Raw genomic sequence first — 115343 nt, forward strand, 5'->3', positions numbered from 1 at the left:
AAGCTATTCAAGCGCTCAATATTGCTTGCCAAGATAAAGACGCGTATCGCGTAATACCGGTAGAAACCAAATACCCTGCTGGCGGTGAGAAACAATTAATTCAAGTGCTCACTGGTCGCGAAGTTCCTCGTAACGGTCTGCCAGCAGACATTGGCGTGATGATGTTTAACGTAGGAACCTGTTTTGCCATTGCCGATGCAATCATACATGGAAAGCCACTTATCGAACGCATTGTGACGGTAACCGGTGACGCTGTAGCGAAACCGGCTAATTTTCGCACCTTTCTAGGCACGCCTGTAAAACACTTGCTTAGCGAAGCTGATTACCAAGCGAAGAAACAGCAGTCGCCCAAAGTTATTATGGGTGGCCCCATGATGGGCTTTGCCTTAGCTGATGCCACCATACCCGTGGTAAAAACCACAAACTGCTTGTTAGTACCTAGTAAAAAAGAGTTGGTAGACGATAACGCCGAACGCCCGTGCATTCGTTGTAGCGCGTGCGCAGATGCGTGCCCAGCTTCGCTGTTACCACAACAAATGTTTTGGCATGCCAAAGCCAAAGAGTACGACAAAGCTGAAGAGTATGACCTTTTCGACTGTATTGAATGCGGTGCGTGTGCTTATGTATGCCCCAGTGAAATACCATTGGTGCATTATTATCGCCAAGCTAAATCAGAAATTCGATTACAACGAGACGAAAAGAACAAGGCAGAAAAAGCCAAGCAGCGCTTTGAAGCACGTAACGAACGATTAGAGCGGGAAAAAGAAGAGCGTGAAGCGAAACATCGCCGCGCTAAAGAAGCGAGGCTTGCGGCAAAGAGCAACCCAAATACCAAATCAGCGTCTGCTACCCCTTCTACAGAACAAAATGGCGCTAAAGATAAGGTGGCTGCTGCTCTAGCAAGAGCCAAGGCGAAGAAAGCCGCGCTTCAAAACGGCGCAACGGACGTTGCTTCTGTAACTGCTATTCCCCCAGCAAATAATAGTACCGAGACCACTGACAACAAGGTTTCTTCCGTTGAAGACACTAGTACTCAAGCCCCTATTGATGACAAAAAAGCACAAGTAGCTGCCGCTATAGCACGAGCTAAGGCTAAAAAAGCGCAGAAGCTTAGCGAGACTGCCCCTGACGCCCAGCCTACAAGCGACAGCAATAGCGAAAGCACAGACGACAATACCAATTCAGCGGCTGATGATAAAAAAGCGCAGGTTGCCGCAGCCATAGCCCGTGCTAAAGCTAAAAAAGTAGCACGCGAGCAAACCAGTAACAAAGCAGTAAGTGATTTACCAACAAACGAAACTTCAGATACTGCTAGTGCGCCTTCGCCCACCCAACTTCAAGATGAAAAGAAAGCACGTGTCGCGGCGGCAATAGCCAAAGCGAAAGCGAAAAAAGCCGAATTGCAAAAGCAACAACACGCTGATAATGCAGACACACAAAAATCAACCTCAGCAGAGGTTGAAGTAACTAATGCTCCAGAAGCCAAAGCCTTAGAAGACAAGGTTTTAAACCCAGGAAGCAATAAAGACCTCGAAGTGTCTGATGAAAGCTCTGACAAAAGCTCTCAAGAAACAGCTTCTACTGCTAATGATAATGCTAATGCTAATGCTAGCGATACTACGCGTAGCGCTGATGACAAAAAAGCCAGAATAGCCGCAGCAGTAGCGAAGGCCAAAGCGAAAAAGCGCTTAGCAGAGGTGCAAAAAACGCAATCAAAAGACGCGCCTGGTGGTGTGCACAGCCTTGAGCAGGTAGACAGCCCTGAGCAAGCAAACAGCCCTGAGCAAGAAAACAGCCCTGAGCCGGTAAACACCCCTGAGCCATCACCATTCGATGAAGTAAGCGACCCTGCCATTGAGAAAAAGCGTCGTATTGCCGCTGCGGTTGCTAAAGCAAAAGCCAAGAAAGCGGCTGCAGAAAGTGAGAACAAACCATCATGAAGTTAACCTTATCCAGTTCTCCTCATCAAAGAGTAAAGCGAGATACAGGCCAAGTGATGCGCTTGGTTATTTACGCCATGTTGCCAGGTATCATTGCCCAATCAGTATTTTTTGGGTGGGGTACGCTAATACAAGCCTTTCTGGCAGTGGCAAGTGCGTTAGTCTTTGAAGGGATTATTTTATGGCTACGTAAGCGCCCTATCGAGCGCACACTAACTGATTACTCAGCAATATTAACCGGCCTGTTAATTGCTATAAGCATTCCCCCTACTCTACCTTGGTGGATGACTATCACTGGGGTGTTTTTTGCCATTGCTGTCGCCAAGCAGGTATACGGTGGTTTAGGGTTCAATATATTTAACCCCGCAATGATTGGCTATGTGGTGTTGTTAATCTCATTTCCTGCCGCGATGAGTTTATGGTTACCGCCTCAGCATTTAGCAAGCTTAACGCCTAGCTTTTTAGACTCTGCTGCACTTATTTTTACCGACTTTTCTACCACCGGCTACGATGTTACCCAACTGCGCACGGTTGCTGATGGTGTGGCAGACGGCGTGACCATGGCGACCCCCCTCGACACCCTAAAAACTGACTTAACTTTAGGCATTACTTACTCAGAATCGTTGCTCAGACCTATTTTTTCCACAGGGCTCTTTCAATCAGCTGGTGCAGGTTGGGGATGGGTAAGTTTAAGTTACCTACTTGGTGGTTTGTGGCTTGTGCGATTGAAGGTCATTAGCTGGCACATTCCAGGTAGCATGTTGGCGTCTGTGGCTGTGTTTTCATTACTGCTTTATATGATTGATGCCGATCATTATGCTTCACCACTTTTTCATTTGATTAATGGCGCCGTTATGGTGGGTGCATTCTTTATTGCCACCGACCCAGTATCGGCCTCTACCACACAAAAAGGTCGAATTATTTATGGTGCAGCTATTGGATTTTGGGTGGTCATAATTCGTGTATTTGGTGGCTATCCAGACGCTATCGCTTTTGCTGTAATTATCATGAATATGGTGGTGCCGCTGATTGATTACTATACCCGTCCTAGAACTTACGGACATCAGGTAACTAAGAAAGCAAGGCGGTCAGAGTAAATGGTTAAAGAGACGCTAGTAAAAAACGGTTTAATGTTAAGCGCATTTGCAATCATTGGCACTGCACTCATTGCCTTTACCTTTAACGTAACCGCCGAACGCATCGCGCAGCAACAAAAACAAAGGTTACTCAGTATATTAAACGAAGTTGTTCCGCATGATTTACACGACAACGCGCTTTATGCTGATTGCACAGCGGTGACAAATTCGAGTTTAGGTACGAAAGAGCCCCACACAGTTTATCGTGCACGGATAAACGGCGAACCGACAGCACTAGCCATTGAAGCCACCGCTCCTGATGGTTATAGCGGCAACATTTCGCTGGTTATTGGGGTGGATACAAAAATGAATGTGCTAGGTGTGCGAGTATTAGAGCACAAAGAAACCCCAGGGTTGGGTGATAAAATTGATTTGGCAATCAGCAACTGGATCACATCATTCACTGGAAAACACTTTTCAGTAAGTGCGTTACCTGTGTGGCAAGTAAAAAAAGATGGTGGCGAATTTGATCAGTTCACTGGGGCAACCATCACGCCCCGAGCTGTGGTTAATGCGGTAAAAAATGCCCTCTTATACGTACAAGATAACCAACAAACACTGTTTTTAGCCCCTAACATGTGCGGCGTTGATAATAGCGTTCCCCCAACGAATGAGGCGTTAAGCGAATGACAGATTATCGCGACCTTACCCTTCAAGGTATTTGGAAGAATAACCCTGCGCTAGTTCAGCTGCTAGGCTTGTGCCCATTGTTAGCAGTTACTGCCACTTTTATTAATGGTTTAGGCTTAGGCATAGCCACTACCATGGTGTTAATTGGCAGCAATGTGACCGTTTCGTTAGTACGCAACATTGTACGTAACGAAATTCGAATCCCCGTATTTGTTATGATCATTGCCGCCTTCGTGACCATAGTACAGCTGCTCATGAACGCCTTTACCTATGAGTTATACCTCGCGCTGGGTATCTTTATCCCGTTAATAGTGACTAATTGTGCAATCATCGGCAGAGCAGAAGCATTTGCTTCTAAAAATAGTCCGGCAGCATCGGCCTACGATGGCTTAGTAATGGGCTTAGGGTTCACCTTTGTACTTGTTGTACTTGGTGGTATGCGCGAAATTTTAGGAGCCGGAACCTTGTTTGCAGGTGCCGACAGACTCTTCGGCAACATTGCTAGTAATTGGACACTCACTTTATTTGAAACCGACTCCCCTTTCCTGTTGGCCATATTGCCCCCTGGGGCTTTTTTAGGCATGGGTCTGTTGATTGCCTTTAAGAACATGATTGATGCTCGAATTGCTGCACGAGAGACCACGGTGAAAGAAAAAGCAACGCGCGTACGGGTTACCGCCGACGCATAACGAAATCTAAGTGGCTAGTAGCTAGCGGCTAGTGAAAAAAAAAATCACCAAGCCCGAGTGGAAAAAGAATAAGCGAAGAAACATGAATAACACAAAAAGACGTGAAATCTTAACCCGACTTCGGGATGCGAACCCACACCCTACCACTGAGCTTAATTTCTCCACACCCTTTGAGCTGTTGGTCGCGGTCACCTTGTCAGCGCAATCAACCGATGTAGGCGTAAACAAAGCCACAGATAAATTATTTCCAATTGCAAATACCGCACAGGCCATATCTGCGCTTGGTGAAGACGGGTTAAAAGAATATATAAAAACCATCGGCTTGTTTAATTCAAAAGCCAAAAATGTACACCGATTAAGCGAAATTTTAGTTGAAAAGTACAATGGCGAAGTGCCAGAAAGCCGAGAAGCCTTAGAGGCTCTGCCAGGCGTTGGCCGTAAAACCGCTAACGTAGTACTTAATACCGCGTTTGGCTGGCCCACAATCGCTGTAGACACCCATATTTATCGCGTAAGTAACCGCACTAAACTCGCCATGGGTAAAACCGTTGAGAAAGTAGAAGAAAAGCTTCTAAAAGTAGTACCTGCTGAATTTAAAGTGGATGTGCACCACTGGCTGATTCTTCACGGTCGCTATACTTGCATTGCACGCAAACCCCGTTGTGGAAGCTGCATTATAGAAGACTTGTGTGAATTTAAGGATAAGACTGAATATGCTGAGTAGTTAAAACAAAGTACTCAATCTGCTAGAGAGCGTTTTAAAAGTTAATGGGGGCCTTGCTAGATAGCTATCTTAAACCTCGCAGAGACCTATCTTAAACCTCGCAGAGACCTATCTTAAACCTTGCAGATAGCTATCTTAAACCTTGCAGAGAGCTCTGCCAAAAGCGTCTGTCCCAATACGTACTCCTAGTATGAAACAACCACCTGAATAGCGTTACTAGTCAACGCCTTAGATTCCGATTAAACTCCTACTTTTAAGTAAAAGTCTGCACATCGTTGTAAGCCAATATATATATCACTAGGAATTACCTATCATCTTTTTATTGATTACTGCTGTCATTGTAGGATTGATGATTATTTTATCTACGAAGCGGCGACGTATATTAATTAGTCGATTAATTTTTGATGTTATTAATCGAGTAGAAGCAAAACTAGCTAGATTGCATTGTGAAAGCCGTTCAATTAATGGGCTAGAGGTGTTCTACCATAGCAATACCAAACACTTCTCTAATGAAAAGCCTGTACTAGTACTTTTACACGGCTTCAGTGCTGATAAGCATGTGTGGAATCGTTTTGCCAAACGATTCTCTTCTCAATACCACCTAGTTATCCCTGACCTTAAAGGCCATGGCCAAACCGCTTATAGTTCAAGTGATGATTATTCTGTGCCCAGCCAATGTCGAATGTTATTGGCGCTATTAGCACAGTTGAACATTAAGCGTTTTAGCATAGTGGGAAACTCTATGGGCGGAATGATGGTCGCTAAACTATTCGATGAAATGCCTAAGCGAATTGAAAAAGCGGTTTTAATCGACCCCGCTGGCGCAAAGTCCCCATTTGCACAAAACATGATAGACAGTCAACAAAACCCTTTCGACCATGAAGTTGAAGAGGATTTTTTTAAGTTCTATGATTTGATCATGACTAAACCGCCATTCGTGCCACGGTTTATTTTGCGCGCACTCGCATGGGAATATATTAGTAAGCGGGAGCAATATACTCACATGTTTTATCAATTTTTCAACTTGCGCGATTTTTACTCTCGTGATTACCGCTTCGATTATCCTGAGTCGATGCTGATATGGGGTCTTAACGATAAGCTGTTACCGGTAGACGATTTCACCCACTGGAAAATGATGCTCAATTCTAACACCCTTATTTATGAAGATCTTGGCCATATGCCTATGATGGAAGATGTAAGACGTGTATCTAAAGATATTTTAAGATTTTTAAATAAACATTAAATAAGCAATAAAACGGTTAGTAAAAGATAGCTTGTTTAGAACCAATGCTTAGCCAAATTAAAGGCATTTAAAAAGTAAAAAGCCCTAATACTAAAAGAGTATATAGGGCTTTTTTCTACTTTTAATTATTAGCTTTTCATTGCTACCTTTTAAGAAAAACTAACCGCTAATCTTCTTTCTTTTCACTGTTCGTATCGTCTTTGTACTTATCAAACCACGCTAAAATGTAACCAACTTTGCGTGCTAAATTAGAAGGCTTTGCTGCAATACCGTGATAGGCCCCTTGAATACGCACGAGTGCGCTTTCTACACCTTGTAAGCGTAGTGCACCATAGTATTGCTCGCTTTCAGACATAGGTGTACGTACGTCTAATTCACCGGTGAGTACCATGGTTGGCGTTGTTACATTGCCCACTAATGATAACGGCGAACGGTTCCAATATTGCTCGTAATCGTTCCAAGGCAAGTCTGTAAACCAATACTTGCTCATATAGGCATAGATATCAGATGTACCAATCATGCTTGTCCAGTTTATAACGGGTTTCGCTACTACTGAGGCTTTGAAACGATCGGTTTTTCCGATGATCCAAGAGGTCAGCGTCCCCCCGCCAGAGCCACCAGTAACGAATAGGTTGGACTCATCCACATAACCTTTAGCAATAGCAGCATCAACCATATCCATAAGATCGTCATAATCTTGTGATGGATAATTTTTATCAATTAAATTAGCGAACTCTTCACCTTGAGATGTAGACCCCCGTGGATTGCCATATAAAACAACATAGCCAGCAGCAGCCATTAATTGTATTTCTGTTGAGAAGCTGGGGCCATATGCAGTATGTGGGCCGCCATGTATTTCTAAAATTAATGGATATTTTTTTGTAGGGTCAAAATCAGGAGGGGTGACAATCCAAGCTTGCAAGTCTCTATTATCTACACTGCTTTTTAATTCCACCAACTCTGGCTTATTTACGGTTTTATGATCAAACACATCGCCATTTAAATCAGTTAGGTGTTTAACTTTTCCTTTACTGGTTACTATTGCAAGATCAGCAGGGCGATCGCCCGTTGAAACGGTATACACAACGCTACCTTTAGGGGTAACATCGTAATTACCCGATGTATATGGTCTACCTAAACTAGTGCCACCTAAGCCGCTTGTTTTTGTTGAAATTTTACCTGACAAACTAACATAGGCGACACTTTTCTTACCCATATCGTCATAGCTAAAATATACCCCTTTACCGTTGTCAGCCCACTTAATTGCGCCGACAGAGCGGTCTAGCTCACTAGTCAGATTTTCGATGTCCGTGCCATCTGAATTCATTACATATAATTGGCTTAGCTGATTTGATTTTCCATTATCTTCATTACCAACAAAGGCAATTTTCTTACCGTTAGGACTTAAATGAGGGCTTCGTTCTGGGCCACTCATATCAGTTAATTTAGTCACCTTTGACGTTTTTACATCAATGCTAAACAGGTCGCTATTAAGCATATCGAAATCAGCTTCGTCGCTGGTGTTTGCAGAGATAATGATTTGTTGACCATTTTCAGACCATGCAATGGTACCGGCATGGTCATGTTCACCAGAAGTAATTTGTCTTGGCGTTCCGCCAATGGTTGGCACAACATATATTTGCATGTTGCCGGGGCGTTTCATTCCCATACCATCTCGTTGGAAATTGGTTTGGTCAATATACTGAGGGTTTTCTGCCCACTTAGCGCCTTTAGGCTTAAAATCTAAATTAAATAACGGTTTGGCTTTAGTGGGTGTAAACATAGCAAAAGCTAAATATTTACCGTCAGGTGAAAAACTCATACCGCTCGGGCGCATTGCAACATCGGTTACGCGAGTTGTGCTATTTGATGCTAAATCTCTTAGATAAACTTGAACCTTACCTTCTTTACTTGAAAGGTAAGCCATTTTAGCGCCATCAGGTGAAAACACTGGATTAAAGTGGTTTTTACTGTCAGAAAGAATAGGGAGATGAGCGCTTCCATCTAAAGCGATTGTCCACAGATTACGTCGCATTGAATCAGTCATAATATCCATACTACGACGTTCATAAACGACATGCTTGCCATCAGGGGTTACCACTGGGTTTGCAGCATACTCAAGATTAAATACGTCTTTTAAAGACAAAGCATTATTTGCCGATTCGTCTGCCAACGCTGACTGGGTAGTTAATAATGTACTTATGACTAGTGTTAACGCCGACTTGCTTAAACATTTCTTATTCATGGCTCGTTTGCTCTAATTGTTTTAAATCGATAAATAGAATGACTATTGAAGGTTTAACATAGCGTATATAACAGTAGAAATACCTTACATTTGATGTAAAAAGTAGTATTTATAGGTTGAATTTCATATTCTAGTCGCGCTCTGGGTTTTCTTCTTTTAGCTAAGCGATTATGGCTGTAAATAGCAACATCTTCTTCGCGAGCAACCGCGCTCATTGCTTACTGTCCTAAACCGTTAAAAATGGAAAAAACGCCTAAATAATAAAAAACAATTTTTGGGTACGTTGCAGTTACTATATGAATTCGACCCTAATAACAGCCTCAATGGAGAACACATGCATCAACTTAGACGCCTCACTTTTAGCGCTATGGTATTTTTTTTCAGTTGTCCGATACTGGCCGCTTCTAATGTGATAACAAACGAACAAAAACAAACTGCTAACGACCTTATAGACACTGCGCTGAAAAGTGACTTAGGTATGGAAATCGTGACATCGCTGACAACAGAAATAGGCCCTCGATTGGGAGGCTCTGAAGCTGAGAAGCGCGCGAGAGACTGGGGAGTAAAATTAGGTGAACGTTTGGGATTCGACAACGTCAGTATCGAACCATTTACGATGCCTTTTTGGGATAGAGGTCATTTACACATATCGCTAACCTCTCCTTATCAGCAGGATTTATACGGCACCGCGCTAGGTGGTGGTGCGCCATCAAAAGAAAGTATTGACGCCGATGTAGTATATTTTAGAGATATTCACGCGTTATCAGATATTAAGGATGGCAGCCTTAGCGGAAAAATTGCTTTTGTCGATGGCGACAAAATGGTTAAGAGCCAAACTGGCGCAGGTTATGGCCAAGCCAATCAACGTCGTAGAATTGGCTGGCAACATGCGCAGCGTGGTGGCGCTAGCGCATTGGTGGTTCGCTCTGTGGGCTCAGACTCACATCGATTCCCACACTCAGGGATGATGAGTAAAGACGGTGACAAATGGGCAGATATTCCTGTTATCGCTATCTCAAATCCTGACGCAGATCACCTTCGCCGCTTACACGGTTTAAGCAAACCTATAAGCCTTTCATTGCACTCAGAATCAAAATGGAAAGGCGAAGTAAAAAGCGGAAATGTTATTCTCGATTTAGTAGGAAGTGAGAAGCCTGAAGAGATCGTACTTATTGGTGGCCACTTAGATAGCTGGGATTTAGGAACTGGCGCAGTTGACGATGGTGCTGGCGTTGCTATCACTACCGCAGCGGCCGCGTTAATTGCTAACTTGCCTACTCGCCCCAAGCGTACTATTCGGGTGGTGATGTTTGGTGCAGAAGAAGTGGGGTTGCTTGGTGCATTCGCCTATGCGAAACAACATGATGCGAACTTACAAAACCATGTTCTGGCAACCGAATCTGACTTTGGTGCGCAAACCATTTGGCAGTTAGTATCAAACGTCAATCCAGAAGCTACCTTGCTAATGGATGAAGTAGGAAAGATATTGTCCCCTCTTGGCATAGTGAGAGGAGGAGCAGATGTACCTGGCGGTGGTCCAGACATCATTCCCCTAGCTAAAAAAGGGGTACCGACCATTCGATTGAACCAAAATGGACAGGATTACTTCGATTTGCATCATACGCCAGATGATACGCTTGATAAGATTGAGCCAAATGAATTAGCGCAAAATATTGCCGCTTACGCAGCAACTATATATTTAATTGCTGATTCAGACGTGGCATTAAAGCCTTAATATGGCATAAGCGGGTCAGGACTGAGCTAGTACAACTGAGCTACTCTCCTGCCCGCTTACATTCGCGCTTTAACTCTCATCAATCTTGTTCAACAACCTTTCACGTCTACCTACGTAAACGTCATAGCCATCGTAATCCGAAGAAGCTAGCGCTAATGCCTTATTCACCTGCTCCAGTGCCTTTTCAAACTGGCCTGACTGCTCATAGCCATAGGCAAGACCATTGTATGCATCCGGCGCATTGGGATAACGTTCAATACCGTACTGAAATAGCTTTATAGCTTCATCGAAATCTTGTTCTGACACGAAGTGATAACCTAATTCTCTTATTACCCATTCCGCCGCTTCGATTTTCTCGCCTCGTTGCTGTGATACAACATCGTAATACTTTTCAATCGAGCTCAAATCACCATCATAGTCTTTCGGACGCATATACTCTGAGTAAAACAAACTGTAATACGCTTTAAAACTTGCTGCATTGGTCACAAGGTTATGAGGAACATCACTAAATACGTCGTTATGCCAGCGCAGTCCCTCAGGCTTGTTTTTACGGATATCTGAAATCATCGCATCGTAATAAGGGCGCATGGGCGCACCTTCATTGCCAATAGCGGTATAAAGGTAATGATCGAGCTTTTTATTATTCTTTAAAAACTCAACCGTAGTCTTTGCCGTTGCGCCATTTGCCCACCATACCGCAGCACTGTAAGTTAAGGCGGCATTGAACAATTCAGGCTCTTGCTGCATGGCATACAATGAGAAAGCGCCTGCAGCCGAAGCACCTGCAATAACTCGAAAATCATGCACACGATACTTACTTTCCACCATCGGCATCAGCTCTGAAGTGATAAATTGTAAAAACTTAGCACCGCCGCCGCCATAACCCACAGGGCCGTTGGGATCTTTATTTACGTTAGGGTATAAATCCCGAAGACGGTCAGTGTTTTCGATTGCCACTACAATAACTTCTGGCGCCGCCCGCTGAGATTGCAAACTCTCTAAAACTGCATTTAGCATGACGAGGGTAGTCGCACCATCAAGGCGATAAATAATGGGGTATTTTTTATTAGTGTTTTCAGCATAGCTTTTAGGCAGCTGTACAACCACTGTCCGCTCTTCTGATAAAACCTTCGATGTTAGCTTTTCGGTAATTAGGGTGTAACTGGGACTTTCTGTTTCATCTTCTATAAAAGTATCTTGCCCATAAGAAATTGGGCTTATTGATAGTAGAAACAAACATAAAATCTGTATTTGTTGCAGCGCCATGAAAGTTAAGTCCTTTTAATGCGTTATGAAAATTTACGCTATTTAATTACGTTAACACAAAATCATGGACTGCGGAAAAAGGTGCGGAAAAGGAGGCGGAAAAGGCCCCGCAAGAAGACAGCACTGAGAGCCGGCTCCCCCCAGCCGAGCGACTTTTCATTTGAGCGGGCTGGACGCTTGAGCCACTTGCAAATAAATGATTAATCATTAACCTATCTATTAAGTGAATAAAATAGTGAGTGTTGAGCATGAGACCTGAATTAATCTTTTTACTGCCCTTGGCGTTGATGATTGCCGCTTTTTTTTACGCTAAGCACCACCGTAAAACTTCAAAGAAGCCTTGATAAGGTACACTGTGATGGTGAAAGCTGTAATCGAAACTGTTTAAAGCCTAATGCTAAATTGAAATGATCCCATATAGCTTGGCTCTTTACGCTAGGCGCTTTAACTAGCTGCCACTGAAACCAAAAGCGAAATCATATTATTTACAGAGGCTAAGCGTTTTCCACTGAGCGCCTAGCCAGAGCGCGGATGCTTCGATTTAGCTTTGTGTTGATACATGCGTTTATCTGCCAATGATATGCATTCTGCTGGCATACTAGTTTCAAGGCTTGTTGCAATACCAAAGCTAACGCCCGCATCACTCCACTGCTTACCAAGATCATTAGACACCTCAGACATAAGTGCCAATGCTTTCTCGGCAACATCTTGCGTGGCCATGGCCGAAGGAGCTTGTAGTACGCCCACAAATTCATCGCCTCCAGAACGGAAGACGTCTCCTATTGCATAAAATGACTGTTGTAGCAGACTCGCCGTTTTAATAATCAGTTTGTCCCCTTCATCGTGGCCGTGTTCATCATTAATTCTCTTCAACCCATCCAAATCGATGTAAACAACAACGTAATAGTCAGCCAATTGCTGAACACACTCAGACAAGGAGAATCTGTTTCCTAGCTGCGTCATTGAATCAATTCGTGACATGTATTGGTTTCGATTGAACTCTTTCTGCTTTAATTTAAACCATTCAGTTAAACACAACAAAATGCATAAACAGTCTAACGACAGCGCAAATATGACGATAGACTCAGGGTATGGCAGCTCTCCCAAATATTGGCTGTGGGCGGCAATATAGTAACCAAGTGACAGACTATAAAGCAGATTACCAGCTAAAAAATACTTAGCTCGGAAATCACGCTGCTTAATCATCCCCACCCCCACGGCAATGGTGGTAACTATCCACAGCATAGCCAGGAGATGAGATAACAAATACGCAAGGGTGAATGGCAAAAACCACATGGATATCCCTAGTACCAAGCTCACCACGCCCAATCCATTCAAAAATTTAAACAGTTTTTTATGCTTAGTTTTACATTCAAATAAATCAGACACAAATTGGGCTGCGCATGCTATGGCAAAAGGAAAAAGTAAAATTCCCCAGTAGCTAGAGTTAACCGAAAGCGTGGCAATATCACTTAACATGCCTGAGGCTGCCGTCCACCCAACACCATGAAAGCCTAAGTAGCCTGCACAGGTTATGGCCACACGCTTTCTCGTTCCTGTGTAAATAAGCACGGCGAGTAATGCCAAAATAAGCATTGCTGTAATTCCCGCCAATGAAATACCGTTGTTTACTTTCTGGAATCGATAGAAGTGCTCTTCATCTAAGATGGTGACAGAAACAGGTGTAGGAAATTGTTTAGCGCCGATCACTAACCATAATTCCACACGCTCATCGTCAGTAGACGTATGCAGGGAAATGGCTTGAAAGTGAAGCAAAGGCGGCGTGGCATCATCATCTGACTGAGAGAATACTTGCAACCTAGGGGCAGGCTGATTGCTTGTGGTATATGAGGCTAAGCCGACATCAATAAAATTTGCATTTACTATGACAAAATACTGCCCTTGTCGTGCAATATCGAAAGTGACTTTAGTAAAGTAACTTCCTGATGTTCCACCTAGGGTTGGCATCACCGGTGCTTTTTCGAAAGAGGGCTTTTCATAAGAGGAGTATTGATTAGAGGCATTTTCAAAAACCTCTTCAATGCTCTTGTGAGCATTTAATGATTCGACTGTTGATGCATCAACAGTTTCATCTAGTTGATGCCACAAATTAGCATCAACGACAGTACTTTTCCCATCTACTAATACAATAGCCTGCTTACCAAATACAGGGGCTGCCACTAGCAAAAGGAAAAAATATAAAACACCAATATGAATATAGGAAAGCAAAGTCAGACCTTCTCTGCAGGTTAAAGAGCAACACGACCGTTGGCTATTCAGCTCCTAGCAGAAACCTGCATAATTAGTATACATAACAATAAACATTTGTTTATTTTATTTACGCAATACTCTACTAGGCAATAGCAACGCGGTTGATCTTAAAGCAATTTAGACTTCGCTTCACTTAGCTATTTGGCTAAGCGTAGATACTCTCGACGGTGGTATTAAGTAACCAACGTAAAAATACTTTAGTATCTTTGTTGTTGTGAAATTGAACTGACTTTTGACACTCTGTATCGGTAAAAACAACGTTGAAGTTATTTACTGAGATTGTCGAAATAGGGGGAAGTGTACGGAGCGAAGCGCCGTTAATAGTATGAGACATTTAATTTTTCTTTGTATAATAATGTTGCTAGTTTTTTATTCGTTTTAAAATTCCTTTCAAAATTCTGTTCTTATCAAACCAAAAATAAATAAAAATATTAGTACTGCAGAATTAAAAAAGGCTAAGTAGAAACTTAGCCTTTTGTCGTTGTATTTTAAAGTTCTACTTAAAGAACAACAACGTTTGCAGCTTGAAGGCCTTTTTGACCTTGTTCTACACTGAAGCTTACCGCTTGGCCTTCAGAAAGAGTTTTGAATCCGTCAGAAGCGATTGAACGGAAATGTACGAATACGTCTTTACCGCCACCGTCTTGAGTAAGAAAACCAAAACCTTTATCTTCGTTGAACCATTTAACTGTGCCGTTTACTGTATCAGACATGTTTGTAACCTTATATATTTGAAGTAATTGGTGAAAAATCACCGGATAGCAATAGATTTAACTTACTAGTAACGCAAATGTATATCTATTAAAACTTCGATAAAACTGAAGAATAAAAGGGTACAACGCAGTAGTAGAAAAAGCTTTTAATTATCTAAAGCGGGCACAATGTACATCTTTCAGTCAGGTAAGTCTACCGCTATCTCTAATTTATTTTACTTATTTAAAGGGCCATTGTTATATGTCACTGTATTCACTACGCCTTTAGAGGTGAAACATTACTTCCTCCTCTCGCCTCTCTATTAATAAATAGCCCTCTAACTCGCCCATTAAACCTATCAGCACATATAGCACCACCATATATAGCACCGCCACACACTCTCTCGCCCCGTTTAATCCCAACAACTGACTCCATGCCGGGTAACGGCTTACATGCGTATGTTAATAGGAATAGCTAACTTTATTAGCTAGGCTCTTAAAACGATAGCGCACCTATATTTAAAATATTCATATGAGGCTTTTATGTCACAACATTATTCATTACGCGACAAAGTGGCAGTTGTTACTCGCGGTGGAAAAGGGCTGGGTAAATCTTTAACCCTGCGGTTGTTACAAGAAAACATGAAGGTTGCCATATGTGCATTCACTTAACCCTGCACCTAATCAATCTCAAAAAGCACCAAGTGATGACTAAGATGCTGAGCTAATTCAGAGCGATGAACTCGCGGATATGCTCGTTTATTTGTTGCAACAACCTCGACGTCTTAAAATAAACAATATTGGAATGTGGAGGTTCTAGTTACCCTTTTTTGCTCACCGTTTAACGATAGGCGCTTGCAGCCATTGTATTTGCGCCTTAGTGTCTCATTCCTTTCATATAAATATAGTAAACTGATATATATTACGTTCTTAACATGGACGGGGAGAATCGAATGAGAATGCTACATACCATGCTACGTGTTGAAAATCTTGATGCGTCGCTGCACTTTTATACCCACCTAATGGGCATGAAGCTGCTAAGAAAATCCGAAAACCAAACTTATGAATATACACTGGCTTTTGTGGGTTATGGCGATGAAACTGATACCACCGTACTTGAACTTACTTATAACTGGGGTGACAACACTTACGAAAAAGGGACAGCCTACGGTCACATTGCTATCGAAGTAGACGATATTTATCAGTTTTGTGACAATTTAGAGCGAAATGGCTGTGATGTGTATCGCAAACCTGGCCCAGTAAAAGGCGGTTCAACTATTATCGCTTTTGTAAAAGACCCAGACGGCTACGCCATCGAATTGATTCAAACAAAACAATAAATCTCTTTTAATAAATACAGCGGCCCTATTAATAAGGATATTGCCCTACCATGCTAAAACTTCGTCACGCCTTACTTATATTATCGGTATTTAGCTCGATATTTTTCTCGATTTTCACCAGCCCAGTGCTATTTGCAAAAAACTTTGATGTTATTGCTCATAGGGGCGCTTCAGGGTATCTGCCTGAGCATACTCTTGAAGCCGCAACGCTAGCGTTTGCCATGGGCCCTGACTTTATTGAGCAAGATGCGGTTATTACTAAAGACGGCATTGCTGTAGTATTGCACGATATTCATTTGGAAACCGTCACCAATGTAGAGCAGGTTTTTCCAAATCGTGCCCGTGAAGATGGTCGCTTTTACGCTTTAGATTTCACACTAGCAGAGCTTCGTACCCTGCAAGTTCATGAACGAGCGAATAATAACGGCGAACAAGTTTTCACTAAGCGCTATACAGGCAACATTGCTAATTTTACGGTTGCCACATTAGAAGAGCATTACGAACTCATCACCCAACTTAATCGAGAATTCAATACCGATGTGGGCGTCTATACAGAAGTAAAATCACCAGCCTGGCATGCTGAGCAAGGGGTAGATGCAAGCCAAATTGTGATTGCATCACTAACCCGATTTAATCTATCCAATAAAGATGCGAATAGTTACTTGCAGTGTTTCGACTTCAATGAAATAAAGCGCATTAGAACCGAGCTAAACTATGCCGGTAAAGTCGTACTGCTTATGGGCGAAAACAGTTGGGGTGAATCAACCACCGACTACAACTGGGTTAAAAGTGAGGCTGGTATGAAAGTCGTGGCTAACTATGCTGATGGCTTAGGCCCTTGGTTAGGTCAATTGCTGGACGAACAAGCTATGACAGCAGGAAAAGTAGTACCCGCAGCTTGGGTTGAATTCGCTCATAATGAAGGTTTTGTTATTCACCCTTACACCTTTCGCCAAGATGCCCTACCGCCAGGCATGACAGAAACACAACTTCTGAATACCCTTAAACATGTAGTAAAAGTGGACGGCGTATTTACCGATCATGTTCCACCTGTAAAAGCGTGGCTTGAAGCCCAAAGTGAATAATGGATTGTGAATACGGTTGGCGGTTGGCGGTTGGCGGTTGGCGGTTGGCGGCAAAAATACACCACAACTTACTTACTCAACAAAAAAGCGGCTACTAAGCCGCTTTTTTGTATTGGATTGTTTGTTCCATACCAATGAACAACCTCATTAGGTTTTAGATAACCGCACCACAACCCTTCTATTTTGCGCTCGCGACTCTCGGGTATCGTTATTCGCGATATGGCGTTTTTCGCCGTGACCGGTTAATTGAATTCGATCATCGGGTACGCCAATGGTAGTCAGATAGCTTTTTACTTCATTGGCACGGCGTATTGAAAGCTGTTCATTGTTCCATCGCCCACCATAACTGTCGGTATAGCCATCAAGCAAGACTAACTCTAGCTCGCTATCTTCTTTAAGGTATTCGCCAATCATAGTCAGGCGTTTCTGTGAATACTTGGTCAACTCAGTGCTATTTTTTTGATAAGACAGCACGGTGTAAGCAATGTCATCAAAATTAAAGGGCAGTAAATTAGATACACATTTTGCGAAGTCTCGATACACCATCGAAAAATTGCTGGCGTTTAACGCTACACTTACTTTATCGTATTCGTTGTACCAGTCTTGATAATAAATAGTGGGCCAGAACCCTTTTTCCAGCTCACTTAGCATGGTCCATGCTGCATCTTGAGGAAGGTCGCCGCTATACTGCTTACGCAAAGTCATATCGGCAATTGTTTTTGGCGCTACGCCCGGCATCCACTTCGGTGGCACAGAATAAACGGCAGCCACATCGAAATGATTAGGCAGCAAATACATATCTAGCTCAAATTCCATATTAAGCCGCTTTGACGCCACGCTAGTAAACATGGCATCGCCGTAACCAGGTAAAGGGTGGTTCAAGGTACACTGCAAGCGCGATGCATCAACCACCTCCCAGTTCGAGGTTTCCACGGTCGCAGAATATTGACGCATAGCGCCGCTTGCGACCGTAGAAAAAAACAACGGAATAAGTAAACCGAATTTACGCTTCACAACTGTACCCATTCAACTGATAAAACCAATACCTAACGAAAGGCGCTTACTGAATGTATCGTCCTTAGTGTAGAAAAGTTTAGCTTTCTGTACCATTAATACCAGCAATTTTGTCATCAATTCAGCGTTCTGGGGCCCAACTATGAAAATCAGGCTGGATACCGCGGATTATCCTTGCCATAATCTCAGCACTTTCCGTAGCATTTTTATGTTGATACAGCTGTGTTACGTAACCAAAGAACCTGCTAAGAGAAACTATGTCTGAGTTGCACCATTCCCTTCCTCATCGTTTTAGAGGCTATTTTCCTGTTGTTATAGATGTCGAAACCGCAGGTTTCAACGCAGGTACCGACGCCTTACTTGAAATTGCAGCCGTAACCGTAAAGATGGAAGAAGATGGGCTAATTTATCCCGATCAAACATTTCATTACCATGTAGACCCTTTCGAAGGCGCTAATTTAGAACCTGCTGCATTAGAATTTAACGGTATTGACCCGCACTGTGCATTGCGTGGCGCTATTGAAGAAAGTGAGGCAATGAAGTCGTTGTGCAAAGGTATTCGAAAAGCACAAAAAGATGCGGATTGCCAACGTTCAGTGATTGTGGCGCATAACGCCACCTTCGATCAAAGCTTTGTGAATGCGGCCATCACACGTTGCAACATTAAGCGCACGCCATTCCATCCGTTCGTGTCGTTTGATACCACCAGCCTTGCAGGTTTAACCTTAGGTCAAACCGTATTGGTTAAAGCCTGCCGCGCGGCGGGTATTGAGTTCGATCAGAAAGAAGCCCACAGCGCCCTATACGATGCGCAAAAAACAACAGAGCTGTTTTGCTTTATGGTGAATCGCTACAAAGCATTAGGTGGTTGGCCATTGGCTGATCAACCTAGTGATCCTGATCTGTCTTTTTGATATGAAAACAGCGCCAATTGGCGCTGTTTTTGTTTATTTTGTTGATTGTTTTGTTAATTTTTTTATCGCTTGAATTGTGGGTTATGTTGCTGCGTGTATTGTCGGTTGTTGAATTGATTACTTTATTCGTGGCTTCCCCATAGTTTTACAACCATAGCGCTTTCTATTTGTTCTTTATAGGCACATTGTCTTTAATAACAAGCGTTAAGCACCAAGTTATACATTCATATTCCGCTCATCGTACCAATGCCAACCTTTCAAACTGATTCATTCGATGTGAATACGACTAAATCTCACTTGCATTACAATGAAATAGCAATTATTATCATTTACAGACTTATTTGGAGTGTTTTATGTTTGTATGTATGTGTTACGGCGTTACCGATAAAAGCATACGCGCCGCAGTGCAAGGCAATGGCGTAGGTAACATGCGTGAATTGCGTGAACACATGGAAATTGGTTCACAGTGTGGCAAATGCATTCAAATGACACAACAAATTATCGATCAGACTATTATCGATGACGCTATGTTTAAAGACGTGGGTTAATCTCGACTCTCTTTTATTGTATCCACTCAGGTCTTTTACCCCAGTAATTCTTCTATCCCAGCAATTCCTCATAGTTTCAGTCAAAACATTCTAACTACGCTAGCTTATGTGCTCACATTACTAATCAGTCTACGCTGTATTCCAAACCCAAATAATAGAAAGCACCATTAATGCCTCCAGGTGATGTAGGCGGATATAAAGATCCCACTTCCCCACTAAACGGATTAATGTCTGGCTTTGCATCGAATAGGTTTTGTGCGCCTAACGTGAAGCGCAGAGATGGCGAAAGGTGCCATGCCACTTGTGCGTCTGCGGTTAACGTATCACTACCAAAAATATCCATGCCCGCTGAAGCATCTAAATGGTCTTCGTAGTATTTGCCGTAATAGTTTGCCCGCCACGTAAAATTGAAATCTCCAATATATTGCTCCAACGTTAAACTGCCTCTGTGCGCAGGTAAGTTGTCTTCTAGCATTCTAATACGCTGGGGAGTGAGATTTGGCATTAAGGTTATCTCACCATCAACCATGGTGGGGTACAAGGTCACCCGCTCTACTTGTGTGTCTGTCCAATTGTACGCAAGTAGCAGTGTTTGTTTCCAATCTCGTACCATAAAGTCATAGTGAACCACTAAATCGACACCTTGGGTTTGGGTATCAAAGTCATTGGTGAAAAATTTGGCGGCATTGTATTTCGCCGCATCGTCTCGCCCATTCGCGCTAAGTACTTGAATGTCCGCCTCGGTAAGGGGAATAGCAGATGTGGTACTTATTCTGTCCATTAGACGAATATTGAAATAATCGAGGGTAGCGAAAAAGGTATCACTTACGTGCATCACCACACCTAAACTAAAGTTAACCGACTCTTCTGGAGTAAGCGGTGTTGCACCTAGCTGTTGTGATATCAAATCAGTGGGAGGAAGTGTCGCTTGGTCTTCTAATCCATTAGCACTGTAAGCCGTGGTGACATTAATCACATTACTCTGCCCCACCGTTGGCGCTTTAAAGCCAGTGTTTATAGAGCCTCGAAGGGCAAATAAGTTATTAACCTTATATCGCGTACTTAGCTTGCCATCAAAGGTAGAGCCAAAATCGGTGAAGTGCTCAACCCGAGTAGCGACACCAAACTGCCATGCTTCACTAATAAAAAACTCAAGATCTATGTATACCGCCCAGTTACTTCTGCTCCAGTGCCCCGATGATTGCGGCTGGTAACCTGGAAAACCATTCGAGCCAATACTAAACCCTTGAGACGCCCCCGTACTAGGTTCGAAAGCCAAAGGCCCCGCCGCATAAGATCCCTCATCACCAGATTTCTGAAAGTATGTTTCTCTGCGCCATTCTGCACCTAGAGCAATACTCACTGGCTCTTCGAACACAGTTTGAAATAGCTTCGCAAAATCGAGATTAAACGTGCGCTCCACTTGGCTAACTGAGCCAGGAGAAAAAGAAAGCGGCGAATCTGGCCCGAGTGAAGGATTAACGGTGCCCGATAATCGGTAAGCGATATCTGAGTAGCCAACACTGGCGCTTAAATCCATTGCCCAGCCACTATCTAGCTCGGTTTTTAGCCCCGCAAACACTGAGGCATCGGTAATCGTGCCGCCAAACTGTGGGGTGAAACCGCCAGGAAACCACTCGTTAAAGGCAAAGCAGTTCGCACCAAGTGCTGTGGTGTTATCGGCAATACGCAAATAATCTGGGTTATCTAATACATTCGAATTATCAAGGAAAATGGTGGGGCAACTAATCCCCTGCCCTATACCGTCTAAGTCCCCAACCAGTAAACGGCTTTCGCCCGTTTCCTCGTTTGTGTTAGAAAAAACACCTTCCCGAGTTTGGGGGTTACGATAGTAAAAACCGCCGCTTATTTCTCGATGTGCGTAGGTGGCTAACGCATAACCTTCATAGTTTGGCGCAATCTCCCACCCTGCATTTACCGACATCTTTATATCTTCGTTAACGTCTAAGGCACCCCAAATCTGGGCTGGGCTAGCTATAAAAGTATTTCCCGCATCAATAAGCCCTTGTGCATCATCACGTTGTACCGAACGAGATGTGCCTTGCTGCTGCCTATATTCCACTGTGGCATTTAAAAATCCGTTTTCCCCTAAACTAAACCCTTTATTCGCTTGTAACTGAAATAGCTCACCATCACCTTCTGAATAGGTCCCGGTTTTAAGCGCAATGCTGCCACCTGAATCACTGTCGTCTAGTACGAAGTTAATGACGCCGGCAATTGCATCTGAGCCATATTGCGCGGCAGCCCCATCCCGGAGTACTTCAATTTGTTTTAAGGCATATGCGGGGATAACTGAAATATCTGGCCCCTGAGCGCCGTCAGATAAGCCACCGCCAAGAAAAGTGATCACCGCCGAGCGATGTCTACGCTTACCATTTACGAGCAATAAGGTGTGATCTGATGCCATGCCGCGTAAATTGGCTGGTCGCACTAAACTGGTGGCATCGTTAATGGGCTGATCGTTGACGTTTAAAGAAGGCACCATGGTACTCAGCATCGACAACGCATCGCTGTTGCCTTGAGAGCGCAAAGATTCAGAACCAATAATATCTAACGGCACAGGCGACTCGACCACACTACGTGGAGAGCTTCTAGTGCCTACTACCGCTATACGTTCAAGAGCATTGCTGGTGTCTTCTTCTTGAACCTTTTCTTCGTTATCAACAAGCGTATCTTTGGCGGTTATATCGCTTCGAGAACGAATGCTAACTTGCCCTGCGCTGTCTGTAATTACTGCAAGTTCAGTTCCAGCGAGCAATTTTGATAGCGCTTCGTTAAGGGTAAAGCTACCTTCTAATGAGTTGGTCTTAACAGTTTGAGCCAAATCGAAAGGGAAAAGCAGTGTGGTGTTTGCCTGCTTGGCTAATTCTGTCAGTGCGTCGTCGGCATCCTGGGCAGGAATTGAAAATTGAAAAGCTGTTGGGGGTTCAGAGTCGGATGGCGTAGCGGTTGATTCTTGCGCAGATGCTCGCTCAATAAAACCAACGCATGAGGTTAACACAAGGCAAATGCTAGCATGGCGCATACTATTAACGGTACGCACTACTACACGAGAAAATTTGACCGAACGCAAAAGATGCAAGATGAGAAATCGTACTTATTATTTATATTATTATATTGTCACAATAGTTAAGCTTATGCCAAGTAATACGCTTGCTTAAGCTGCCCCTACCCGCGAGCAACCGATAATTGAATACTGGTATCAGACACTTTTTCGTAATCAATATTAAAGCTGTTTTTTAGCGCTGCAAGCAAGCCATCAATATCACCTACTTTAAAGTATCCAGCCACCCGGCGACTCTTAAGTGATTCATCAGAAATCTGAAAATGTACTTGAGTGTAACGGCCAATTTCAGCAAGCACAGCTTCTAAGCGCTCACCTTTAAATACTATCATGCCTTGCTGCCATGCTAAGTCGTCGTCAATATCGTCTTGCGATAAACTTTCCCGCGCATCAACATCGCCCTTAATCGTAGCCTTTTCACCCGCAAACATTAATTGCCCTTCCCCAGCTACAGGTGCTTTGGAAAATAATGATTGGTTGCCGCTAAAGGCACTAAACCTGTCTTTAACCAGTACTTTTCCGTCTGTGACTACCAGCTCAAACGCATTGTCGTCAACGTATTGCATATTGAATGCTGTACCTACTGCCGTAACTGTATTGTTACCCGCAGTAACGGTGAAAGGTCGCGTAGTATCGTGGGCTACTTCAAAGTGCGCTTCGCCTTTTAGTAATACGATATTTCGAACTTTGTCAGAAAAATCGACGGTAACTCGTGAGTTTGTGTTCAGCAGCAATGTTGAACCATCGGAGAGTACGAGGTTTTTTTGCTCGCCAATACCGGTTTCGATTTTTTCAGCCACATGTGCGACCACATCTGGCTCTTCGAGCCATACACGGTCAACCACAACACCTATCGCAATGGCCATAACTAAAAATGCAGCAGCCACGCTCATGCGAGTTTGAGTAACGATACCCACCCGTCGCTTATTGCGATTATGGGCTTTGGTTTCGGTTTTGTTTTGATAATGAGGGAACAAGCCACTTAATTCGTTAAGCACTGACATATCGTCCCACAAGCTTGCGGCTTCCATCAGCGCTTTGCGGTGATTGGGGCTTTCGGCAAGCCACACATCTAATTGGGCTTTTTCGTCATCGCTGAGTTCGCGATCGAGACGGCTTATCCATAAGCAGGCCTGCTCTTGGATATCTTCTTTACTGGAAAACTGACGAATATTGTTCATGTTAACTACGGCTTATGTCCTGAGTCGCATTACCAGATGTACGCACAGGTGCATCATCTTTAGATAGCTCGGCTAAATATTTCGAGCACAACATTAATCCTTTTGCGACATGCTTTTCCACCGTACTTTCGCTTAAACCAACGAGTTCCGCGATGTCTTTTTGGCGCATGCCATATACTTTCTTAAGTAGAAAAACCCGTTTAACATCCGCAGACAAGGTATCTGTCGCTCGGCAAAAGTGGATGAAACGTTCCTTACTTTCTACATTTTTTTCTAGGCTATAACCCACCAATTCGTGGGGTAAAATATCCATATCATCAATAGGCTGGTTATTTTTATTTTCAGCTCTGGCAATATGGTTTAATGCTAGGTTACGTGCTGTTTTCAGCATGTAAGTGCGTTCAAAACGAATCTCTTGATTCATTTCAGCTTCATAACTTTTAATGAAAGCTTCCTGAACGATATCCTCTATGTCGTCGGCACCCACAATGGAACTTACCGCGCGCATTAGCTTTCCGCGATATTTTAAGAAGGATTCGGTGACTGTCGACTTTCTGGTCATATTAATATTTTAAAGGTGTTTCAAATTGCTTACAGTAGTTTCACCATCATGCCAATTAATTGGCCTTCATGCACGGTGAATTCTTATATTTTTGGCATCTAAAGAAATAAAAGGAGGCGAACGCCTCCTTTTACCTGGTTTCCGTTTTTAGAAAGTGTATACCCCTCTCAGGTAATAGAAACCGCCATTGATGCCGATGGGAGACGTAGTCGGATACAATGAACCTGCAATACCTGCATACTGCGTGTTTTCATCTGGGTACTCATCAAGTGCGTTTTTCGCACCTACGGTAACGGTCAGCTCTTCTGTGAAGTTATAAGCCATTTCCAAATCAACCGTAAATTCTGACCCTACTTTATCAATAGGTAACGCTGAATCTAAGTGATCTTCATAGATGCTACCGAAATAGTTAAGGCGAGCTAGGAAGCGCCAGTCACCATTGGTATGGTTAGCTGTTGCACTGTAGCGAACTGCTGGAAGGTTATCTTCTAACATACGAACACGTTCGGCTGAAATATTATCAGACGCTCTATCTACCGTAGTAGACGTCCAGTTGTACGCGAGTGAGAACTTAGTTTCACCTTCGAACATATCCATGCTGTAGTTTGCTACAACATCAAGACCTTCTGTTGTGGTATCGAAGTCATTCGTGAAGAAGCTAATTTCAGTGAAACTAGATGCATCGCTAATGCCTTGGTCAAGCAAAGTCGCAATATCTTCATCGGTAAGTGCAATACCTGAAGCAGTACTGATTCGATCCGTCAACTCAATGTTGTAGTAATCAGCAGTGATGAATAATCCGTTATCAAAGTCTGCTACTACACCAAATGTAATACTTTCAGATTCTTCAGGTGTAAGCTGTTCACCACCTTTAAGCTGCGAAACTGGATCGGTAGGTGGAAGCGTAGCACGGTCAATTAGTCGGCCGTCTGTACCAAACGCTGTCGTTACGTTGCGTACGTTACTTTGACCCAATGTAGGCGCTTTAAAGCCTGTTGAGAACGCACCACGGAACGCGATGTTTTCAAGTGCTTGCCAGCGGAACGCCACTTTACCTTTGGTAGTATCACCAAAGTCTGAGTAATCTTCGTAACGAATAGCACCCGCTAACATGAAGGTTTCAGTGATGTACGCTTCTGCATCAATGTAGAAAGCAATGTTATGACGAGACACTAGGCCTTGGCTGTTTGCTGCTAAACCAGGGAAACCATTAGAACCGATACCAAAGCCTTGTGAGGCCAATGGACCAATTTCATAAGATGCGTTATCACCGGCAAAACTCTCATAGCTTTCATGACGGTATTGGAAACCACTTGCTACAAACAACGGCTCATATAAGCCAATTTCGAAAGGTTTAGTGAAATCTACGTCAAGGGTTTGCTCTGACTGCGTGTAACGACCAGGGCTAAACTCGAAGGGTGTATCGGGACCTAATGATGGGTTGATAGTGTTGCTGATAACAAAATCAACTTCGTTTTCACCCAAGTTCAAACTTACGTCATAGGTAACGTCGTTTGCTAGCTCACCACGAGTTCCGAATACCAATGACATGTCGGTAACCGTTCCACCGAAGCGCGGTGTAAAACCACCTGGTAGAATTTCGTTGAATGCAAAACAGTCTGGGTTATTAGCCACTTCGTTAATGTAACGTTCGTTGGTTAATACGTTGTCGCCAGGCATGATGTCAGTAGGACAGTTACCTGAAAGGTCGTCGGTTAAGTCACCTACCAACAAAGAACCGTCATCAGCCGCGTAAACACCGCCACGAGTATGTGGGTTACGGTAGTAGAAACCACCTTCCACTTCACGCTCAGCGTAGTTACCAAACATATAGGCTTCTGCTGTGTCACTTAGCTCTAACCCTAAGTTGGCGAAAAGTTTATAGTCGTGCTTAATTTCAGGTGAACCCCAAATTTGCGCAGGGTCTGCAACAAATGTATTACCAGCATCTACTAGCGCAGCCGCATCATCACGCTGAATACTTCTAGAAGTATCATCGGCAGTACGGTATTCAGCAGAAAGGTTAATAAAGCCTTTATCAGATAGAGGCATACCAATATTACCAGACAACTGAATCATGTCACCGTCGCCTTCATAGTACGAGCCGTAGCGAGCTTCGAATGAGCCGCCTTCTGAAGCATCGTTTAATACAAAGTTGATAACACCAGCGATTGCATCTGAACCGTATTGTGCTGCAGCACCATCTCGTAATACTTCAATTTGCTTTAGCGCCGCTGCTGGGATAACAGAAATATCTGGGCCTTGTGCTCCATCCGACAAACCACCACCTAGGAAAGTGATTACCGCTGAACGGTGACGACGCTTGCCGTTTACTAGTACAAGGGTGTGATCTGATGCCATACCACGTAAGTTAGCGGGGCGAACTAGGGTTGATGCATCGTTTATCGGTTGGTCGTTAACGTTAAACGACGGAACAACCGTTTGCATCATAGAAACAACGTCGGTAGCACCCTGATTTTTAAATTCTTCATCAGAGATAATATCGATAGGCACAGCAGATTCGGCAACAGAGCGAGGCGCTGCACGAGAACCTACGATGGCGATTTGCTCATAATCTTCAGCACTAGCTTCTGCTGCATCTTGCGCTTCTTGGGCATGTACTGGCGCAATAGCCATAACAGAAAATGCCGCTGACGCAGCAAGTACGCCTCGAACGTGTTTAGTCAATAAAGACAGAGATGTATTCATAGTGGTTTCCCGGGATGTTCCCCCTGTCACTTTTACGCTTTCATGAAGGTAATAAGTGCAGCGAGTGATAGTTATTTTATACCTTTAACACTGACCATATACTTGTCAGCACCCGTTTTTTATAAGATGTAAACTCTTATAAAACAAACGTTTTTGCACAAAATAATTATTTATTTTCAGACCATAGAGGATTTTGTTTTCTGGCCTGTCTATTAGTATTTACGGGAATTGAAAGTGGTGGGATTTTGCGGGTTTTTAATCAAAAAAGCCGGCTAATCGCCGGCTTTCTAATCTTATTCTTCAGTCTTGTGTTTTTCAGCAGTTTCTTTAATTAACGGCTGTAATTCGTTCTGTTGAAACATTTCCATAATGATATCACAACCACCTACCAACTCGCCGTCTACCCATAGTTGTGGGAATGTTGGCCAGTTCGCATACTTTGGAAGTTCAGCGCGAATATCTGGGTTTTGCAAAATGTCTACATACGCAAACGGTTCACCACAGCCCATTAGTGCCTGTGATGCTTGTGAAGAAAAACCACAACTTGGCAATTTAGGAGAACCCTTCATATATAAAAGAATTGGGTTTTCATCAATTTGTTGCTTAATTCTGTCTACGGTGGATTGTGCTTCAGTATTATCCATCAGGTCCTCTCAGCGGAAAAGTTATTCCCTATAAGTGGGAATGAGCGTGTAGAATTCAAGGGTAAGATTAACATAGTTTCGGTTTGGGGTTTATACCCCGACGTGCTGAATTAATGAAATATATTACTTCGAGTACTAAGGCTGATTGTAGACAGCGTTAATCTCATATAGCCTAATCTCATATAGCCTAATCTCATATAGCCTAATCTCATATAGCCTAATAGTATTGACATGGGAAAAGTGATCTTATATCTCGCCTTGTTATTATTTAGTATAAGAACCCTTTTTAGTATAAGAACACACGTTTTTCTCGTGTTTAAAGCAAATGCTATGCATCACTGTTTTAGGTATATACAACTAGGATTTGTGGGTAAATATTGTAAAGTGGACAAGATTTGTGAATTTTCATAAATTTGTCATTGAGTTATAAGAATTTGCCCCTACATCTATGGCATGCTTTTGCTATTATAAAATAAGCATCTTAGATAAAGTATTTATACAGGCTCGTCGAACAGGCATTGCGAGCTAAAATTAACGTTGTTTAAAAACATTAAACCGACATGGAGACCGATATGGCTTTTGAATTACCAGCATTACCATACGAAAAAAATGCACTTGAACCGCATATTTCTTCTGAAACGCTGGATTATCACTACGGCAAACATCACGCTACTTACGTTACTAAATTAAACGGTTTAGTTGAAGGTACTGATTTAGAAAGCAAAAGCCTAGAAGAGATCATCAAGTCTTCTGAAGGTGGCGTTTTCAATAATGCAGCACAAGTTTGGAACCACACGTTCTACTGGAACTGCTTAAGCCCTAATGGCGGCGGCGAACCTACTGGTGCACTTGCTGACGCAATCAATGCAAAATGGGGGTCTTTTGCAGACTTCCAAGCTGCATTTAACGACAAAGCAGTGAACAACTTTGGTTCTAGCTGGACATGGTTAGTGAAAGCAGCTGACGGTTCTCTAGACATCGTAAATACAAGCAACGCCGAAACACCAATTTCTGGTGACGAGCTTACGCCTGTGTTGACTGTTGACCTTTGGGAACATGCTTACTACATCGACTACCGTAACGTACGTCCTAAGTACCTAGAAAACTTCTGGGCACTTGCTAACTGGGAATTCGCTAGCGCAAACTTCGCCTAGTCAATTTTAGTTATCTGAATTTAAAAACCCGCTAATAGCGGGTTTTTTTGTGCCTATTATTTTTTTAAATAAACCGGCTTTTAAGAAATTCTAATGGCCCTATTTGACTCTATTTAAGAGAAAAAATTCCATTTTTCGTTAGACCGTTCTAGCCCCTCCTATACAAAACTTAACTATTTTTTTTGTTTCTTATTTTTCAATACCGATCTAAGCTGGAATTACGGGCAACCGTTTTTTAAGAGGTATTTATGGGTATTTTCGAACATTACCAAAACCGATACGAAGAACGAAAGCAGGAAGAGTTTACCATTGAGGAGTTCCTTGATATTTGCAAGGACGATGCTGGAGCTTACGCAAATGCTGCTGAACGCTTACTAAGTGCCATCGGCGAACCTCAAATGATAGACACCGCGACAGACCCCGCCTTGAGTCGCATATTTTCAAACCGCGTTATATCTCGCTACCCCGCATTTGATGAATTTTATGGCATGGAAGAAGCTATTGAACAAATAGTCTCTTATCTAAAACATGCCGCGCAGGGGCTAGAAGAAAAGAAACAAATTCTCTATTTACTTGGGCCTGTAGGGGGCGGTAAGTCGTCGTTAGCTGAGCGTTTAAAAGAGCTTATGCAACACGTACCGATTTATACCATTAAAGGCTCTCCGGTAAACGACCATCCATTTTGTTTATTTGATGCTAATGAAGATGGGCATTTACTAGAGCAAGAATATGGCATTCCCAAACGCTACCTAAAAACCATTATGTCGCCGTGGGCGCGCAAGCGTTTGCATGAATACAATGGTGACATTACAAAATTCAAAGTAGTGCGTGTCTACCCTTCTGTACTCGATCAAGTGGGTATTGCGAAAACTGAACCTGGCGATGAGAACAACCAAGATATTTCAGCCTTGGTAGGCAAGGTAGATATTCGCCGATTAGAGCAGTACGCTCAGAACGATCCTGATGCTTACAGTTATTCAGGCTCGTTGTGTAAAGCGAATCAGGGGTTGATGGAATTCGTAGAAATGTTTAAAGCACCGATTAAAGTGCTACATCCACTGCTTACTGCCACCCAAGAAGGCAATTACAACCCTACCGAAGGGTTTTCAGCCCTACCCTTTGATGGCTTAATTTTAGCCCACTCAAATGAGTCAGAATGGCAAACCTTTAGAAACAACAAGAACAACGAAGCCTTTCTAGACCGGGTTTATATTGTAAAAGTGCCTTACTGCTTACGGGTAAGCGAAGAGATACATATTTACCGCAAACTGCTAGATAGCAGTGAACTTAACGGGGCACCGTGCGCGCCAGATACCCTTGAATGCTTAGCTCAATTTACCGTGCTTTCAAGATTGAAAGAGCCTGAAAACTCAAGTTTGTTCTCAAAAATGCGAGTTTACGACGGCGAAAGCTTGAAAGACACCGATCCTAAAGCAAAATCGTACCAAGAATACCGCGACTATGCCGGCGTAGATGAAGGCATGGAAGGGTTATCCACCCGCTTTGCGTTTAAAATACTATCCCGTGTATTTAACTTCGATCATCAAGAAGTCGCTGCCAATCCTGTCCATTTGTTTTATGTGCTTGAAAGACAGATTGAACGTGAACAATTTCCGCCTGATTTAAGTGAGCAATATTTAGAATTTTTAAAAGGCTACCTCATACCAAAATACGTTGAGTTTATCGGTAAAGAAATTCAAACCGCGTATTTGGAATCTTACTCAGAATACGGGCAGAATCTTTTTGACCGCTATGTCACCTATGCAGATTTTTGGATCCAAGATCAGGAATATCGTGACCCTGAAACCGGTCAACTTTTTGACCGCGCGTCGCTAAACGCCGAACTTGAAAAAACCGAAAAGCCTGCGGGAATAAGCAATCCTAAAGACTTCCGTAATGAGATAGTGAATTTTGTACTTCGTGCACGGGCCAATAATGCGGGCAAGAACCCTTCTTGGACGAGTTACGAAAAGTTACGCACTGTGATTGAAAAGAAAATGTTTTCCAACACGGAGGATTTGCTGCCAGTTATTTCGTTCAACACCAAAGGGTCTGCTGATGAGCAGAAAAAGCATGACGACTTTGTGAATCGAATGACGGAAAAAGGCTATACACAAAAGCAAGTCAGACTATTGTGTGAGTGGTATTTGCGAGTTCGTAAAGCTTCATAATGGGCTATTTACTCGTGGTTCACCCTATGACAAGCAGGTGGTTATGGCGCATTTCATCGACCGAAGACTTAATAGTAAAGGCAAAAGCACGGTAAACAGACAGCGCTTTATTAAACGCTACAAACAACAAATAAAGCGCGCCGTTACCGATGCAGTGGGTAAACGTTCTGTTACCGACTTAGACTCCGGCGAGCAGGTAAGCATTCCTACTCGCGATATTTCTGAGCCTGTTTTTCACACCGGCAAAGGTGGCAAGCGAGATATAGTCCACCCTGGTAACGATCAATTCATTGCGGGCGATCAGATAGACCGGCCACCTGGTGGTGCGGGTCAAGGCTCCGGTGAGGGGGACGCCGGTAATAGCGGTGAAGGCGAAGATGAATTTGTATTTTCCATCTCAAAAGATGAATATCTCGATATTCTATTCGACGACCTAGCGCTGCCCAATTTAAAGAAGAATCAGTTCGACAAAGTTATCCAACATGAAACCTATCGCGCTGGGTATCAAACTGACGGTGTGCCGAGTAACTTAGACATTGTTCGCTCTCTTAAAGGCTCGGTGGCGAGACGAATTGCGTTAACCGGCTCTACCCGTAAGCGTATTAGAGAGTTAGAAGAACAGTTAGCCTTGTTAACTGTTGCACCTTCCGATAATGCGCTTGCTATTGAAGAGATTGAAAAAGAGCTTGCACTATTAAAAACTAAAGTGGCTAAAGTCCCTTTTATCGACACCTTCGACTTACGCTTTAAAAACTACGATAAGCGGCCCGTCCCCACAAGCAAGGCGGTGATGTTTTGTTTGATGGATGTTTCAGGCTCTATGGATCAGGCCACTAAAGATGTGGCCAAACGCTTCTATATTTTGTTGTATTTGTTTTTAACCCGTACCTACGAAAATGTTGAAGTGGTGTATATCCGCCATCATACCCAAGCGAAAGAAGTCGACGAGCAAGAGTTTTTCTACTCTCAAGAAACCGGCGGTACCATTGTCTCTAGCGCACTTAAGCTAATGGACGAAATCGTGCGAGAACGGTTCAGCGACGGTAATTGGAATATTTATGCTGCCCAAGCGTCAGATGGCGATAACTGGGCAGATGACTCGCCGCTATGCAGCTCGCTTTTAGTCAATAACCTATTACCAGCCACGCGCTACTTTGCCTACATTGAAATAACCGAACGCCAACACCAAACCCTTTGGCGAGAATACGAAAAGGTAAGTCAGTCTTATGACAACTTAGTATGTAAACACATTCAGTCACCGGATGATATTTACCCTGTATTCAGGGAGATATTTAAGCGTACTGAGCAGTTAAGTACGCAAGGAGGTTAGCCCATGTCAGTAAGCGAAGCGCGTCAACAGCATAAACTAGATGATGGCCCCGATTGGACATTTTCATTACTAACCGACTATGAAACAGAAATCGACCGCATTGCTAAAGAGTTCAAGCTAGACACATACCCTAACCAAATTGAGGTTATTACTGCTGAACAAATGATGGATGCGTATGCCAGTATTGGTATGCCGCTTAACTATACCCATTGGTCGTTTGGCAAAAAATTTATTCAAACTGAGCAGCAATATCGCCGTGGTCAAATGGGATTGGCCTACGAAATAGTGATTAATTCCGACCCTTGCATTGCGTATTTAATGGAAGAAAACACTATTACGATGCAAGCGTTAGTGATGGCGCATGCTTGCTATGGGCATAACTCATTTTTCAAAGGTAACTATCTTTTTCAAACTTGGACAGATGCCAGTTCTATTATCGACTACTTGGTATTCGCCAAAAAATACATTGCGAAATGTGAGCAAAAGCATGGTGTAGAGGAAGTTGAAAATATACTCGACTCTTGCCATGCCCTAATGAATTACGGCGTAGACAGATACAAAAGACCGCAAAAAATATCGCTTCAGGAAGAGAAAAGCCGCCAGAAAGAACGCGCCCGCTACTTACAATCGCAAGTTAATGAACTGTGGCGCACTCTACCAAACAATGCCAAAGAAAAGCACAAAGATGTTCACCGTTTTCCATCTGAACCTCAGGAAAACTTGCTGTACTTCATTGAAAAGAATGCGCCGTTATTAGAGCCTTGGCAGCGTGAGCTCGTTCGCATTGTAAGAAAAGTATCTCAGTATTTTTACCCACAAAAACAAACCCAAGTGATGAACGAGGGCTGGGCCTGTTTTTGGCATTACCACATCTTAAATAAAATGTATGACGAACGCTTAGTAAGCGACCGCTTTATGATGGAGTTTTTGCACAGTCACTCCAGCGTAGTGATGCAGCCCGATTACAACAGCCCCTACTATTCAGGCATTAATCCTTATGCGTTAGGGTTTTCGATGTTTATGGATATAAAGCGAGTTTGCGAAGCGCCGACGAAGGAAGACTACGAATACTTGCCTACTATCGCAGGTAAAGACTGGCTTGAAACCGTCCACTTCGCTATGCACAACTTTAAAGATGAAAGTTTTATCAGTCAGTTTTTGTCGCCCAAACTCATGCGTGATTTTAAATTATTTGCCTTAGAGGACGATGCCAGTAATTCCTATGTGAGTGTGAGTGCCATCCACGATGAAAATGGCTATCGCGCAATTAGAGAGAAACTGTCCGCCCAATATAATTTAAGTAATTTAGAGCCTAATATTCAGGTTTACAATGTGGACGTAAGAGGAGACCGCTCATTAACCCTTCGCTATGTTCCGCAGCATGGTATTCCGTTAGGAAACTCCAAAGGTGAAGTGATGCGACATCTTCATAGGTTGTGGAAGTTTGATGTAAGGCTAGAGCAAGAAAATAGTGCTGGCCTACCTACCCTACTGGCCGAGTGTCGAACCAGCAAGTAAGTGTACTTTGCGTCCTCTGCTATTTGCGGGGACGCAAGTTAACTGCACACAATTAAATACAACTTCCAGATTCTAGGGGGCTAGGGCACTAACGTGCAAAAGCAACCGTATGAGTATGTCAGGCATTCAAAGTTTTAATCGTTTGAGTGGGCTTGGGCTCATCAAGAAAGCCATTTTCAGAGGCATAAACGAACCCATCATCTATATTTTCCACGTGAAAGCTTGCGTAATCTCTGGCCCGCTCGGGCAGCATTTTAGCGAGTTGATATCGCTTAACGGGGTTTGTTTGATATACATAAAAGGTAGCCTTAACGCCCTGTTCGTAACACCAAACACCGTATTGGGTGAAGTTATCCATCGCATCGAAGGTGGTTAAATCCCACTTGTCTAACAACACAATATGTAGCCAGCGCTTGTTGAATCTAGATGAAACCTCTTGCTTAACATCGGCAATATAGCTATTTGATATTTCGGTAGACCATTGACCGGCTAGTTCACTAATAAGTGTCGAACCTACAATCTCTATGCTGTAGGCTGCGTGAGGAAACTTTTTACAACACACCACTTCAGAGCGTGGATTCATGCAAACACTCCTTTTTATCAGTACAAGAATACTAACGTAGACACCTGTACTAGCTTTGTACTAGCCCTGCAATAATGTTTGTTACTACAACAAGATGTCTTCTATCTTCGTACTAGTGTTACTTTACGTCTAATTCAGTATAGCTACATATTACAAGTAAGGTAGGTTTTGACAAAAGCTTTAATGAAACAAGCTTTAACCTGTGAAGGCTTTTCACATGAGCTGCTTACGCTTACAGAGAAACAAGGAAATCGCCCCTATTGCGGAGAAGACCGCAGCGGTAGCAAAGGTCTCATAAGCATTGGCGCCTTGGTTCCATTGTTGGCCTGCCATGTAATTACCAAATGCGCCACCAAATCCGAACGCCACACTAATATAGATAGCTTGGCCTCGGCTGTGGAATGCCGGTGGTAAAAACTGGTGAATAAAGTGGACCGATACCGCATGAGTTAACCCGAAGCTTAATGCATGAATCACTTGGCTGAGTAATATCACCGCCATACTATCGGCCGCGGCAGCTAACGCATACCAACGCAGTGCTGTTAATAGCAAACTGGCAAACAGCAAATTCCATACGCCAAAACGTGCAGTTAAACGGCTGGCAATAAGAAAAATAACCACTTCTACCAACACACCAAGGGCGATGAATAAACCCGTTTGCTGACCGCTGTAGCCGAGGTCGCGCATGTACAGCGCAAAAAAGCCGTAATAGGCACCGAAGCTAATTTGTAAGCATATTGAGGCAAAGATAAAAACCACAAAAGGTCGCTGTTTGGCATACTGCCAAATGCTTCCAACAGCGGTGTGTTTCTCGGCGCTCGCTTTCGGGGCTTGAATAAATAGCGTGGTCACGAACAAGAGCAATAACACGCCCACACTCACGATGACTGGTGTTTCAGTAGAAAAGCTGTCTAAAGCCTTACCCACGCCTACGGTTAAGCAAATAAAGCCAATACTTCCCCACAACCTAATAAGCCCATAGCTGGCTTTAGTTCCCACTACAGACTTCATAGTAATAACCTCTAACTGAGGTAAAACCGCAGTCCAGAACATCATCATTAAGCCAAAGGAAAGGGTAAGCCCCCAAAAACCTTCAAATAAGAATACCGAACAAAAGGTGGCTACCGTAAGAAAGCTACCTAGGCGCAACACACTTACCGCGTTGCCTTTTTTATCGGCAATGCCCGCCCACAATCCAGGCCCTAAAATACGGGCAAGGGTTATCACTGCGAAAAGCTCCCCTATTTCAGCAGAGCTAAAGCCACGACCATCAAGAAATATACCCAAGTAAGGGACTAACACGCCTAGTTGACCAAAGTACAGCCAATAGGTTAACGCGAGAACAATGAGTGATTTATGGTTAGCAAAAGGTAATTTAGCGAATGGCACTGCACAACTCCGTATGCGATAGCGCCACAAGTAGGATTACTTGTGGCCTATGAAGGGGATGAATTGGGTTGTTACTATTTTTAATGGCGCACTGTTTATTTAGCGCTCAATTAGCGTTTTCTTAGCGCTTACTCTGCTTGACCCGCTTGGCCCGCGATAGGAGCCGTAGTCGATACCACAGAAGCATTTTGTGCACGGTGACGTAAGTAATGATCCATTAATACAATGGCCATCATTGCTTCAGCAATAGGCACTGCGCGAATACCCACGCAAGGGTCGTGACGACCTTTGGTGATGATTTCGATTTCTTCACCCTGCTTGTTGATAGTTTTACCTGGCACCGAAATACTTGAGGTTGGCTTGAGTGCCATATGCACTTCAAGATCTTGTCCTGTTGAAATACCGCCTAATACCCCACCTGCATGGTTTGATCGGAAACCTTCTGGTGAAAGCGTGTCACGGTGCTCACTGCCTTTTTGGTTAATAACCTCAAAGCCATCGCCAATTTCTACGCCTTTAACCGCGTTAATACCCATCATAGCGTGTGCAATGTCGGCATCTAATCTATCGAATACTGGCTCGCCCAACCCCACTGGAACATTTTTAACTACGACTGAAACCTTAGCACCTATGCTATCGCCAGATTTTTTAAGCTCTCGCATGTATTCATCTAGCGCTTCAAGTTTGCTTTCATCAGGGCAAAAGAAAGGGTTGGTGTTCGTTACTTTATGGTCAACGTTTTCAACGCTAATAGGCCCTAATTGAGAAAGGTACCCATGTACTTCAACACCATGTACTTCTTTTAAATATTTTTTCGCAATACCACCAGCTGCAACACGAACCGCGGTTTCACGAGCAGAAGAGCGACCACCACCACGATAATCACGTGAACCATACTTTTGGTCGTAGGTGTAATCAGCATGACCAGGACGGAAACGGTCAGCGATATTTGAGTAATCTTGGCTGCGTTGATCTTTGTTTTTAATCAACAAACCAATACTGGTACCCGTGGTTTTTCCTTCAAACACGCCAGACAAAATCTGCACTTCATCATCTTCACGACGGGCAGTGGTATAACGGGATGTACCAGGCTTACGTCTGTCTAAATCGCCCTGTAAATCAGCTTCACTTAACGTGAGGCCTGGAGGGCAACCATCAACAACACCACCAATGGCGATACCGTGGCTTTCTCCAAATGTGGTAACGGTGAAGAGTTTTCCAAAGCTGTTGCCTGACATAATCTAGAATTAATCCTTGCTGTTAAAATAGTTTTGTAATGTTGTGTTGTTCACGGCAAATATCCCCTGCCCGCCATTTTCAAAGCTAAGCCAAATGACTTCAAGGCCTGGGAAACGAGTGTCCATGTGCACTTCGCTGTTACCTACTTCAATGAACAACCAGCCGTTGTCGGTTAAGTATTGTGGTGCTTTACGCAGCATAATATCCACAAGTTCTAACCCGTCATCGCCGGCCGCTAATGCAAGCTCTGGCTCATGATGATATTCATCAGGTAAGTCGGCCATGTCTTCAGCATCAACATAAGGTGGGTTTGATACAATTAAATCGTACTTCTGCCCGGTTAAATTAGTAAATAAATCAGAATGAATGGGGTAAACACGGTGACTGAGTTGATGCTCTTGAATATTAATATCGGCTACTTCAAGGGCATCTTCGCTTATATCTACCGCATCAACCTGTGAGTCTGGGTACGCATGCGCAAGCGCAATAGCAATACAACCACCACCGGTACACATATCTAAAATATGCGACGGTGCTTCTTTAACGAAGGGCTCAAAATTATTTTGAATCAGTTCCGCAAACGGAGAGCGAGGAATAAGCACGCGCTCATCAACGTAAAATGGCATGCCGCAAAACCAAGCTTCATTAGTAATGTAAGGCAGGGGCATACGAGTTTGCACCCGTTTTAAAACTAGCTCAGCAATTTTTTCCCGCTCACTTTTTGTAAGTCGTGATGACAACATGCTATCGCCAACATGCTCAGACAACGAATGCGGCAAGTGTAGCGCTTGCATGGTAAGGCTTAATGCTTCATCCCAAGCGTTATCGGTACCATGACCAAAATAGAGGGCGGCGTCGTTAAATCGACTGGTAGCCCACCGAATCATATCAAGTATGCTGTGTAAATCTTCGATGGCTTCTTCTAAGTAAAACTTGTCGGTCATAAGAGCTTGGGTACATCAGGAATATGAAAGCTGGTATCATACCCAAAGATAACGCCTGCGCCCACGTTAATTTGCATATCGGTTCATAATGAAAGCATTTAAAAAAGAACTAAAAGCCATGATAAAAGGCACTGAGAAGCCAAAAGTGATTGAAGATACCTTCTCATTTGCTGATGCTGTGCAAGGTGTAAAACCCATGGAGCAGGACAAGGTTGTACCGAATAAGAAGGTTGCTCTTGAAAAGAAAAAGCAACTGGCAGGGGTTAAGCACCTTAAAGGCAGTAAGCAGGTAGCGGCGAGTTTTAGCTTTTCAGATATGTACCAAGCCGTACTTCCGCAAGAGGGCCCCATGCGATATTGCCGAGAAGGCGTGCCGACACATGTACTAAAGCAGCTTAGACGAGGAGACTATTCTCCTGAGTTTTTGCTCGATTTGCATGGCATGACCCGAGAAATGGCAAAAACCGAAATAGCCTCATTGATTCATACAGCCCGCAAAGAGTCGGTAGACTGCGTTTCTATCATGCACGGGTTTGGGCAAGGCGTATTAAAAAACGCGCTTCCCCACTACTTAATACAGCATCCCCACGTGAATGCATTTCACCAAGCCCCGCTAGAATACGGCGGACAAGCGGCATTGCTTGTTTTGCTAGATGTGCCCACGCCAGAATATAAGCGATAGTGAAATTAGTTTTATTTACTGGATTCTTGACCTAAGCGGCAATGCTCTCATGGGTAAAGCTCCGCTTACTTATCAAGCTCTGCGCTGTTGTGCATAAACATGTATGTATAAAACACGCCCATTCCAATAATAATACTGATACCTAAAAGCGAGCCCCATACAACGGGATCTGAAATCATACTTAGCAACATGGTGTTTCTCCTCTAATCATCTACAGCTTAATAATAGAGGTTTACCCACAGTTCGATATGATCTGGATCAAGGTAAAATGAGCAGTATTTACAGAGAGTGTTTGAAGTTGATCGAGATCAATTTTTAAATAAATTAAAAATAACTCAAAATGCCATTGCAAATCATTCTCATTTACAATACATTATACATGCCTGTTCGACGTAGGTTAAAAACGGTCTTGGCTTAGCGTCGTAAGGGAAACAGACTCCCGTCTGTTTCCCTTTTTTTTCCTCGTAATTCTGTAATGAAATTTACGCTCTATCTAAAATAAAACGTACGCATAATCCCTTGTCTTTTCGGTTTTGAATCACTAAGTGCCCATTATGCGCGTCGGTAATTTCTCGGCATAGCGCCAACCCTAGTCCACTTCCATTCGCCTTAGTGGAATAAAAAGGCACCAGCGCATTTGTCATTACGCTATCCGTCATGCCTTTTCCGCTATCGAGTACTTCTATAATCACTTGAGAGGCCGTTTGCTTGATAACGAGCTCTACATCCTGTGGGTTTCCTCCCGATTCATGTGCATTTTTAAGTAGGTTAATTAATAGCTGCTCAACTTGGACTGCATCGGCTTTCACCTCGACAGCCTCAGGCATGGTTAACTTGAAATCACACTGATTGCTGAGTTGCGCCGTTATTTTATCCCAATCAATCGTTACCAAAACCGGTGGAGGCAATTTTGCAAACCTTCCATACCCTTGAACAAATTGATTTAAATGGGCAATACGCTCTTCAATGGTGTGGAACACGCGTACCAGACGGGTATTTCCATTTTGTTGACCTACAATTTGGCCGCTATGTAACAGGCTAGAAATAGGCCCTAAGGAATTATTTAGCTCGTGACTAATCACTCTTATTACTTTTTTCCAAACCGACACTTCTTGTCGATTAAGCTCCCGAGTCATTTGCTTAAGAATATACAGTCGGTGAGTTTGATTATTGAGCAAGAAGGTTCCGGTAGCCATATGCCACGTTTGAATTCCATTGGCATCCTGAGGCAAGGTAAATAGCCCTTCTCGGTTATCTAACAAAACATCTTTCAGCGTGTCTGGTTTATTTTTGAGTAACGTACCAAGGGTGTAGCCCTCTAAACTTTTGGTACCCACGCTTTTCTCGCCCAAACTGTTGGCCCCCACTCTAGTGGCACCAACACCATTTGCCTGTGAATCACTATCTTCTACTTTACTTGTTGGGTGGAAAAATTCGCACGCTTGGCGGTTACTCAGTACTACATACATCTGGTCGTTTACTAATAATAAAACGTCAGGTGAACTATGCAGCACTTTGTCTAGCATTAGCTCTCGTTGATACAACCACTGTTTTTCTCGGCGAAGGGTTTCTGCGGTATCGTTATAAAGCTGGCATAAGGTTTCAAACTCATCACCCGTTTTACAAGCCAGTGTTGATGAAAACTCCCCGTCTTTAAAATTGAGCAAGCCTATTTCCAGCGCACCCAATTGATTAGTTATTTGCGCCGTACAGACTTTCACTGCCATTGCGCACAGGCACAAAGACGCAGTAACAAGCAGGGCTTTTTGAACAACCGACAGGTCGCTTAAATACAACATAGGCGCCATGCCTATTGCCGTAGCGCAAAGCGCAGCGACCAAAAGCTTAGTTTTAATTAACCTCACGATTTATAATCAATTCCATATTTATCTAGCCTGCGGTAGAGGGCTTGCCTTGATAGTCCTAAGTACCTTGCGACTTTAGATATTGTGCCGTTAAATTCTGTAAGTGCCTCCTCTATCTCTAACTTGCTGGGTTCTTTTCCCCCTTTGGGCTCGGTATTCGCATCACTATTCGCACAGGGTAAACCGAAGTCTTCAGCATCAAGAGTACCATCTGGGTGTAAAATACTAACTCGTCGACACACATTCTCAAGCTCACGCACATTTCCTGGCCATGCATAGGCTTGTAATGTTTGTTGACCAGTTAAGCTAATGTCTCGACCAGGCAGAAAATGCTTTGCTAAGGCCAACACATCATCTCCTCGCTCATTAAGCGGCGGCACATTAATTTCGATAACATTTAAACGGTAAAACAAGTCTTCGCGGAATGCACCGTTGGCGATATCGCGGGTTAAATCAGAATTGGTAGCCGATATAATTCTTACGTCAGTTTTTTGTGTTTTCACCGAGCCCAGTTTTTCAAACTCACCGGTTTGCAATACGCGTAATAGTTTGACTTGGCCAGACAAAGGCAAGTTGCCAATCTCATCCAAGAACAAGGTGCCTTGGTTAGCAGCTTCAAACCGGCCAATTCGCGTTTTATTAGCGCTGGTAAACGCCCCGACTTCTGCGCCAAATAGCTCGGCTTCAATAAGCTCTTGAGGAAGGGCTCCCGCGTTTACCTTCACAAATGCGGACTGATTAAGTGGTGATTGAGACTGAATGAGTTCAGCAATCTTTTCCTTTCCACTACCGTTAGGCCCAGTAATAAGCACCGGCACATCAGATTTAGCCACCTGCACCGACATATCTACCACCCGCTGCATGGCTGCACTTTCGTACACTAATCCAATACTTACTGCTGCCTGGCGAGTATTGTCAAAATTTGTCACCTGCTGCTTCAACACTTTATTTTGGCTAGCGGCCTGCCCTAGCGCTACAAGATTTTTAATAGTGGTAATAAGCTTGCTGTCATCCCAAGGCTTTGGAATGTAGTCTGCCGCGCCCGCTTTCACTAACTCTACTGCTTGTTCTAATTCCGTCCACGCGGTAATGAGAATAATGGGTAATAGCGGGTTTAGCTCACGAAGTGCGAAGAAGAGCTCGCGCCCTTCCTCGCCAGAGGTCGTATCTGCACTAAAATTCATATCTTGCAGCACTAGCCCGATAGCTTGGTAATTGACTATCTGCAGCGCCGCTTTTGGTGTGGTGGCTGTCACCACATCGTAACCATGAATTTCTAGCAATAATGACAACGCCTCTAATACGGCGGCGTTATCATCAACAATTAACACTTTTGTCATGTCTGCACTTCTTAAATACGACTTATATGCTTCGAGTAGCAATACTGGGTGAAATATTAGCAGCTCGCATTGCAGGAAAAATAACGGCCACTATGCTCATTACAAAAATAAACACGGCAGTACCTAGGATGAATTCTGGCTCTAATGATGAAATGGAGTAAGATTTCATCATTACATCACCTAAAACCACTGCTGCTATTCCCCCTATCAGTAAGCCCGCTATGCATACCATGGTATTTTCGACTAAAAAATACCTTACGATAGCAGACTTTCTTGCGCCTAACGCCCGCCGGGTTCCAATTTGTTTTGTGCGTTTACTAATATTGAATTGGGTGAGGCCGAATATGCCAAGTGCAGTCACCAGTAAAAGAATAACAACCAGTACAATTAACATACGCATCATGAGCACATCAGTGGAGTCGTAGTTTTCTTTGGTTTTATCTAACCCATCGACATTAATGATGACCCGTTTATCGTAAACGTCCAACATATTCTGTTCAATGTTCGCCATGATATTAGCTCGTTCAGTTTTATCCGTTCGAACGAGAATATGTTGATAATTTTGCACATCCATAAACGGTACAATAGCTGTGGTTTTATCACGCATGCCATTGGGCCACGGGCTTTTCATTGTTCCCACAATGCCGATAATTTCAAGGGGTCTATTTTTAAGATAAACCGTTTCACCCAGCGCACCACCATCGGGAAATAGTGCATCAGCAAGGGCTTGAGAGACAATAACTGTATTGGGGCCGTTACCGGTAAAGTCATTACCAACAATTATCTCTTCTGGCCTAAAGTTACGCCCCTCAAGTAGTTTTATACCAAAAGTATTTAAGCCATGCTCATCCATATAATAGTATGGCACGCTGATGGATTTAGATTTCTCTGGAGATGGCTTCAAACGCACTGATGATGAAGAGCCACCGCCTGACAAGGGTATGGCTTGAGTTAAACTGGCGTCAATTACGCCAGGAAGGCTTCTAATCATTGTTTCATCGAGTTCGGCTTGTTGACTGAGAGAGCGGTCTTTACCAAACGTCATGACCGACAAGCTAAAGATTTCCTTTTCTGGGAACCCCGTATCTTCGCGAAGATACGAAACATGATCGTTAATCATAAATGCAGCGTTGCTAACAATCGCCATGGTGAGTGCAATTTGAAGTAGTAAAAGCACAGCACCAATTTTGGAGCGGCGTATTGCGTTGAAAATAGGTTTAATGTCTAACATAGCCTGCTCCCTATTGGCTTTTTAAGTAGATAGCGGGTTGTGTTCTGCACACTAACCATGCTGGATACAACCCAGCCAAGAAACTGGCCACTAGGGCAATAATTGGCGCAGCTAGCAACATTGAGACATCCATAGTTGCTAAGGCATCATAATAGCTGTTGGTCACGCGAATTCCCCATAACCCAATTTGCGCAATCACAATACCTAACAAGCCTCCGGCTAACCCAATCACTGATACTTCGACAATATGCTGGGCAAATATATGACGCTTGCTGGCACCTAGTGCCCTTCGGACACCCACCTCTGGCGCCCGCTTTAAAAACTTCGCCAGCAGTAACCCTAAAATGTTGGACACACACACTAATAGGAACATAAAACTCAACCCCACCAGAATACGGTTATCTTCAGATACCACGTTGTTGTACTCCAGCCATTCCGTCACGTTTCTAAGTTTGTATTCCAACGTTTGTCGGTTGAAACGTCCTTTTTCTCTTTGATCTTCCATATAGGACATAAGGAAGTTGGTGAACTGTTGCTTCTCGTCTTCCGAGTTCAATTGAACCCAAAATTGAACCCATACGTGCTCTGAATGCATTAAATCTTGATAGTTCTTAAGCGCTTCATGCTTCCAGCCGTTTAAGTTTCCCCAAGTGGTAATTTCTTCTAACGCACCAATGCCGAAAGGAATATAGAGCTGTTCAGAGGAATTAAACGCTCCGTTGTTCACGTCGTAATACTTCACGTGGTGCTTCCAATTCGCTGTGACACCCACAATTCGGTAACTATTATTATCAAGGTATATATGTTGGCCAACCGAGTTTTCACCTGCAAACAAACGGTTGTTAATTTTTTCTGATATCACTGCTACGTATTCGTGGGTGTCTTGTGAATTTAAAGACCAAGGTGCGCCATAAATAAAAGGTCGGTCGAAGATAGTGAAGAACTCTCTATTCACCAATCGGGCGGGCTCCATAGTAGGTTTCACATCAGGCGAATTAAGGTGCACAGAGAAGCCGCTTCTAAAGCTCGGCGATTTAGGTACTGGAATATCTGCGTTGTACAGATTCACGGCATCCTGATAAGTCAGTTGATAAGGTAGGTTGTCAGATGAATGCCACTCACTGCCATCGTCCATAATATTCAGCTGCGGATAAAAAATAGCGCCACTTTTGTGGGGAATGGGGTCCATCGACATCATGTGATAAACCGACAGACTTGTCATAGTCAACCCAATGCCAATGGCTATGGCGAACACCATCAAAAAGCTAATGACGGGCGTGCGTTTAATGCTTCGCCAACTTAAATCGATATAATGGAGGAACATATTATACTCCTGATGCAACAACGGCTTCTTCGGCGCGGGTGGCCGTTACTGTCGGTTTACCTTGATACAAGGTAAAGTCGGCTAACTGCCCATCTACGACTTGAATATTCCTAGGCGCTCGGCGGGCCAATTCAGCATCATGAGTTACCATTACAATTGTTGCGCCATTTTTGTTTATTTCTTCTAGTAGCTCCATGACTTGGCGTGCCATAAGGCTGTCCAGATTTCCCGTAGGTTCATCGGCAAGTAAGAAACGAGGCTTGCCCGCAAGAGCTCGTGCTATTGCCACACGCTGCTGCTGCCCGCCAGATAACTGTTGGGGTAAGTGTTTCGCTCTGCTGGCTAGTCCAACTTGCTCTAAACATTGTTCAATTCTAATTTTACGTTCTTTCGCGGCAATGCCTCGATAACGCAGGGGCACTTCAACATTTTCATATAAATTCAAATCAGGTATTAAATTAAACCCCTGAAATATATACCCAATTTTCTGATTTCTTAAGTCAGCAGTTTCATTGTCAGATAGCCCGCCGATATCGACACCATCTAAGGTATATTGGCCTGAGGTAAACGGCTCAAGCAAACCAGCTATGTTTAAAAACGTTGTTTTCCCAGAGCCAGAAGGCCCTGTAACGGCGATGAACTCGCCTTCATTAACGGTTAAGGAAAAATCCCTTAGTGCATGGGTTTGTACGCTGTTCGTTTGGTATATTTTGCTTACGTTATTCATGGTTAACATTGCTATTTATCCTTTTTATTAGCGCAGAAGTACTGTAGCCGCTTGATTAAACTGTTCGTAATTTGAAACTATTATGCGATCGCCCTCTTGCAAGCCGCTGAGGATTTCCACTTCTCGAATACTGGTTGCACCAACCTGAATGTCGATTCGCTCTGCAAGGTCGCCGGTAACTAAATAAGCTGTGGTGCCGCCGGCTTGAAGAAAGCTCCCACGGTCTACCTTAAGTACATCAGTTTTGTTCTCTAACAATATTCGTGCTGACACCTGTTGGTTCTGACGAATTGACTGCACGCTATTTTCAGGAAAGCGCACCCTTGCAGTAACCTGTCTATCGACTACTTCTGGGGATATTGAAACCAATGTGCCAATCACTTTTTGGACACCCACTTTTAACTCAACACTCATCCCTAACCCCAGCTCATTTGCGTAGCTCTCAGCAACGTTGAGCTCGGCTTCGTAAGCCGTTAAATCTACTAATTTCATTAATGGCTCATTTTTCGCCACAAGTGCATTCGGCTGAATTAGCACGTTCCCCACCACACCAGACACGCTAGCGCTAATAGTTAAATCGGCAAGTTGGCGAGTTAGGTCATCAACAACTAAAGCTTGCCTAGCGACCTTCTCTTTCGTGGTCTTAAGCTCAAAAGCTAACGTATCTGTTGCTAATTCAATTTCGCTAATGGCGTGCTTATAAGTCACTTCTGCCTTGGCTAGATTATCTAGAGCCTCTTCTAAATCTATCTGGCTAATGAGGTGGTCTTTAATAGACAGCTTTGCTCTTTTTTCTTCTCGCTGAGCAGCGACCAATTCAACGTCGGCAATATCAGCTTGTTTATTTAATAAAAGTGCCTGTCTACGTACGTCGAGCTCTTGCCTAGCAAGCTCACTTTGCAAACTTGCTAGCGCAGATTGCTCTTGCTTCATAGTATTCTGCAACTCAGGAGAATCGACTATTGCTACAATATCCCCATATTCTACCGAATCACCGGGCTTAACTTTTAATACGACATAGCCTTGCTCAGGGCTATATAGCTGTGGAGCGTTTGAAGCGATTATTCTGCCTGTGGTAACGATATCCCTAATTAGCTCGCCTTTCGTTACTACACTGAATTTTAGCGAATCACGGCTGCTAGATATGCCAGCGTTGGAGCTAGAAAAAAGCAAAATATATCCGAAGACACCCATTATCACGAGTACCGCTAAGACACCCACCCATTTTTTTGGCGATGGCTGCGTTATAACAACGGTATCCTGGCTACTGGTATCCTGAATCATAAGGCATCCTCATGGCTTACTGACTCAAAATTAGCGAGCAATACCACAATAATAAAGATAATAATGGGCAGACTGATAAAGTGAAAAAGCAACATGTTAATTTAATTTTTGTTGGGGCATAAACTAGTAGTACGAATAACGTGCCAAAAATTAACTACATGATTAAAAATGACTTTTTAAAATATTGAGTAGTTGATGTGTCCGAACGGACACCTTTTATTGTCCGATTTGTTTAGCCGGACGGGTTGAGTCAATTAGAGGGATGGATATCAGGAAAAACCACTGAGTGTTACTTAAAAGCTGATATCAACTTGCCTCAATACCATTGATGCAAAATAAGAGACAAAGATTGGGATAGAGTATTCAGGTTTAGCAGGCTAATTGTTGCCTACCTCCCGTTTTTCGTTTTACCAGCGCCAAGCTTATCTTGCTGGAGAAATTACTCTCTATAGTGCTTACAACTTCAGACCAATCTGTTTGTGTTAAACCTGTACGCGATAATATAGGCTCGCAGTTTTGCGGGATTGCACCTTTGATGTTACTTCTTAGTTGTCTACCTGTTTGATCCACCAGGTGCAAATAATCCTCTAATCGAAAAGGTAAGCCTCTTAATTTACTATTTTGTGAATCACCAATAAATGGAAGTAGCTCTGGGGGTTGTTTATTCACTTTCGCCTTTGATATACGACGATTCACACTGGTATACATTGCCTTTTCAGGTGTCTTCGCATTGCCAACTCTAATAGGATTTAAGTCAACATAGGCCATACAAGCCAATAACGCTGATTCATCTAACAGAGCTTGAGACTTAAATCGTCCTTCCCAAAAACGACCTGTGCATTCGTCTTCCTTGTTTGCTTTTCTAGCAATAAACTCATTAAGAAGCCGCATGAACCAACTGATATCGTACAAACGCTTTCTATAAATTTCCACGCAAGAAAATACCGTTTTTATTTGTGCCTCAGAAAGATTAGGCCTCTGATCTCTATTCATAAATTGACGAGTAAGCAAAGTTCCATGGTGAAGCGTATGCCACCGGCTTAGTACTTCTTCAGGGCTCATTGCAAGCGCAAGATTCTTATCAATGCGTAATACCGTATGGGTGTGATTGCTCATTACTGCATAAGCGCAAACATCGATTGCAAAAACACTTGCGAGCTTAAGCAATCGGTTCTCTACCCATTGCCTTCTGTGCTCGTAGCTTTTTCCACTAAATTTGTCTTTACCACATAGGAATGCTCTACGAACACAACGAGAAACGCAATGATAGTAAGGAGTCTCATCTAAACATATTAGTGACTTACGAGGACGCGGCATGCTGAAATTTTGGTGTGGGTATTTGATGTTTATAGTGGATTAATCTGCCATAGGAGAAAACTGAACCTTCGGTTAGTTTTCTCCTCTGTTTCGAATCAATTGACTAAGGTTTGCGTTTTCTCAAACAAACCTTGGACATCCATGATATGTCCAAAGTTCTGAAAACTGTGGGTGTCTAAAATTTTAAAATTTGAGGCTGTCCACATTTTAAATAGGTGGGTGTCTACAAATCTAGCTAAAAAGCTTCATGAACCAGCCTTTGCTTAGCTCTTCTTCACAGGTTTTAAGCTGAGTTGCGTAGCGTAATGAACGGGCTTTCACTCTGGACGCTACTTTTTTTAGCCATGGCTTTTTATCGTAACTTCTACGTTTATAACCACCCCAGCCTTCGTGGTAATTCAAGTATTGGGCGTAAGCATCCCACTTTGAAATGCCATTTACTTTTTGCGATTTATAAATAAACCAACCCATAAAGTCGATGGCATCTTCGAAATCATCGCGGTCAGCGCCGCTGTTATCGGTTTCGCGCATGTAGTCGGCCCATGTGGGTGTCTTAGCTTGCGAGTAGCCGTAGGCAGAACTAACTCTGCCCCAAGGGACTAAGCCGAAAAATACGTAGTCACGGGGAGGCAAGGCATCGTGCCTAAAGGAGCTTTCTTGATACATCATGGCCATAGGCACATGTATCGGTACGCCCCATTTATCACGTGCATCGGCTGCTGCATCGTACCAATCATCTTTTTCAAAAAAGATTTCGCACAAGTTACTGCTGTCTTTTGGCGGTGTTGTAGCGCACCCAGCGATAAACAGCGGAAAAAGTACGACCAAACTTGATAAAAAAATGCACAACGGTTTGAACTTTTGATGCATAGCTTGTCTTAACTTATGTTCTAGTAAAATGTGTGTTTCCCTGGAACCTTTTAACGCCTGATCTTTATCGGGCGTTTTTTTTTGCTCGCGATTCGTTGAATTTGCTAGCGGTTCGTTGAATTTGCTAGCGGTTCGTTAAAATAATCACGTATGAAGCTGTCGAAGTCCTTAGTATCACCAGCTTCAACATCGGCTAGTGCCGCTAATGACGTTTCAGCAGCTTCTGCAAACATACCTGCATCAGTTTGCTTATAATCAAATTCTTTCATCTGCGCTTGATAACGTGCAGCCAACTCTAGGCCATAAACGCCATTATCTTTGTCATGCTTAAGTAGTTCATCAAGAAGAATGCCTGAAGGGGTTAGCGTAGGGTCTGCCACTTTCTTCAACTCTTCGGCAACCGCATCACTATAACGAGTAGTATCGTTTGCTAAATCGAGTATTTCTGCCACTTGCTGAAACTCTTCAAACAATGAATTAGTCCACTCAGCCATGGAGGTTTCCACACCATTGCAAGTCAAAGTTAAGCCTGGTTTTCTGCCTTCTAATACCACTCGATTCATGTTGTCTTTTGCTTCATTTAACTGAGCTTCGTCTAGTTCAGCGCTTGGCTTCAACAAACACGTCAGTAGGAACACATCAAGAAAATCGAATTGGGTTTGGCTAATACCAATAGGCGAAAGTGGGTTTACGTCTAACGCACGCACTTCAATGTAGCTGATGCCGCGCTTAACCAGCGCGTCGGTAGGCTTTTCCATAGACTGCGTAGGTTGCTTTGGACGAATTGGCGAGTACAGTTCGTTTTCTATTTGCAAAATATTACGACTAAGTTGCTGGTAGTTACCCCCTTCACCTGCAGCAAAGCTACTAAAGCGATTTGATGGCGTATCCATAGCACCACGAAGCAAACGAACATAGTTATCTAACTGGTTGTAACAAATTTTAAGTGATGACTGCTCAGCACTGGTGTACCCCAAATCACTCATTCTTAGTGACGTGGCATACGGCATGTAATACGTGCCCTTTCCTACCTTTTCAAATGGCAATGCATGTTCTTTTCCTTTCAAAAATGAACTACACAATGCAGGTGAAGCACCATATAGGTAAGGAATTATCCAGCAGTAACGACGGTAGTTTCTAATTAACGAAAAGTAGTCAGCTGACGTCTGATCTTGGTTATGTTCGGTACCATTAAGGTCAGCCCAAAGCTTCCAGAAATCATCAGAAAATGAAAAGTTAAAATGTACGCCTGCTATCGCCTGCATCATGCTGCCATAGCGGTTTTTTAACCCAATTCGATATACTCGCTTCATTTTGCCGATATTAGATTCGCCAAAATAAGCAATAGGAATATGCGCTTCATCTTCTATAAAGCACGGCATGCTGAGCGGCCAAATTTGCTCATCGCCAATGTTATCAATGGTGTACTTATGAACATCTTGTAACTGCGTAATAGTTTTAGCGGCGCTATTTTCAGGCGGTGTAATAAACTCTAACAACGACTCAGAGAAGTCAGTGGTTATGGTGTCATGAGTTAACGCTGATCCTAACGCTTTAGGATGAGGCTCTTGCGACAAAGCACCGTTTGGCTTAATGCGTAACGCTTCACGCTCAACACCACGCTTTATTTGCGTAAGTGCCAATAAAAATTCAGGTGATTTAAGCGCAGCCAAACGCTCGTTGAAACACGTTGAGTTTACAGTCAATGTTCATATCCATGGATGAGTTGTTCCCCTCAAAATGGGGAACAACGTATTAAATTCAAGTCAATATTGCCAATGACTTGCTATCAGATACTCAGTTTATCTTCTCTCGACTATTGGTATCTACCGATAATTCGATAATCGGCATATTTAACGACTCCAATTGCTCTAGAATCGCATTTTTATCGCCAACAACGATAATTTGCAACGCATCTGTCGATAAATATTGCTTAGCCAGTGCGTTGATTTCATCTTTGCTAATGCTATTAATTATTTCAATTTGTTCGTTGCGATAGCCTTTTTCAAGGCCGTAACTTTGCAACTGACGAAGAAAGCGCGCTTTGCTATTGGGGGTTTCAAACTCTAACGCATCGCTTAACGTAAATGCATTTCGCATGAATTGAATTTCTTCATCGGTAACGCCTTTATCGACATACTGGTTTATTTCACTGAATATTTCATCTATTCCTTCAGCTGTATTCGCAGTGGTAAGATCGGTACCAACTTCAAACCAACCCAATGTCTTGCCACCCATGAAAGCGCTGTTCGCTCCATAAGTAATGCCTTTATCTTCACGTAAGTTAAGGTTAATTCGGCTATTAAAACCACCGCCTAATGGAAAGTTCACTAGGCGAGATTTGAAGTAATCGCCTGTAGCATCGAAAGGTAGGCTACGTTTAACAATATAAACAACAGATTGAACCGCACTGGGGCTATCTATCAAAAACACCTGATTTTCGTCATAGGTAGGGAATGCATCATAATCTTCAAAGGTATATGACTCACCCTCCCATTTAGACATGAAATCTAGTGCCTTTATTACTGCATCAGAAGTCATATTACCTACCACTACTGCGCTTGCTTTACTAGGCGAATAGTATTGCTTATAAAACTGCTTCACATCGTCAAGCGTGATGGACTGAACCGTTTCAATGGTGCCTTCATCAGGAAGACTTACGCGGTTATCTGCACCAAACAATACTAAATCTCTGGCACGACGTGCCAAACTAGATGGTGTTTTCGCTTGCTGCTGTAAGCCTTGTAATACTCGTTCTTTCATTCGAACAAAATCACTTTGCGCAAAAGCAGGATTGAAAAATTTCTCTTCCAACAATGCCAAGGTTGGTATCACGTTTTTAGTTAACGTAGATACGTATACCTGAGAGTAACGACCTGCTGAGCTAAAACGAATAGAACTGCCTAATTTTGCCAGCTCGTTAGCCAGCTCTTCGTTCGTATAGTTTTGCGTAGATTCATTCATCATTAACGCGGTTAGGTAAGCGGTACCCGCCTTACCTTCAGCATCAAGTAACATACCACCATCCATACTGATGGTTAACGCTACCGTTGGCGTTTCGCTCATGGTCACGCCTAATACATTTACGCCGTTTCCAAGTTCACGCTCCCAGTAATCTGGCACCGTTACCACGGGGGCATCGCCGGCCTTAGGCTGCACGGTTCTATCGAAACTAGATGGTGCAGAGGTATATTCGTGATTATCGGGCTCAGTTTCAGGCAATGTTCGAACTGGGCGCTCAAACGTAGGCTCGGCAGCCTGCAATTGCGTTTGACCTTTTGGCACAATGCTTAACACTACGCTGTTGGCATCTTTGATATATTTTTTATATACGCGCATTACGTCTTCAGCGGTCACTGAATTATAACGAGCGATATCTTCAGACACTAAATCTGGCGTTTGATAAAAAGTTTCATTGGCCGCAAGCGCAGTCACTTTGCCAGCTACGCTTTGTAAGCCGAATACAGTAGATGCTTCAATACTGCCTTTGGTGCGCGCTAAATCATCAGGCTTAACACCGCGGGTTTCAAATTCAGTTAATGTAGCTTCTATTACCTTGTGAAGTTCATCCAGCGACTGCACTTTGGCTGGATTAGCCAGCGCAATCAGCTGAAATTCACAGGCCAGCTCTCTACATGGATGTGACACTACGGCTTGGACAGCCATGCCCTCTTTCACTAAATTTTTATAAAACAAAGACGTTTTACCGCCGCCCAGAATATCAGAGAGCACATCTAACGGTGCTTCGTCAGGGTGACGTGCATATACAGTAGGGAAAGTGATTTGTAGTAAGGGTAAGTGAACCTTATCTTCTAACGTCATATAACGGGTTTCAGATAGAGTCACTGGCTGTGGCTCGGGATCTTTTACTTCGGGTCCTTTAGGAATTTCACCGAAATACTGGGCTATTAAGGCTTTAGTTTTCACCGCATCGATATCGCCACCTATCGTTAACACTGCATTGTTAGGCCCATACCAGCGTTTAAAAAAGGCTTTTAGGTCGTTTACATTGACGCGATCTAAGTCTTCAACATAACCAATTGTCATCCATGAATAGGGATGCCCTTCTGGATACATGGCTTCGCCATTAAGTTCGTGTCTAAGTCCGTAGGGCTGGTTATCTACTCGCTGAGCACGCTCATTCTTAACCGTTTCACGTTGGTTTTCGAACTTAGTTTGGTTTACCGCCTCAAGCAAATACCCCATGCGGTCTGCCTCAAGCCATAATACTTTTTCAAGTTGGTTGGCAGGCACTGTCTCGTAATAGTTTGTTCTGTCGGTATTGGTGGAACCGTTTAAACTACCACCCGCTTCAGTGATCACTTTAAAATGTTGCTCATCTGCCACATGCTTCGAACCTTGAAACATCATATGCTCGAAAAAGTGTGCAAAACCTGACTTACCCACTTCTTCTCGGGCTGAACCCACATGGTAAGTAACGTCAACATGTACAAGAGGATCGGAATGGTCTTCGTGTAGAATAACCGTTAGTCCGTTACTCAACGTGTACTTTTCATAAGGGATGGTAACTGCGGAGCTATCGGCGGGGGTTTCTACGTTTGCCCGTTGGCATCCGTTTAATACACTAATAGCGAAAACTGCAACAATAAGGCGTAACGCCAAACTTCCTGACATGCTTTATCCTTCTAGGTGGCCACACTTGCGCTGTACATATTATGTATACACGCACTAGCTTTTATAATACTACTACCGTTGAGACAATGGCCTGGGGCATACGTTTCATCGAAGACTACCAGACTTTTTAACGCTTTACTTGCTCTGACTTGCTATCATGGTATTAATTTATAAAATTCTGAAATACACTGGCAGTGAACACAGAATAGAAACGTAGTGAAAGGAACTTATATGGATCAGTCCGCAACAGTCTTAGATTTTGAATTTGGCATGTCTCAACTAAGCGGTAATAAAACACTGTTGTTAACTTTACTGAATAAGTTTTCAGACGAATATCGCACAGCAAACGACGATTTACAGCGATTAGTGAAAGAAGGTAATTTTGTCGACGCTTACTCGTTAATTCATACCTTGAAAGGGGTAGCGGGTAATTTAGGGTTATTTGCTTTGCATCATGCAAGTAAGCCGGTGGAAGCCAGCGTTAGAAATGACAAGTGTCTTCCTGATGACTACCCAAGCTTTTCTGCACTTATTGATGAAACCATTGCCGCTGTTGAAGCATTATCAGCAGCCCCTGAGCCTACAGCAGCGCCTATAGCTAATAGTGCCGTTGCCACTCAAGCTCGCGAGCAATTTATTGCTGCATTGAAAGCCAGTGAATTCATTTCACAATCTACTCTTGATGAGTGGTTGAGCGTGATGTCTCTTCCTGCTGAAACAAAGCAAAGTATTGAAGATGCGGTAGACGAACTAGACTACGACGAAGCCATTGAATTGCTCGAAAAAGCCTAAGTGAACGATATACCTATTTTAGTTGACGATAACGATGTACTTATCGTCAACAAGCCTTCTGGCATCGCCATGCATGACAGTGCTAATACTCCATATACTGCGGATACTGAAAATGCTAATGGCACTGGTACTGGTACTGGTACTGGTACTGGTACTGGTACTGGTAGAAATATAAGAACCGGTGAGGGCGCTGATTCTACCAATGCCAGTAATATAGACAGTAACAAAGACAGAAACATAGACACCCACACACTAGGTATTGTCAGCCTGCTTAGGAAGCAAACCGGTTATAGCCAGCTTCACCTTTGTCATCGCTTAGATACCGGCACCTCTGGCTGTTTATGCATAGCCAAAAATGCTCAGACAGCAGCACTTATTGGCGATGCCTTTGCCACCCGTCAAGTTAGTAAATACTACCTAGCCATTAGTGCCGACAAACCGAAAAAGAAACAAGGTACTATTGTGGGTGATATGAAAAACCGCCGTGGCGGCCAATTCATGTTACTAAAAAGCAAAGAGAACCCTGCAGTCACCCAGTTTTTTAGTCAATCAGCCAAACCTGGCTATCGCGGTTTTATCGTAAAACCGCTTACGGGCAAAACTCATCAAATTCGGGTAGCCCTTAAAAGTGTGGGTGCAGCTATCCTTGGTGATACGCTTTATAGTGGCGCACCATCTGATAGACTGCATTTACACGCCGGCTGGTTAAGCATTCCCCTACCCTCTCGCACTATTTCAGTGAAAGCGCCCATATTAGAAGGTGATTTATTCACTGACAGTGAAGTGGCGACTTGGTTAGCTGAATTGCCTGAACCAGATACTTTCAACTGGCCTGAAATTGCCCCTTCTTTACTACAGTTAGTTAGCAAGGCTTAGTGAACAATGGTAGGTAAAAGTCGAAAGGGGGAAGAAGACGCAATTAAAAAAATTCACGTAGCGGGCAGCGGCGCTATTGGCTCTTTACTCGCAGGGGCTGCAGAAAAGCAAGCCATGCCTTACGCGCTTTATCCTAGAATTCCAGTTTCTCGAGTCGATAAATCTGGTTTTCAGAAACCTAGCCTCAAGCAACAAAATGGTGAGCAACCTCAAACTGAGACACCCACACACTATTCACAAAATGACAATGAGACTCCCACTTCTTATTCTCTAGAATGGATAGACGGTTCCGAATACCCCGTTACGCAAATAAGCAGTACCAAACCTTACCTTTCTGATAACGACATTTTGGTATTGCCTTTAAAGGTACACCATTTAAAAGCCGCGCTTATTCAATGGCTGCCATTTTTAGGCAATAACACGCCAGTTGTGCTTTTACACAATGGTATGGGTGGGCATGAAATAGCGAAATCGGTATTACCGCCAAGCCAACCATTGCTGCTTGCTACCACCAGCCATGGGGCGATGAAGCGTACTGCAAATCAAATTATTTACACCGGTGTAGGGGCCACTCAGATTGGTATAGCCCCTCATTTGCTTTCGCAAAAAAACTCAACCATGCCTGAGTGGGCGAAAAGTGTGTGTCACTCTTTGCATGCACTACTTCCACCAGTGAATTACCAGACTGACATCATGAAAGCATTGTGGACTAAACTTGCTATTAATGTGGTGATAAACCCATTAACCGCACTGAATAATATAACCAATAGCCATATGGCCGGTGAGCAGTTTGCTAACGAACGCAAAACGCTTTGTGAAGAATTTGCTCAAGTGGCAAACGCCTGTGGGCAGTGTTTTGATGCGATTGAAATTGAACAACAGGTAATTAAAGTCGCAAGTCTTACTGGCAATAACTACTCCAGCATGCATCAAGATGTGAAAAACCAGCGACAAACCGAGATTGAAGCCATTAACGGCTACATTGTTAACATGGCACAAAAAAAGGGTATTGAAGTTCCCCTCAATACCCTTCTTACAAAACAAATCACTGCGCGTTTAACATAAGCGCTGTGAGTTGTTTTTTATATACGCTGCTTTTTATAACGTACTCATAAAGTCACTTATACGTTACGTCATCAGCACAGCTTACTCTTCTTCGGCGCCTTTCGACACTTCAGGTTTCATGTGCGGGAATAAAATCACGTCTTTAATTGTCGGGCTATCAGTAAATAGCATGGCCAAACGGTCAATACCAATACCTTCACCAGCCGTAGGCGGCAAACCATACTCTAACGCACGAATGTAATCTTCGTCGTAGTGCATCGCTTCATCGTCACCGGCATCTTTCTCTTCTACTTGCTTAGAGAAACGCTTAGCTTGATCTTCAGAGTCATTTAACTCGCTGAAGCCGTTTGCTAGCTCACGGCCGCCAACGAAGAATTCAAACCTGTCGGTAATGAACGGGTTGTCATCGTTACGACGTGCTAGTGGCGATACTTCCCACGGGTATTCGGTAATAAACGTAGGCTGTTCAAGCTTCTCTTCTGCTGTAGCTTCGAAGATTTCACATAGGTATTTACCAGCACCCCAGATACCGTCAACTTCAGGCTCTTTAATATGCAGCTGTTTCGCCATGGCTTTAAGTGCATCAAGGTTAGCTTCTGGGTCGCGAATAGCGGCTTCATTGGCTTCTGGCCAGTATTTCAAAATGGCGTTGCCCATGCTTAAGCGCTCAAACGGCTTACCAAAGTCGTACTGTACTTCTGAAACTACGTTCCCGTCGGTATCTTTGGTAGTGTTAGTAATAACACTAGAACCCAAAATATCTTCGGCAAGGGTACGCAACATGTCTTCTGTTAAGTTCATCAGGTCGTTGAAATCAGCATAGGCCTGATAAAATTCCAACATGGTGAACTCTGGGTTATGACGCGTAGAAAGCCCTTCGTTACGGAAGTTACGGTTAATTTCGAACACACGCTCGAAACCACCTACCACCAAGCGCTTCAAGTAAAGCTCTGGGGCAATACGCAAGTACATATCAATGTCTAACGCATTATGATGAGTAACAAACGGCTTCGCAGTAGCACCACCTGGAATAACCTGCAGCATAGGCGTTTCTACTTCAAGGAAGTCGCGCTGAGTTAGGTAGTTACGAATACCATTTACAATCTTACTTCTGATCATAAAGGTTTTACGCGTTTGTTCGCTAGTAATAAGGTCAACGTAACGCTGACGATATTTAGTTTCTTGGTCGCTTAGGCCATGGAATTTTTCTGGTAGAGGGCGCAATGCTTTGGTTAGCAATGCATACTCTTCCATGTTCACATATAAATCGCCTTTGCCCGACTTATGCAATACACCAGCAACACCAATAATGTCACCAATATCTAGCGCGCCATATTGGGCTTTAAGCGCTTTTTGAGTGTCTTTATCTGCGTAAGCTTGAATGCGACCTGTCATGTCTTGAAGCAACATGAAAGGACCACGTTTAGCCATAATACGGCCAGCAATGCTTACTTTGTTACCTTGCTCTTGCAAGGTTTCTTTTTCTAATTCACCGAACTTGCCTTGAAGTTCGTCAGCATAGTTTTCACGACGGAAGCTGTTTGGGAAGCCATTTGCACGGCACTGCTCACGAATTGCGCTTAGTTTTGCTCGGCGCTCAGCAATTAATTTATTTTCGTCGGTTTGTTGGTCAGTCATAACCTATTCACTTTCGTTGTTCGGATTACAGCCCTGATTTAAGGCTGGCTTCGATAAATTTATCCAGGCCACCATCTAGCACGGCCTGAGTGTTGCGTGTTTCCACGCCAGTACGCAAATCTTTAATGCGAGAGTCGTCTAGTACGTATGAACGAATTTGACTTCCCCAGCCGATATCTGACTTGCTGTCTTCCATCGCTTGTTTCTCGGCGTTTTGCTTTTGAAGCTCGTACTCGTAAAGTTTAGCTTTCAGCTGCTTCATCGCCTGATCTTTATTCTTGTGTTGCGAGCGGTCGTTCTGACACTGCACTACAATACCTGTAGGTTCGTGGGTAATACGCACCGCTGAATCTGTTCTGTTTACGTGCTGACCACCCGCGCCCGAAGCACGGTAAGTATCAATACGTAAATCAGAAGGATCGATATCAATATCGATATCGTCATCCACTTCAGGGTAAACAAACGCTGATGAGAACGACGTATGACGGCGATTGCCTGAGTCAAATGGCGACTTACGCACTAAGCGATGCACGCCCGTTTCGGTACGTAACCAACCAAAAGCGTACTCACCTGCAATACGCAAGGTAGCACTTTTAATACCCGCTACGTCTCCATCAGACACTTCAATAAGTTCGGTTTTGAAGCCGTGAGCCTCACCCCAACGAAGGTACATGCGAAGGAGCATATTCGCCCAGTCTTGCGCTTCTGTACCGCCAGAGCCAGATTGAATATCAATATAACAATCGTTGGCATCGTTAGGCTGTGAGAACATACGGCGAAACTCAAGCTTTTCAAGTTGCTCAAGTAGGCCTTCTAATTCTTTGTTGGCCTCATCGAAGGTTTCTTCATCTTCTGCTTCAACGGCGAGTTCAAGCAAACCTTCAACGTCTTCGGTGCCCTGCTCAAGGTTGTGAATTGTCTCTACAACCAGCTCTAAAGCCACCTTTTCTTTGCCTAACGCTTGTGCGCGTTCTGGCTCGTTCCATACCTCAGAGCTTTCAAGCTCTCGGTTAACTTCTTCTAAGCGCTCTGACTTTGCATCAAAGTCAAAGGTACCCCCTAAGCGCGTCGGTGCGCTCGCGGATATCTTTTATCGCATTGGTAACGGGGTTTACTTCAAACATAGTCCGCTTATCAACTGTAAAATAAGACCGCGGATAGTACCGAATCTGCACGAAATTTGATAGAGGCTTTGCGAAATAAAACAGCCGCTAAGCAGTTTTATTCAACTGTTTAGCAAGGGGGTCGTTAACCCGATAATACGTGTCATAACGAGTAAACAAATCACAGTGCTCAACAAGACGATTTACGTGTTAAAGACTCTATTAAAGCCTGTGCGAAAGTAGGGACGAAAGACTGAGGTAAAACTTAGAGTAAAAATTTTGAGGACGCGCGAACCTAGCCGGTGTATTCATCGTCTTTACTATTCACTACACCTGTTATAGTGAAAATAAATGAAACGGGACAAGCATGTAAACTCAAGTGCATACAAGAAAGTCCATAAGCGCATCGGGTTTTGTACGTTAGCAAGGGATGTATTTCGCGACCTATTGAACATTTTAATAGGACTTATTGAATTAATTCTACGGTATTTATGAGCAAACCTACGGCGTTAACAATAGACATGATTAACCTGCTTGTGCTGCAAGCAAAACATGGTAATGGCGATGCGTTCAATATGCTCTACACCCACTTTTTCATGCCTATGAAGCGCTTTGCGTTTGTGCGGGTCAACGACAATATGTTAGCCGAAGATCTTGTTCAGAACGTATGGTTAAAAATTAGTAAGAGAATTAAGACACTTAACGATATCACCCTGTTTAGAAGCTGGTTATTCAAAGCACTAAAGTGGGAAGTTTCTGACTGGGTGAAAAGCAGTAAAAATAAAATATTAACTAATAACGCTCATGAAGATGCTAGTGACTCTCAAGTAGCAGACCAAGCTTTAGACATGGAGCAGCTTATGCCAATCCTAGCAGCCTTGCCTGCATCTGAAGCTGACGTAGTAGAGCTTCATTACTTAAATGGACTTTCAGTAAACGAAACTGCACTTGCGCTGGATGTTCCAGTGGGCACAGTGAAGTCACGGTTATCGCGCGCAAGAGAAACGCTTCGCACTTCTATATACGGGGAATTTAACAATGAACTTTGAACAAAAGCTAAAGCAAGATCTTAACAAGCAATCCGAAGAACTCGACTCGCTGATGAGTGAAAATAACAGTTTAGGCGGTTACCTTAAACTAGGTTTCAGTAACGACATGGGCTGGATGATGAAAGCAGCTTACGGCTTAGGTGTACTATTTTCTATTGCTCTTTTTTACACTGGCTATCAGTTTTTTACGGTTCACCAGAATGAGCAAGTATTTTGGGGCGTGTGCTTAATACTGAGCTTTCAGGCACAAATCGCCACCAAACTATGGATTTACATGCAAACCAACAGAATGTATATCTCAAAAGAATTGCGCTTGCTTACTGCGCGCAATTCATGAGTTAGCAGCCAGCAATGAACATGCTCGCTACGCTTTTAAGATGACGTAAACCATCTTTTTAAAAGCTAACTATCTTTTCGAACAATCAGTTCAGATGCTGTCTGGCTTTCTCGCTTTTTGAAAACCTACCCAGCCAGCCATTGCACTTACACTGGTTAAGAAGATGCCCCAGGCCCAATCCACCACTGTGATAAACAGCGTAAAACCTTCAACAATACTGTAGTTAGTTAGGTTATAAGCGCCATAACTGGCGAGCCCAAGCAGCGCTCCATCAATACCTGCGTAATAAAGTGGTTTGTCTCTGTTTGCCACAACGGCTAATACAAAGACGACAAACCCATACATTAAATAGAACACTACCCAAGGCCAAGTAATATAGTTTTCTCGCAATAAGCTCGCCATTTCGGTGGTATACCAGTCACGGGCTATCCAACCTAGCCATAGTGCATCTAGCACACCAAAGCACAATAAAATGGCCAGTATCGAAAGAAGGATACTGGAAGAAAACATAATGATTTTTTGAAGCATGAACTCGCGTTCCATCCATAAACATGCGCAGGTTTTCAGTTTGTCATGTCTATGAATAAAATAGCAATATGTAAAATTTTTATCCTGACGAAACTAGTTCAACCTCACTGCTAGGTAAGTGACTTGCCCTTGGGATGATTGAGGCAGAAAATATAAACCACCGTACAAAAAGTACTGAGTGTCATGTATTTTTACTGGTTGCGCACCTTCAGGAAGTGCATCGTAGTGCTTGCCTGCTTCATACTCACCGCTGTCTGCTCGCGACCATTCAACGGGAGCTTTCACTACGATATACTCCCCCTCTAACCGTTTGTAATACACCCCTTCTACAACATAATAGGTTTGCCCATCGACAAAAATGGTATCGGGATTCTTAGGTAAGGTATGAATGATAAGTCCTGGAGGTGGAAGCACTACAGTAAAATCCCCCCCCATTTGACGATAATACACGCCGTTTCTATATCGATAGTCTATGCCATGGTGACGAATGAAGGCAGCGTCTTTAGGTAAATGCCTTACTCTATGGCCTGGCTCATATCGCGGAGATGCTAGCACTGCAACAGCAACCCCCGCCGCAATGCCCGCACCTATGCTTAATGCCGCATTTCCACCGTGAAAGCCGCCACGAGCACCACCATGTAGCGGCACTGCACATGCGCTTAGCAAGGTGATTGAGCAAACAATGGGTATTAAGCGTAATTTCATAAGTAGTTTCATAAATATTACTCCCAACAAATAAAGAGTACGGCGACAATGCCGTGTACTTAGTTATATGGGGGTATAGACCAATACAAGAACCGATCTTCTTGTGCCTTTACTCAACATTTACCAGGCTTACAATTTTTACTCACTAGTTCCCGACATGGCGATATCAACTGCACTTTTACCCATGGTTTGTTCACCCACATATTTGGGGTCGAATGCGGTTCTAGAGAATATCTTTCTAACTAATGGCTCGAAGTGTGACAATGGTTTTGTAGGATAGTCAGGATCGAATGATGATTGATCCCACTTTTCACAAAAATCCACACAGGCTTGATACCAAGGATGGCCTTTTAAGTACTCGCGCTCATTCGGGTCACCCCCTAAAAAGTGAGCGTAATACACGTTTTGAAATAACCCATGCTGATTAATTATCCAAGTCACTTCAGGTCGCACATAGGGGCGTAAAATCGAGGCCGCGTATTGCGAGTGATTGTGCGGCGCTAAGTCATCTCCGAGATCATGAATAAGTGCCGCTACTATCATTTCCTCATCGGCGCCATCGGCTTCAGCGCGGGTTGCTGATTGCAATGAGTGTCCAAGTCGTGAAACCTGATAGCCTGATAAGGTGTTTTCTAAATTTTTCAGTGCTTCCAATATTCTATCGGGCAAGCCTTTCGCGTATTCATCTTCGTGTTTGGTAAGAAACAAATACTCTTCTTTTGTTCCGTCTTTCATCTGGCGAAATTGAACAGTTTCCATCACTTAACCTCTCATTCCTGCTGTTTCTGGTTCAACGTTGGTACTCGCTATTTCTAGCTCACCGTTCATATTTACTGCTTCTAGTGCATCGTTAGTGTGAATAGAACTCTGCCTTCTTTTAAGCGCATTGTAACGGCCTTTCGGTGCATCAATATCAATGTAAGCGCCTTGCAGGTGACGACGCCCTTCACTAGGGTCAAACCCTGTACGCCCATGCAACACCCGCGTGTTGTGAAACATCTGCAATTGACCGGGCTCTAACCTAAAGCGCCATTCATATTCAGGCGAACACAACAATTGCCCCAAACGTTTACGGGCACGATGAAATATAACCATTTCGTCATTCTGTAATAGCGGCAAATAGTCGAGTCGCGGGCTATAGGCAATCCCCGTAATTCTGCCGCTAGGGTCAGATTCAATCATGGTACGCCTTTCTATCAAATCAACATCCTTGTCATAATAGCGGTAACGAACAGGTATCTTACAAAGCAATGCGAATCCGTCGGGATCTTCTTTTTTCAACTGCTCTAGCACCGACAGACTATCTACCAATGTAGACAAGCCTTCTGTCGTTTGGTTTTCTAAACAATGCAGAAGTTGAATACCCGGCATGGGGTTTCGGTAAGGGTTATCGGTATGTGGCCCTAAAGGTACTGAACGATAAGCGAGATCGTTCGAATTTGGACGGGTGAAAACCTCGAAGTATTTACCAAAATTAGTTTCTCTCACATGGCCAAATAGGCTCGCTACTTCTAATACCGCGTCTGATTCAGTAGGCACGTTATCCACAATTAGCACCCCGTAGGTTAAGAATATTTCTATTCCTTTGATTAACCCCGCTTCCGATTTCAACGTGGCTAAATCAATATGAAATAATGATTTGTCTACATCGCTTTTCCACGGAATATCGTTTGGCGCGCCATCCCAAACATCGAAGTCGGCAGCGAACTCATTCAAGTCGTACTCACCTGAATACCCGTCACTGAACGTCAGGTTTGCTAGTGTATTGTGCTTTTTTTCGACCTTAATCAACGATACATCTTCATCTAACTGATGCGGGTCGAAAAAGCGCTGTTTAGTGGTTTTATCAAGGTTTTTTGAATCTTGGCAACGCTCACGAAGCCATAACGCGGGTAAAGGATAGTGTTGTCCATTTACAGTCGCTGACACGGAAGCATTCGCTTCGTTGATAATATAGTCTATTTGTTGCACGAGAATCTCCCTTAAAAATCAATAGGAGAAGTATCAAGTAATCGTTGTTTATATTACAGTAGCAAAGCCTTATAGCTAACATGCAAATTAGTAATGATGAAAGAATCTGAATTACCTACACTTAACGGCTTATTGTGTTTTGAAGCTACAGTACGACATGGCTCTATGACATTAGCGGCCGAAGAGCTTGGTATTACACAACCTTTGGTGTCCCAAAGAATTCGCGCTTTGGAAGATGTGGTGGGTGGCATTCTAATCAATCGAGGTAAAAAGCCTGTGGCACCGACGGTTGAAGGGCTCAAGTATTACAACGCGTTAAGGGGGTCTACATCGTCAATATTGCGTGCTACCAATAATACACGAGAAGACTTCCGTGAAACAAAAACTAAAATTTCCATTAGCGCCTATTTTGGTTTTGCTTTTCACTGGCTAATGCCTAGGCTACAACGATTACAACAAGCTTTCCCAGATTACCTTTTTGAAATACAACCTACCAACAGCTTAACCGACCTAACCAGCGCACATGCAGATATATTATTTCACTTTTCTTTAAAAACCGGTAAATATCAGTTTGAAAAAATGTTAATTCCCGAAGTGGTTTTTCCTGTTTGTTCACCTGAATTTGCAACTAAATATAATTTGAAAAGTGGTCAGTTACTTAGTGATTTAAGAAACCTCCCGCTACTGCACAAAGATGTAGATGATTCCCGCTGGCTAAATTGGCAACGGTGGGCACAAGCGCTAAGCGTTAAGCCCTCTACAAGCCCTATTTCTTTTCGGTATAACAACTACCCCCTTATAGTAGAAGCAGCTATTGGCGGACACGGGCTCTGCTTAGGATGGGAAGGCTTAATAAACCCTTTTATTGAAGAAGGTAAACTTATTGAATTAGGGCCGCGGTTAAAGTCTGCCACTAGGGGATACCAGATTTGTTCAGATCAATATGCAAACTTCGCGATAGGAAACGTGATTAAGTGGTTTATTAGAGAAGTAGAGCAAGATTAGCTTATAAAAAGTAAAGGCGAGGATTACTCGCCTCCTCGCCTGAGCACTAGCACTAACTTATAAAACCTGAGCGGTCATTTTCATTGTGAGTTCAGCGGTTTGTTTACCTAAATTTTTAAGTTGTTTGATGGTTTTCTCATCGGTAACTGCCCCACTGTCGTCCATTAAGCTATTTACTTTTGCCACAGCTAGTTGTGCAGGTAACACCGTTACACCAATGTTTGCCAACAGCATGCGTAAAACCACTAGCACTCTCATTCCACCCAAACCGCCGGCAGATGCAGCCATAATACCTGCCGTTTTACCTTTAAAAGCCTGCATAGGTTTATCACCTTCTTCCATGCGAGTAGCCCAATCTATGGCGTTTTTAAGTAATGCAGGATAACTTGAATTGTACTCTGGAGACGCAATTAAAAAGCCATCATGTTCAGTTAACAACTGCTTGAAGGCTCTCGCATTGTCTGGCACACCAGATTCGCGCTCTTCATCTTCGTTAAAAATCGGCATAGGGAAATCTACAAGATTTATAACCGTGACTTCAGCACCGAACTCCCGTGCCCCCTCAACAGCAACATCCAGTATTGCTTGGTTGAAAGAACCGTTTCGTGTACTACCTGAAAAAGCGAGCAACTTGGTCATAATGTAAATTCCTATAAGGTTACCAATAATGAATAAGGCCTATTAGCTAATTACATTACTACAAATCTACGATTAAAAATGCCCAGATAAAGCCAAATACCTACGCTTTTGTCGAGAAAAAGTGATTTAACCAAGCGCCAATTGACACAATTCCAATCTTTGTAAAGATTAATTAAAGTAACTACTTAAGTATAATTAACCCTTTTATAGTTACTTAACTATACTTAAGTTATGAGAGGTTTAGGTACGGCTTAAAAATTTCGCGTAAATTACAGAGCCTCTGAAATTAGCAGTATTAACTGCATATGGAAATCGCTCCTCAACACATAGACTGCCTACTATTAAAACTGCAAATGCGACGAAAATGACTTTGAGGCATTTTCTTTCATTAAATGGATTTATTACTCGCGTATGAAACACTTTTTCAAATCATTGCAGTCTAGAATTATTATCCTTATTGTTATTGTTGCCTTACCAGGTTTAGTAGGTATTTTTTATGATGCCTACGTTGAAAGAGAGCATGCGATTAATGGGGCATTCAATCAAGCTGTAAATACCGCTCAAGCTACTACTAAATTTCAAGCCACACTTATTGATAAAACACATATTTTTCTACAGAATTTGTCAAATTTTGAGGCTGTTAAAAACCCTAACTCCCCCGAATGCAGTGCGTTTTTAGCCGATGTCCTCAAAATGAATAGCAACTATATTAATTTAGGTGTTCCAAGAGCGGATGGCGAATTACTCTGTAATGCCCACCCCATTCCAACACCCGTTAATGTTTATGACCGCCCTTACATTCAAGAGGCTATATCTACTCAAGGTTTCGCTATTGGTGAATTTCAGATTGATCGTGCCACTAATATTACCAGCATAAACTTTGCGTACCCTGTCATGAATTCTGACACAGATACTATTGTTGGATTAGCGGTTGCTGTCATTTCGTTAGAATGGTGGAGTGAAAGGCTGTCAGAATCACACCTTCCAGATAATACGGTTGCTTATATTACTGACAACGACAATAGAATAATTGCTACTTACCCAACGAATAACAAGATTTTGGGCACAGCGTTAAATACCATCAATAGCAGAATTGACGTTGAGAATACTCAATTGGATATCAACGCTTTTATCAGCAACGATCCTCATCAGCGTGTGTTTGTGAATCGCCCTCTCTTTAATGATGGCCAACAAATTAGCATCACCGTGGGCATTCCTCTGAAGCACGCCCTTGAAGCAATAGACGATAGGTTAGCGCAAACCACCTTAATTTTAACGACAATCGTACTTTTATTAGTAGGTGTGGCGGTTTGGGGCGTACGAAGAAATGTATTGAAGCCAATACGTACGTTGCTTCAATCTACCAAAGCCCTTTCAGAGGGAAAAGACATAGGTAATGTGCCAGTGCATGGCAGTGCCGAACTGGTAAAGTTACAACAGCGCTTTACGTCGATGGCTAAAACACGATTAGATGCGGAAAGGCAACTTATTGATAGCCAAGCCTCTTTGCAAGAAAGTAAAAACATCTTGGCCAGTCATATAGAGAATACACCACTAGGTTGTATTACATGGGATACCCACTTAGTTTGCACTGCTTGGAATAAATCTGCAGAACTGATTTTTGGTTATACCGAAACTGAAGCTGTCGGTAAACATGCCTATGACCTTATCGTGCCTCCAGAACTACACGCGGAAATAGATGAAGCATTTGAGCTACTACTGAAAAATAGTGGCCCCAAGAGAAGGGTTAATCACAACGTTACTAAGATGAAGAACATCATTGTTTGTGAATGGTACAGTACACCTGTGATTAACCTTAAAGGGGAAGTTGTAGGCCTAACCTCTTTAGTTCAAGACATTACTCGAAATAAACAATTAGAAGAAAAACTAAAGCTTTCGGCTAGCGTATTTTTTCACGCAAGAGAAGGTATCTTTATTACTGACAGTAACGCCAATATTATTGATGTAAATGAAACCTTCGTTGAAATTACAGGATACAAACGAGAAGACGTACTAGGTAAAAAGCCCAATATGTTCAAATCGGGAAAGCAGTCACAGGAATTTTATCGAGACTTATGGTCATCAGTCATCAATAACGGTTTTTGGGCAGGGGAGATTTGGAACAAGCGAAAAAATCATGAAATTTATGCCCAGCTACTTACCGTTAGTGCGGTAAATGATGATGAAGGCAACATAAAAAACTATATTGCCATTTTTAGTGATATTTCTGAGGCCAAAGAGCAACAACATAAATTAGAGCACATGGCACACTACGATGTGCTAACTAACTTACCCAATCGCTCATTACTTGCGGAACGATTAGACAAAGCTTTAGCACACTGTAAAGCCGAACAACGCTATGCCGCAGTTGCGCTACTCGATTTGGATGGGTTCAAGGAAATTAATGACAACTTTGGTCATGGTGTGGGTGATGAACTTTTAGTTATTCTCGCTAACCGACTAAAGGGAACATTGCGCAATACCGATACTATTTCTCGCTTCGGTGGTGATGAGTTTGTCGCGGTTTTAGCAGATTTAAAACAAACCCAAGACTTTGCTGCTATCATAAAAAATATGCTTAGAGTGGCATCTGAACCTGTGCAAATTGGTGAACAGCAACTTAAAGTTTCTGCAAGTATTGGAGTGACAATATACCCTGCCGATAATACCGATGCCGATCAGCTTATACGCCATGCGGATCAAGCCATGTACGTGGCTAAGCAAAAAGGCAAAAATTGTTATCACTTGTTCGATATAGAGTCTGAAGATGCTATTAAGGCCCGCCATGAAATATTACAAAGCATAGCAACCGCGCTGAACAACAGAGAGTTTATACTTTACTACCAACCTAAGGTGAACATGCGCACGGGCGAAGTAATCGGCGCCGAAGCACTTATTCGTTGGCATCACCCGGTAAAAGGTATTCTGTCTCCAGCTGAATTTTTACCTTTTATTGAAAATCATCAACTCGGCATCGATATTGGTGAATGGGTTATCGAAGAGGCATTGCAACAGTTCAGTCAATGGAAGCACTCAGGTATTATTTTACCCATTAGTGTGAATATTTCTGCCTTACAAATACAGCAACGAAACTTCCCAATTCGTTTAGAACGACTTCTTGCTAAGGTCCCCAATGTTCCACCTGAAGCCTTGCAATTAGAAGTGCTTGAAACCAGTAAGCTAGGTGATGTTAAGAAAGTATCGAAGATTATGAATGCCTGTATGAAATTAGGCGTTACCTTTGCCATAGATGATTTTGGTACGGGCTATTCCTCTCTTACTTACTTACGACGCTTGCCTGCTGCACTGATTAAAATAGACCAAACCTTTGTTCGAGACATGTTAATCGACCCTGAAGATAAAGCTATTGTAGCTGGCGTAATAGCCCTTACTACCTCGTTTAATCGATGTGTGATTGCAGAGGGTGTAGAAACTATTGCTCATGGTACGTCGCTGCTGAACCTTGGTTGTGAACTGGCGCAGGGTTATGGAATTGCCCGCCCCATGCCGGCCTCTGACATGCCAGATTGGATCACTCAATGGACAACAAAAAATGAATGGAAAGCACCTTTACCAGAACTTCTCGACAGTGAAATATAAAAAAGGCTGACATAAAGTCAGCCTTCCCAGTTTACCAATCGCTTTTCATTCGTAGCTGATTCCAAGTAGCTGATTCCAAGTAGCTGAGTCCAAGAGGCTGAGCCCAAGAAGCTTGGAGCTAGTAGTATAGAGTCAAAAACTTAGGGCAACCTGAATTACATTTTTTCTAGCGTTTCAATACCAAGCAAGTTCAAGCCTTGGCTTAACGTGCTAGCGACTAAAGCCGACAGAGCCAAACGGCTGTCTCGCACTTTCAACTCAATACCGTCTTTAAGCATTGGGCAAGCTTCGTAGAAGCTCATAAAGGCGCTGGCTAGTTCATACAAGTAGGTACACAATACGTGAGGCGTTGCATCACGTGATACCAAACCTACCACCTCTTCAAATTGCAGTAACAATACCGACAATGCGTGTTCTTGTTTTTCAACAATATTGATATCTACTGGCATGGTCTCAATGGCAACACCCGCCTTTCTGAATAAGCTTTTAACCCGCGTGTAAGCGTATTGCAAATACGGGGCAGTATTGCCTTCGAAGCTCAACATGGTGTCCCAGTTAAACATATAGTCAGTGGTACGGTTTTTACTTAAATCAGCATATTTTACTGCGCCAATACCTACTTTTCGGGCAACTTCCGCTAATTCTTCTTCAGATAAATCGTTGTCACGCTCGGCAATCAATTTACCTGCACGCTCTACCGCTTCATCTAATAGCTCAACCAATTTAACCGTACCGCCGGTACGGGTTTTAAATGGCTTTCCGTCACTGCCTAGCATCATACCGAATGGGCAATGCTCGTAGCTTTGAGTGGTTTCCATAAAGCCCGCTTTACGGCCAACAATTTCGGTTTGCTTGAAATGTAGCGCTTGGCGAGCGTCGGTAAGAATCAGGGTTCTATCGGCGTTTAACGTGCCGCTGCGATAGCGCATAGCCGCTAAATCTGTGGTGGCATATAAATAACCGCCACCAGATTTTTGCACAATATAAACCGCTGGGTTGCCTTCTTTATCGGCCAATTCAGGAATGAAAACCACTTGAGCGCCTTGGTCTTCTACCGCAATACCCTTTGCTTTTAAATCGCTAATTACGTTAGCTAAATCGTGGTTATAGGCCGACTCACCCATAATATCGTCCCGAGTTAAGCTTACGTTTAGTTTTTTATAAACGTCTTCAGAGTGTGCAATAGACACATCAATGAACTTTTCCCATAAACTTAGGCATTTTTCATCACCGCCTTGAAGCTTAACGACGTATTCACGTGCACGATCGGCAAAGCCTTCTTCCTCGTCGAAACGCACTTTTGCTTCACGGTAAAAGTCTTCTAAATCAGACAATGCCGTTTCAGCGACTTCTTGTTCAAGTTTGTCAGACAAATGCGCTAGCAACATACCAAACTGCGTACCCCAATCACCCATGTGATTTTGGCGAATGACCTTGTTACCCAAAAACTCCAGCACTTTCACCACAGCGTCACCAATAATGGTGGTACGCAGGTGTCCTACGTGCATTTCTTTCGCTAGGTTTGGTGAAGAGTAATCTACCACTACAGTTTGTGCTGGCGATTTTGCTACGCCAATGCGTGGGTCGTGTAGCGCTAACTCACACTGATTTGCCAGCCACTCATCGTTCAAATGAACATTGATAAAGCCTGGGCCAGCCACTTCTAATTTACTGGCTACATCGTCAAGTTTTACGATCTCAACAATCTTTTCTGCAATATCGCGAGGCTTTTGTCTGAGCTGTTTCGCCAACGCCATTGCGCCATTGAATTGATATTCACCAAATTCAGGACGAGCACTGCGCGATACAGGAATAGGTGCGTTTTCAACACCCATTGTTTCTAAAGCTTCACTAAATCGATTAATTAATAATGCATGTATATTCATAGTTGTTCTTTATCTTAATTTTCGCGCGTGTTTTTAAATTCGATGTCTGGGTAACGTTCTTGCGACAACTGTAAGTTCACCCTAGTAGGGGCAATATACGTAAGGTTATCGCCACCATCTAGTGCAAGGTTTTGCTCACCCTTGCGGCGGAACTCATCCAGCTTTTTCTCGTCTTTACAGTACACCCATCGGGCAGTATTTACGTTGATGTGCTCGTACAATGCATCAACATTGTATTCTGCCTTCAAACGGGCGACGACCACGTCAAACTGAAGTACACCTACCGCTCCCACAATAAGGTCGTTATTGGCAAGCGGCCTAAATACCTGAACCGCACCTTCTTCTGAAAGCTGGATAAGGCCTTTTAACAATTGCTTCTGTTTTAGCGGATCGCGTAATCGAATACGCTTAAATAATTCTGGTGCGAAGTTAGGGATACCACTGAAGCGATAATTATCGCCGGAGGTAAAAGTATCACCAATTCGAATGGTACCGTGGTTATGCAAGCCAATAATATCTCCCGCATACGCCTCTTCCAGCAAGGCTCTATCACCGGCTAAAAAGGTTAATGCATCAGAAATACGAACGTCTTTGCCAAGTCGTGAGTGACGCATTTTCATGCCCTTCTCGTACTTGCCCGATACAATACGGCAAAACGCGATGCGGTCACGGTGCTTAGGATCCATGTTCGCCTGAATTTTGAATACAAAACCACTGAACTTGGTATCTGTAGCCTCAACAGGGCTTTCATCAGTCTCTCGGCCTTGTGGCGCAGGCGCCCATTCAACCATGCCATCAAGCATATGGTCGACACCAAAGTTACCCAATGCAGTACCGAAAAATACTGGGGTAAGCTGGCCGTCTAAAAAGAGCTCTTTATCAAAGTCGTTTGATGCACCGCGCACAAGTTCTAGCTCATCACGCAAGGTTTCAGCTAGGTCGCTACCAATGGCATCTTCAAGTTCAGGGTTATCTAGCCCTTTTAAAATACGAACGTCTTGAATGGTGTGCCCATGGCCACTTTGGTACAAAATGGTTTCGTCACGATAAAGGTGATAAACCCCTTTAAAGCTTTTACCGCAGCCGATTGGCCAGGTAATTGGCGCACAAAGAATATCGAGCTCGCTCTCAACTTCATCCATCACTTCTAGTGGATCGCGAATATCGCGGTCGAGCTTGTTCATAAAGGTTAGGATAGGTGTGTCACGTAAGCGGGTAACTTCCATCAATTTACGCGTTCTGTCCTCTACCCCTTTCGCCGCATCGATAACCATTAAGCAAGAATCTACTGCGGTAAGCGTACGGTAGGTATCTTCCGAGAAATCTTCGTGTCCAGGCGTATCAAGTAAGTTAACCAGATGGTCGTTGTAAGGAAATTGCATTACAGAGGTAGTTACAGATATACCACGCTCTTTTTCCATCTCCATCCAATCTGACTTCGCATGTTGGCCAGACTTTTTACCTTTTACTGTACCTGCAGTTTGCAGTGCGTTTCCGAACAACAGTACTTTTTCAGTAATGGTGGTTTTACCCGCATCTGGATGCGAGATAATAGCGAACGTTCTTCGCTTATTGATTTCGTTAAGAAAATCGGCATTTGCCATGAAAAATCGGTCCCGTTTCGTACCCGTAATGGTACTTCAGTCTTGAGTATTACTCGCTTTGCTTAGTGGCGTTCTTACTGTCGTACTTACCTGTGCAACGTGCTTTTGCTACCAGCTTTTGTACACAACATTACGAAGGGACGCCAAGCATTATGCCTTCCCTATTGAAGCCTTAACTGGCACCCAAAAAGTGGAAAGCATTGAGGGAGTATAAAAATGCTGCTTATTATACATTTGTGGCAGCTAAAAACACGCTCTGCTGACGTTTTTCTGATAACTCACAGCTAAATACTGCTTGAAGGGTAACTTCGTCATTTCATTGCTGAAGATAGAGTTAATACAAGAGATGATAGTTATAGTACTGATAGGCCTTACCCTGTAAACCGCTTTGTCAGCTTTTTAAGTGCGCGCTTTGGAAGTGCGTTAAGCGTAAGCGCCGCAAGCATAACCGTTGCGCCAACAATAACCATAGGCAATAAGGATTCACCTAGTAATATTACCGAGCTTACGTAACCTATGATAGGCGTAAGGGTGCTAATAAGTACTATGCGCTCAGGGGGAAGCTTAGGCCCAGCAGACACCATAAGACCAAAACCTAAGCCAGTAGCAATTGGCCCAATGTAAGATAGTGACAACCAACCTCGCCATCCGTATTCAGCAAAATTAGGTACTCCATCTAGGCCAAATGCAATCGCTAACATCACCACACCTGCTATAGTGAATTGCCAGAATACCGCATCGATAACACTGCCATGCCATTGATGAAATGAAACACGCCTTATCGATACTGCCCACAACCCCGAAGCTAATAGCATGCCAAACAAAGGTAACCAAGCACCAGGCTGACCAGATGCAAACAAGATCATTGCCACACCTAGTGTGGATATGCTGGTAAGTAATAAACGTTTTGCAGTAGGCCGCTGTCGATACCATAAGGTATCAATTACTAGCATCCACAATGGCGTGGTATAGATTAAAATGCTGGCAGTTCCGGCAGGAATATATTGTAAGCAAACCGTAATTAACCCCATTGAGCCAATGAACTGCACAACGGCTACCGTAAAGATAACTGCGCGGTCGGGGCGTGAAAACGTAGGAAAGCGTTTTTTGGTGATAAATACAAATAAAGCAATTACAGGCAAGGCAAATAATAGCCTAAGCGCTACCATCCAATACGCACTCACGGTATCTAAACCTAGCTTCATAGCGGGCCAACTTAAGCCTAAACATAACACTGAAGCAAACAGCATTTTAATGCCCTTGGCTTGAACGGACGGAGCTGGCGACGCAGAAGACATAGTAGATACCTGTAAAATGAAAAAGCATGGGCAATTTCATAAAAAATAAGCACAGCAAGTGAAATCTTACTGAGGCGCGCAATATACGGGAATTACATTGAACAGAAAATAAGCCTTAACGACATAATTAGGTGCCTTATCGCGCATGAAGGCAAAAGCATTTAAAGCTATGGCTACGGTAAAAGTATAGCTACCGATAAAAGCTTACGCTGCCCCTGTTGAATGGGCGTGACACTATGACTGTATAAATCGGGTCTGAAGAAATACACACGATTAAAAAGGTTAAAAATAACCTTGTCGGCACAAAACACCCCACCTACTTCCGGCCGCTTTAATACCACATTAAATTTATAGTATTTTCCTTCGCTAACAGGGTCGTTATGCCTCATTACTCGATGCCCTTCAGGATAGGTCACCAAATTAATTGCAAACCGTTTAAATCGCATGATCTCGCGATTAATAACCTTCGCCATTCATCCTCTTTAGTTAATTTCTAACAGATTAAATATTGAGAGTATTATCTCAAAAAACAGCGGCAGACAGATAGCAAGAACGTAGATCAAGAAAGTATAACTTGTGCGATTGGATGTTTAGGCTAAAGCGAAGCCTTCATTATTTTAGCGTGTTCTTTGCCATTAGCGGTTTGATAATAGTTTTTTCTTACTTCAATATGCTCAAAGCCAGTATTTTCGTAAAGGCTTATTGCCCCCACATTGCTTGCCCGAACTTCTAACCACATTGATGTCATTTTGTTGTGATGAGCGTGTTGTTTTACGTACTCCACTAACGCCCGCCCTATCCCTTCTTGGCGGCAACGCTTGTCTACCGCAATATCCATTAAGGTAGCTTCATCAACCACTTCAAGAACTAATGCGTACCCAACTACTTGGACATCTTTTATGGCAAGCACGCCAAAATAAGGAGAATTGGTGCAATCAATAAACGTGCTATACGACCAAGGCTTGTACTGAGACGCTTCGTGAATACGGTACGCTTGTATTAATGCGCCCTCAATATGAGTGTTTGAAACTAACTGGATATTCAAAATAGACGACCAATTTAAGGTAATAAAGGCGTTTAAGACAAACTTGGATTGTTAGTGTGCGCACATAGCATTTTCCAAAGCTGCTTTTGTATTGAAGCCGTGAGTAAATGAGGTGCAGTAGGTAAAACAATTTCACTGTTTGTTACGACTAATGCTTCACCAATTCTAACTTGGCTGCTGGTTAACGTTAGAGTTAAATGTGCTAACGCAACGTCTAAATCCTGCAGCCACTGCTTACCTTGTAGGCGCTGCACTTGTGTTAATGCCACTAACGCTGGAGCTTGCTCTTGGGGTTCTGTTACTTGTTGTGCTGGAGCTTGAGCGCTAGCGGAAGGATTTTGCTCCATGCTAACTGAAGGCGCTGAAGATGAATCGGGCTTGTTCTGACCAGCGGGCTTGTTTTGGCTAAAGGCTTGGCTAGCAGGCTTTGACGAATCTGATGAAACTTGCGCCCGAAGTTGTGCTAACCGGCTTTGCTTTTCTTCGTTAGAAGGCATAGATGCCGAAGGGGCGTTAGTATTAATGTTGTAAGTATTACCACTAGCTACACGGCCCGCTCCTGTTGGGCTGGTCGCACTATCCGTCGCCATCGTTTCAGATGCTTCATCTTGCAGCGATGATTGGTTCACCCAAACGGGGATCCCCATTTCTTGCAACACGGCACGCTGAAAAGTAGAAAGCAACATAAAACATCCAAGCTGATTTAATGACTTATTATTGTATAGCAAGGTGAATAAAAATGGCAGATGTAGAATAGCCTACACGCTAAATTTAGCGTTAGATAATTGAATATAAAAAAGAGAAATTGATGATATAAAAGAGAATTAATGAATTCATAAAACAAGAAGGGAAAGTGGCAGGGGTGGAGGGACTCGAACCCCCAACCATCGGTTTTGGAGACCGCTGTTCTACCAATTCGAACTACACCCCTAGCGCGCTGTGCATTATACGGATGACATTTAAAAGGTAAAGCATTTTTCTACTACCTTATGCACTTCCGCTTATTAAACAAACAAAGCGCTGTGAAAACACACAAAACCTGGGTTTAAGCTTTGGTTTTACTTGTTAGCATCAAGCGCAGCCTGCCATAAATCGTTCGTTACGCAGACTATTTCCATATGATGCTTAACTTGCATTAATACTTCCTCAACATCCTTACCTACCTCTTCAGCGTAGGCCAAGGCTAGTGCTTGTGTCTGCGCTTCACTAAAACCGTTAATTTTTGCGCACCCTGCTATGTCGAAATAGCGATTACCCATGGCTGAGTATTCCCAGTCAACAATAAAAGGCGTTGAGTCTCTTACTACATGATGGGCGAGTAGGTCGTTGTGACACAGCACATAGTCTTCTGTATTGCCCTCACTTTTCACTAAACTTGCTCGTAGTTGAATGGCGTTGTCGAAAAGTGCATCGCCTTCTTTCAATCCAGCGGAGTGCATATAGTGCAACCAACGAGAAAATAGATTGAGTGGTCTGGCGGTAATAGGTATTCCATGAACACGGGCGAGTACCGATGCTAACGCTTCAGGGGAACGAATATTTGGATGAGGATCGGTATCATCCTCCCACTCTTCCACCCATACTAACTCATCGTCGCTTAGCCAAACTGGTTTGGGCGCAATGCCTCGCTCAGCAAGTTGCTCTTGTAATACAAACTGGTGGAACCGGTCTATACCACTGAATTCATCTTCACCAACCCACTTAACAGCAAAGCCTCTGCCCTCATCTTTAAGATGATATACCTGGTTAACTAGGCCTGCTGGGTGACGCTCCACCGTGGCTGAATCAGATAAATTAAGTGCTTCTTTCAAGAGCGGGATGATAGTTTCCGGATTCATCTTGCTTGTTCCATTGCGCTTGCCATTGTAGATACCCAAAAATTGAGAAGCCTACATATCCAAGGAATAAGCATGCTGATAATGCCATCCCAACTTGGAAGTATAAAAAGGCTGATGCCAAATTAATAAAAAACCAATATATCCAGTTTTGCAGTACTTTATGTGCCACCATAAAGGTGGTCACGATACTTAGTAAATGAATACTCGCATCAAGTAGCAAATGTTCACTATTAAATTGAGACGTGACTAACTGTGACAACCCCCACGCACAGCACAGAAGCACCGGCACTATGGTAAGGTGTATCCATAACGGCCATGAACGTACCGGTTTATCTGTACCTTCACCACCACCTTTAGACCATTGATAGTAACCATAGCCTGCCATTATCATATAGAAAAAATTCAGCATCGACTGAAATGGAAGCGTGACTTGCCAAAAAAGCCACGTATAAACAGCGGTGCTGGCGAAGGCGCAAAGCCAACACCAGCTGTTCTGCTTAGCCGCAAGAAATACATAGGCAATGGCAAGTACAACTGCTATCCATTCAAGCATTGACGTAGCCGCTATCTGCGATAAAAAGTCGTTCAAAAATGCTCTCATGCTTCAGGTTTTCTGGTTTGCTTGTTCGCCTGCATCACATCGTAATTCAGAAACTTCGCCACAAAAATGGCCTGCCCAACTTCTTCATGTGTACGTTGCATTTCTTTGCCCAAAATAGACAAAACATGGCCGTAATCACCCGATACTTGCGTGCTAGTAGATGTAGTTAAAACGCCAATATTGCCATAACTATTAAGGCGGTCTATAAATTGCTGAATAGGCTCAATGTAATCACCCACCAAAGGGTACAACGAAAGCTCAACCATAACTTGCATAGTGTACTCCTAGAATTGATATTTAACCGTAACGCCATACTGACGTCCGTTGCCTAATTGATAGTAAGGTTCTGCAAACGCATATTCGTCGCGAGGATCATTGCTGAACCCGCCAAACCCTCTCGTATAGTATTCTTTGTCGAAGGCATTTTTTACCCACAGACTGGTTTGCCATTTATCAGCAAACCATACCAACTCACTGTTTACCAAGGTGGTAGAAGGGGCTTCTACATCATGGCTATCAGAGAAGCGGTAGCTATCTTTGTAATCTACGTCTATACGCCAAAGTACGTTGTCGGTCACCGATAATTCACTGAATAGGTTTGCCGTATATTCAGGCGCTTGTGCTTGGCGCTGCTTATCTATCACAGTACCATCGGTTAAGGTGTAGCCTTCAAATGTAGCATCTAAGTAGCCCACACTGGCGTTGATGTTCCAGTTTGGAACTATCTGCCAACTTAATTCTAGTTCAGCACCTTGGTTTGTGCCTATATCAGCATTGTCGATAATATCGATAAAATCTGGGGTACCATCTTCTCGAATCTGAACATCGAAATTACTTACCTGAGTATCATCGCGGTCCATATAGAACAGAGCAGCTCGCATGGTAAGTTCAGGGATGAACAAAGGCCCTTTTACACCAAGCTCGTAGTTCCAGTTATACTCTTCATCAAAGAATCGTTGCTCATCAGATACCCGCTCATCAGGGTTATATCCAGCCCCTTTGTAACCGCGAGAAATACTAGCGTAGTAAAAGTGAGTTCCACCGGTATATTGCAATGCTACTTTACCGCCGGTCATGGTTGTATCATGACTACTTTGAAGGCCATTGTTGTCAGAATAGTCAAAACCATAGTTTTCAATACGTAACCCAGCCACTAGGGTAAGTCTATCGGTCAATGTGGATTCGGTTTGCACGTATACCGCTTTAGTCGTGGGCTCATACACACTGGTAAAATCACCTGATGCATAGGTGTATTCACGTAATAAATCTTCTTCGCTGGTTTTGTAAAAAGCGCCTAGTGTCCACGACGTCGCCCCGTTAAATAATGCAGCGCTATCCGATGATACAAAGCGAACTTCAGCGGTTTGCGTATCTACTTCGCGAAAATAAGCGTCGAAGGAGGTATAGCCAAAAGGATGGAAACCTTCATAGGTCCAATCTTCGTCATATCCATAGCCAATATTGTGGGAGGCGTGGGTAGCGATAAGGATAAAGTCACCGCCATTGGTAGAAGTAGTGGCTCTTGCACTTACTGCATGGGTTTGATGATTATCAAAACCAGGTTCATCAGATAAGGTTTTATTGTCGTTGTCTAGCGAAAACGCGTCGTAGCCGTTGTCGATATCATACCAACGATAAGTCAGTGCTAAGGTGCTTCTTTCATCAATGTTCCCTGCAACACTAATGCGCGCAGCAGTTTCATCTAGATTATTCGTATCATCTTTATCAAGGAAGGTGTTTTCAACAAACCCATCGCTGCGATTATGCATAAGTGCAACGCGATAACCCCAGTCCTTATTGATATCGTTGCCGGTAGCCGCTTCCACTCGATAACTGTCTTTATTGCCCGCTCTAAATTCAACGTAATCAGGGCCATCTGAACCAACTGCATTGCTAGAAAGCTTCACTGCCCCGGCCAATGCGCCAGAACCAAATAAGGTGGCTTGAGGACCGCGATACACTTCTAATTGCTGGGTATCAAATATCAGCCCTGCTGCCGCTAAACCTGAGAAATCAAATTCATCCACAATAAAGCTAACAGACGGGTTAATAGGCTCTACAAATTGACTACGCTCGCCGATACCGCGAATTTGAACGAAACGCCCACGAGACGCGCCCGCTGCAAAGTTTACGTTGGGTACACTGTTAAGCACACTGTCGATATGGGTAGGCTGACGGCTGCTTAAGCGCTCTGCGCCCATGATAGTGGCACTGGCACTTAGCTGGTCTAATACAGTAGCGCGGAAGTCGCCGCTAACGACTATACGCTCGACATCTTCAAGCTGTGGTTCTTGTTGAGTCGTTTGCGCATTAACGCAAAGGGATGCAGCAATTAAAGAAAGACTGAAAACTGGTTTTAACATGGGATCTCTTATTCTTTTTTTAAGAAAAAGGATCCGGGTGTACGGCAGGTGATAAGACTATGTGGTCAACCATCCCTACGCCGGCATTATCCGGATCAGGTGTAAGGGTTCTCACAATGATGGTGTGAATCTCAGTCCAATACCTTGGACACCCCTTGGTAAATGCGCTCAGCATAAATAGCGAACACAGCGAAGAGTCTACCAGTTACGCCAAAACCGTCAAGATATTAAACGGTTAACTTAACGTAACGGTAAACACAGTATTCGATATTACTTAAGCTCTTCAAGTTCTAAATTTAGCTTACGTACTTCTTCATTGGTTTGAGCTACAAGAGCTTCTAAGGTCTTACCATGCGCCGCCGGTTGACGAGAGTCGGTATCAACTTTAACGAAGACGATATCATCCGCAAAACAGATGGTTTTCTTGGTGGCTTTATTACGTACTAAACAACTTACCGTAATAGAGGTTCTGCCAACGGCTTTGGTCTCTAAACCAAATTCCACGATGTCACCTTGCAAAGCAGGTGACTCAAAGCTAATTTCACCTATATGCTTAGTTACCAAACAATTGGTTTCTAATTGGCAAATGGCCCAAATAGCAGCCTCTTCATCAATCCACTCAAGCGCGCGGCCGCCAAATAAAGAGTTGGCATAATTTAAGTCGTTTGGCATCACTAGACGCCGAGAAAGAAAGCGCATTCGAATTCCTTTAGATAAGTAGTTACTATAAGCACAGAAAGTCCTAATTATATCGAAAATTCACACCTATGGCGCCACCAGAATTAACTGAATGGTTGTTTAACTCCATTTACTCGCAAACACGACATTTGAACCATAGACATCTACTGGTAGTTACCGGTGAATTTTCGTGGGTGCGTGAAGGTTTAAACGCAATTTTAGCCCATGCTAACGCTACACTTAGCATTAAAGAAATAGGCAATGAGAACACCCTTAACCGCAAGCATGTGTTAGGCAGTGAATGTGATATCGCGATTGTACATGCACATAAAGCCTTTAACCCTGGAAATTTGATGGCTGTAGCTGGCACCATTCGCTGGGGAGGATGTCTTATATTATGCAGCCCCCCTTTGAGTACATGGGAACAACAAGCACGCCCTACCCACCTTTCCCATGGCTATTCAGCCGCACACAGCCTTTATATCAAACGGCTTGTAAGACTATTGAAAGCAGACAAAGACGTGGCGATATGGGGTAAAGAGGACTGTTATGTGCCTTTTGCTAGCCCTACTCAAATTCAAAGTCAAAAGCCTGATGAAAGGCTAGCTCCAGAGCCAAAGAATTTAAAAAGCCCTTCGCCAATTTATATAGAAGGCCTTTCGCGAAGTAATGTAGATAGCCCCTCGCAAAATTATATTGATAGCCCTTCGCGAAGTCATCTAGATAACTCGTTTGCCGAGAATGCTCCCGCTGTTGCCAAAGAAAGTGGAACATCACAATTTAGGTCACTTGAACAACAAGAGGCTTTCAACCAGCTTACTATTAATTGGAGCCAAGGAAAGCGCAAGGCAGTTATTACTGCAGCAAGGGGTAGAGGAAAATCAGCCCTTGTTGGACTGTTCGCTGCATCAAGGCTAATCAAAGGCGAAACCATATTTGTTACCAGCGCCATTCGTGAAAATACAGATACTTTGTTTAAACACGCTAATGCTCCTGTTACTGGATTGAAAGATAGCAATGAGGTTTCGCTTGAGCTTGGGCTTGGGCTTGATTACGGTGAGCGTTCTGATAGCAAGGCGTCGTATCAAGCGAGTTTTGATGAAGAGGGTTTTCATAAAGAGCAATCTCGTGAAAAGGCTTTGCATAATAGAACAGCAAGCTATGAAAGTATTAAGTGGATGGCCTCAGATAATCCTGCATTATTAAGTGACCACTGCGACCTACTGATTATTGATGAAGCGGCATCGTTTCCATTACCCGTATTAAAAAAGCTTATTGGTGCCCATGATAATTGGTTGGTAAGTACAACACTGCAAGGTTACGAAGGCAGCGGGCAAGGATTTCTTCAACGCATGCTACCTAGGTTTATTAGCGACGGTGCTATACCCCTTTCGCTGACAACAAGCCTGCGCTGGGTTCAAAACGATAAACTAGAGCAATTGCTGCACAAACTTTTTTTATTTGAAGAGTTCGCCGTGATTGAAGGTTCAAGCCATAGGCTTGATAACGACAGATACAAGGTTAGTGCTGTATCAACGTTAACCGACTACGAATTGCACTGCGTAATGCAACTGCTAGCTACAGCGCATTACCAAACCAGTCCTGATGACTTCATGCGAATTTGTGACAGCCCTGACATCAAGCTTTTCTGTCAGTGGGACAACCAGTGCTTGGTTGCCGCCGCAATAATCAATATCGAAGGCGGAAATGCTCTTGATGACTTAAAACACCATATTGCGAATGGCGCACGTAGGCCTAAAGGTCATTTAGGCGCACAAAGGCTAACGCTGATAACCGCGAATCCAGAAACAGCCGTATTACATTATTGGCGAATTAACCGTATAGCCGTTGCGCCCCATATGCAGGGCAAAGGCCTAGGCACTGCACTTATCAATGTTATAAGGCAGTGTGGAGCGCAGGAAAATATCGATGCGCTTATAAGTTCTTATGGCAGGTCTTCTCGGCTGGATGGGTTTTGGCAACAGTGCCAATTCACGTTAGTCGATATGGGACAAAAACCAAATAAAGCGAGTGGAGAAACAAGTGCCTTAGTGGTACATCCAATTTCTAACCGGTATAGGAACACCTTTGAAGTGCTTGTTGGTATGTTCGCATTATCCCAACAAGATGACATTGTTCCGTTGAACTTACTACCTACTTCCATACAACGCATATTAAGTATTAAGTTGAACCAGTTTGTCACTGGCACTCGCCCTTTAAATCAAGTGTCACTTGCCATAAACTCACTCGCTGCGCAGTTACTACTTTGCCCTACAAAACCTCTTGATTACCCTGAAAAACCGTATAAGTCCGCTGAAGAAATGCTTTTGTCTAAGGTCGAACTAAATGAGACCGCAGAGGTACCGTTAGCTGGAGCAGCTAAAAACCAATTAGATGAGACCGTATCTTTTGAGCTTGTATCTTTACTAAGCACCAATCCCCTGCCCACCAATGAACTTATAAGTTTCTTGAGGGCTAATGGTAATAAAGCGCTAGTGAAGGCCCTAAGAAGCAAAGTAAATTACATGCTTTCTTTAGTTTGAGCATAAATAGAGCGCTATCTAAGACGGCACGCTGCTAAAAATTCAAAACCCAAAATCCAGTCAAAATTCACATAAAAAACTCAAAAAAAAAGCCTCCAAATGGAGGCTTTTCTAGTGTATATCGATACAACAACTATATGTTAATACCGCGGTTTTTAGCCTTCTCTTTAATGTAAGGCTCCCAAGCCGCTGCATTACGACGTAGTGAGCGATCTTTCTTCGCTTCTTGTACGTGCTTGTAAGCTGCTCTGAAATCGCCTGCGTAGAAGTTCGCTTCCATAAGAGTGAAGTGAACTTTTTCAGGACTATCAACGCCGCGTTCTAAGGCATTGTTCAATGCTTTAATCGCGCCTTTGTAATCTTCAGAAACTAACAACAAAGTACCTTGCTTTCTGTAATGCTCAGGATCAGAACTCTTCGCAGCTGCTTGTGCATAAAGCTTAGCAGCCCTGTCGTAGTTTTTAGCCTGATGATAAGCGTTAGCAATACTCGCTAGCATATCAGCATCATCTTCCAGCAAACCAGATTTAACGTGTTTTTCCAAAATTTGAGCAGCTTTATAAGGCATGTCATTGGTTTGGAACAACTGAGATAACGTTTTAATCTCGTTTTCTTTTTTAAGGTAGCCTTGAATGTAAGCCATCTCGAACGTAGACAAACCTTTCTTGAAATCTTCTACTGAAAGGTAGAAGAAACCAAGTTGAGTCCACCAACGTGGTTCCTCAGGGAAATAGCGAACCAGCTCTTCAGCAACGGCCACTGTTTGAGGAAACATTTTACGTTCGTAGTAAGATGTTAGCTTCAACACATAAGGGTTTTTGTTTGGCTCATCATACAAAGCAATTGCTCTGTCCGCTGGCTCAATCATCTTATCTAATTGGCCTGCTTCATAATAAGCCTGCGCTAAACGGGTATATACGTCTGCATCTTCTTTACAAGTAAAGTCCATCCAGGCTTTGTACCATTTAATCGCATCAGTATATTTGTTCTCTTGCATATTCAAATCACCTAATAATTTAAGTGTTTGAGCATGCTCAAGATCGTTCAATACTTTTGGTTCTACAGACTTGGTTAAATAACCAAGTGCTTTAGAGCCTTTGCCTTCTTGTGCAGCTAGTAAGTTACCAATAAAGCGGTTTACGTACGCTGCGTCGAAGTCTTCAGAAGGGTCAATGTCATATAAAATGTTTAACGCTTCATCAACTTGATCTTCGTTGTAAAACTCAAATGCTTTTTGAACTTTCTTACCAGTACGCTCGCCAACCAAGGTTGTTTTAGCTTTTTCGTACCCAGGGCACATAACAGGCGAAGACTGTGCAAGTGCTGCTGGTGCAGAAAATACTGCACCGGCACCAAGCACTAAAGCGAATGCTGACATTTTGAATGTACGTTTCATCATGATCATTGCTCCAGTTTAAAGTCTAGCTGTACGAACATGCCTGGCTGCTTAACAGCTTTGCCGTCAACAATCTTAGGCTTGTATTTCCACTTACGTAATGCACGTCGTGCCTCACGGTCGAATACACGCTTAGGTTCAGCTTCAATTACTTCGATATCGTCAACACCACCAATTTCATTGATAGTAAAAGACAATCTTACCCAACCTTCACGGCCATCACGGGCTGCATCAGGCGGATATTTTGGATCGATACGAACAATTGGAGTAGCGTCACCATCGCGCTGCATAGCGCCAACACCACCAATGTTTACACCAACACCACCAGTATCAATAGCTGGGATTGCTAGGCTAAAGCCGTCTGCATCCGGTTCAGCTGCTTCTGGCTCAACAAGTTCCATTTTAGGAGGCTGTTGAGGCGGAGGTGGAGGCGGAGGCGGAACACGTTGACGCGTTTGCGTCTGGTCGTCTGGTTCCTGCATCACAATATCGATTACCGGTGCTTCAGGTACTTCGTCTGCCGGTCTGGCTGAGTTTTCAATCAACTTAGCCATAAGTACGAACAGGGCAAATGCAACACCAGCACCTAACAATATAGATACAATTATACGTAACATCTTAACCCCTCGCCGCTACCGAGACACGATTAACGCCTGCAGCTTTAACCTGGTCCATTATTTCTACTACTAAACCATGCTTAGCTTTAACATCAGCCTGAATGATTACATAGTCAGTTGGCTGCTCGGTAAGCAGTCGTTCAATATTCGCTCTAACGCTGTCCGGCGCTACTTCACGTTTATCTAACCAAACGCTCCCATCTTCTGTTACCGCTATGAAAATGTTCGCGTTCTTGTGAAGAACCGCCTGGCTCGCGTCGGGCTTATTAACTTCAATCCCTGCTTCTTTTACGAAAACAGTGGTAACGATAAAGAAGATAAGCATGATAAACACGATGTCCAACATGGGTGTCATGTCAATCTGTGCGTCTTCTTCCTCGGTTCTGACTTTTCGAGCCATAATATCTCTCTCTAATGATGTGGCAGGCTATCAACTAACCCTTCGCGTGCCAGCTTCACTTTCGCTTCAAGACGAGAACTGATAAACAGTCCAGAAAGCGCGGCTACCATTCCCGCCATAGTCGGGATTGTTGCCATTGAGATACCAGATGCCATTAAGCGTGCATTACTGGTGCCTTGTGTCGCCATCGTCTCGAAAACACCGATCATACCGGTTACTGTTCCCAGTAGCCCGATTAACGGACACATTGCAATAATGGTGCGAATAATCAGCATTCTAGCGTTCAGATCATCTGACGCTTGAGAAATCCACGCGTCACGGATTCTATGCGCATACCAAGATGTGGTATCTGCTCGGGCATCCCAATTTTTGATGATGTTTTTCTTCACCGTTGGGAAGACCGAGGTTAAATACCAATAACGCTCAATCATTAAAACCCACATGAGAAAGAGCGCGGCAGCAACGAAATAAAGCACGTCACCGCCGGTAGCGATAAAATCCCTGACCGATTCAAATAATCCAATCAGGTAATTCATTCTACACTCTCTCCGACTCTGAATGAGCTGCTACGATACCCGCAGTTTGCTCATCAAGAATGTGGATGATTGATTTGCTACGCGAAGCTACGATGCTGTGAGTAAGAATCAGTGGCAATGCCGCGATAATACCTTGAGCCGTAGTTACAAGAGCCATTGAGATACTGCCAGCCATCATACGAGGGTCGCCTGTACCGAACAATGTGATTGTTTGGAACGTTGCGATCATACCTAGTACAGTACCTAGTAGACCTAGTAGAGGAGCTATTGCAGCAAAGATCTTAATAGTGTTGATGCCACTTTCGATACGTGGAAGTTCACGTAAGATAGCTTCATCAAGTTTAAGCTCTAAGTTTTCAGCGTCGGCAGTTTTGTTTTCTTTGTAAACTTTCAAGATACGACCTAGAGGGTTGCCATCTGAAGGGTTACCTGGATTTTTAAGCTGTGAACGCATTTTACCAGCAACTACTGTTAAAGTAATAAGCTTGTAAAGACCGATAAGTAGACCAATCACTAACATTACAGTGATTGTGTAACCTACTACACCACCTGCATGATAACGCTCAGACATTGTTGCTTTTTGCTTCAACAAACCAAGGATTGCACCTTGAGATGGGTCAGCATAAAAAGGAACTAGACCTGAAGTCGCAGAGATCAAATCGTCAGCAGAACTTACAAAACGACCGTCTGGTTGGCGACCTAGAGGCTGAACAATTTCATTTTCAGCATCATACGTTAGGTAGCCATCTGCGCCTACAATATTGAAAGTACCAATACGAACAACTTCTTGCTGTGAAGAACCGCCGTCAAGGTTAACAACTTCAGTTGTGAAACGAACCGTTTCGCCACCTTCAGTCATTTCTTTCTGTAGTGCAAACCATAGGTCTTCTAGTTCTTGAATGTTAGGAAGACCTTTAGAATCTTCTGACATTTGCGCTAGAAATTCACCACGGCCTGGGAACTGAGCACTAACGATTGATGTAGCAACACGGCCGTAAGCTTCAGAAGAGGCTTGACGAACCACACCGAACATCTCACCAAGCGTACCAGTTGCCTGATCTAGCTCAGCGGCTTTTTCGTTAAGCGTTACTTCGTTATCAGAGAATTGTTGTTGAAGACGGTCGCCACGACCTTGTTCAGCTTTCAATTCAGATTCTGCTTTACGAAGAAGCGCTTGCTTGTCTGCACGAGCAGATTGGAACTCTGCTTCACGCTGTTTGTTGATACGTGTTTCAGAAACACGGTTATCCTGAACTTGGTCTAGAAGTTCTTTAAGGCTCTTTGCTTCCTGAGCCTGAGCTCCGGTTGCTACAACCGCTAGAGTGGCAGCGGTTAAAAGAGATTTGAATACTGGTTTCATTAACAATTACTCCGCTGCACTAATTGGTAGTTTGATCAGATCCGCAGGAACGACGCCATTGGCCATTTTAACTGCTTCAATTACAGAAGACAGGTACTCGTCTCCAAGTTGCTCCCATGCGCGGCTCTCATTATTCCATGCCCAAGCGTTCTCTTGGTCTAGTGATAATGCGATTAGTGCAGTACGACCTAGGTTAAAGAAGTCAACAGTCACTTCAGTGCCGTTGCTATCGATAGTACCTTGGTAAGAGTTAATCTTAGTGCCGTACTCAACTTCAACCAAGTATGCTTCGATTACTTGGCGGAACTGTTCTGAAACAGTTACGTTAGAGTTAGACATAACATCACGTAGACGTTGAACACGCTCTAAACGCTCATCTAAGTGAATAGGACGGTCAAGTTTGATGAATTTCTCAAGACTATCAATCATGCGGAACATAAGAGGAACGATGCCCTGCTTAGTTTGCTCGATGCTGTCAATCTGACGTTGCAAAGAGTCAATTCCACGTTGTTGATCTGCTACAAGACTCGCAATGTAGTCGTTGTAGATTTTGAGGTTTTCTGTCTCATCTACTGTCTGACGATACTCAACCAGTAGCTCTTGAGACTGTTCAAACAAAGTGTTGATTTTTTCTTGAGATTTCGCTGCAGCCGCGTGGATTTTCGCTTCTTCTTTATGAAGGTCATCAAGCGTATCTGCAGAGACTGCGCTACCTGTTAGTGCGAAGGCACCGATAACAGTAGAAGCAATAAGAGTTCTCTTGCTCATTTTGGACATAGTTCCCAACCAAATTTCTTATTTGAATCCTCGCCGATAAAGGAAAACAGTTCGGGCAAGGGGCGTATAAAACTTTCACTTATATGTTTTAGGAATGTAGCACGGACCTTAGCTTCCAGCACTACGAACTTATTATACTCACACGGATTACAGCACTGAGTCAAGTAACACTCTGTTTACACCAGATAGATTTTTGCCATCTGATTATTATACGTTCAAATTCACCTGCAGAAATCATTCCAACGCACAAAATATTCGCGATTTTGTGCGTTAAGTATTTTAATTTAAAAATAAATCTTGGGGCTATTGTCGCGGTTTTGTGCAGATTTTAGGATTCTGATAACGAATTGGCTCAGATTTAAATCATAATGAGAAATAAAAGCACTTCATTATAGCTGTTTTTTTTTATTTTCTAGCACTTCTGTTAGGCGCTTTTTATCCCTTTTATACACCCGAATTCACCGCTAAGTTCCAAAAGATTGCAAGGTGGCGCACCATATTTGTGCAAGGGTTTATCCCCCGCCCATTGATACACCTTATTAACGATTAAGATTAATTCAATTTAGTATTTAAAATAGGAAATTAAATTTTCACCAATTGGTAAAAAAAGCCTATTTTTAGCCCGTAAATTGCCTACCGCCACGCCAACATGTAACTTAAAAATAGGTTAGAAAGTGATGTCGAATGCTATGGTTAGCCGCTTTTCATTTGACGCTGTTGGCACGGTTCCATGCCATACATGTGAGGGGAACAACACCAGAGTTCCTTCTTTTGGCTCAACAATCAGTTCTGATGGCAGTTTTACAAATGGGGGTTTATCTACTTGGCCAAAGTGTAAACATGCAGCCTGGCTATTGTCTTCATGGTTGTCTGGGTTATTGCCTGGTCTATTCTCTGGTTTACTCTCTAGTACAGAGGTTATTGCATTACCTGCTTCATTGCCTATTTGTACGTTAGGTAACTTTATATAAAGTACCCCACTAACCTGGGCTTTTGAATGATAATGGCTTGAATGAAACCCTCCTGCCTCTTTTATTAGAATGGACCATGAACCTGCAAATTCGGGTGTTTGGTAAAGCTCAGGCTCCTCATCAATATGAAGATATGAAAATATCCCTCCCTTATTAGCGTGCACATACTGCTTCACGCAAGTTAGTATTTTGCTTTCAACAAATTTAAGATTTTGCGTATTTGCGGGAAATAGATTGCCGCGAGTTTGTTTGCCTGATTGTACGGTTTGATTAATAGGTTGATGCACACTGCCATGCATGTGTATTAACTCGTTTTGAAGCTGCTTTAATTGGCTAGCATCTATGGCTAAATCAAACCGCCCAACGAGTAAATCTAGTGGTGCAGAAACGTTTTCCAATCTATCTATAACATACTGATTCGCTCTCGCTATTTGATGATATTCGTCTATTTCATACAGGCTATTTATTATCTTTTTTGCGTAGCTTATATCACCAGTAGATAAGGCTAATTCTAACCGTTCCATTTGTACTGCTGGGTTATCTGTTATCCATGTATGTCTCGCATCTAACAATGACGTTGCTTGTTCCCCGCGCTTGTTCAAACGAAGGCACTTGCTTAAGAGTAAGCTTAGCAGTTCACTCTTATTACTCTTCCCTATTCTGGCTTTTAAGAAGGTTTCTGCCTTAGCAAACTGCTTCCCTTCTAAAAGTAAGTTCACGTAAGCTAATACGACCGCATCATCGATAGGCGATTGAGTTAATAAGGTAGAAAAAGAGTCCAAATACGTATCCGTATTCCCCATTTCCCACAATATTCGTGACAGGTTCACATGACTTTCTACATACTTAGCATTTAGCGTTATAGCACTCTTATAAGCCTTCACTGCATTGTTAAAATCGCCGATATCTGAGTATGCATTTCCCAAGTTGTGTTGAACCGCATAATGAGAGATTTTAGTCGTTAATTTTTTCAATATTACAAGGGCTTCTTTCGGTCTATTGACGTATCGCAGCGCTATCGCTTTATCAATTTCTGTATTTGCTGAGGCTTCTACAGATAGTAATTGATCGGAGTAACGTAACACGAATTCATAAAGGCCGTATTGCTTCGCTACAGTCAATTGAACCTTCAATAACGGTATATTGATGGGGGCAATGAGTACGTGAAGTAGATATTTAACCAATGCTTTCTTGATACGATAACTAAGCAGAAAATTTAATATTTCGCCTTGTGACGTGGGCGTGAGGTGTTGGCAGTTAATATTTTTATAAATACACCGCTGCGCTTCAGTTAATTGCCCGTTAGCAGCATAAGCAAACGCTAAACTGATATACACTTCATTGTTTGCGTACCCACTATTAATAGCAGACGCTAACCCTTCAATTGCGGTATCAAACAGCCCTAGTTTAACTTGGCAAAAACTAATTACACGAAGTAGATTAGTATCGGTTGGAATATGCTTAGCCAGCAGTAATGCGCCGTCGAGCGCTTCATTGTATTTTGCTTCACCGACAAGTCGATAAATGCTTTCAAGGGTATTCAAAGCTTCATACCAAATTTATTTTCACTATTAGCACTAATGACTGCGTTATGTTTTTTATCTTAAATTGCAGTTAGCATCAAGAATAAAAAAGCCAGCTAGAAGCTGGCTTTTTTTTAACTAATAAAAGTATTTCATAAGTCTAGACTTAGAAAGATACCTTAACATTAGTGAATAAGTAACGACCAAGTGTGTCGTAGAAACCAGCAACAGTGTTAGCGTTTGTTGCAATAGCACTACCAACCAATGGTGGCTCTTTATCAAGAATGTTGTTCACACCTACGCTAAGCGATACGTGTTCATTAACAATGTAGTTACCACTTAAGTCAAAGAAAGAATATGAAGCTATTTCTCCTTCTGTACCTGTGATATCAACATCGCCGTAGTATCTCCAGCGAGCGATTGCAGTCCAATCGTCTAGGCTATAGTTAGCTGTCAACGTGTGACGCCATTTAGGCTGAGCAAAACATACTGCACTTACTGTTCCAGAACAATCATAATCAAGCGATGAATCTGAAAGTAACGGCTTGTAAGTTTTGTCTAGATTGTAAGAACCAACGAAGTTAGTTTTTAATGTACCTGGACCAACGTCATAGCTGTAAGCCATATCAACATCGATACCAGCCCACTCACGACCACCAACGTTATCAGATAAGTCAGTGATGAATGCATCTTGGCTAATCCATAAGCTACCTGCAGCACTACGTTCTATGTTGTCACAGAACTCACCACGAGTTGCACACAAGTCAAGAATCGTTTGTGAACCAACTGTACCGATAACTTTTTCCATTTCAATTGACCAGTAATCAATTGCAACTTCGAAGTTTTCAAACGGTGTAGCTACAACACCAACAGTAAACGTATCAGCTTCTTCAGGCTCTAGATTTGGGTTACCACCAGAGAAATCATTGTACTGGTCAGCAGGGTTAGCAGTGATTGCACCGTATTGAGCAGCAGTTACGCCAGTAAGCGCACACTGTGCTTCAGTGTACAAAGGAACACCTGTATCAGGTTGGTTTGCACAACCATCAATACCACCCCACAGGCCTACACTTTGTGAAGCGAAAAGTTCACTGATGTTTGGAGCACGAATTGCACGGTTAAAGCTTGCACGCAATTTGTAGTCTTCAGTGATAGACCAGTCAGCAGCTACTTTATAAGTGGTCGCGTTACCTGAAGTATCATAATCAGAAAGACGAAGTGCTAAGTCAACGGTTAGGTTTTCAAAACCAGGCGCGTCATCAATAAGAGGAACACTCACTTCTGTAAAGAATTCATTTACGTTGAATGAACCAGTAAGGCTCTCAGTAGGACCACCTTGACCAACAAGTGAACCGTCTTGGTAAACAGAGTCAGAAACACGTTCGAAATCGGTTTCTCTACGCTCTAAACCGAACACTGCAGCAACTGGAGCAGATGCACTTGGAAGACCAAAATCAAACTCACCAGTAACGAAACCGTTATAAATGATTAGTGATGTGTTACCCGTTAAGACAGCAGTACCAGAAAGCTGTGCAGCCTGTTCTGCAGTTACACCACCTGGCGTGTAAACTTGGTAAAGTAAGCATTCATCTGTACATTCTGTACCCACTTCGCCAACAGTTGGAGAAATTGAAGGTAAGAATAAATCGTTGATGTAAGCTGATGATGAGCTAGTAGAAGAGTACATGTAGCTAACATCGTACGACCAGTTGTCGTTAAGAATACCTTCAACACCCGCAACCATACGGAAAGAGTTATGTTCAAGGTTATCAGCACGTGGGCCGCCTTCTACATTACGCTTACCAATATAAGCCACAAATTGGTCTGCATCAGTTTGACCAAACGCAGTTTGAATTTGGGATAATTGAGAGTCAGATAAAATTGGGTTGTTGTAATCAAATAAGTATTCAGCGCCGTAGAACGTACCAGATTCAGCGATTTGACCCGCCGTTCTGTCGTTCATATAGTTCATTTCTAAGTATGCGCTAGTATCGTCATTGATGTCATAATCAACAAATGCACCTAAAGAGAAACGCTCGTTAGGACGCATGAAGTGGTTGATAGGCGCGTAGTTATAAAGGTTAGAACCATCATATGGAGAGAATGAACCATCATCGTTCAAGCTCCAGAATAACTCATTTGAGTAATCTACCGCACCGTCAACTACTGGGTAGAAGAAAGAGTTAGGAAGTACAGCAGTTGATGAACCACCACAAGATGTAGCTGTTGTGTTTAGTGCACATGATGAGTAATCGCGCTCACCTTGAAGCATTTCGTTGTTACGACGCCATGTACCGTAAACGGTTGCATGACCTTTACCGCCGTCGAAATCACCACCAGCAGTAACGCTGATGTTGTAAGACTCACCGCCAATGCCGTTGCTTCCATCTGGGTAATCGAAGCCAGCCTCGTCCATCAAGCCTTGGATATAACCATTATCGTTATTATGTTGATAACCTGCTGCACCGGCTTGAATTTCAAAACCTGTGAAGTCAGTATCCATTACGAAGTTAACTACACCCGCTACCGCGTCAGCACCGTAAGTAGTAGAAGCACCACCTGTAAGTACGTCAACACGTTTAACTAAAGAAGTTGGGATTTGGTTTACATCACCAGCTTGGCTGTAAACACCGCCTGGCTGTAGACGACGACCGTTAACCAATACTAGCGTACGGTTAGCACCCAAACCACGAAGGTCAAGGTTAGCAACACCAGAAGCGCCGTTAGCTTGGAACGCAGTTTGCGCAGCTTCGATTTGAGGAAGGGTATTCATTACGTCTTCAATACGAGTGAAACCCGTAGATTGAATAACTTGCGCATCGATAGTTAGAACTGGGCTAGCCGATTCTAATGATGTTCTTTTGATTCGCGAACCTGTTACGGAAATTTTCTCGATCGTTTCACCTGCAGCTTCCTCTTCTTCTTGCGCAACAACAGATGCAGAAGAAAGCATGGTAGCTGATAGAGCGCCAAACGCGCAGGCGAGCTTAACTGACTTAGCCAGTTTAGAATTTGTAAACATGTGTTGTCTCCCTGGACCACTAAAGCTTGTTTAGTGAGTATTTCTAAAATCGTTTATAACGAATTATTATTAGTAAGGTCAAAGCCTCACTAAGATAATAAACACAACAAGAGGAAACGGTCAACTGAGATCAGGAGCGTAATAATTAAAAGTTCAATTTTTTTCGGATATTTTTCCTTTTTTCGTAAATATTTACTTACATTTTACATATACATTACGTTGCGAGGCCTTGCAGCGGTTAGTTTTTAATCACTCCAAGACAAACTGCCAAGGAAGTGCGATAAGTCGCACTTCCCTAGCATCAGATCTTAAAATGTGTAGTTCACACTAAAGCGAACATAACGAGGAGTTTGCCATGCGGTAGGCGTTCCATAGTTAGGATCCACATCTGGGTTTAATGGATCTTCCGACAATTCACTGTCATAGATCTCGTAAACTTCAGTCACTTTATCGTTGTTCAGTACGTTGAATACGTCTGCACGAACAACCAATGTTTGATCTTCACCAATATCAATATTGTAAGATGCTGAAATATCAATTGAGTAGTAGCTACTCGTGCGACCGCGTGAACCACGAGGTGAAAGTTCACCACCTGCGTAGAAAGATTCAGAATCGTATGCTTGCGCAAATGTATCTGTAGGGTGGTAACCAAATGCGTTAATTGGTCTACCAGTCCAAAACTGTAGGTTTGCACCTAAGGTTAGGTCTTCAGTAACCGCATAGGCACCGTACATTTTCACTTGGTGACGACGATCTTGTGGAAGGTCACCGTAAGCGCCATCTAATAATCCAGGTTGGTCGAACAATGTTGTTAGACCGGCATCGTCCTGTCCGTTATCCGAACGAACATATCCCTCGTTATTACCCCAGTTGTGCGACCATGTATAAGCAGCGTTGAACATCCAAACGCCATCCCAAGCACGTTGGAATGTAAAGTCAACGGCAGCATATTTACGTATTGAGTCTGGGTAGCCTAAGTCTTCGGCTGACAAATCCATATAAACTAATTCGCCATTAGCTCCGGGCAATTCAGTGGTACCAACGCGCATATCAATATTCGGGTTAGTTAAAACATATTGATGGAAACCACCCCAAATATCAGAAACGTCACCGTAGCCATTTGCCGCAGCCCATTCGATTACCGCTGCATCAATAGCCATATCTTCAACAGTAGTTGCCAATTCACGGTAAGTACCTTGAATTGCCATGCTCCACTCGTCGTTCAATTGGAACTGATAACCAGCAATAAATTCATCTGAGTACATTGCGTCAATATTTTGATCCACTAGCTCAGCAGGTGACTTTGCTTCACCGTTAGCGAAAACATCGTCAGGCTGCGTTTTATCACCCGTAAGATTAGGAATGAATAAAGACTCATCAGCGTATCCGTCAAACTCATAGTATTCTTGAGTGTAAGTCTCTGCACCAGCCAAACGAATATTAGTGTTAGCGGCTACTGGAAGGTAGTAACGGCCAAAACTTGCCCATGCTTTTGTCTCACCATCGCCCCGAACATCCCATACAGCACCTAATCGAAGTGCCCAAAGGTTATCAAGTTTTACGAAAGTTTCGCCGTCCGCGTTGAAGTTTTCAAAAGAGTCGTTACGAATACCCGCATTAATCACTAGGTTATCAGTAACCTGCCATTGGTCTTGCACGTAGAAAGCAATATTTTCTGAATCGAAATCACCACCAACTTCATAATCTCTATGACGCACTTGGTAGATTTCTTCGTTTGCAGGATCGTCATCATTTACGTAATAAAGATAGTATGCGCCACCTGAGTTAATGGTGTAACTACTTGCTGTTAAGTTTTCGTAGTCGTAACCGAAGCGAATTGAGTGGTCGCCAATATACCAGTCAGCATCGATGCGAATAACTTCACGTTTATCGTCACCCTGCTCAACAGTAAAACCAGCCCACGTGCTTGTTGGAACAAAAGCACCAGTACTATCGTAAGTAAAGTATGCTACTGGATTAGCATCTAACTCACTACGAACGGTACGATCTTGCTTGTTCACGCCGTACTGAGCTGAGATCGAGAAATCATCAGTGATGATACTCGTCCATTTAGCTGTGTAGTTCAGGCCACCTTCATCTTCGTAACCAACTCTCGAGTCTTTGGTAAAAACGCCATCAGTTGAATCAAATGTTTGGATTTCAGTTGAACGCTCATCTGAAAATACTGTTACTTCCAATATGTTATTTTCAGTTGCATACCAATCAACTTTTGCTACCCAGAACGCATCTTCATCGGTTTCTGTAAAGCCATTTTGAACTAGGCCATCACTGTTTATCTGCTGTTCACCAACGTAATTCTCTTCTACAGAGCGCGGGTTAAACAACGCATAGAAGAATAATTTGTCTTCAATTAGCGCGCCACTTGCCCACACGTTTGCATCCCACGAGTCTTTTTCATCGCCGGTATTATCAATGCGGTAAGTGCCATTAGTTGTTCTTCTGTAAGAGTTCTTCTGCTCACGAAGTGCATCAGGCTCCCAGTAAACATTTACGCCAGCTTTAAATTCGTTGCTACCACTTTTAGTTTTAGCGTTAATAACACCGCCAGTTATACGGCCGTATTCCGCCGAGTAACCACCAGTTTTAACTTCAAAGGTTTCGTACATGTCGAAAGGTGGCTCACTTGAACCAACACCCGTTCTGAAGTTAGTAATATTTAAACCATTAATGTAGTAACCGTTCTCACCAACAGATGCACCACCAATTGAAGGAAGGTCACCAAACGCTGAGTCACCTTGGGTTGTACCTGGTGCTAATAATGCAACTGACGTTAAATTACGAGGCACTGGAACTCTATCTAGTGTAACGGTGTCTACCACGATGCCCGTGCTAGAACTTGTTACGTCTACCATAGCAATTGTTGAACCTGTTACTTCGATTCGTTCAACATCATCACTGGCAAGTTTCATGTTTAGGTTGGTTTTACCACTAATACCAACTTTTACTGATTCTTGGATTGTGTTGCGGAAACCGTCTTTTTCAGCAACAACCTTGTAGATACCGGCAGGTAGAAGTGGGAAACGAAAATCGCCACCCTCGTCAGTTTGGACTGTACGAACCAAACCAGTATCAATATTAGTGATTGTTACAGTAACACCACTAATTTCCGCACCGCTAATTTCTACAGTGCTACCTTGAATAAAACCATTTGTGTCGTTCGCAAACACTGGTGTCGCAACACCAAGACTGAGTGCTACAGCAAACGCCGCTGCACTTCTTTTATAATGAAGCATGTATAACTCCCTGGAATGTGTGTTTTCGTTAGTCTTAACTTTTGCTTAACACAGCACAAAGAAAATCTAAACGATTGATTTTTATACAGATTTTCAAAAAATCCGAAAGGATAATTGACACAGGAAGGTACTTGGTTCAAGCATTTACACAATACTTACGTTAAATGACATTTGGCAGAACTTTCAAAATCCATTGAAAGTTCAGATGCAGCAAGGCTTGGGGCAGATTTGCGATTATTGGTGGGTTTGCGACGAATTGCATTCGTCGCAAATAGTAAAATGTTGTTTTTTTCTTCTATTGTAAATAGAAACCCAAACTACGTTTTACTGGTTCAGGTAATTCAGGAAGTGAACTTTTTGGTAAAAGGAACGTAGCCATGTTGAAAAAATCGACAAACACCCTGTTTGACTCGGTTGTTTTCTTCAAATAATGATGGCCAGATGAGCCTCCCGTACCTATTTTTGTTCCTAGCATTCGTTGAACCATCATGGCATGTCTATAACGCCATAATGTAAGCTGTTCATCTATTTCGGTGAGTGCGGTAATAAGCTGAAACGGTAAATTGAAAACAGGCTCTTCAGCATATTGTTTTATAAATAATGCTGACAATAACGCTTCATGAGATAGCCGAAACTTGCCTTGACTGCGCAAATCTTCATACGTTGCATGGTTAAATAGCCCATCAAAGCTTTCTCTAGTCGATTGCCAATCTTTAAGCTCTTGCCGTTGTTCTAGCTCTGATAGAAATGCATTTTTCATTATGATTTCTTTGTCGTCGTTGAGCATTTCATCTGTTGCTCTTCGATAATACTCCCAAAAATGAAAATCATTCGTTTTAAGTAGTGGCATTCGCGCTAACCATTTATCGACTAATTCGAACAAGCTTGGTTTGTCTTCTAACGCTTCAAGTAAGCTTCGATCATCGTCACTCAACCGGTTATAAAAACTTTGCTTATCAAAATCGATGCGAAACTCTCTTTTAAGGCCCAATGAAATTTCAAGCTGTTTGAATTGAATACTTTGAAAGCCTGAGGCGGGAACGAGGTAATCTCTGAAAGCGAGAAATTGCTGCGGTGTCATGGTTTCCATAATACCTATTTGATCATTCATTAATTTTTGTATTTGAATAACTCTGTGCAGTCTATGCACTACCGAAGTTAACTGCTGATCTTTTACAGATACTTGGTTAAATGTGTCGATTACCGCATTCAGCTCATGTAACAGTTGCTTAAACCACAATTCATATACTTGGTGCACTATGATAAATAGCATTTCCTCGTGAGCTGGCTCACCGTATTTAGTACTTTGAAGTTTTTGCGCGCCAAGTACTTTATCTAACGCCAAATAATCGCCGTAATAGCAGGGTTCTATATTCTTTTTCATGCCAAATATTCTCATCGTCGTTATGCATAGATAGAAATACTAACACCGCTAACTCGACATCGACAAAATACAGGCTATAAATTATCTAGGGGTATGTATTAACAACTTGAACAATATGCATACTTATAAAAAATAAAGAGTAATTATTAAATTAGGGCATACAAATTAAGGTATTGATATGAAGCTTGATGACGATATTCATAATTATTATGAACACTTGGTATTAGAGCGCGTTACCGAATTAGGGCTAGATAACAGTAAAAGCCCTGATTATTTAGCCGACTTATGTTGTTTGGCGCTTAATCAAGTTCCGCCGCGCTACATTCGTTACGAAGTCGATATGGCTTTTTATCTTCCACAAAGTGAACGAAACCAAATGGAAATGAACGTAACTTACGCTGTCGACAATGCGATAAAATACCTAGATGGCAATGATAAATCGCCAACCAATGAGAAAGCAGACTAACGTTTCGAAAATACCGGCTTAATGTGTGGCTATATATGAAATAGCTATTTTTGAAGTAGCTATCTTTGGAGTAGCTATCTTTGGAGTAGCTATCTTTGATAGTAAAACGCTAGAAAACAGCTTCGTGGAAGATGCGTTTAAGGGGTTAGCTTTTAAAGGCTTTGCTATAAGTAAGTCACTTTTAAGGGCTATTTTGAAGAGCTATTTTAAACGCTTAGTTTTACAAAGGTTCGCTTTGTTATAAAACGGCTTAATGGAAATTAGAGGGGAATTGGGTGGCGGGCCCCCAGCCACATCCCGGCACATGAGTCGTCTGCTGCGGCTGCTCCCTTCCAGGCCTGACCGGATTCACAGAGTATCATTGCGGGAGGACCAAAAGCCCACCATAGAAAGCGAATAAAAATACTAACAGGCGTCAGCAGTCTTAAGCGCGGGGCGCATTATGACTACTTGCCCGATAACTTTCAACCCTTTAACGAAAATCTCTCTTCAGCAATGATGTTTGCAACACGATTTGTGGCTGCTTTTTGGGCATCAGCACGGGTATATATCTCTTTTAACGTCGTGCCAATGTCTTCAATATGCTTACGTAGCGCTGCATTCGTACTCTTTTCCATGCGCTGATGAAAAATATCGATAATACCACCGGCGTTAATCACATAGTCAGGCGCGTACAAAATACCGCGCTCTACTAGCATGTCGCCAATTTCTTCACGAGCGAGTTGATTGTTCGCAGCACCAGCAATCACTTTGGCTTTTATCATAGGCAAGGTTTGGTCGTTTATAGCGGCGCCTAGAGCACAAGGTGCTAAAACATCAACATCTAGCCCTAAAATATCTTCAGGTGCTACTGCAGTGGCACCTAATTCAGCCACCGCTTTATCTACGCCTTCTGGGAATATATCAGCAACGTAAAGCTTTGCACCGGCTTGATGTAGGTGTGACGCTAATCGATACCCAACATGCCCCATACCTTGAATTGCTACGCTTACGCCTTCTAAGCTACGATTTAAACCATGCTCTACGCTTGCTTTTAACCCCACAAATACACCGTAGGCTGTTGAGGGAGCAGGGTTACCGTCTGGCTGTTCGTCCGCATAATGATATTGCGCGTTTACCCCAGCGATATAATCAGACTGAGTGGCCATGGTTTGTAAATCGGTAACAGATATGCCCGAGTCTTCTGCAGTAAAATATTTGCCGCCCAATGAATTTACAAATTTACCCATGGCTTCCATCATAGCCGGTGACTTTTGTTTACGTGGGTCGCCAATAATAACCGACTTGCCACCGCCTAACGCGATGTTGGCCATCGCGGCTTTATAGGTCATTCCTTTCGAAAGGCGAAGTACGTCGGTAAGTGCTTCTGCACTGCTCACATAGGGCCACATTCTACAACCACCTAATGCTGGGCCTAGGTTTGTATTATGAATGGCAATAATGGCACTAAGCCCTGCTTCTTTATCGTGATAAAAAGCGACATGCTCGTGATTATCAAATTCAATGTGATCGAAAACCGACATACTTTCCCTAATTAATAATGTGATGGATTTTGCCCAAGTGTAGCCCAACCACCAGAGGACAAGCCTTGCTAACTTGATGGTGGGCCTTCGTAAAGTGAAATACACTAAGTATGAATACTATTTTTCTAGGATATCTATCCTAGCAACTATTTTTCTATATAATAAACATCATAAAAACGACGGAAGCTGCGTTCAATGAAATTAGATAAATTCGATCGTGAAATTTTACGAGTACTTCAACAAGATGCCACAGTCTCAATGGCAGAGTTAAGCCAGAAGGTTGGGCTTTCCCATACGCCATGTTGGCGGCGTGTAAAGCGAATGGAAGCCGATGGTATTATTATTGGTAAAGTCACTCTTTTAAATAGTAAAAAACTCAACCTTGGCGTATCGGTATTTATTTACGTCACGCTTAAAAATCACGATGGCGATTCCCTCACCGATTTTGAAACTGCGGTGCAGAGTATTGATGAAATAGTAGAGTGCCATACCACCAGCGGTGAAAAAGACTATTTGCTGAAAGTGATTGTGGAAAGTATTGAAGAGTATGAGTTTTTATTAAAAACTAAACTCACTCACCTTCCTTTGGTAGACCACGTGAGTTCTACCTTCGCACTAAAACAAGTAAAGAACACGACCGAGCTACCGATCAAGCGCCAATAACTCACCAGTTAGCATGTCATTGAAGCGTTTTTTAGGGGAGTGGCTCTTCTGATTGGCTAACTGGAGCCTATGCTTTGTTAAAAGGGGCAGCGCTTTAGGCAACCCCATCCTTTAACAGATATAGCGACTAGGCCACACTATCAACTTGGTTCTCAGGCAGCGCTTTTTCAAATGCAGGTAATGCATTGCAGTTGTCTGCTATTTTTTGGATGAGCGGATATGCTGTCATATCTACATTAAAACGATGGGCGTTATAAACTTGGGGCACTAGGCACAAGTCGGCCATAGTTACATCAAAGTCAAAGCAGTACTTACCCGCTTGGGTTTGTAACCGCTTTTCAATCGCATCGAAGCTTAGCGTTATCCAATGCGCGGCCCATTTATTCACACTATCTTGTTCGGCACCATATTTACTTTTCAATTGATTGAGTACACGCAGGTTACTTAAAGGTTGGGTGTCACATGCAATATCTTGTGCTAATGCCCTCACTCTTGCTCGTTCTGTCTTGTGCGAGGGTATTAACTGATACGGTAAAGGAAAACGTTCATCTAAGTATTCGATAATAGCTAAAGATTGATTAAGAATAATATCTTCATTGTCATCAACCAAAGTAGGCACCAATTGAGCGGGGTTTAGCTGGGTGTATTGCTCACTGCGCTGCTGCCCTCCCTCGTTCACCAAAGGTACAGGTACATATTGGTATGCTACACCTTTCAAATTAAGTGCAATTCTTACTCTGTAAGACGCTGTAGAGCGCCAGTAACCGTATAAAGTTAAACTCATAAACAACCGCCTTACGTGCGTGTAGTTTTACTTATTATAATCATAGCGTAATTTGCAAAGGCCTGTGTGAGGCGCCGAGTGTAAGCGCCTATGTTAGTGCTCCGCTACGTAGCGCTGTTCAGCCCTGTTCAGCTTAGCCTTGTTAGCCTGAGCCTAAGTATCATCAACTTAGTGGCTTTACCTGCTGATCAATGGCACCAAAAATACTTTGCCCACTACTATTAAGCATTTCTATCCTAATTCGATCGCCAAACTGCATGAAGGGTGTGGATGGTTTACCCTCCCTGATGGTTTCAATCATTCGCACTTCAGCAATACACGAGTAGCCTACCCCACCATCAGAAATAGCGGAGCCGTGGTCAGTCCCTTGCTTATTAGATACCGTACCAGAACCAATGATGGTTCCAGCGCCTAAATTCCGGCTTTTAGCGGCGTGAGACACTAGCTTTGCGAAGCTAAATGTCATGTCTTCACCTGCCTGAGGCTTACCAAACAAGGTGCCGTTGTAGGTTGTACGAAGTGGTAAGTGTACTTTTTCCTCATGCCAAGCATCATCAAGTTCATCGGGAGTTACCGCCACAGGCGAAAAGCTAGAGGCAGGCTTCGATTGAAAGAAGCCGAACCCTTTCGTCAATTCACCAGGAATAAGCCCTCTTAACGACACATCATTGACTAGCATGACTAAACGAATTCGTTCGGCGGCCTGCGCATCCGTGCAGGCCATGGGTACATCGTCGGTGACTACCGCGACTTCACCTTCAAAATCGATACCCCACTCGTCGCTTGGCAAAATGATATCGTCACAGGGGCCAATGAAGTCATCAGATCCCCCTTGGTACATTAATGGGTCGCTCCAAAAGCTTTCAGGGATTTCAGCCCCCCTCGCCTTTCGCACCAATTCGACGTGATTGACATACGCACTACCGTCCGCCCATTGGTAGGCTCTTGGTAAAGGGGATTCACAGCGACTAGCATCAAACTCAATATTGGCTACAACACCATCGTTAAGCTGCTGATAGCGCATGTGCAACTGGGGGGCAGTTACCTGCCAGTTATCTAATGCTTCTTGCATAGTGCGGGCAATATCTTCTACTGAGCAAGTCCGCGTTAGGTCTTTAGATACCAACATTAAACGACCGTCTCGGCTATCGCTTTTATAAGTGGCTAGCTTCATAAATTGACTCCTTTTAGTAAACAGCGTTTGTACGCGTAAAACGTCTACTAGTCTTTATGCATCACATAAGCTGATATGAAAAGTGGCAGGAAGGAGACAAGAATTTAGACTGTAAGCTTGGTTGTACAAAGAAGGCGGTACTTTCTATCGAAGTACCCTGTCGAAGTACCGCCCTTATTGGATGAGGAAGACAACGTAAATTTTACGAAACAGCACAACCTACATTTTTATTGATGCTTTATTAATACCGTACTCGCGCAATTTGTTCGCAATTGCTGTGTGGCTTAAGCCTAACTTTCGAGCCAATTGACGGGTACTAGGGTAGGAAGGATAAAGACGCTTCAGCAGGTCTTTTTCAAACTTTTTCACTTCGTCGTCTAAAGTGCCTTCAAAGTTTTCATCAATAAAGGTCACACTAGGGGCACAACTAGGAAGCTGAATATCTTCCTTGGTAATTTCCTTTCCGTCTAACAAAGATAGGGCTCTAAATAGTGCATTTTGCAGCTGACGCACATTGCCCGGCCAAGGGTATTGTTGCAGAAAATCAACGCAAGACTTACTCAATTTGGCAGGTCTACGGCCTAGCTTTGTACTGTGTTGCGCAATAAATGATTCGGCTAATGGCACGATATCTTGTCGGCGCTCTTTTAACGAAGGCATCACTAAGCTCAGCACATTTAAGCGATAGTACAATTCTTTACGAAAATGCCCTTCTTCTACTAATTGCCCCAAGTCGCGACAAGTAGTACAAATAAAACGAACATTTACTGTAACAGGTTCCGCATCGCCTACGCGTCTGAATTCACCGTCTTCTAACACCCGTAGCAGCTTTGCTTGAAGCTGCGAACTCATGTCAGCAATTTCATCTAACAGTAATGTACCGCCCCTAGCTTGCTCTAACAGGCCTAGTTTGGCACTGGGTTGATTGAAAGCGCCTTGGGCGTAACCAAACAACTCTGTTTCAGCCACGCTGTCAGGTAACGACGCGCAATTAAGTGCTAAAAAGGCACCTTCGCTACGTCGACTAGATTGATGACATGCGCGAGCTATCATTTCTTTGCCCGTACCTGTTTCGCCAAAAATAAGCACAGGTGCATCTAAGTCAGCAATACGTTTAGCTTCGTTGACTACCCGCTTCATCGCTTGAGATTCAACTGCAAATCGGTCGAAGCTATCGGTGGGTGATTGATGGAATACACTAAATTGCTGCCCTAAGCGCATTTCCGATTTGAGAATGACTACCGCTCCGGCCATGATGATATCGTTTTCACCGTCAGGCACAGTAATAGGAAGCATATCGGCCACATAGTCTTGCTGAATAAATTTTACTTTTGACGATTGAGCCCGGGGGAGCTTGCCATCCATCCAACGAGTGAAATTAAAACCTTTTACCACTTCGCCGATTTCGACACCTTCAACCTCGCTAGCGCTTTGCTCAAGCCCAGAGGTTACCGCTTCGTTACACAATAGAACCTGCCCTCTGGCGTCAATAGAAAATACCGGATCGGGAAGCGTACGCAATATGGCAGAAAGCTGAGTCTTCTCTCTTTCGCTTGGCATAAAATGAGTGGTTTTAACGTCAGAAATGCCGTCGATACGGCGAATTTTAGGCATTAAATGCTGAAAATCTGCGAATTCAATATTCGGAAAATTAAGAAAGATTTTACCCGTTTCATCAATCTCAATACCTCTGAGGTCGATTTCGTGGGTAACGAGGATATCCAGTACATCCTGAGTAATACCCAGTCTGTCCTGACAACTGATTTCTAAGCGCATGGGTGTGACTTCACATCTCTTGTAAACTTATATGTACACACTATCACACTTTTACAAAAAGATAACAAGATAATTGTGACGAAACATTATTACGGATGACTTGAATTTAAAGCCATCTGCTAAGCCTTAGCTATGAAAACGTTTTACCCTAACCCTACTACTTTAACAAAGTGTTAACTTAGGCTTTTTGTTTGGCATCAAACATCGGAGGAAACAACCCGAGTCCCTTTGCTTTATTTACTAACGCCATAATATCCATGTTGGCCAATTCGAATAAATAATCAAAATCGGGTAACACGTAATACAACGGTTGCATGATATCTATCCGATAAGGTGTACGAAGGGCATCAATGGCAGTAAGCGGCTTACGAATTGCTTCGCTACTATCTAACGAATAGACAGTTTCACCAGGTGACGACAGGATACCCCCACCGTATATTTCCAGTTGTTCTGGGTTTGCATTACTGCGCACCAACCCAAACTCTATGGTGAACCAGTAAAGCCTTGCCAAATAGATTCGATCGTCTTTACTGGCCGCTAACCCTAGCTTTCCATACGTATGGGTAAAGTGCGCAAATGCAGGGTTAGTCAATAATGGGCAATGGCCAAACACCTCGTGAAATATGTCTGGCTCTTGCAGGTAATCAAACTCTTCTTTAGAGCGAATAAATGTCGCTACCGGAAATTCCTTGTTAGCTAATAACCTGAAAAACTCTCCAAAATTGATAAGCGCAGGTACTTCAGCTGTTTTCCATCCGGTTTGTGCCAATAACACTTCATCAATATCAGGTAATTGGGGGATACGGTCTTCGGGCAGCGCCAGCAACGATAACCCTTCCATGTATTGTTCACAGGCTCTGCTTTTCAGTAGCGGAATTTGTCTGGCGTATAACTCTGCCCATATTTGATTTTCTTCTTCGGACCAGTTTATAACACCTTTGCTATTGGAGGTTTTTGATTGATACACGCTAGATTTTGCCATAACTACTTTCGACATATTCAGTGACTGACTTCTACTAACTAGTGTAATGAAACCAATACTAACAGGAAGTGTTCGCGTTACTACGCTGTAACAAACATGCGTAACAAGTTATTTACAAAAACTTGTAACTTTATGCTTTAGATACAAAAAACCGCTCTATTACTAAAGCGGTTTGGTGTTTATTGGGGAGTGACTAGTACATGTGCTTAGTGGTATTTACCATAGTTTGCAAACTCTGATCTACAGATAAGACTTTCAACATCGGATCTTCAACTAAGACCTACAGCTAACACCTAAAATGCTGTATCTACAAAAACTATAGTCTGCTGATTTCTCGGTTAAGTTCAAATTCCCGAGAAGTCACATAGGTTTCCATTTTGCGTAATCGAACTTCCGATTTTTGAAAGCGATTGCGGATATCGTGAAAGGCTTGTTTAGGAGGCTCACCCGCCTGCCAAACTTTCGTTTTCACTTCTACTTTTTGATCATCACTTTTACTCGCAGCGGTGCTTGAATTTCTCCAGCCTTTACCACGACTTTGATGTACTGTAGTTTGCTCTTCAGAAATATTACCTAGTGGCTTTTTATCTAGAATAAACCAACCTGCAATATAGGCGACAAACATGAAAGGCCCAGCTAACAAGAAGAAACCCGTTACTGCTAGAATGCGCACCAACCAGGTTTCTAAACCAAAGTAATGGGCAATGCCTGAACATACACCGGCTATTCTTGCGTTGTCGGTATCACGATAAAGTTGCTTGCCGTTTCTCATGCGCGATTCCTCCACTCTGGGGCTTCACTGTCTAAGATAGCCTCAAGGGTCTGAATTCTGTCACTCATTTTTTCAGCTTGTTCCGCTAGCGACTGAAGTGACGCTTGTTCTTCCACACTCAATCCCTGACTAACTTGTTTTTTGCTGCGATAATGCAAAATTAACCAAATAGGCGCCACAAAAATCATAAAAATGACCAAGGGCATTACCAACATCGCAATGATACTTTCATCCATCGTAAATCCCTCCAATAAACCCCGATTCGCCTGCCTAGTGAAAATTTCTATCTCCTACTAAGCAGGCTACCTATAATTATTATTCTGATGTTGAAGATGAACTTGTGTCACCTTTCATTCTTGCTTTAAGCGCAGCTAGCTCTTCGTCTATCTTATCGCCCGTTTCTAATTCTGCAAATTCGTCATTCAAGGTTTTCTTACCTAGGTCGTAAGCATCTACCTGCGACTCTAAATCGTCAATCTTACGCTCGTACTGTTCAAAGCGCCCCATGGCTGAATCTACTTTAGTGCTATCTAACGTACGTTTCACTTCTAAACGTGAACTGGCTGTTTTCTGGCGCATAATAATCGTTTTTTGACGACTCTTCGCATCAGCTAACTTGTCTTGAAGCTGGCCTATTTCGTCTTGAAGCTTACTAATTTGCTCTTCAACAACAGTGAGCTCATTAGTCAATGTTTCAGCGGCTTCGGCTGATTTCTTTTTTTCTTGCAATGCTGCGCGGGCCAAATCATCTCGAGCTTTGCTAAGTGCAAGTTCCGCTTTCATCTGCCAATCGTTAGCATCTGTTTCATACTTATTAATTTGGCTTACAATTTCCTTTTTGTTTGCCAACGTTTTCGCCGATGCTGAGCGCACCTCAACTAATGTGTCTTCCATTTCCTGAATAATCAACCGGACCATTTTTTCCGGATCTTCCGCTTTATCTAAAAGCGCATTAATATTCGAATTCACAATGTCAGTGAAACGCGAGAAGATACCCATAATAATTACCTCTTAATCGAGAACTGGTTGTACCAAGATAAATGTGTAGTAAGACTATTCAATTTGCTTGCCAGTTTTTGGATATACCATAACTTGATAATTTTAAAAGAAATTTGTTTAGTTTAAATATTACTCGAACATCGAGTTTTTTTACTCTACACTATTAATTGGTCGAAATGACTAATATTTGAGGGATTTAATGAGTAGGTATCGTCAGCAGGATAATTTGCTAGGCCAAGCGAACAGTTTTCTAGAAGTGCTTGAGCAAATTTCACAAATTGCACCACTAGATAAGCCCGTGTTAGTCATTGGTGAGCGCGGAACAGGGAAAGAGCTTATAGCAGCTCGACTGCATTTCCTTTCTAAGCGCTGGGATCAAAATTACGTCAAGCTAAACTGCGCCGCCTTAAACGAAAGCTTACTGGAAAGTGAGTTGTTTGGCTACGAAGCTGGCGCATTTACTGGCGCAGCAAAACGCCGAGAAGGACGTTTCGAAATTGCCCACAATGGCACCTTATTTCTTGATGAATTGGCGAACACCTCAGGGTTAATACAAGAAAAGCTACTACGTGTAGTCGAATACGGTGAGTTTGAGCGTGTGGGTGGGAATAAGACAGTTAAAACCGATGTGCGCTTAGTTGCTGCTACAAATGAAGATTTACCCGCCTTGGCTGACGCTGGTGAGTTCCGTGCTGACTTACTCGACCGTCTCGCCTTTGATGTTATTACTATTCCCCCTTTAAGAGAGCGTCGTGATGATATCATGATGCTTGCCGAGAACTTTGCTATTAGCATGGCAAGGGAGATGGAAATGGAGCTTTTCAGCGGCTTTACCGAAAAAGCAAAACGTACATTGCTTGAATACGAATGGCCTGGAAATATTCGTGAGCTTAAAAACGTGGTTGAACGTGCAGTGTACAGAACTAATAACCCTCACTTACCCGTACACGATATTGTCCTCGACCCGTTTGAATCTTTGTTTAGGCCTACCTCTCGCATTAAAACAAACGACAGAACCTCGAGTACGTCTGAAGCCGAGTCGACTTCAGCTTCCAATACAGTGCCATCTAGTACAGTAGCGGCCAATGTAGAACATATAGCCAACAATAACGAACCGGCTGCGAACTCGTCGCAGGCAGTGCTAGCTTCATCAAAACCAGAGGTTGTAGAGTATCCAATCGATTTGAAAGATCGCTCCCAGCAGTATGAAATTGACATGATTAAACAAGCATTATCCGACAGCCAGTTCAATCAGAAAAAGACTGCCGAGAAACTTAGTCTCACTTATCATCAACTTCGTGGTTATTTAAAAAAATACAACCTGTTAGACTCTTCACCTGAATCCATGGAGTGCTAGCTGAATGTCTGTAAAACCGCTTTTTTATGCTGCCGTTACTGTTGCTTCAGTATTGTTGCTAGCGGCGTGTACGAAAAAAGATGAACATGCATTTTATAATAGCGGTTTAGTGTATTGCTCTGAGAGTAACCCAGTTACTTTCAACCCTCAGTTAGATACATCTAGCACCACCACCGATGCGTCATCGCATCAACTTTATGACAGGCTACTTGATTTTGACCCAGACTCTGGCCGTATTGTACCGAGTGTGGCCAGCAGTTGGTTAGTCTCTGACGATGGCTTAACCTACACGTTTCAGCTTAGAAAAGATGTAGAATTCCACACTACCAGCTATTTTACGCCCACCCGAAATCTTAATGCCGACGATGTTATTTTCAGTATTGATAGATGGCGACTAACGTCTCACCCTTATCATTACGTATCTGGCGGTCGATACCCTTACTTCGAAAGCTTAGGTCTGGCACAAAATATTGCTTCTGTAGAACGCTTAAACGGGTACAGAGTAGAAATAACCTTAAAACGGCGAGATAGTTCTTTCTTGGCGAATTTAGCCACCGACTTTTCAGTTTTACTGTCTCAAGAATACGGTGATATATTGCTGCAACAAGGGCTTCCTAATCGTATTGACCAATTCCCAATTGGAACTGGCCCTTTCAAATTCGAAAATTACCGCAAAGATCATTACATTCGCTACCAACGTCACCCTGCATATTGGGGTGAGCAAGATAATGCTGAACGCTTAATTTACGATATTACGCCGAAAAGCTCATTGCGATTAGCCAAGTTAATGACCGGGGAATGCGATGCTACTGCGTTTCCGGCACAAACTGAACTTGAAGTCATTCGTGCCCACGACGACCTATTATTGGCTGAAAAACCGGGTTTGAATGTGGGTTTTTGGGCGTTTAATACCAAGCGCCCCCCTTTCGACAATCCAGATGTTAGGCGCGCGCTAGCCTCTGCTATCGACAAGAACACCTTGTTAGAGGCGGTCTATTTCGACAGTGCTACCCGTGCTAAAACACTTCTTCCCGCCGCGAGTTGGGCGTTTCAAAATGATGCTGACGATACGGCGTATAATCCCGTACTGGCTAGAAAGCTGTTAGCAAATGCTGGCATAGAGCCAGGGTTTACCATGACCATCTGGGCCATGCCAATTGAACGCGCTTATAACCCTAATGCGGCAAAAATGGCCGAGCTTATCCAGCGCTATTTGCGTGATGTGGGCGTTACCGCCACTATTGTTAGCTACGACTGGACGACATTTAGACGTCACTTACAAGAAGGTTTACACGACTCTGTATTAATCGGGTGGTCTGCAGATAATGGCGACCCTGATAATTTTTATCGACCCTTGTTAAGCTGTGGCGCTATTCCATCAGGAACCAATCGGGCCATGTGGTGTAATGACGACTACGATGCACTTTTAGATAAGGCCCTTCAGACTGAAGATATTGAGGCGCGGCGCTTAATCTATCAACAAGTTAACCGACTGCTTTACGAACGATTACCTTTGGTGCCCATTGCCCATGCATACCGTTACCAAGCGTACAGAAATGAACTGGAGGGCATGACTATTAACCCGTTTGGGGGGGTAAGATTTGGCGGAGTAGGTAAATCACTGTGATTCAAATATTATCGCGATACGCTGTACTCTTCATACTGACCCTTTTGGTGTTAACCGCCATGTCATTCTCGCTGGTCTATCTGTTTCCCGGGGATGTGCTCGAAAATTTAACCGGTATCGTGCCGCAAAACGATATTCAACGTGAAGCGCTTATGCGCCAATTTCGCTTAGATCAGCCTTACATAGTGCAGTTTTTCTACTATCTCACTTCTCTGCTTCAAGGGGATTGGGGCTATAGCTTGGCATCAGGCTTACCCCTTCGCGATGAAATTGGTATTGCCATGCCGGCAACGATAGAACTCAGTACCTATGCCATGCTAATGGCCTTATTTATAGGTATCCCGCTTGGCTATTATGCTGGGCTTAAAAATTACTCTACCACCGACCACACTATTAACGCGTTAAGCATTACCACCTATTCGTTTCCTGTCTTTTGGCTGGCGTTAATTTTAATCCTGTTTTTTAGCTTAAACCTTGATGTTGCGCCTTTGTCAGGACGCATAAGCTTACTGTTCGACATTGAACCGGTAACCGGCTTTGTACTGATTGATATTATGCTGGCTGATGGCATCGATCATGGCCTGGCCTACCGAGATGCTATTTCCCATCTTGCGCTGCCGACGCTAGCCATAGGTGCCATCACCACGGCTTCCATGGTACGTATAACCCGCCGTTCGGTAATTGATGTTATTCACCGCCCCTATATTGTGGCTGCACGCTCACGAGGTGTGTCAGAATGGCAAATTTTCTTTAGGCACGTACTGCGTAATGCGTTGCTGCCAATCTTGCCTTTAATGGCAATACAAATTACAACTTTAATTACCAACGCCATGATTGTGGAAACTTTATTTTCATGGCCGGGTATTGGTAGCTGGTTAATTCAAGCAATTTATCAACGAGACTTCCCTGCACTTCGCGTGGGTATGTTGGCGGTTTCAACCCTCGTTATTTCGTTAACTATTATGGTCGATTTATTTAATCGCATTATTGACCCTAGCCGAGAAAAATACGAACGTGCCACAGTTTAGTTTATACGAAGAGGAGTTTCACCCGTCTCCTTGGCAGCGAACATGGGTAGCTTTTCGTAGCAGTCACATTGCTATTGGAGGCCTTATTTTACTTGGTTTCTTTGTGGTTTTTTCTGTGTTCGCACCGATAGTGTCCCCCTATAACCCTGCCGAACAAAATATAGATTCATTGCTTATCCCGCCGAGTTGGGAAACGAGTGGTTCTATTACCCATTTATTTGGTACCGATCCACTTGGTCGAGATGTGTTTTCTCGTATTATTTACGGCTGCAGGACAACCTTAGGCTCAGGCTTTTTAATGGTTGTACTCGCTATGCTAATTGGGGTGAGCATAGGTACCTTTGCTGGCATGTTGCGAGGCGTACGTTCAAGCATTGTGAATCACTTGCTTGATGCTCTAATGGCCATCCCTACTTTGCTCATCGCCATTATTATTGTGGCTATTCTAGGAACAGGTTTAGTTAACAGTATGTGGGCGATTACCCTAGCGCTTATTCCACAATTTGTTCATCGAACTCGAACTTTTGTACGCGCTGAAATGAAAAAAGAATACATTATGTCGTCGAAGCTCGACGGGGCAAATAGATGGCAATTGTTTGTGCACTCCATTTTACCCAACATGACAGAGATGCTAGTAGTGCAAGGCACAGTGGCATTGTCGATAGCAGTTATTGATGTATCTGCACTAGGTTTTTTGAACTTGGGCGCGCAGTCGCCGTTAGCTGAACTCGGGGCTATTTTAGGTAACGGCCTCGATGTCGCCTACTTAGCACCTTGGAATGTAGCACTGCCCGGCATCACTATTTTCTTATTGGTGTTATCGATAAATATTGTGGGGGACGGCCTTCGTTCTGCACTCAGAAAAAGAGTGAGCCACTAATATGCCAATGTTAGATATTAAAAATTTAACCCTAGAAATGGTAGCTGGCGACACCACTATTAAGGCGTTAGACAAGGTTAACTTAACCGTTAACACGGGTGAAATTCGAGCCCTTGTGGGTGAGTCTGGTTCGGGAAAAAGTTTAATTGTATCTGCCATTTGTGGTGCCCTGCCCTCGCAGTGGAGAATGACGGCAGATCGTATGAGCTGGAAAGGTGAAAACTTACTAAGCATGTCGAAATACCAGCGCCGAGAAGTAATGCGCCGAGACATTGCGGTGGTATTTCAAAATCCTCAGACCAGCTTAGACCCTTCTGCTACCTTGGGCGAACAGCTTGAAGAAAGTATTCCTGACGAATTTGTGGAAGGTTACTGGTTTTGGCAGCGTGCACAGCATCGTAAAAGAATAGCCATAAGCACGGTTCACAAGGTGGGCATAAAGCAGCATAAACATTATTTGAATGCCTACCCCCATCAAATTCCCAGTGATATTGGGCAAAAATTCATGATAGCGATGGCCTTGGTATCACAACCAAAGCTGTTGATTGCAGATGATCCCACCCGTGGAATGGAACCGACGACAAAAACCCAAATACTTAAGTTATTTACCCGTTTAAACCAAACTCGGTCATTAAGTATTTTGTTTGTTAGCCATGACTTGCTCGCCATTGCCAGTATGTCGCACTCGATGACGGTGCTTTATGCAGGCCAAACCGTTGAGTCGGGTAAAATGAAGCATATTAAAAAGCGTCCGCTTCATCCTTATACCAAAGCATTGTTAGACAGCGCGCCAAGTTTTAGAAAAGATTTACCGCCGAAATCTCAGTTACCAACGCTAGGTGGTTCCATCCCTACACTACAACACTTACCGATTGGTTGCCGGCTAGGCCCTCGCTGCCCGAGAGCACAACGAGCGTGTGTTTCAAGGCCTGCAGTAAGGCATATTCACGACCATACCTACAACTGCCACTTCCCATTACATATGGAGAAGTTATGACAGATATAATGCAAGTAGATGGGCTAACGTTTAGGCATAACGACAAAAAACGTTGGCTAAAAAAGCCTGAGATATTTGAGTTAGGGCCTATCGATTTGACCGTACAGCGGGGTGAAACTATTGCCATTATTGGTGAAAACCGCGCAGGTAAGTCGTTGTTAGCAAAGTTACTGGTTGGCGCTATTCCCGCTGATGAAGGGGTTATAGAACTTAATAGTCATAAATACTTAGCGAAATATAATCAGCTCAACAGTCAACAAAAACGAACTCATGATATTCGCATGATATTGCAACATAGTAGTGAGTCGATGAACCCTTCAGTGCCTGTAGGTAGAGTGTTAGACGAGCCTTTGCGACTGAATACAAAACTTACAGAGGCGGAGCGTAAGCCCCTAATAGAAGAAATGCTGACAAAAGTGGGTTTACTACGAGAGCATTATTATTTCTATCGCCATATGCTTTCTGACGGTCAACAACAGCGAGTCTCTCTAGCTCGCGCTATCATATTAAGACCAAAAGTACTGATAGCCGACGAACCTTTTGCGGCCCTTGACCCTTCAATACGTTCGCAAACCGTGAATCTTATCTTAAAGCTTCAACAAGAAATGGGGATGGCGTTTATTTTCATTAGTCATAACCTTGGCATTGTTAGGCATATCGCCGATAGAGTCATTGTGATGGAGAATGGTCATATTGTTGAAGAAGGTAAAACCGAAACGATTTTTCGTTGGCCTGAACATGCCATCACTAAAAAGCTGATTGTGGCCTACCAGTCGTTGATTACGACCAACACTATTGGTGAGTAGCACTCTTGTTGGAGGGTGATTGAGACTGTATGACATCCTTTGCGTCGTACTTTTTAACGTCCTATGTAATTTCAAATGAACAAACAAAAAATGCGGCCGAAGCCGCATTTTACTGTTTAAGCGGGCTGGTTGATTTCACTTACACTCAACCACACCACATAATTTTTAAACTAGTCATTTGAACATTGGCTATTTAAAACCGAGCTTTTAGCGTCAAGCACTTAACGCCAAGCACTTAAGATCAACCACTCGCTTACTGGCCTACTAGCGCCAACAAAATACCCGCAGCAACAGCAGAACCAAGTACACCGGCTACATTTGGCCCCATGGCATGCATCAACAAGAAGTTATGAGGGTTAGCCTCAAGACCTACCTTATTCACCACCCTTGCAGCCATTGGTACTGCCGATACGCCAGCCGCGCCAATCAATGGATTAATTTTACCACCACTCATTCGGCTCATTAATTTTGCCATTAGCACGCCAGTGGCAGTACCAATAGCGAATGCCACTGCACCCAAACCAAGAATACCCAAGGTTTCAACGGTTAGGAACTTCTCGGCCGATAGCTTTGAACCTACCGCTAGACCTAAGAAGATAGTGACAATATTAATTAACTCATTTTGCGCTGTCTTGCTTAGCCTATCTACTACGCCACATTCTTTCAGTAAGTTACCAAAGCAAAACATACCCACTAGAGGCGTTGCTGAAGGCAAAAATAGGATTGTGAGGAATAGTGTAGCCAGAGGAAAGATAATCTTCTCACGTTGCGATACAGGGCGTAATTGCGCCATTTCTATGGTGCGTTCTTCCTTAGTAGTTAACGCTTTCATAATAGGCGGCTGAATAATGGGTACCAGCGCCATATATGAATAAGCCGCTACTGCAATAGCACCTAATAAATCAGGCGCTAATCGAGACGCCAGAAATATAGCCGTTGGGCCATCAGCACCACCAATGATAGCAATAGCACTGGCGTCTTTAAGGGTGAACTCAAAACCCGGGATCATGTTAAGCGCAATGGCACCGAACAAGGTCGCAAAAATACCAAATTGCGCAGCAGCCCCTAGTAACAACATTCTAGGGTTAGCAATTAAGGCACTAAAGTCCGTCATCGCGCCCACGCCCATGAAGATAAGCAGAGGGAACACCCCTGTATCTATGCCGATTGCGTAAATATAGTGAAGCAAGCCCCCAGCATCTGAAAATCCGGCCAAAGGGATGTTGGTTAATAACGCACCAAACCCAATTGGGATTAACAACAAGGGCTCAAACTTTTTCACAATGGCTAGGTAGAGTAAAAGAAACCCTACCGCCATCATGATTAACTGGCCTGATTCAAAATGCGCCAGGGCAGTGCTGTCCCACAGCACCATCAACTTATCCATGATTTACCCCAATGCAATAAGTGGCTGAGCGCTGGCTACGGCATCGCCTTCACCTACAAGTACTTCACTAACGGTACCGCTAAATGCTGAGCGAATTTCAGTTTCCATCTTCATGGCTTCCAAAATAATCACCACATCACCTTCGTTGACTTCATCACCAGCACGCACAAGCACTTTAAACACATTACCCGCCAGTGGCGCGTTAATACTTTGTGCACTTACTGACGATGCAGGATTTGCTGAAGGCGCTGGGGCGGCAGATGCTGCTGTTTGCTGGCTTGGTGTGATGCTAGATAGCTCACCCGATGCCGCTACTTCAACATGATATACCTTACCTTCAACTTTCACATCGTAGGCTGCAGGCGCGCCGTTAGCTGAAACCGGTGCTGCCGGAGCACTTGATGCCACGTCAGCTTCAGTGCTAGGTGCAGGTTCAAATGCCTCAGGGTTACCCCGATTCTC

General features: G+C 43.2%; 97 protein-coding genes, 1 tRNA gene, 1 other RNA gene and 1 riboswitch (2 of these 100 running past the window's edge). Of the genes, 34 read left to right on the top strand and 65 right to left on the bottom strand.

From position 1 onward, the window contains the following. From rsxC to Q4561_RS08615, 6 genes are all read left to right on the top strand, one after another. On the top strand, window positions 1–1940 hold the 3' portion of the coding sequence (gene rsxC / locus Q4561_RS08590) for an electron transport complex subunit RsxC (protein ID WP_303459209.1). Its footprint begins 670 nt before the window's first position; 1940 of the gene's 2610 nt are visible here — the last part of the coding sequence; its start codon lies beyond the left edge, outside the window; its stop codon occupies window positions 1938–1940. Beyond that, window positions 1937–3037, top strand: a complete 1101-nt coding sequence (gene rsxD, locus Q4561_RS08595) for an electron transport complex subunit RsxD (RefSeq protein WP_303459210.1) — start codon at window positions 1937–1939, stop codon at window positions 3035–3037. The genes rsxC and rsxD overlap by 4 nt, the downstream gene beginning before the upstream one ends. Continuing rightward, window positions 3038–3706 carry an electron transport complex subunit RsxG gene (rsxG, locus tag Q4561_RS08600; RefSeq protein ID WP_303459211.1) on the top strand — a complete coding sequence of 223 codons (669 nt, stop codon included), beginning with the start codon at window positions 3038–3040 and terminating at the stop codon, window positions 3704–3706. Beyond that, entirely contained in the window at window positions 3703–4395 is a 693-nt protein-coding gene (locus Q4561_RS08605) for an electron transport complex subunit E (protein WP_303459212.1), read from the top strand. Before rsxG ends, Q4561_RS08605 begins: the two co-directional genes overlap by 4 nt. Before the next feature lie 82 nt (window positions 4396–4477). Further along, entirely contained in the window at window positions 4478–5119 is a 642-nt protein-coding gene (gene nth, locus Q4561_RS08610; protein WP_303459214.1) for an endonuclease III, read from the top strand. A gap of 349 nt (window positions 5120–5468) precedes the next feature. Continuing rightward, the gene (locus tag Q4561_RS08615) at window positions 5469–6362 is read left to right on the top strand and encodes an alpha/beta fold hydrolase (protein WP_303459217.1); all 894 of its coding nucleotides are present in this window, start codon (window positions 5469–5471) and stop codon (window positions 6360–6362) included. Between the two features lie 166 nt (window positions 6363–6528). Here the strand turns inward: Q4561_RS08615 and Q4561_RS08620 are convergent, their stop codons facing one another. Then, window positions 6529–8607, bottom strand: a complete 2079-nt coding sequence (locus tag Q4561_RS08620; protein WP_303459220.1) for a S9 family peptidase — start codon at window positions 8605–8607, stop codon at window positions 6529–6531. 334 nt (window positions 8608–8941) lie between these two features. Between Q4561_RS08620 and Q4561_RS08625 the strand changes: the two genes are divergently transcribed. After that, window positions 8942–10342, top strand: a complete 1401-nt coding sequence (locus Q4561_RS08625) for a M20/M25/M40 family metallo-hydrolase (protein WP_303459223.1) — start codon at window positions 8942–8944, stop codon at window positions 10340–10342. A 69-nt stretch (window positions 10343–10411) separates the two neighbouring features. Here Q4561_RS08625 and Q4561_RS08630 read toward each other — a convergent pair whose 3' ends face one another. The 3 genes from Q4561_RS08630 to Q4561_RS08640 form a co-directional block, all read right to left on the bottom strand. After that, window positions 10412–11608 (bottom strand): alpha/beta hydrolase-fold protein, encoded by a 1197-nt coding sequence (locus Q4561_RS08630; protein ID WP_303459224.1) that lies wholly within the window; start codon window positions 11606–11608, stop codon window positions 10412–10414. Window positions 11609–12124: 516 nt separating this feature from the next. Next, window positions 12125–13837 carry a diguanylate cyclase gene (locus Q4561_RS08635; protein WP_303459226.1) on the bottom strand — a complete coding sequence of 571 codons (1713 nt, stop codon included), beginning with the start codon at window positions 13835–13837 and terminating at the stop codon, window positions 12125–12127. A gap of 542 nt (window positions 13838–14379) precedes the next feature. Continuing rightward, on the bottom strand, window positions 14380–14592 hold the full coding sequence (locus tag Q4561_RS08640) for a cold-shock protein (RefSeq protein WP_013784966.1): 213 nt from the start codon (window positions 14590–14592) through the stop codon (window positions 14380–14382). Window positions 14593–15114: 522 nt separating this feature from the next. Here Q4561_RS08640 and Q4561_RS08645 point away from each other — a divergent pair. The 3 genes from Q4561_RS08645 (at window position 15115) to glpQ (ending at window position 16996) form a co-directional block, all read left to right on the top strand. Beyond that, window positions 15115–15243, top strand: a complete 129-nt coding sequence (locus Q4561_RS08645) for a hypothetical protein (RefSeq protein WP_303459228.1) — start codon at window positions 15115–15117, stop codon at window positions 15241–15243. 281 nt (window positions 15244–15524) lie between these two features. Continuing rightward, window positions 15525–15911, top strand: coding sequence for a lactoylglutathione lyase (gloA, locus tag Q4561_RS08650; protein WP_303459230.1), 387 nt, complete (start codon window positions 15525–15527; stop codon window positions 15909–15911). 50 nt (window positions 15912–15961) lie between these two features. Further along, entirely contained in the window at window positions 15962–16996 is a 1035-nt protein-coding gene (gene glpQ, locus Q4561_RS08655) for a glycerophosphodiester phosphodiesterase (RefSeq protein WP_303459233.1), read from the top strand. Window positions 16997–17143: 147 nt separating this feature from the next. Here the strand turns inward: glpQ and Q4561_RS08660 are convergent, their stop codons facing one another. Further along, complete coding sequence (locus Q4561_RS08660) at window positions 17144–17950, bottom strand: OmpA family protein (protein ID WP_303459415.1); 807 nt, start codon at window positions 17948–17950, stop codon at window positions 17144–17146. A 317-nt stretch (window positions 17951–18267) separates the two neighbouring features. On the opposite strand from Q4561_RS08660, the gene rnt reads away from it, so the two are divergent. Further along, the gene (gene rnt / locus Q4561_RS08665) at window positions 18268–18924 is read left to right on the top strand and encodes a ribonuclease T (RefSeq protein ID WP_303459236.1); all 657 of its coding nucleotides are present in this window, start codon (window positions 18268–18270) and stop codon (window positions 18922–18924) included. A gap of 353 nt (window positions 18925–19277) precedes the next feature. Continuing rightward, complete coding sequence (locus Q4561_RS08670; RefSeq protein ID WP_303459239.1) at window positions 19278–19472, top strand: (2Fe-2S)-binding protein; 195 nt, start codon at window positions 19278–19280, stop codon at window positions 19470–19472. Window positions 19473–19596: 124 nt separating this feature from the next. Here the strand turns inward: Q4561_RS08670 and Q4561_RS08675 are convergent, their stop codons facing one another. The 5 genes from Q4561_RS08675 to Q4561_RS08695 form a co-directional block, all read right to left on the bottom strand. After that, window positions 19597–22518 carry a TonB-dependent receptor gene (locus tag Q4561_RS08675; RefSeq protein WP_303459418.1) on the bottom strand — a complete coding sequence of 974 codons (2922 nt, stop codon included), beginning with the start codon at window positions 22516–22518 and terminating at the stop codon, window positions 19597–19599. 143 nt (window positions 22519–22661) lie between these two features. Then, the gene (locus Q4561_RS08680) at window positions 22662–23738 is read right to left on the bottom strand and encodes a FecR family protein (protein WP_303459240.1); all 1077 of its coding nucleotides are present in this window, start codon (window positions 23736–23738) and stop codon (window positions 22662–22664) included. A 1-nt stretch (window position 23739) separates the two neighbouring features. Next, window positions 23740–24300: an RNA polymerase sigma factor gene (locus Q4561_RS08685; RefSeq protein ID WP_303459242.1), complete on the bottom strand. Its 561-nt coding sequence runs from the start codon at window positions 24298–24300 to the stop codon at window positions 23740–23742. Window positions 24301–24447: 147 nt separating this feature from the next. Beyond that, window positions 24448–27009 (bottom strand): TonB-dependent siderophore receptor, encoded by a 2562-nt coding sequence (locus Q4561_RS08690; protein ID WP_303459245.1) that lies wholly within the window; start codon window positions 27007–27009, stop codon window positions 24448–24450. A gap of 293 nt (window positions 27010–27302) precedes the next feature. Beyond that, a complete protein-coding gene (locus tag Q4561_RS08695; protein ID WP_303459248.1) occupies window positions 27303–27653 on the bottom strand; it encodes a Grx4 family monothiol glutaredoxin in 351 nt (116 codons plus the stop codon). A 572-nt stretch (window positions 27654–28225) separates the two neighbouring features. On the opposite strand from Q4561_RS08695, the gene sodB reads away from it, so the two are divergent. From sodB to Q4561_RS08715, 4 genes are all read left to right on the top strand, one after another. Beyond that, window positions 28226–28807, top strand: coding sequence for a superoxide dismutase [Fe] (gene sodB / locus Q4561_RS08700; RefSeq protein WP_013784978.1), 582 nt, complete (start codon window positions 28226–28228; stop codon window positions 28805–28807). 248 nt (window positions 28808–29055) lie between these two features. Then, window positions 29056–30978: a PrkA family serine protein kinase gene (locus Q4561_RS08705; RefSeq protein ID WP_303459250.1), complete on the top strand. Its 1923-nt coding sequence runs from the start codon at window positions 29056–29058 to the stop codon at window positions 30976–30978. Between the two features lie 43 nt (window positions 30979–31021). Continuing rightward, entirely contained in the window at window positions 31022–32308 is a 1287-nt protein-coding gene (locus tag Q4561_RS08710; protein ID WP_303459420.1) for a YeaH/YhbH family protein, read from the top strand. Window positions 32309–32311: 3 nt separating this feature from the next. After that, window positions 32312–33826, top strand: coding sequence for a SpoVR family protein (locus Q4561_RS08715; protein WP_303459252.1), 1515 nt, complete (start codon window positions 32312–32314; stop codon window positions 33824–33826). Window positions 33827–33944: 118 nt separating this feature from the next. On the opposite strand, the gene Q4561_RS08720 is transcribed toward Q4561_RS08715, so the two are convergent. The 4 genes from Q4561_RS08720 to prmB all read right to left on the bottom strand — a co-directional run bounded on the left by Q4561_RS08720 (window position 33945) and on the right by prmB (window position 37981). Next, window positions 33945–34409, bottom strand: a complete 465-nt coding sequence (locus tag Q4561_RS08720; protein ID WP_303459255.1) for a hypothetical protein — start codon at window positions 34407–34409, stop codon at window positions 33945–33947. Window positions 34410–34622: 213 nt separating this feature from the next. Continuing rightward, a complete protein-coding gene (locus Q4561_RS08725) occupies window positions 34623–35798 on the bottom strand; it encodes an MFS transporter (RefSeq protein ID WP_303459257.1) in 1176 nt (391 codons plus the stop codon). Between the two features lie 128 nt (window positions 35799–35926). After that, entirely contained in the window at window positions 35927–37036 is a 1110-nt protein-coding gene (gene aroC / locus Q4561_RS08730; RefSeq protein WP_303459259.1) for a chorismate synthase, read from the bottom strand. A 9-nt stretch (window positions 37037–37045) separates the two neighbouring features. After that, a complete protein-coding gene (gene prmB / locus Q4561_RS08735; protein WP_303459261.1) occupies window positions 37046–37981 on the bottom strand; it encodes a 50S ribosomal protein L3 N(5)-glutamine methyltransferase in 936 nt (311 codons plus the stop codon). 88 nt (window positions 37982–38069) lie between these two features. Here prmB and smrB point away from each other — a divergent pair, with 88 nt between their 5' ends. After that, a complete protein-coding gene (gene smrB / locus Q4561_RS08740; protein ID WP_303459264.1) occupies window positions 38070–38663 on the top strand; it encodes an endonuclease SmrB in 594 nt (197 codons plus the stop codon). A 65-nt stretch (window positions 38664–38728) separates the two neighbouring features. On the opposite strand, the gene Q4561_RS08745 is transcribed toward smrB, so the two are convergent. From Q4561_RS08745 to Q4561_RS08795, 11 genes are all read right to left on the bottom strand, one after another. Further along, entirely contained in the window at window positions 38729–38854 is a 126-nt protein-coding gene (locus tag Q4561_RS08745) for a DUF3149 domain-containing protein (RefSeq protein WP_082604951.1), read from the bottom strand. A 291-nt stretch (window positions 38855–39145) separates the two neighbouring features. Beyond that, window positions 39146–40528 carry a PAS domain-containing sensor histidine kinase gene (locus tag Q4561_RS08750; protein ID WP_303459267.1) on the bottom strand — a complete coding sequence of 461 codons (1383 nt, stop codon included), beginning with the start codon at window positions 40526–40528 and terminating at the stop codon, window positions 39146–39148. Beyond that, window positions 40525–41868: a sigma-54 dependent transcriptional regulator gene (locus Q4561_RS08755; RefSeq protein ID WP_303459269.1), complete on the bottom strand. Its 1344-nt coding sequence runs from the start codon at window positions 41866–41868 to the stop codon at window positions 40525–40527. The genes Q4561_RS08750 and Q4561_RS08755 overlap by 4 nt, the downstream gene beginning before the upstream one ends. 22 nt (window positions 41869–41890) lie before the next feature. Then, window positions 41891–43099, bottom strand: a complete 1209-nt coding sequence (locus Q4561_RS08760) for an ABC transporter permease (protein ID WP_303459272.1) — start codon at window positions 43097–43099, stop codon at window positions 41891–41893. A 10-nt stretch (window positions 43100–43109) separates the two neighbouring features. Further along, the gene (locus Q4561_RS08765) at window positions 43110–44423 is read right to left on the bottom strand and encodes an ABC transporter permease (protein WP_303459275.1); all 1314 of its coding nucleotides are present in this window, start codon (window positions 44421–44423) and stop codon (window positions 43110–43112) included. 1 nt (window position 44424) lies between these two features. Then, window positions 44425–45159 (bottom strand): ABC transporter ATP-binding protein, encoded by a 735-nt coding sequence (locus tag Q4561_RS08770; protein WP_303459278.1) that lies wholly within the window; start codon window positions 45157–45159, stop codon window positions 44425–44427. 18 nt (window positions 45160–45177) lie between these two features. Continuing rightward, entirely contained in the window at window positions 45178–46434 is a 1257-nt protein-coding gene (locus Q4561_RS08775) for an efflux RND transporter periplasmic adaptor subunit (protein WP_303459281.1), read from the bottom strand. A gap of 369 nt (window positions 46435–46803) precedes the next feature. Next, window positions 46804–47751, bottom strand: a complete 948-nt coding sequence (locus Q4561_RS08780) for a transposase (RefSeq protein WP_303459283.1) — start codon at window positions 47749–47751, stop codon at window positions 46804–46806. Between the two features lie 231 nt (window positions 47752–47982). Next, entirely contained in the window at window positions 47983–48621 is a 639-nt protein-coding gene (locus Q4561_RS08785; RefSeq protein WP_303459285.1) for a hypothetical protein, read from the bottom strand. Window positions 48622–48725: 104 nt separating this feature from the next. Next, window positions 48726–50327: a glutamate--cysteine ligase gene (gene gshA, locus Q4561_RS08790; RefSeq protein WP_303459287.1), complete on the bottom strand. Its 1602-nt coding sequence runs from the start codon at window positions 50325–50327 to the stop codon at window positions 48726–48728. A 91-nt stretch (window positions 50328–50418) separates the two neighbouring features. Continuing rightward, a complete protein-coding gene (locus Q4561_RS08795) occupies window positions 50419–53256 on the bottom strand; it encodes a pitrilysin family protein (RefSeq protein ID WP_303459288.1) in 2838 nt (945 codons plus the stop codon). A gap of 231 nt (window positions 53257–53487) precedes the next feature. Between Q4561_RS08795 and Q4561_RS08800 the strand changes: the two genes are divergently transcribed. Genes Q4561_RS08800 through Q4561_RS08810 form a run of 3 tightly spaced genes read left to right on the top strand, consistent with a single transcriptional unit; the run spans window position 53488 to window position 55989 of the window. After that, window positions 53488–54048, top strand: coding sequence for an Hpt domain-containing protein (locus Q4561_RS08800; RefSeq protein ID WP_303459291.1), 561 nt, complete (start codon window positions 53488–53490; stop codon window positions 54046–54048). Next, the gene (locus Q4561_RS08805) at window positions 54049–54924 is read left to right on the top strand and encodes a pseudouridine synthase (protein WP_303459294.1); all 876 of its coding nucleotides are present in this window, start codon (window positions 54049–54051) and stop codon (window positions 54922–54924) included. A 6-nt stretch (window positions 54925–54930) separates the two neighbouring features. After that, complete coding sequence (locus tag Q4561_RS08810; protein ID WP_303459298.1) at window positions 54931–55989, top strand: ketopantoate reductase family protein; 1059 nt, start codon at window positions 54931–54933, stop codon at window positions 55987–55989. 81 nt (window positions 55990–56070) lie between these two features. Here the strand turns inward: Q4561_RS08810 and lysS are convergent, their stop codons facing one another. Further along, window positions 56071–57627, bottom strand: coding sequence for a lysine--tRNA ligase (lysS, locus tag Q4561_RS08815; RefSeq protein WP_303459301.1), 1557 nt, complete (start codon window positions 57625–57627; stop codon window positions 56071–56073). A 25-nt stretch (window positions 57628–57652) separates the two neighbouring features. After that, window positions 57653–58751 (bottom strand): peptide chain release factor 2 gene (gene prfB, locus Q4561_RS08820; RefSeq protein ID WP_126871927.1). Its coding sequence is split into 2 segments (ribosomal slippage): window positions 57653–58675 and window positions 58677–58751, totalling 1098 coding nucleotides; the frame shifts between segments, so codons are not numbered across the junction. 470 nt (window positions 58752–59221) lie between these two features. On the opposite strand from prfB, the gene Q4561_RS08825 reads away from it, so the two are divergent. Beyond that, a complete protein-coding gene (locus tag Q4561_RS08825; RefSeq protein WP_303459304.1) occupies window positions 59222–59779 on the top strand; it encodes an RNA polymerase sigma factor in 558 nt (185 codons plus the stop codon). Beyond that, a complete protein-coding gene (locus tag Q4561_RS08830) occupies window positions 59769–60116 on the top strand; it encodes a DUF6768 family protein (protein ID WP_303459307.1) in 348 nt (115 codons plus the stop codon). Before Q4561_RS08825 ends, Q4561_RS08830 begins: the two co-directional genes overlap by 11 nt. 90 nt (window positions 60117–60206) lie before the next feature. Here Q4561_RS08830 and Q4561_RS08835 read toward each other — a convergent pair whose 3' ends face one another. The 4 genes from Q4561_RS08835 to Q4561_RS08850 all read right to left on the bottom strand — a co-directional run bounded on the left by Q4561_RS08835 (window position 60207) and on the right by Q4561_RS08850 (window position 63320). Then, entirely contained in the window at window positions 60207–60644 is a 438-nt protein-coding gene (locus Q4561_RS08835; protein ID WP_303459310.1) for a DUF2177 family protein, read from the bottom strand. A gap of 93 nt (window positions 60645–60737) precedes the next feature. Continuing rightward, the gene (locus Q4561_RS08840) at window positions 60738–61361 is read right to left on the bottom strand and encodes a DUF6515 family protein (RefSeq protein ID WP_303459313.1); all 624 of its coding nucleotides are present in this window, start codon (window positions 61359–61361) and stop codon (window positions 60738–60740) included. A gap of 126 nt (window positions 61362–61487) precedes the next feature. Continuing rightward, entirely contained in the window at window positions 61488–62108 is a 621-nt protein-coding gene (locus Q4561_RS08845; RefSeq protein ID WP_303459314.1) for an HD domain-containing protein, read from the bottom strand. Between the two features lie 3 nt (window positions 62109–62111). After that, window positions 62112–63320: a TauD/TfdA family dioxygenase gene (locus Q4561_RS08850; protein WP_303459316.1), complete on the bottom strand. Its 1209-nt coding sequence runs from the start codon at window positions 63318–63320 to the stop codon at window positions 62112–62114. A gap of 93 nt (window positions 63321–63413) precedes the next feature. Here Q4561_RS08850 and Q4561_RS08855 point away from each other — a divergent pair, with 93 nt between their 5' ends. Beyond that, window positions 63414–64325, top strand: a complete 912-nt coding sequence (locus tag Q4561_RS08855; RefSeq protein ID WP_303459318.1) for a LysR family transcriptional regulator — start codon at window positions 63414–63416, stop codon at window positions 64323–64325. 57 nt (window positions 64326–64382) lie between these two features. Here the strand turns inward: Q4561_RS08855 and Q4561_RS08860 are convergent, their stop codons facing one another. Then, on the bottom strand, window positions 64383–64964 hold the full coding sequence (locus tag Q4561_RS08860; protein ID WP_303459319.1) for an NADPH-dependent FMN reductase: 582 nt from the start codon (window positions 64962–64964) through the stop codon (window positions 64383–64385). Between the two features lie 411 nt (window positions 64965–65375). On the opposite strand from Q4561_RS08860, the gene Q4561_RS08865 reads away from it, so the two are divergent. After that, entirely contained in the window at window positions 65376–68564 is a 3189-nt protein-coding gene (locus tag Q4561_RS08865; RefSeq protein WP_303459320.1) for an EAL domain-containing protein, read from the top strand. A gap of 155 nt (window positions 68565–68719) precedes the next feature. Here the strand turns inward: Q4561_RS08865 and argS are convergent, their stop codons facing one another. The 12 genes from argS to Q4561_RS08925 form a co-directional block, all read right to left on the bottom strand. Beyond that, window positions 68720–70450 carry an arginine--tRNA ligase gene (gene argS / locus Q4561_RS08870; RefSeq protein WP_303459322.1) on the bottom strand — a complete coding sequence of 577 codons (1731 nt, stop codon included), beginning with the start codon at window positions 70448–70450 and terminating at the stop codon, window positions 68720–68722. 14 nt (window positions 70451–70464) lie between these two features. Further along, window positions 70465–72054: a peptide chain release factor 3 gene (gene prfC, locus Q4561_RS08875; RefSeq protein ID WP_303459324.1), complete on the bottom strand. Its 1590-nt coding sequence runs from the start codon at window positions 72052–72054 to the stop codon at window positions 70465–70467. A gap of 371 nt (window positions 72055–72425) precedes the next feature. Next, entirely contained in the window at window positions 72426–73352 is a 927-nt protein-coding gene (locus Q4561_RS08880; protein WP_303459327.1) for a DMT family transporter, read from the bottom strand. Between the two features lie 173 nt (window positions 73353–73525). Further along, on the bottom strand, window positions 73526–73825 hold the full coding sequence (locus tag Q4561_RS08885; protein ID WP_303459329.1) for a 2OG-Fe(II) oxygenase: 300 nt from the start codon (window positions 73823–73825) through the stop codon (window positions 73526–73528). Between the two features lie 122 nt (window positions 73826–73947). Continuing rightward, a complete protein-coding gene (gene rimI / locus Q4561_RS08890; RefSeq protein ID WP_303459330.1) occupies window positions 73948–74397 on the bottom strand; it encodes a ribosomal protein S18-alanine N-acetyltransferase in 450 nt (149 codons plus the stop codon). Between the two features lie 32 nt (window positions 74398–74429). Beyond that, window positions 74430–75083: a hypothetical protein gene (locus Q4561_RS08895; protein ID WP_303459331.1), complete on the bottom strand. Its 654-nt coding sequence runs from the start codon at window positions 75081–75083 to the stop codon at window positions 74430–74432. A gap of 168 nt (window positions 75084–75251) precedes the next feature. Beyond that, a tRNA-Trp gene (locus tag Q4561_RS08900) sits at window positions 75252–75328 on the bottom strand. 127 nt (window positions 75329–75455) lie between these two features. Further along, window positions 75456–76235 (bottom strand): phosphotransferase, encoded by a 780-nt coding sequence (locus tag Q4561_RS08905; protein WP_303459333.1) that lies wholly within the window; start codon window positions 76233–76235, stop codon window positions 75456–75458. Beyond that, window positions 76192–76836 (bottom strand): nicotinamide riboside transporter PnuC, encoded by a 645-nt coding sequence (pnuC, locus tag Q4561_RS08910; RefSeq protein ID WP_303459336.1) that lies wholly within the window; start codon window positions 76834–76836, stop codon window positions 76192–76194. Before pnuC ends, Q4561_RS08905 begins: the two co-directional genes overlap by 44 nt. Continuing rightward, window positions 76833–77111: a YkoF family thiamine/hydroxymethylpyrimidine-binding protein gene (locus Q4561_RS08915; protein ID WP_303459338.1), complete on the bottom strand. Its 279-nt coding sequence runs from the start codon at window positions 77109–77111 to the stop codon at window positions 76833–76835. The genes pnuC and Q4561_RS08915 overlap by 4 nt, the downstream gene beginning before the upstream one ends. 9 nt (window positions 77112–77120) lie before the next feature. Further along, window positions 77121–79199 (bottom strand): TonB-dependent receptor, encoded by a 2079-nt coding sequence (locus Q4561_RS08920; protein ID WP_303459340.1) that lies wholly within the window; start codon window positions 79197–79199, stop codon window positions 77121–77123. Window positions 79200–79254: 55 nt separating this feature from the next. Continuing rightward, window positions 79255–79365: riboswitch (TPP riboswitch) on the bottom strand. A gap of 104 nt (window positions 79366–79469) precedes the next feature. Further along, on the bottom strand, window positions 79470–79898 hold the full coding sequence (locus tag Q4561_RS08925) for an acyl-CoA thioesterase (RefSeq protein ID WP_303459342.1): 429 nt from the start codon (window positions 79896–79898) through the stop codon (window positions 79470–79472). A gap of 68 nt (window positions 79899–79966) precedes the next feature. On the opposite strand from Q4561_RS08925, the gene Q4561_RS08930 reads away from it, so the two are divergent. Next, entirely contained in the window at window positions 79967–82420 is a 2454-nt protein-coding gene (locus tag Q4561_RS08930; protein ID WP_303459345.1) for a GNAT family N-acetyltransferase, read from the top strand. Window positions 82421–82553: 133 nt separating this feature from the next. Here the strand turns inward: Q4561_RS08930 and Q4561_RS08935 are convergent, their stop codons facing one another. The 10 genes from Q4561_RS08935 to Q4561_RS08980 form a co-directional block, all read right to left on the bottom strand. Continuing rightward, window positions 82554–83819, bottom strand: coding sequence for a lipopolysaccharide assembly protein LapB (locus Q4561_RS08935; RefSeq protein ID WP_303459347.1), 1266 nt, complete (start codon window positions 83817–83819; stop codon window positions 82554–82556). Window positions 83820–83821: 2 nt separating this feature from the next. Next, window positions 83822–84433, bottom strand: a complete 612-nt coding sequence (locus Q4561_RS08940; RefSeq protein ID WP_303459350.1) for an energy transducer TonB — start codon at window positions 84431–84433, stop codon at window positions 83822–83824. Between the two features lies 1 nt (window position 84434). Next, window positions 84435–84833, bottom strand: coding sequence for a biopolymer transporter ExbD (locus Q4561_RS08945; RefSeq protein ID WP_303459353.1), 399 nt, complete (start codon window positions 84831–84833; stop codon window positions 84435–84437). Window positions 84834–84844: 11 nt separating this feature from the next. Next, window positions 84845–85369: a MotA/TolQ/ExbB proton channel family protein gene (locus tag Q4561_RS08950; protein WP_303459355.1), complete on the bottom strand. Its 525-nt coding sequence runs from the start codon at window positions 85367–85369 to the stop codon at window positions 84845–84847. A 1-nt stretch (window position 85370) separates the two neighbouring features. Further along, a complete protein-coding gene (locus Q4561_RS08955; RefSeq protein WP_303459356.1) occupies window positions 85371–86729 on the bottom strand; it encodes a MotA/TolQ/ExbB proton channel family protein in 1359 nt (452 codons plus the stop codon). Between the two features lie 6 nt (window positions 86730–86735). Further along, window positions 86736–87497, bottom strand: coding sequence for a DUF3450 domain-containing protein (locus Q4561_RS08960; protein WP_303459358.1), 762 nt, complete (start codon window positions 87495–87497; stop codon window positions 86736–86738). Between the two features lie 676 nt (window positions 87498–88173). Next, complete coding sequence (locus Q4561_RS08965; RefSeq protein ID WP_303459361.1) at window positions 88174–90021, bottom strand: putative 2OG-Fe(II) oxygenase; 1848 nt, start codon at window positions 90019–90021, stop codon at window positions 88174–88176. A gap of 145 nt (window positions 90022–90166) precedes the next feature. Continuing rightward, window positions 90167–93022 (bottom strand): TonB-dependent receptor, encoded by a 2856-nt coding sequence (locus Q4561_RS08970; RefSeq protein ID WP_303459362.1) that lies wholly within the window; start codon window positions 93020–93022, stop codon window positions 90167–90169. Window positions 93023–93330: 308 nt separating this feature from the next. Beyond that, window positions 93331–96276: a carboxypeptidase regulatory-like domain-containing protein gene (locus tag Q4561_RS08975; RefSeq protein WP_303459364.1), complete on the bottom strand. Its 2946-nt coding sequence runs from the start codon at window positions 96274–96276 to the stop codon at window positions 93331–93333. A 295-nt stretch (window positions 96277–96571) separates the two neighbouring features. Next, window positions 96572–97660 carry a tryptophan 2,3-dioxygenase family protein gene (locus tag Q4561_RS08980; protein ID WP_303459366.1) on the bottom strand — a complete coding sequence of 363 codons (1089 nt, stop codon included), beginning with the start codon at window positions 97658–97660 and terminating at the stop codon, window positions 96572–96574. 178 nt (window positions 97661–97838) lie between these two features. Between Q4561_RS08980 and Q4561_RS08985 the strand changes: the two genes are divergently transcribed. Together Q4561_RS08985 and Q4561_RS08990 are read left to right on the top strand one after the other, a co-directional pair. Continuing rightward, window positions 97839–98126, top strand: coding sequence for a late competence development ComFB family protein (locus Q4561_RS08985; protein ID WP_303459367.1), 288 nt, complete (start codon window positions 97839–97841; stop codon window positions 98124–98126). A gap of 25 nt (window positions 98127–98151) precedes the next feature. Continuing rightward, the gene (locus tag Q4561_RS08990; RefSeq protein WP_303459368.1) at window positions 98152–98370 is read left to right on the top strand and encodes a hypothetical protein; all 219 of its coding nucleotides are present in this window, start codon (window positions 98152–98154) and stop codon (window positions 98368–98370) included. Between the two features lie 37 nt (window positions 98371–98407). Here Q4561_RS08990 and ffs read toward each other — a convergent pair. Continuing rightward, an RNA gene (gene ffs, locus Q4561_RS08995) (signal recognition particle sRNA small type) lies at window positions 98408–98504 on the bottom strand. An 86-nt stretch (window positions 98505–98590) separates the two neighbouring features. Beyond that, on the bottom strand, window positions 98591–99649 hold the full coding sequence (locus tag Q4561_RS09000; RefSeq protein WP_303459370.1) for a Glu/Leu/Phe/Val dehydrogenase dimerization domain-containing protein: 1059 nt from the start codon (window positions 99647–99649) through the stop codon (window positions 98591–98593). A 195-nt stretch (window positions 99650–99844) separates the two neighbouring features. Here Q4561_RS09000 and Q4561_RS09005 point away from each other — a divergent pair, with 195 nt between their 5' ends. After that, the gene (locus tag Q4561_RS09005) at window positions 99845–100312 is read left to right on the top strand and encodes an Lrp/AsnC family transcriptional regulator (protein ID WP_303459372.1); all 468 of its coding nucleotides are present in this window, start codon (window positions 99845–99847) and stop codon (window positions 100310–100312) included. 127 nt (window positions 100313–100439) lie between these two features. Here the strand turns inward: Q4561_RS09005 and maiA are convergent, their stop codons facing one another. The 7 genes from maiA to pspA all read right to left on the bottom strand — a co-directional run bounded on the left by maiA (window position 100440) and on the right by pspA (window position 106799). Further along, on the bottom strand, window positions 100440–101096 hold the full coding sequence (maiA, locus tag Q4561_RS09010) for a maleylacetoacetate isomerase (RefSeq protein ID WP_303459374.1): 657 nt from the start codon (window positions 101094–101096) through the stop codon (window positions 100440–100442). Between the two features lie 163 nt (window positions 101097–101259). After that, entirely contained in the window at window positions 101260–102270 is a 1011-nt protein-coding gene (locus tag Q4561_RS09015; RefSeq protein WP_303459375.1) for a fumarylacetoacetate hydrolase family protein, read from the bottom strand. Window positions 102271–102489: 219 nt separating this feature from the next. Then, on the bottom strand, window positions 102490–104046 hold the full coding sequence (tyrR, locus tag Q4561_RS09020) for a transcriptional regulator TyrR (protein WP_303459377.1): 1557 nt from the start codon (window positions 104044–104046) through the stop codon (window positions 102490–102492). A gap of 178 nt (window positions 104047–104224) precedes the next feature. Beyond that, on the bottom strand, window positions 104225–105028 hold the full coding sequence (phhA, locus tag Q4561_RS09025) for a phenylalanine 4-monooxygenase (protein ID WP_303459423.1): 804 nt from the start codon (window positions 105026–105028) through the stop codon (window positions 104225–104227). A gap of 316 nt (window positions 105029–105344) precedes the next feature. Beyond that, a complete protein-coding gene (gene pspC, locus Q4561_RS09030; RefSeq protein WP_303459379.1) occupies window positions 105345–105800 on the bottom strand; it encodes an envelope stress response membrane protein PspC in 456 nt (151 codons plus the stop codon). Next, window positions 105797–106036, bottom strand: a complete 240-nt coding sequence (pspB, locus tag Q4561_RS09035) for an envelope stress response membrane protein PspB (RefSeq protein ID WP_303459380.1) — start codon at window positions 106034–106036, stop codon at window positions 105797–105799. Before pspB ends, pspC begins: the two co-directional genes overlap by 4 nt. A gap of 79 nt (window positions 106037–106115) precedes the next feature. After that, a complete protein-coding gene (pspA, locus tag Q4561_RS09040) occupies window positions 106116–106799 on the bottom strand; it encodes a phage shock protein PspA (RefSeq protein ID WP_303459381.1) in 684 nt (227 codons plus the stop codon). A gap of 199 nt (window positions 106800–106998) precedes the next feature. Between pspA and pspF the strand changes: the two genes are divergently transcribed. Genes pspF through Q4561_RS09070 form a run of 6 tightly spaced genes read left to right on the top strand, consistent with a single transcriptional unit; the run spans window position 106999 to window position 113494 of the window. After that, window positions 106999–108156, top strand: a complete 1158-nt coding sequence (gene pspF / locus Q4561_RS09045; RefSeq protein WP_303459383.1) for a phage shock protein operon transcriptional activator — start codon at window positions 106999–107001, stop codon at window positions 108154–108156. A 4-nt stretch (window positions 108157–108160) separates the two neighbouring features. Next, window positions 108161–109783: an ABC transporter substrate-binding protein gene (locus tag Q4561_RS09050; protein ID WP_303459385.1), complete on the top strand. Its 1623-nt coding sequence runs from the start codon at window positions 108161–108163 to the stop codon at window positions 109781–109783. Then, entirely contained in the window at window positions 109780–110811 is a 1032-nt protein-coding gene (locus tag Q4561_RS09055; protein ID WP_303459387.1) for an ABC transporter permease, read from the top strand. Before Q4561_RS09050 ends, Q4561_RS09055 begins: the two co-directional genes overlap by 4 nt. Further along, the gene (locus Q4561_RS09060; RefSeq protein WP_303459389.1) at window positions 110798–111691 is read left to right on the top strand and encodes an ABC transporter permease subunit; all 894 of its coding nucleotides are present in this window, start codon (window positions 110798–110800) and stop codon (window positions 111689–111691) included. The genes Q4561_RS09055 and Q4561_RS09060 overlap by 14 nt, the downstream gene beginning before the upstream one ends. A 1-nt stretch (window position 111692) precedes the next feature. Continuing rightward, window positions 111693–112688, top strand: coding sequence for an oligopeptide/dipeptide ABC transporter ATP-binding protein (locus tag Q4561_RS09065; protein ID WP_303459392.1), 996 nt, complete (start codon window positions 111693–111695; stop codon window positions 112686–112688). Further along, window positions 112685–113494, top strand: coding sequence for an ATP-binding cassette domain-containing protein (locus tag Q4561_RS09070; RefSeq protein ID WP_303459395.1), 810 nt, complete (start codon window positions 112685–112687; stop codon window positions 113492–113494). Before Q4561_RS09065 ends, Q4561_RS09070 begins: the two co-directional genes overlap by 4 nt. Before the next feature lie 253 nt (window positions 113495–113747). Here Q4561_RS09070 and Q4561_RS09075 read toward each other — a convergent pair whose 3' ends face one another. Together Q4561_RS09075 and oadA are read right to left on the bottom strand one after the other, a co-directional pair. Beyond that, window positions 113748–114881, bottom strand: coding sequence for a sodium ion-translocating decarboxylase subunit beta (locus Q4561_RS09075; protein ID WP_303459397.1), 1134 nt, complete (start codon window positions 114879–114881; stop codon window positions 113748–113750). 3 nt (window positions 114882–114884) lie between these two features. Beyond that, window positions 114885–115343 carry the final stretch of a sodium-extruding oxaloacetate decarboxylase subunit alpha gene (oadA, locus tag Q4561_RS09080; RefSeq protein WP_303459400.1) on the bottom strand. The gene runs 1344 nt beyond the window's last position, so the window shows 459 of its 1803 coding nt (coding positions 1345–1803); its start codon lies beyond the right edge, outside the window — the gene reads right to left on this strand; it ends in the stop codon at window positions 114885–114887.

It is taken from the genome of Alteromonas sp. 1_MG-2023, from assembly GCF_030547075.1.
In the GTDB taxonomy this organism is placed as follows: Bacteria; Pseudomonadota; Gammaproteobacteria; order Enterobacterales; family Alteromonadaceae; genus Alteromonas.

Bases quoted from the DNA above. Each gene is read 5' to 3' on its own strand.
- Q4561_RS08625 (WP_303459223.1), top strand. From the start codon at position 8,942: ATGCATCAACTTAGACGCCTCACTTTTAGCGCTATGGTATTTTTTTTC.
- Q4561_RS08915 (WP_303459338.1), bottom strand. From the start codon at position 77,111: ATGCAAGTTATGGTTGAGCTTTCGTTGTACCCTTTGGTGGGTGATTAC.
- glpQ (WP_303459233.1), top strand. From the start codon at position 15,962: ATGCTAAAACTTCGTCACGCCTTACTTATATTATCGGTATTTAGCTCG.
- phhA (WP_303459423.1), bottom strand. From the start codon at position 105,028: ATGGCAAAATCTAGCGTGTATCAATCAAAAACCTCCAATAGCAAAGGT.
- Q4561_RS08670 (WP_303459239.1), top strand. From the start codon at position 19,278: ATGTTTGTATGTATGTGTTACGGCGTTACCGATAAAAGCATACGCGCC.
- sodB (WP_013784978.1), top strand. From the start codon at position 28,226: ATGGCTTTTGAATTACCAGCATTACCATACGAAAAAAATGCACTTGAA.
- Q4561_RS08825 (WP_303459304.1), top strand. From the start codon at position 59,222: ATGAGCAAACCTACGGCGTTAACAATAGACATGATTAACCTGCTTGTG.
- aroC (WP_303459259.1), bottom strand. From the start codon at position 37,036: ATGTCAGGCAACAGCTTTGGAAAACTCTTCACCGTTACCACATTTGGA.
- Q4561_RS08925 (WP_303459342.1), bottom strand. From the start codon at position 79,898: ATGCGCTTTCTTTCTCGGCGTCTAGTGATGCCAAACGACTTAAATTAT.
- Q4561_RS09070 (WP_303459395.1), top strand. From the start codon at position 112,685: ATGACAGATATAATGCAAGTAGATGGGCTAACGTTTAGGCATAACGAC.
- Q4561_RS08695 (WP_303459248.1), bottom strand. From the start codon at position 27,653: ATGGATAATACTGAAGCACAATCCACCGTAGACAGAATTAAGCAACAA.
- Q4561_RS08780 (WP_303459283.1), bottom strand. From the start codon at position 47,751: ATGCCGCGTCCTCGTAAGTCACTAATATGTTTAGATGAGACTCCTTAC.
- pspF (WP_303459383.1), top strand. From the start codon at position 106,999: ATGAGTAGGTATCGTCAGCAGGATAATTTGCTAGGCCAAGCGAACAGT.
- Q4561_RS08860 (WP_303459319.1), bottom strand. From the start codon at position 64,964: ATGACCAAGTTGCTCGCTTTTTCAGGTAGTACACGAAACGGTTCTTTC.
- Q4561_RS08895 (WP_303459331.1), bottom strand. From the start codon at position 75,083: ATGTTGCTTTCTACTTTTCAGCGTGCCGTGTTGCAAGAAATGGGGATC.
- nth (WP_303459214.1), top strand. From the start codon at position 4,478: ATGAATAACACAAAAAGACGTGAAATCTTAACCCGACTTCGGGATGCG.
- Q4561_RS09015 (WP_303459375.1), bottom strand. From the start codon at position 102,270: ATGAAGCTAGCCACTTATAAAAGCGATAGCCGAGACGGTCGTTTAATG.
- Q4561_RS08835 (WP_303459310.1), bottom strand. From the start codon at position 60,644: ATGCTTCAAAAAATCATTATGTTTTCTTCCAGTATCCTTCTTTCGATA.
- Q4561_RS08765 (WP_303459275.1), bottom strand. From the start codon at position 44,423: ATGTTCCTCCATTATATCGATTTAAGTTGGCGAAGCATTAAACGCACG.
- Q4561_RS08865 (WP_303459320.1), top strand. From the start codon at position 65,376: ATGAAACACTTTTTCAAATCATTGCAGTCTAGAATTATTATCCTTATT.
- Q4561_RS08830 (WP_303459307.1), top strand. From the start codon at position 59,769: ATGAACTTTGAACAAAAGCTAAAGCAAGATCTTAACAAGCAATCCGAA.
- Q4561_RS08605 (WP_303459212.1), top strand. From the start codon at position 3,703: ATGACAGATTATCGCGACCTTACCCTTCAAGGTATTTGGAAGAATAAC.
- Q4561_RS09050 (WP_303459385.1), top strand. From the start codon at position 108,161: ATGTCTGTAAAACCGCTTTTTTATGCTGCCGTTACTGTTGCTTCAGTA.
- Q4561_RS08760 (WP_303459272.1), bottom strand. From the start codon at position 43,099: ATGTTAGACATTAAACCTATTTTCAACGCAATACGCCGCTCCAAAATT.
- Q4561_RS08620 (WP_303459220.1), bottom strand. From the start codon at position 8,607: ATGAATAAGAAATGTTTAAGCAAGTCGGCGTTAACACTAGTCATAAGT.
- Q4561_RS08705 (WP_303459250.1), top strand. From the start codon at position 29,056: ATGGGTATTTTCGAACATTACCAAAACCGATACGAAGAACGAAAGCAG.
- Q4561_RS08970 (WP_303459362.1), bottom strand. From the start codon at position 93,022: ATGTTTACAAATTCTAAACTGGCTAAGTCAGTTAAGCTCGCCTGCGCG.
- Q4561_RS08645 (WP_303459228.1), top strand. From the start codon at position 15,115: ATGTCACAACATTATTCATTACGCGACAAAGTGGCAGTTGTTACTCGC.
- gloA (WP_303459230.1), top strand. From the start codon at position 15,525: ATGAGAATGCTACATACCATGCTACGTGTTGAAAATCTTGATGCGTCG.
- Q4561_RS09075 (WP_303459397.1), bottom strand. From the start codon at position 114,881: ATGGATAAGTTGATGGTGCTGTGGGACAGCACTGCCCTGGCGCATTTT.
- Q4561_RS08950 (WP_303459355.1), bottom strand. From the start codon at position 85,369: ATGAATTACCTGATTGGATTATTTGAATCGGTCAGGGATTTTATCGCT.
- argS (WP_303459322.1), bottom strand. From the start codon at position 70,450: ATGAATATACATGCATTATTAATTAATCGATTTAGTGAAGCTTTAGAA.
- Q4561_RS08845 (WP_303459314.1), bottom strand. From the start codon at position 62,108: ATGGAAACTGTTCAATTTCGCCAGATGAAAGACGGAACAAAAGAAGAG.
- rsxG (WP_303459211.1), top strand. From the start codon at position 3,038: ATGGTTAAAGAGACGCTAGTAAAAAACGGTTTAATGTTAAGCGCATTT.
- lysS (WP_303459301.1), bottom strand. From the start codon at position 57,627: ATGACTGACCAACAAACCGACGAAAATAAATTAATTGCTGAGCGCCGA.
- pnuC (WP_303459336.1), bottom strand. From the start codon at position 76,836: ATGAGAGCATTTTTGAACGACTTTTTATCGCAGATAGCGGCTACGTCA.
- Q4561_RS08640 (WP_013784966.1), bottom strand. From the start codon at position 14,592: ATGTCTGATACAGTAAACGGCACAGTTAAATGGTTCAACGAAGATAAA.
- Q4561_RS08975 (WP_303459364.1), bottom strand. From the start codon at position 96,276: ATGCTTCATTATAAAAGAAGTGCAGCGGCGTTTGCTGTAGCACTCAGT.
- rnt (WP_303459236.1), top strand. From the start codon at position 18,268: ATGTCTGAGTTGCACCATTCCCTTCCTCATCGTTTTAGAGGCTATTTT.
- Q4561_RS08795 (WP_303459288.1), bottom strand. From the start codon at position 53,256: ATGTCAGGAAGTTTGGCGTTACGCCTTATTGTTGCAGTTTTCGCTATT.
- prfC (WP_303459324.1), bottom strand. From the start codon at position 72,054: ATGGCAAATGCCGATTTTCTTAACGAAATCAATAAGCGAAGAACGTTC.
- Q4561_RS08710 (WP_303459420.1), top strand. From the start codon at position 31,022: ATGGCGCATTTCATCGACCGAAGACTTAATAGTAAAGGCAAAAGCACG.
- pspB (WP_303459380.1), bottom strand. From the start codon at position 106,036: ATGGATGAAAGTATCATTGCGATGTTGGTAATGCCCTTGGTCATTTTT.
- Q4561_RS08785 (WP_303459285.1), bottom strand. From the start codon at position 48,621: ATGCATCAAAAGTTCAAACCGTTGTGCATTTTTTTATCAAGTTTGGTC.
- Q4561_RS08945 (WP_303459353.1), bottom strand. From the start codon at position 84,833: ATGGCTCGAAAAGTCAGAACCGAGGAAGAAGACGCACAGATTGACATG.
- prmB (WP_303459261.1), bottom strand. From the start codon at position 37,981: ATGACCGACAAGTTTTACTTAGAAGAAGCCATCGAAGATTTACACAGC.
- Q4561_RS08940 (WP_303459350.1), bottom strand. From the start codon at position 84,433: ATGTTACGTATAATTGTATCTATATTGTTAGGTGCTGGTGTTGCATTT.
- Q4561_RS08985 (WP_303459367.1), top strand. From the start codon at position 97,839: ATGAAGCTTGATGACGATATTCATAATTATTATGAACACTTGGTATTA.
- Q4561_RS09065 (WP_303459392.1), top strand. From the start codon at position 111,693: ATGCCAATGTTAGATATTAAAAATTTAACCCTAGAAATGGTAGCTGGC.
- Q4561_RS09005 (WP_303459372.1), top strand. From the start codon at position 99,845: ATGAAATTAGATAAATTCGATCGTGAAATTTTACGAGTACTTCAACAA.
- Q4561_RS08980 (WP_303459366.1), bottom strand. From the start codon at position 97,660: ATGAAAAAGAATATAGAACCCTGCTATTACGGCGATTATTTGGCGTTA.
- Q4561_RS08685 (WP_303459242.1), bottom strand. From the start codon at position 24,300: ATGACCAGAAAGTCGACAGTCACCGAATCCTTCTTAAAATATCGCGGA.
- Q4561_RS08930 (WP_303459345.1), top strand. From the start codon at position 79,967: ATGGCGCCACCAGAATTAACTGAATGGTTGTTTAACTCCATTTACTCG.
- Q4561_RS08720 (WP_303459255.1), bottom strand. From the start codon at position 34,409: ATGAATCCACGCTCTGAAGTGGTGTGTTGTAAAAAGTTTCCTCACGCA.
- Q4561_RS08960 (WP_303459358.1), bottom strand. From the start codon at position 87,497: ATGAGCAAGAGAACTCTTATTGCTTCTACTGTTATCGGTGCCTTCGCA.
- Q4561_RS08770 (WP_303459278.1), bottom strand. From the start codon at position 45,159: ATGTTAACCATGAATAACGTAAGCAAAATATACCAAACGAACAGCGTA.
- Q4561_RS08630 (WP_303459224.1), bottom strand. From the start codon at position 11,608: ATGGCGCTGCAACAAATACAGATTTTATGTTTGTTTCTACTATCAATA.
- Q4561_RS08935 (WP_303459347.1), bottom strand. From the start codon at position 83,819: ATGATGAAACGTACATTCAAAATGTCAGCATTCGCTTTAGTGCTTGGT.
- smrB (WP_303459264.1), top strand. From the start codon at position 38,070: ATGAAAGCATTTAAAAAAGAACTAAAAGCCATGATAAAAGGCACTGAG.
- Q4561_RS08905 (WP_303459333.1), bottom strand. From the start codon at position 76,235: ATGAATCCGGAAACTATCATCCCGCTCTTGAAAGAAGCACTTAATTTA.
- rsxD (WP_303459210.1), top strand. From the start codon at position 1,937: ATGAAGTTAACCTTATCCAGTTCTCCTCATCAAAGAGTAAAGCGAGAT.
- Q4561_RS08745 (WP_082604951.1), bottom strand. From the start codon at position 38,854: ATGTTGCTAAGTATGATTTCAGATCCCGTTGTATGGGGCTCGCTTTTA.
- Q4561_RS08755 (WP_303459269.1), bottom strand. From the start codon at position 41,868: ATGACAAAAGTGTTAATTGTTGATGATAACGCCGCCGTATTAGAGGCG.
- Q4561_RS08800 (WP_303459291.1), top strand. From the start codon at position 53,488: ATGGATCAGTCCGCAACAGTCTTAGATTTTGAATTTGGCATGTCTCAA.
- Q4561_RS08715 (WP_303459252.1), top strand. From the start codon at position 32,312: ATGTCAGTAAGCGAAGCGCGTCAACAGCATAAACTAGATGATGGCCCC.
- Q4561_RS08840 (WP_303459313.1), bottom strand. From the start codon at position 61,361: ATGAAACTACTTATGAAATTACGCTTAATACCCATTGTTTGCTCAATC.
- pspA (WP_303459381.1), bottom strand. From the start codon at position 106,799: ATGGGTATCTTCTCGCGTTTCACTGACATTGTGAATTCGAATATTAAT.
- Q4561_RS08690 (WP_303459245.1), bottom strand. From the start codon at position 27,009: ATGAATACATCTCTGTCTTTATTGACTAAACACGTTCGAGGCGTACTT.
- Q4561_RS08680 (WP_303459240.1), bottom strand. From the start codon at position 23,738: ATGAACAATATTCGTCAGTTTTCCAGTAAAGAAGATATCCAAGAGCAG.
- Q4561_RS08885 (WP_303459329.1), bottom strand. From the start codon at position 73,825: ATGGCGAAGGTTATTAATCGCGAGATCATGCGATTTAAACGGTTTGCA.
- tyrR (WP_303459377.1), bottom strand. From the start codon at position 104,046: ATGCGCTTAGAAATCAGTTGTCAGGACAGACTGGGTATTACTCAGGAT.
- Q4561_RS09000 (WP_303459370.1), bottom strand. From the start codon at position 99,649: ATGTCGGTTTTCGATCACATTGAATTTGATAATCACGAGCATGTCGCT.
- Q4561_RS08810 (WP_303459298.1), top strand. From the start codon at position 54,931: ATGGTAGGTAAAAGTCGAAAGGGGGAAGAAGACGCAATTAAAAAAATT.
- Q4561_RS08615 (WP_303459217.1), top strand. From the start codon at position 5,469: ATGATTATTTTATCTACGAAGCGGCGACGTATATTAATTAGTCGATTA.
- Q4561_RS08675 (WP_303459418.1), bottom strand. From the start codon at position 22,518: ATGCGCCATGCTAGCATTTGCCTTGTGTTAACCTCATGCGTTGGTTTT.
- Q4561_RS08660 (WP_303459415.1), bottom strand. From the start codon at position 17,950: ATGCGTCAATATTCTGCGACCGTGGAAACCTCGAACTGGGAGGTGGTT.
- Q4561_RS08920 (WP_303459340.1), bottom strand. From the start codon at position 79,199: ATGTTAAAACCAGTTTTCAGTCTTTCTTTAATTGCTGCATCCCTTTGC.
- maiA (WP_303459374.1), bottom strand. From the start codon at position 101,096: ATGAGTTTAACTTTATACGGTTACTGGCGCTCTACAGCGTCTTACAGA.
- Q4561_RS08880 (WP_303459327.1), bottom strand. From the start codon at position 73,352: ATGTCTTCTGCGTCGCCAGCTCCGTCCGTTCAAGCCAAGGGCATTAAA.
- Q4561_RS08955 (WP_303459356.1), bottom strand. From the start codon at position 86,729: ATGAAACCAGTATTCAAATCTCTTTTAACCGCTGCCACTCTAGCGGTT.
- Q4561_RS08775 (WP_303459281.1), bottom strand. From the start codon at position 46,434: ATGATTCAGGATACCAGTAGCCAGGATACCGTTGTTATAACGCAGCCA.
- pspC (WP_303459379.1), bottom strand. From the start codon at position 105,800: ATGAGAAACGGCAAGCAACTTTATCGTGATACCGACAACGCAAGAATA.
- Q4561_RS08855 (WP_303459318.1), top strand. From the start codon at position 63,414: ATGATGAAAGAATCTGAATTACCTACACTTAACGGCTTATTGTGTTTT.